Source organism: Mucilaginibacter xinganensis, assembly GCF_002257585.1.
GTDB lineage: Bacteria > Bacteroidota > Bacteroidia > Sphingobacteriales > Sphingobacteriaceae > Mucilaginibacter > Mucilaginibacter xinganensis.
Genome location: NZ_CP022743.1, coordinates 4,836,456 through 4,951,798, shown reverse-complemented (window position 1 = coordinate 4,951,798; position 115,343 = coordinate 4,836,456). Strand labels below are relative to the sequence as shown.

Below are 115,343 nucleotides of genomic sequence, written 5' to 3'. Positions count from 1 at the left end.
AAAATTCAGTCCATTAGTGCCTTTTAAAACGGAATGTAAAAATGAAGGATCGCCGGTGCCCCAAAATATCAGTGAATCATTATGTATCACATATTTTAATGCCGGCAGTGAATCGCCAAGCATTTTAAGGCAGGTATAAAAGGTGAAAAGTTTTGTATTAGATGCCGGGTTAAAGTATTTGTCATCATTAAGCCCATAGATCATTTTTTGGTTATCAAGATCATATAACGCAAACCCGGTAAAATGGTCATTCATTACCTGTGAATGCCTGAACAGTTTTTTAATTTTTCTCTTCCTTATTTTACCTGCACTGGCATCATGAAACATTGTAAGGAGACCAAAAAACATCAGCAGGATACATATTTTTCGTTGCATGGGTGTTAACTTTATATTGATTAATTTGTACATTTAGTAACCAAATATAAACGTTTGTTAATTACACCCCTTTATACCAAAAAGCACATGCGTGTTTTTGTAATGTTAATGATATTGTGTTGCTGTCATTTAACAGCAAATGCGCAATATTTTGATTTAAAAGGCAATAGCAAGCGTACAACCATCCCGTTTCGAATGATAAGGGATATGATAATTATTGAGCTGAAAATTAATAATAAAGGGCCATTTAATTTTATTTTAGATACCGGCGTTGGCCTTATGCTGATCACCGATCCCAAACTGGTCGACTCAATAAATCTTGTTAACAAGCGTACCTTAAAAATTGCCGGAATTGGGGAAGGTGATGCGTTTGAAGCGTATGTTACCTCGACTTTAGACGTCCAGATTCGGGGGCTGGTAAGTTATGACGTTGCATCGGCTATTTTAAAAACAGATCATTTTGGCCTCTCAAATTACGCAGGGATTCCAATTCACGGCCTTTTAGGGTATGAATTTTTTAACAACCTTGCGGTTAAAATTAATTTTTCAGACAGTACGCTATCTGTATCAAAGGCAAAGGATATGAGGGTGTTTTCAAAGGGAAATAGAATACCCTTCACTATTGAGGAAAGAAAACCTTACGTAGAGGCTAAGGTTACCTATGCCGACGGCGTTAAAGCAACTAATAAACTAGTGCTTGATCTTGGTGCCGGGCACGCTTTATCACTTGAAAATGCAATAGAAAAGCATGGACTCCCCGAAAAGTTTGTGGCCGCTAATCTGGGGGTTGGATTAACCGGGCCGGTAAATGGATATTTGGGGAGAGTAAAGGAAATCGCAATTGGAAGGTTTAAACTTAAAGATGTGATAACATCCTTCCCGGCTGGCGAGCAATATAAGTCGTTGGCAGTAAAGCGTGATGGTAACTTGGGTATTGGCATACTTAAGCGTTTTAATGTAATAATTGACTACCCCGACAGCGCGGTTTATTTAAAGCAGGGGGTGAACTTTAAAGCTCCCTTTGAGCATGATATGAGTGGCATGGAATACTATAGTGCAGGTGCGGATTTTGACCGGATAATTATTAGCAGGGTAGAGCCCGGATCGCCGGCAGATGCCCTTGGGCTGGAGAAAGATGATGAAATATTAGCCATAAACTTTAAGCCCGTAAAAAAAATGACCCTCGAACAGATTGATTCTTTATTTAAGTCTCAAACAGACAGAAGCCTTTTGCTGGAGATTTACCATGATAACCGTAGAGACGATGTAATATTAACCTTGAAAAGGAGAATTTGATCCTGCTTTTGATCTTTAACCATTGCAGGGCTTTACATTAAGCCACTATAAATTGTTCAGCGCTCCACTCAATTCCGAAGCCAATTATGTACTAAAATGTAACAAAAATGTTTCTATTGAAAAATGGATTGTATTTTGCATAAGTTTACACTTTAACCCTGTTATTTAAATTATTAATCACATATATGACTAAATTGATACGTGCAAACACTTATTTATGCATAACAGCAATTACTATTGCCGTTATTGCAGGTTCCTGTAAAACCAAAAAGGAGGCAGCCCAGACTGTAACCATCAAAACTACCGCTACCGCTTCGGGCTCAAGCGCCACAGCTACAATAGGCCCGGGTAAAAAAGAGGGCATAAAAAAATTCGGTGATCTTATCCCGGCAAAAACACAGGTTGATAAAGGGCTTTTTAATACTTATAAAGTTGAAGGAAAGTATTATTATGAAATTCCGGATTCGTTATTAAACCGCGAAATGCTGGTAGTTACCCGGCTGGCAAAAACACCGGCCAATGTAAAAGTGCCAAACCAGCAATATGGAGGTGAAGAGGCTAATGACCAGGTCTGGAAATGGGAGCGCCACGATAAGCAGGTATTTATCCGGGTGCCAAGCTATTCAATAAGAGCTGACAGCACTTCAGATATGTACCGCTCGGTAAAAAATTCAAATCTTGATGTTGTTTTAGCATCGTTTGATATAAAGGCTTATAATAAAGACACCACAGGCGTTGTAATTGACGTAACTGACTTTTACAATGGTGACATCGCCGCAATCGGTATTGCTGACGAGGTAAAAAAATTCTATAAAATATCCACACTGGATAATTCACGCTCATTTATTGACACCATTAAAAGTTTCCCGATAAATACGGAAACACGGGTATTAAAAACTTATCGCGCAGCAGAATCGCCGACGGATAATACGAATGCTGCAATTACATTTGAGCTAAATACCTCTATGTTGTTATTGCCTAAAGCGCCAATGGAGGCCCGTTTAAGAGACGACCGCGTTGGCTTTTTCGGCCAAAGCCAAACCGATTACGGAACTGATGCGCAAAAAGCGGAAGTAACCTCATACATACACAGGTGGAAACTGGAACCAAAGGATGAAGCTGCTTACGCCAGGGGTGAACTGGTTGAGCCAAAAAAACAAATCGTTTTTTACATTGATCCGGCTACGCCTAAAAAATGGGTTCCGTACCTGATCCAGGGAATAAACGACTGGCAAAAGGCGTTTGAAGCCGCAGGCTTTAAAAATGCAATAGTGGGCAAGGTTGCGCCAACAGCCAAGGAGGATCCGGAATTTAGTACCGAAGATGCGCGATATAGCGTGGTAAGATACTTTGCTTCAAATGTAGAAAATGCCTACGGTCCGCATTTGTCTGACCCGCGAACCGGCGAAATACTGGAGAGTCATGTGGGTTGGTATCATAATGTTATGCAGTTGTTGCGTAACTGGTATTTTGTTCAAACGGCAGCTGTAAACCCTGCGGCCCGCAAAGCCAAATTTACTGACGAGCAAATGGGAGAACTGATCCGTTTTGTTTCATCGCACGAAATTGGGCACACACTTGGTCTGCCGCACAACTTTGGTTCAAGTTACGCTTACCCTGTTGATTCATTGCGCTCAAAGACATTTACCGATAAGCATGGTACCGCACCATCAATTATGGATTACGCCCGTTTTAATTATATAGCACAGCCTGGTGATGGTGTAACGCATTTGTACCCGCAAATAGGTGAGTATGATATGTGGGCAATTAAATGGGGTTACACGTGGTTTCCCGGTAAAAAGACGGCTCAGCAGGAAAAAGAAATTTTAGACGTATGGACAAAGGAAAAAGCAGGCAACCCGCTTTATTTTTATGGGCGCCAGGGAACAAGTATTGATCCGCGCTTACAAAGTGAGGACTTAGGCGACAATGCCATGAAAGCCAGCACATATGGAATTGCCAATCTAAAACGTATTTTACCGAATATTGAAAAATGGACTTACCAGCCTGGTAAGGATTACGATGATCTGGAAGAACTTTATGGCGAAATCTTAACACAATTTTACCGTTATATGGGGCATGTGGCTACCAATATCGGCGGGTTTAATGAAAACAGCAAAACCTATGATCAAAAGGGACCGGTTTACGATTTCGTTGCAAAGAATCGTCAGCACGATGCGGTATTGTTTTTCAACAAGGAATTATTTACAACGCCATTATGGATGATAGATAGCCAGGAACTGTCTAAATTTGATAATGGTGTAATGCTTAACCGCATCAAAAGTGTACAGGTTGGCACATTAGGCAATGTGCTTTCTCCATACAGGCTGTCGCGCATGTATGATAACGAAACAAAAAACGGAACCAAAGCCTACACCGTGACTGAGTTGCTAACCGATTTACGTGCCGGTATTTTCACATCGGGCCGGCCGGATGCGTTTAAACGTAACCTGCAACGTGGATACGTTGAAAACCTAAAGAGTTTGTTAAACGATGATTTTAAGGGTATTCCTGGTGTGCCAGCTGCTGTATTGGCAAGCTATGGGGTAACACCTATCAACGCAGCGTTGTCTGATATCAGGCCTATGGTACGTGCCGAGCTAAAAGTAATTGATGCAAAGCTACCTAAAGACGGTGATGCAATTACCAGGGCGCATTACACCGACCTGCATCAGCGGATAAAAGAAGCCTTGAACCCAACCAGGCCGGTAGTTAATTTGCCGGTTGCCGGCGGTAGGGGATTAAACGATGATCTGCCGAAAAAGAGTGAATTGGAAAACTTTTAATATCAGGCGATTAAATATTTAAAAAGCATAAAAAGCCAAAACCCCGTCCTGTTTAAAAGACGGGGTTTTGTTATTTTAATACATTAAGTTACTAAATATAGAATAAAAAAAAACCTTCCCACAAAGTGCTCCTGGCTAATTGCCGATCATAAACATCGCATTCTCCAATTAAAGCTGGCTGATGTTTTCAAAGAATGCTGTTTGAAGATCAAGTAGAGATTTGACGTTGATGGATTGTCCGTAAGCGTCAAAACATAAAAACTTGGAATTTTTTACATCATTATTCTTCGATTTTTCAAAAAAATTGAATGTTTCAAAAAAATAATGATTGGTTGTTATATTGTTTTTACTGGTTTGCGACCCATTGAGCCGAAAACCAATAGCATCAATCCAGTGATGAACTTTAGTGTGCAGGGAATTATTTACATTAGCCATAGGTTAATTTTTTGTTGATGTTAAACGAAAATCATGCCATGTTGTTACTCGTACATCGCAATAATTTTAAACATTTGTTAATCAATGGCCTCCAATAAGCGTATCTTAAATTTATAAAATGGTAAGCAAATTTTATTCATATAACAACAACTGTAACTAATTTGAAAACACTTGCGTAAAAGCCGATATAACAAAAACAATAATCGCATTCGAATATGAAACCAATTAGACTTTTACTACCTATTTTATTCATATGCCTGTTAAGCATAGCGGCATGTAAAAAAGATAAAACAGCAGGCCCTGCTGGTGCAACGGGCGCAACAGGCGCACAAGGAGCAACTGGTGCAACGGGCGCCGCAGGACCACAAGGTCCCGCAGGGCCAGCAGGAGGACCAGTAGGACCTCAGGGACCAAAAGGTGATACAGGTGCAACAGGCGCCACAGGAGCTACAGGTGCAACAGGCGCTGCAGGAGCCGATGGTAAGGATGGTGCAACCGGGCCTGCAGGAGCAACTGGTGCAACTGGTGCTACGGGTGCAGTAGGTGCTCAAGGCCCAACAGGTGCTCAAGGCCCAATAGGCGCAACGGGAGCAACCGGAGCCACCGGTGCACAGGGGGTAAAAGGTGATACCGGAGCACAAGGCCCAACCGGCGCAACTGGCGCAACTGGTGCAACCGGTGCACAGGGAGCTACCGGAGCACAAGGCGCAACAGGAGCAACCGGCGCAACTGGTGCTACAGGAGCGCAAGGGCCTAAAGGCGATAAAGGTGATCCTGGAAATGCAAACGTTCAAAACTTTTTATTGGTAGATAAGGGTGTTGTGGTTGCGGGTTTAACTAAATTCACAGTGCCCGCTATTACACAGGCTATAGTGGACCAGGGGACTGTTTTGGTTTATTTACGTAACACAGGTTCAACTTCAGGCTGGTATTCTTTACCTTACTCTGAAGCAGGTCACACCATCACCTTTAATGATTACGGTGTAGGCTACATTGATCTTAAAGCTAATTTTACCCAAGCCTCAGGGATTGATTTCAGGGTAGTTGTAATCCCCGGAACCGCAATTACCACATTAAACGCGGCTAACCCTCATCTTAATGTTAAAAACTTTAACGAAGTGGCGGCAGCATTGCATTTAACCAACTAAGTATTTAAATACGTCATATTCTTAAATATATAAAGCTCCCTGGTTACAGGGGGCTTTTTTTGTTTATATGTAACAATGCTATGATTATTAATCATTTAGTGATTTTTAATTGAACATTTGCGATAAGTTAATGTCTTTAGATATTATTAACCCCCGAAGCGCATTAAAAAGAAAAATGAAATCATTACTACTTATTACAATAATTGCTTTAATTTCAATTACTTATTCTTTTGCCCAGACAGGGCGCGAAGTGCATGGCACCGTTGTCGATTCTACCAGGTTGTCGGTACCCTCTGCCAACATTAAATTAGTATCAGATAAGGGCGACAGCACAATAGCTATAGCCGATGTTAATGGAAAGTTTACTTTCCAGGGCGTTAAGGGTGCCAAATTAACCATTACCATTACTTCAATTGGCTACCAGGCGCTAAAAAGGCATTATACTTTAGATAATGCCAATACACCGTCTGATTTAGGGAATATAGTTTTAAAAACCGAATCGAAAATGCTGAACGAGGTAACTATTGTAGGCGTGGTACCTGTTACGCTAAAAGAAGATACCGTTCAGTACCAGGCAAGTGCCTATAAGGTACGTGAAAACGCGCCGGTTGAGGACCTGGTAAAAAAACTGCCGGGAGTTGATGTTGACATTAACGGCAATGTAAGCACACAGGGTAAACAGGTTACTAAAGTGCGTATCAATGGTAAAGATTTTATGGGTGGCGATGTGCAGAGCGCACTTAAAAATCTGCCGGCCGACGTAGTTGAGAATATCCAGATGATTGATGATTACGGGGATCAGGCCAATCTAACCGGTGTTAAAACTGGTGATCCAGATAAAATAATGAATATTACTGTTCGTAAGGATAAAAACTACGGTTATTTTGGTCAGGCAACAGCAGGCGATGGCAGCGACGCGCTTCCGCAGGACCAGGGTATCCCTAATAAAAACCGCTACCTGACATCTTTAAATGCCTTCAATTTTAAAGGCGATCAGCAAATTGCCGTTTTAGGGAGCATAAATAATACCAATGTGAATACGTTCACTTTCGGCAGTACCGGCGGCGGTGGTGCGGGTGGCGGCGGTGGCAGGGGAAATGCCGGGCGCGGCGGCGGCAATACAGGCAGTCTTACTACAACCGCAAACGGAACTACTCTTGCGCATTCTATCGGAGCAAATTTTCGCGATCAATGGGGTAAGAAATTATCAGTGTACGGCAGCTACAGCTTCATGGATAATACAACCAATACCATTAACAATATATCGCAGCAAAATACCTCGCCTACCAATCCCTCTATCCAGCAGCAAAACAGCAACGAAACCGACGGCAAGATAAACCACAGATTTAACTGGAATATGGAATATAAGCCTGACACAGCTAACTATCTTAAAGTGGTACCTAACTTTACGTATTCAGGTGCTACTACAAACGATTTTGAGACCGTTAATTTTTTGAGGAACGGGTCGGTAAGTTCAGCATATACATCAACCACAATAGGAAATTCGCAGTCACCTAATTATGGTTTTAACGCTTTGTATAACCATAAATTTAATCACCGCCGCAATTTAAGTATCAATGCCAGTGTTAGTTCCGGCCATAGTAATTCATTCCAAAATCCATTGTACGATTTTACAGTTGGCGCACCAACTTCTCCGGCTAACCAGCTCATTAACGTTGCAAGCCAAACTACTACATACGGCATAAACTTTTCATACCGCGAGCCCATGGGTAAGCGCTCATTCCTAGAGTTGAATTATGCCTATAACCGTTCAGTTACAAATAATGATAAACAAACAGATACTTTATTTGATGCATCGTCAGTTTCGTTTAGGAATGACAGTGCGCTAAGCACCCGTTACAATTATAACTTTACAACCAACCGGGTTGGATTGAACTACCTTTTTATCGAAAAGAAATATAATTATGTTTTAGGCTTGGGCGTGCAGCCATCTGTATTGGACGGATATTCACCGCTAACCAATCTTTCAACTCATATTTCAACGTTTAATGTCATCCCGTCTGCAAGATTTGTATACAATTTCTCACGCGGTAAGGTATTCAGCTTAAATTATAACGGATCAAGCAGCCAGCCGAGCTTTACGCAGCTGCAGCCTGTTTTTGACTTTTCAAATGCGTCATACCCAACCGAGGGTAATCCAAACCTTAAGCCGCAGTTCACTAACAATTTTCAGATAAGATATAACAATTTTAGTTTTGCAACCGGCGATGTATTTTTTGCTTACGTAAATTTACAGCAGATTCAGAACTCTGTTGTTACCAACACCATTACCTATCCACGTGTTTATGCCAGGGATCCAAGATTTCAGAATACCATCTTAACTCAATACCTTAATGCAGGTGGTTATTACAACTTAAGCACCCGGGTAACCTATCAAAAACCATGGGCTAACCGAAGGTACGTCGTATCGCTTGATGGAACCGTTAATTATACCAATAACGTAGGTTATTTAAGTAATGTAGATACTACGGGTGCTGAAACCACTGAAAAAAATATTGCTAAGAACCTGCAATTTACACCAAAAGTAAGTTTCAGAGTTGATATTACCGATCATATTGATGCACAGGTTTTTACAAGCTACAGCGTAAACAGAACCAGCAACTCAATTGTAAATCCGCTTACTGACGCTGTTTCAAATGTAAGAGCCTGGAGTTCGGGCATAAATGGAAAAAACTATTTTGGCGACTGGACCTTCAGTTATGATTACTCGCATGTTTCTAACTATGGTTACGCCTCAAGCGTAAAAGTGACAAATCCTGATATTTTGAATTTATACCTTGAACGCAGGTTCATGAAAGATCACAGGGGGACCATTCGCCTTTCGGCATTTGATTTATTTAACCAAAATACCGGTTTTTCATCTGCAACAAGCGCCAGCTCAGTTACCCAAACCCAGGTTAACAGGCTTTCCCGTTATTACCTGGCTACGTTTACGCTACGCCTGCAAAAATTTGCGGGTAAATCACCTGTGCAAGGTGATCCGGCCTCCCGCGGCTTCAGAAGGGGCGGCGATGGCGGTGGCCGTCGTGACGGGGGAGGCGGACCTGACAACTCGCCTAACTAATATAACAGAAAAAAGAGCTTCACTGTATTACAGCGAAGCTCTTTAAATATAAATAGTACCTTGATTTATTTTGCAGTTTGTGTCAATACTGAATTAATAACGCGTTCCAGATCTTCAAGGTCAAAAGGTTTGGCCAGGTAAGTTTCGGCACCGGCATCATTAGCCAACAACTCAATGTCGCTGTTTGCCGAAAAATAAATAATCGGGATGTGTTTCAGGTTTTTGCTTTGTTTTATTTTTTTTGTGGCAACAATACCACCATCGTCGGGGATCCAGTTATCCATCAGGATAACATTTGGCATAATAGCCGAAACCTTTTCTATAATATTATTGCAGTCTGCAAATGCACTTACTACCCATCCCTGTTCTTCTAAAATAAAGCTACAGATAGAAAGGATGTCTTCGTCGTCGTCAAAAATGATAATCTTCTTGTTGGGATTGTCCATTAGCTAAATCGATGTGAAGCTATAGATTCCCTGTAATAAAAACAAGTGTTTTCTTATTAATAAATTATATTTAGGAATAAAATATATTTATACGTCTAATACGCTAAATACGCGAGCGTTATGGTAAATGGCTTGTTAACTAATAGTATAATTTTATGCTGCTTTACTTGATTTTACAGGTGAAATACTTTGTGTATCGCAACATATAGCCTGGTAGTTCTGCTCATGGGTTGTAAATTAGCAGGTGTTAGCTCAGGGGATCCTGCCACAAGACAATATAAGGTTATCGGGACCATCTTTTTAATCTGAAAAAATATTAGCATTATAAGGTATGGTGCCCGGCTAAAAAAGGAATGTATTTTATAGATCTGCGAATTAGCGGGTGAATTAAACTTGTTCAATTCACCGCAATAGTGCCGGAGAACATAACAACCGGGTTGTTTTTATCGAATGATCGTGTTGCTGTTATAGTTAAATTGCTGCTGCCGCTCGCCAGGGCCTTAAATTGCCAGATATCCTTCCCGAAATCACCAATAGCATTTGATATGGGTGGCTGGTGTGTATTAGCGATCAGGCTCAATACTTTTGAATTATATTCCGGAGCGTCAAAAACATAGCCGCCATCACCCGGATTGCCAAGGGTTAAGTTTATGATTTGTCCCCTGGAAACCTTAATAGTTTTTCCACTATTACTATAATCAATCATCAATGTTTGCAGTTTAGAATTGTCAGCGCTTTTTTTGCACGATGAAATGAAAAAAACAATTGATATTGATAAAAATAGAGCGCGGGTTAAATTTATCCTCATTGTGTATAGGTTTGTTTATGGCTTTTATTAATAATACGGCCATTTTAACAAATCCGCTACACAATTCAGGTTAAATTTTTTAATCGAAAATTTCTATTTAGCTGGCCGCTTTTGAAGAGTGATATAACGAATGAAGGTTAAGCAAGGTATCCATCTTTATGGGCTTGGTTATACATGCTTTTACAAATGGATATTGATCAGGAAGCCGTTTATCTTTATTATCAATAGAGGAAGTTAGGATATATATATCCACCGGCTTTTTGATTTTTTTGTAAACGTTTTCAAAGCTTTCAAGGAAATTCCATCCGCTAAAATCGGGCATGTTCAAATCCAGGAAAACCACATCAGGTATTAGATCCAGCGTTGAATAATGCTGTTCAAAAATATCCATGCTTAATCGTGCATCAAGGCTATGCGAAGCCTTCGGGAACAATTGGAATTTATCAAACATCCTTTGCATAATGGTATGCTCTATCGGGTTATCGTCAATCACCAGGATGTTAATTTTATCCATTATATTAAAATTGAGTTCATATAATGGCGAACATGCAAAACCCATTCCAATACTTTGATGGAACGTAATTATTTAAGTATTAGCTGTGTATTTTTGTGTGTAATGTAAATACTTAATAATAAGTAACAGCGGGACGGGTAAATAATTCCCCTAAAAGACCAATCAGTCTGATAAATATGAACGGTTACTTGACAGGGTTTTAACGTTGGTCGCAATGTCGTTAAAAAAAGATACCGGGCATAATGCTTATTAACTTTAACTATCCCGCCCAGCCTTCTCTATCCAGGCTTCTGAAATTTATCGCCTCCGCCAGGTGCTCCAATTCTATTTGTTCGCTGCCAGCCAGGTCAGCAATAGTGCGCGAAACCTTCAGAATACGGTCATAAGCCCTGGCAGAAAGGCCCAATTTTTCCATGGCTCTTTTAAGTAGCGCCTGGCCCGCATCACCTATTTTGCAAATATCCCGCACCATTTGGGGGCTCATCTGAGCATTTGCATGCAGTTCGGGTTTGTTGCCGAAACGTTCGGCCTGTACATCGCGTGCTTTAATAACCCTGTTACGAATAAATTCGCTCTTTTCAGCAAGCCGGTCAGATGCCAGCTCGGTAAAATTTACTGGAGTTACCTCTACGTGCAGGTCAATACGGTCCAGGAGAGGGCCGGAAATTTTGCTTAAATACTTTTGCACTACCCCAGGCGGGCAAATGCAATCCTTTTCCGGGTGATTAAAATAGCCGCAAGGGCATGGATTCATGCTTGCCACCAACATAAATGAGCTCGGGTAATCAACTGTAAACTTGGCTCGTGAAATAGTTACCCGGCGTTCTTCCAATGGCTGGCGCATTACTTCAAGAGCACTGCGTTTAAATTCAGGTAATTCATCCAAAAACAAAACACCATTATGTGCCAGTGAAATTTCACCGGGTTGGGGGTTGCTGCCGCCGCCGACAAGGGCCACATCACTAATGGTATGGTGCGGAGAGCGGAACGGCCGGGTGGTAACCAGTGCATCGGCAGCAGATAATTTACCTGCAACTGAATGAATCTTCGTGGTCTCTAATGATTCGTATAAACTTAGTGGCGGCAAAATGGATGGCAACCTGCGAGCCAGCATGGTCTTACCAGCTCCCGGCGGCCCAATCAATATTACATTATGTCCGCCTGCTGCGGCTATTTCAAGGGCGCGTTTTATATTTTCCTGGCCGCGTACCTCGCTAAAGTCGCTGTCGTAATTGGTGAGGCTTTTAAAAAATTCGTCGCGGGTATTTACAACTTCCGGGGTTAGCTGCGTTTCGCCGTTAAAAAAGCCAACCACTTCTTTTATATTCTCTACCCCATATACTTCCAGTTCATTTACTATGGCAGCTTCCCTGGCGTTTTGTTTGGGTAAAATAAAACCTTTATACCCTTCTTTTCTCGCTTGTATAGCAATAGGCAGGGCACCTTTTATAGGTTGCAGGCTGCCGTCAAGAGATAATTCACCCATGATAAGATATTTCTCAAGGTCTTCATTCTCTATTTGTCCCGAACTGGCCAATATGGCAGTGGCTATGGTGAGGTCATAGGCCGAGCCTTCTTTGCGGATATCTGCCGGAGCCATATTTACCACTATCCGCTGTCGGGGCATCCTGTAATTATTAGTTTGCAGGGCAGCCTCAATCCGCTGCATTGATTCCCGAACCGCATTATCAGGTAAGCCCACAATAAAGTAGGCCAGCTTACCCGAGCTTATATTTACTTCAATGGTGATCGTAATTGCTTCAATCCCATAAACCGCACTTCCAAAAGTTTTAACTAACACAAATGATAAAGTTTATTCACAGCCGAAAGTTATATAATTTAATTGAGGGATAAAATATCCACGTATCAAATAACACAGTCGATTTTAATTAATACAGCAGATTGGATTAATCGGGCTTTTTCAATAGTTTTAGGTAATGAAATTCCTTACCTTAACAATATCGTTGCTTTTTCTTGCCGAGTACAGTTTCGCGCAATATACTATAACAGGGCGTGTTATTAACCAGGCCGATACCAGGCCTTTGGTAAATGCAAATGTGTTTTTGAGCAATACTACGATAGGTAACCCGACTGCGGCTGATGGTGCTTTTATATTAAGTAATTTAAAACCAGGTAAATATGAACTGGTTATTTCTTGTGTGGGTTTTGAAACCTATAATAAAACCGTCACTGTTAATAATAGTAATATTGATCTGCAAACTATTACCATTTTTCCAAAATCAATTGCAATAAGCGCGGTGACCATAAAAGCCAAAAAGGGGGGCGATTCAGACAGGCCACGATATCTTGAATGGTTCAAGGCAGAGTTTTTAGGCACTTTGACCCTTGCCAGGGAGTGCAAAATTTTGAATCCTGAATTGCTTGATTTTAATTACGACGGCGCAACCAATACCCTTACAGCCTCATCAATTGATTTTTTGATAATTAAGAACGATGCATTAGGTTATAAAATAAAATACCTGCTTAAAAATTTCATGCTCAATTTTGCAGAGGATCAAAGTCATATCTTCAGCTATTCAGGGATTGTACAATTTGAAGCAATGAAAGGTAGTCCCGAAGAGGAAAAGCAATGGCTACAAAGCAGGCAGGAAGTTTATGAAAACTCGCAGATGCATTTTCTAAGGAGTGCCCTTTCTGGAACACTGGCACAGGATGGGTTTAGGGTGTTGAGGGTGCCTGCAAATCCGCAACGCCCGGCGGATAGCATTGTTCAGGAAAAGCTTAGTATTTATCGTGCATTAAAAAATGATAAAGCTTTTCGCGATTCATTGAAGTACTGGCAAAAAAAAGCTGACCTGCCTAAATTACTTGATAAGGTTACCCCGGGACCATTAAAAAAAGAAGACTTTATAAAAGGGCCTGATAAACAGGGTATCTATAACCTGAACTTTAATGGCGACGCATTTTTTATCACTTATAACAAAAATCATTACTTCAACAGGAGCGCAAGGAGTACGCTTTCTGATGCCGAAAATAAAGACAATACGTTAATAAGCTTTGACCATGATAAATTGCTGTTTGATAAAAATGGCACAGTCCTTAACCCCGACGGCCTGGTTTATGATGGTATTTGGATGCGGGATCGAATTTCAGGCCTGTTACCTTTAAATTATGAAACACATGAAAGCAATCTGGCGGTAGTTGATAGCGCCCTGGTTAAAAAAATTATTGAAAAGGTTACCGTGTACACGGCAAACCACGTTACTGAAAAAGCATACCTGCATTTCGATAAACCGTACTACGCTGCCGGCGATACCATGTATTTTAAAGCTTATGTAACCGAAGGGCAAGATCATCAACCTTCGAAGCTTAGCGGGGTGCTGTATGCCGATTTGATAAACGAAAAAGGCGGAATCTGTAATTCAATAAAAATGCATATTGTTGGCGGCGTAGCATGGGGTGATTTTGCTTTGCCACATAACTTGTCGGCAGGGAACTACAGAGTGAGGGCCTACACACAATGGATGCGAAATGATGGTGGGAGTGCCTTTTTTGATAAAACCATGCCAATAGGTTCAACTATAATAAGTAGTAATATTGCCGAAAGCGGGGTGCTCAATCAAAAATCAGCAGTGGCAAAAGCAGATATCAAATTTTTCCCCGAAGGTGGCAGCCTTGTAGCTGGTGTACGCTCCAAACTCGCTTTTAAGGCCATTGGTCCCAGCGGTTTGGGCGTTGATGTAAAAGGAGTGGTGCTTGACAATGAAAATAATGAAATAGCCACATTCTCATCAACGCATTTGGGAATGGGCTATTTGTTTCTAACCCCGTCGGAAACAAAAACCTATACCGCTAAGGTTTCCTATGCAGGCGGGGCACAGGAGGTAATTGAATTGCCCAAAGCAGACATTAATGAAATTGGGTTTGCATTTACTGATATAAACCGTGCGTTTGCGGTAAAAATCAGCGCCGGTAAACAATGGTACCGTCAAAATAAAGATAAAAATTATACGCTGGTTATCTATTCCGGCGGGGTGCCTCAAAGTTTCACCACAAAGTTGGAAAGCCCGGAAATTAATCTTGATATCGTAAAGAATAACCTGCGTACAGGCGTTGCGACGGCAACCCTGTTTTCAGCAAATGGCGAACCACTATGTGAGCGTTTGCTTTTTGTGCAAGGTGATGATCTGCTTAATCTGTCTATAAATACAGAAAGAAAAAGCTACGAAGAAAGGACTGCAACAGGCATAAAGCTGAACGTGATAAATGGTGCAGGTAACCCTGTTCCAGGGCATTTTTCAGTAGCGGTTGTTGACGAGAGTAGGGTGCCTGTTGATGAAAATTCAGAACCGACAATTATTAATAACCTGTTGCTCACTTCCGATCTTAAAGGATATGTAGAGCAACCCGGGTATTACTTTACAAACAGAACCCGGAAAACTGAGGCAGACCTCGACCTGGTAATGCTTACTCACGGCTATCGTAAGTTTGAGTGGGAAAGGATCTTTGGTAACACGGCGCCGCTTGTTTACCAGCCCGAAAAGGGACTTAGCATTACCGGGCATGTTAATTTAAGCGGTAAGCCTGTTCAAAACGGCAAAGTAAAACTTTTTAGCAAAGCAGCCGGGGGCCTGATGCTGGACACACTTTCGGACGCTAATGGCAGATTTGTTTTTGATAATTTAACATTTGACGATACTACAAAGTTTGTGGTGCAGGCGCGCACAGCAAAAGGACAAAAAGATATTGAAGTAAAACCGGATACCAACAGCATGCAGCCGGTGATTGCCTTGAAAAATGCCCCGGGGACTAAGGATAACGGTAGTTTGGCGGCTTATGTACAAAAGAGCAAGCAGTTTTTTGATGAACAGGATAAATACGGGTATCATAAAAACGGGTATATGCTAAAGGAAGTTGTTATAAAGGATAAAAAGACAATCCAGTTTGAGCATTCTCAAAACTTGAATGGAAAAGGGAACGCCGACCAGGTGATAACCGCGGATTGGCTGGAGACCGCCGGTTATTCAAATCTATATGATGCCGTTAGGGCTAAAGCAGTGTCAATACATTTCCTGCCAGATCATAGGCTACGCTCAAATCGCACGATAGTAAGCTTTGATCCCAAAATACCTCCTGATTATATGTTGATAGTGGTAGACGGGATCCCACAACTTGATGATAAATCTACCAATAATATCCCTTACAGTCCCTTGGACGGGCTCGACGCCAGCCAGGTTGAAAGTGTTGAAATACTGCTGGGAACTCATGGAGCGGCAATTTATGGCAGTATTGCCAGCGGCGGCGCGGTGATAGTTACTACAAAAACGGGGCGCCGCATTAATAATTATTACAAGGAAGCGCCGGGTGTGATAACTGTTAAACCAATAGGTTTTTACAAGGCCAGGCAATTTTATGTCCCCAAATATGGCCATGCAGCTTCTGAAAATACCATGAAAGACCTGCGTACAACAATTTACTGGAATCCTGATATAATAACCGATAGAGACGGCAATGTTTCATTTAGTTATTTTAACGCTGATGGCAAAGGCAGTTACCGCGTGGTTATTGAAGGAATGGATATAGAGGGTAACTTAGGCCGGCAGGTGTACAGGTATAAAGTGGAATAACCCAGCCTTCAAGACTTTTATACTGATTTATAATAAAAAATTCGGCCATAAGCAAGGAAAAACCTTATTTGGGATTGTATTGATATGGTTTGTAGGAATGATATGACTTGTAATTGATCTGGCTTTATTTCCATCTGCCAGCAGCGGATTTTCATTTTCGACAAAGTAGCCCGAAAAGTAAGTGATTTTATTTATGCCGACATATTGAAATATATTATGATGCACGGCTGCATGTGATGTTAAACTTTTAATTAACTTTATATTAAATACCTTTTTAACCAATCGCAAGACTGTTTTCCTGCATCTTATTTATTATTCAATGAAGCAAAAGTTAATTATCACCTGCTTAATCTGGTTATTATTTAGCTTTGGCGCATATAGCCAGGATACAACTTTTGCAGGTAAGGCCGTGGCGGCATTAAAAAGCTTTTTATCAAACTATCCGGCCGAAAAAGCTTACCTGCACTTTGATAAGCCGTACTATGCAGCCGGGGATACCTTGTATTTTAAAGCATACGTTACAATGGGGCAGCGGCATGAACCGTCACAAATAAGCGGAATCTTGCATGTGGACCTCATTAATACGCAAAATAAAATAGACCAATCGTTATTGTTAGATGTAACCGGTGGAATAGGGAAAGGAGATTTTGCCCTTCCTGATTCGTTGCCAAAAGGGATTTACAGGGTGAGGGCCTATACGGATTGGATGCGAAATAATGGGGAGACCGGATTTTTTTATAAGGCTATTGCAGTAGGCTCATTGCTTGATAATAAGGTATCTGAAAGCGCAGATAGAAACCAACAACAAATATCTGGGAAGCCTGAAATACAATTCTTACCTGAAGGAGGACGCCTTGTAAGCGGCATCAAATCAAAAATAGCATTTAAGGCAATAGGCTCAAATGGCCTGGGTATAGCGGCTAAAGGAAAAATTACGGATGATACCGGAAAAACGATAACCAGCTTTACATCGGCTCATTTAGGTATGGGCTGGTTTTACCTTCAGCCTGAGGAGGGAAAATGCTACAGCGCCAGCCTGACTTTTGGTGATGGTACGCAAAACACCATCAATTTGCCTGATGCGGAAAAATTTGGGGTAACCTTAACCGCAAATAATGATTCCATCCAGAAAACATCGGTAGTAATTACGGCTAACAATGGAGCTTATGTCCAAAATAAAGGAAAAGATTATTCCCTGCTGATTTATTCGGGTGGTGTTGCCACCACAGTTACTACCCCGCTTGACAGCCCGGTAATAAAGTTTGATATTGCCAAACATCGGCTGCACACCGGAGTAGCTACCCTCACCCTGTTTTCACCTGGCGGAGAGCCTTTAAGCGAGCGGTTGTTTTTTGTGCAAAACTACGATGAGATAAGATTGGCAGTGAATAGTGATAAAGCGACATATGTGGCAAGGGAGAAGGTAATTGTTAAAATAAATGCAAAAAGCAGGGCTGATTCGCTAATTGCCGGTAACTTTTCTGTTTCGGTAACGGATGAAAGCAAAGTGCCGGTTGATGAAAATGCAGAAAATTCCATATTGAGCAACCTGCTGTTAACATCAGACCTGAAGGGAAATATTGAGCAGCCTAATTACTATTTTACCAATATAACCGATGAAAAACTAAAAGAACTTGATCTGGTAATGCTTACCCATGGCTATCGGCAGTTTGAATGGAAGCAATTATTAAACAATGGTTATCCGCCGGTAACATGGCAGCCTGAAACCGGTCTTGAGATAAGTGGTATAGCTAAAACAAAAGATGGGAAGCCACTGGCAAAAGGCTTGGTAAGTTTAATGTCGTCTAACGGACATTCCTTTCTGAGCGAACAAACAGATAATAACGGTAATTTCAGGTTTAAAAACTTGGCGTTTGGAGATACTACCAATTTTATTTTACAGGCTGCTACTGCCAAAGGGAACAATTCAACCCAATTAACATACACCACAAAACCAGCCCCGCCTGTATTGACTGATAACCGGCAAATGGTCCAGGATAATAATGAACCAATGTCCCTTTATTTAAAAAACACCGAAAAGCAGCAGGAGCAATTAAATATGCAGGGTTTAGGAAAGGGAACAATGCTGAACGAGGTAAAAATAAAGGCCCGGAAATCAGACCCTTCTGTTACATCGATAAGGTATGGCTTCCCTGACTATGTTCTTCATGGAAAGGAAATTGGCCCAGGGAGTCAGTTGGCTTTTAAATTAATGGGACGGATACCGGGAGTGTTGATAATGATAGTTCCCGGATCCGGATCACATTATACGGCTGTTTTGGGAAAGAATATAAGCGTTGGCGTGCCAATGAAAATAATAGTAGATGAGCGTGAAATGCGTGCTGATTTTGACCTAAACTCCCTGAGTGCGTCGAGAATTGATAAAATTGAATCCATTACTGGCGGAGTGGGGGTGTTATTGATAACCACCAAATACGGGTTACAACCGGAAGATATCATATCAACGGGCTTTTTGGCGATTAAAGCAAATGGCCTTTATAAAGCCCGCGAGTTTTACTCACCTAAATATGAAAGCACCATTTCCAGCAAATTTGCTGACCTGAGAATAACTATTTTCTGGAAACCAGAAGTTATAACTGATAAATACGGCAATGCTTCATTTGAATATTTTAATGCAGACGGCAAAGGCGATTACCGCGTTGTTGTAGAAGGTATTGATGATAAAGGAAACTTGGGCAGGCAGGTTTACCGGTACAAAGTACAGTAGTGGAATTTACTTCCTACTTTTCAAAATATTTAAGGCTTACCGTTTCGCCATCAAAAACCCCATAGCTACTGGCATACACCCATTCGCCCAGGTTTATGTAGCGGCTTTTATCGTTTAGCGGGATGTCAAGCGGCAAATGGCGATGGCCAAATACAAGGTAGTCGTAAAAATGGGTTTGTATTAATTCACGGCAAAAAACCACCAGCCATTCCTGTTCGCCGGGTTTTGGGTTATCTTTTTTCTGGCTGGCTATCCGGCTGTGGGCCGACCAATAATTTGCAACCCCAACCCCAAGATTAGGGTGGATGCGTGCAAACAGCCACTGACAAAGCCTGCTTCTGAAAAAGCCCTTTAAAAATTTGTAAAAAGTATCGCCCGGCCCCAGCCCGTCGCCATGGTGCAGGTAAAACTTTTTGCCGTTGCGTTCAATTTCAAGTTCATCGCTAATAATAGTTGCTCCCAGTTCGCGTTCAAAATAATCAAACATCCACATATCATGGTTGCCCTTAAAAAACCAGAGCTTAATGCCTGAATCTGAAAGTTCAGCCAGTTTGCCTAAAAAGCGGATGTAACCCTTCGGGACAACAGTTTTATATTCAAACCAAAAATCAAACACATCGCCCATTAAAAAAACCTCCGCAGCATCGGTCTTAATAAAGTCGAGCCAGCGCACCAAACGATCTTCGCGTTCGCGACTTGAAGCATAAGTGCCTGTACCTAAATGAAAATCGGAAGCGAAGTATATTTTATTGCGAATAGCCATTATGGCTGTAAAAATAAGGTAATAATGTTTATCTGTGCAAGCTGGAAAGAGCAGGTGATTTTTTATGAAGCATTACCCAGCTGCTGGTTGTTAAGCGGGCCGGCTTGTTCACATACCTGGTTAACAAGATCACGGGATAAAGGCTTCGTCATAAATGAGTTTACGCACGCATATTTTTTTGATTGAAACACATCAGCAGTACGGATAGACGAACTCATGATATGTACCCTTACATTCTTATGGGCATCGGCGTTGAAGGTTTCCAGCTTATCTAAAAACTCCCAGCCTGTAAGCTGTGGCATATCAAGGTCCAACAGTATTACGTCAGGCATAGTGCCCGATTCCTTATTCTCTTCTAAATAATCTAAAACCAAACTGCCGTCAAAAGTATAGGTAGCCTGCTGGCAGTTATAGTTATTATGTAATAAGCGCTGCATAATATAGTGATCTGTGGGATTGTCATCAATTACTACAAGTTTGCACATAATAATAGTTTAAATAGTTGCTAATATAAGTATTTTAAAACTAACGTATTAGTAATATTGCTATTTGTAATAATACCATACTAAGGTTTTAATGATGTCCTTCGGGTAAATAACAGACAATACTTATGCCACGCGCTCTGCAGGATAACTACAGTAATTTATTATTGTTTTAATTATTGAATTATCTCTCCGGTTAATAGCGCTAAACAATAGGGGAATATCAGGAACAACAGTGGGGAAAATATAGCGCATGATGTGGCGGATGAATTGGGATATATACTCGCCTGCATGATTGCCGGGGATGCTAATATTGCAGTACCAGCAATACATTTAGCGTTGCGGGTACTGCAATTGGTTGATAATAAATGGTTATTCAGTTGCCAGCTCGTTTTTTACCAGCAGTTTTGCGCTTTCTGCCAGCCTGATAAATTCTGACCGGTAGCCCTCCTCGTCCTTATCTTTGGCTCCTTTTGCTAAGCTGATTACCTGGGCAAAGGTTGATCGTTGTTTAAACTCTGATTCGCGCAGCAGCATCCCAAATTCTGCAACTGCAGCTGCAAACCTAAAGTCGGCAGATGTAGTTTTTAGTTCCTCAGGGCTGTCGTTCAAGGTAACCAGGCTCATTTTACTAGCCGCAGATTCCGGTTCTTTATACCGGAACTTAATGGTCACCATTTCAGCATTGCCATTACTGGTTGCCTCCGGGATAGATTTTTGATATTTAAGCGAGTCAACATTTCCGGCGTAATCATCTTTTATCCCGGCGGGTACAATCTCGTACAAGGCTGTAACGCTGTGTCCTGATCCGATATCGCCGGCATCTTTTTTATCGTTATTAAAATCTTCTTTATTCAGCATCCGGTCCTCGTAACCCAGTAAACGGTAGGCCTGAACTTTTGCCGGGTTAAATTCAATCTGAAGTTTTACGTCTTTTGCAACAGTAAATAAGGTGCCTCCAAATTCGCTTACTAAAGCTTTATGGGCTTCGGTAACATTATCAATATAAGCATAATTGCCGTTGCCTTTGTCAGCCAGTGTTTCCATCTTGCTGTCTTTATAGTTGCCCATGCCAAAACCCATAATTGATATGGCTACGTTACTCGCGCGCTCCTTAGTTATTAGTTGTTCCATATCTCCATCGCTGCTTGCGCCAACATTGAAATCGCCGTCGGTGGCCATAATTATCCGGTTATTACCCTTGGGCATAAAATTTTCTTTGGCAATTTTGTAGGCCAGCTTTATTCCTTCGCCGCCGGCAGTTGAGCCGCCTGCGTTTAGGTTGTCAATTGCGCTTTTAATGGTTAGCTTTTTATCGCCCGAAGTTGAAGGCAGCACCAGCCCGGCATTACCGGCATAAACTACAATGGCCACTTTGTCCTTCGCCCTCAATTGGTCGGCAAGCATTTTCATAGATGCTTTTACAAGAGGCAGCTTATTTGGTTCGTCCATTGAGCCTGATACATCAATTAAAAATACAAGGTTTGACGGCGGGAGGTTTTTACTTTCAATGGTTTTTGCTTTAAGCCCTATGCGCAACAACCTGTGTTTACTGTTCCACGGTGCCGAAGAAAGCTCGGTATGAATGGCAACCGGATCATTGTTGATCGGGCCCGGTAAATTGTAATGAAAGTAGTTGATCATCTCTTCAATTCTAACTGCATCAGCAGGCGGGAGTTCCCCGTTGTTGATAAAGCGTCTTATATTGCTGTAAGAGGCTGCGTCAACATCTACAGAAAATGTAGAAAGCGGGCTGGTTTTAACATTGGTAAAGCCGTTTTCAGCCATGCCTTTATAACTTTCATCTGTTACCCGCAAAGGCATAGGTAATGTAGAAATCCCTCTCAATTTTACATTGGAGGCAGCACCCAGCGATCCGCTTGATATGGCCACACCCGCTACCCGGCCCTGGAGCTGATTTAATGCAGGTGGTGACGCAGTAGCTTTGTCCATACTAATTACCGATACGCTGCCGGTAAGGTCTTTTCTTCGTTGGGATTGGTAGCCGGTTATAACAACTTCACTAAGCGTATTTGCAGCAGGTTCCAAATAAATATTTACCAATTCGCTTTTACCCAATTTAACTTTAGCGCTTTTATAACCGATATAAACAAAAGATAAATTCTGTTTTCCATCAGGTACAATAATGCTGTACCTGCCTTTATCATTGGTTTGGGTGCCTGTTGATGTTCCGTCAATAATAACCGTAACACCTGCCAGTGGCAGCCCGTCGTCTTTGCCATATACGGTGCCGCTAATGTGGCGGCTGTTGCTGTGCTTAAACCCGGTTAAGCCGGCGAAAAGTAAAATAATTAATAATAGCTTTTTCATAATTGTTTGGTTTTTAATAGGGATGCAGTAAACAACGAATTTCCATAAGCCATAAAAAAAAATTATTTTAGCCCCCCCGGAATGAATTTTTTTAGTAAACCAATTAAAACCACTGATGCAGACGATGATAAACTGCTGGCCAATTACCGCGAAAACGGCGATCTGACCCTTTTAGGCAAGCTTTATGAAAAACAAATGCCTTTAGTGTATGGGGTTTGCTTAAAATATTTGAAAGATGAAGAGCAAGCCAAAGATGCTGTAATGGGTATTTTTGAGGATCTGGTGGTTAAAGTTAGGCAGCATGATATTAAACACTTTAAAAGCTGGCTATATGTGCTGAGCCGTAATTATTGCTTAATGCAGCTGCGTGCGGGTAAAAAGATGGAGATGACAAATTTAGATGAGGTTATGGAATTTTCCCTGGTTTTGCATCCTGATGATAGTAACCGTGAAGCGGCTATGCAGGCCCTGGAAAAATGTATTGATAAATTACCCGGGAATCAAAAACAAAGTGTAAGCCTGTTTTATTTAAATGAGAAGTGTTATAAAGAGGTAACCGAATTAACCGGCTTTACCCTTAACGAGGTGAAAAGCTACATACAAAACGGTAAACGAAACCTTAGGATTTGTTTGGAAAAAGGCAGTGAGTAAAAAAGAAACTGATATATTGCTGATAAGGAAGTATCTGAACGGAGAACTTGACGCCCGTGCTATGCACCAGCTGGAAAAGCGTGCGCAGGACGACCCTTTTTTAATGGATGCTATGGAAGGTTATGAAAATGCCGGTGCGAACCAGCAGGCTCAGTTGAACGAATTAACCACCATGTTACAGCAGAGAGTTACACAAAAAGAAAAGCGAATTATCCCGTACCGGTGGCTGGCTATTGCGGCGTCAGTACTCATAGCCATTACAATAGGATTGTTTTGGTTACAGAATGACGGCGAAAAAAAGCGGCAAACCTCGGCAAATATTGTTGAGCCTGTGAAGAAAGATGCTGTAAACCCTGTAGCTACCGACACCATAGTAAATAATAACCTTGCTGCCAATAGGGCTATCCCGTTGGTGACGCCCTCACAAAAGAAATTGAGAAAACCTGGCCCAGCCAAAGTTATAGTTGCAGACAAGAGTGCAGCGGATAATGTGATAGCCAGCGTAGCGCCGGATGTTGCTGCGGATACTGCAAGCGACGAGCCAACCCCTTTAAATGAAATGGTGGTAATGGATTACTCTTCTCAAAAAAAGAAAGCTGCGACACAAAGTGCAGCAGTTGTTGATAAAAGCAAGTTAAAACCTGTGGCAGCAGCAAGAGAGCAGGCGCTGCCAAGCGCCGTTGCCGGCGTGTCAAAAACCCCTGCCGGTTCGCCATTGAGCGCACCGTCGAACAACCCAATTATTTTACAGGGGCGCATAATAGATAAGACAGATGGTATGGCTTTACCCGGAGTATCTGTAAGAATTCCAGGCACGTCGTTCGGTGCGGTTACTGATAATAACGGGAAGTTTTCCATTCCCGTAGATAGCGGTAAATCAAACAATATAGTTATTGCTTACATTGGCTATAACACGGTAAAAATAAATACACGCCATAGCGATTCATTAAAAACAATAGCCTTGCAACCGCAGGGTAACTCACTCAGCGAAGTTGTAGTTACCGGATATGGTGCCAGGAAAAATATCGAAGAATCAATCGTCAGCGCGCACCCGCGCGAAGGCTGGCATAGTTTCAAAAAGTATTTAAATGGGAATGCCGCATCGCCCGATAGTAAAACAGGTACGGTAAAGCTCTCCTTTATGGTTGACCGCAATGGCAGTATCAGCGATGTTGTTGTTATAAAAGGCTTGAGTACCGCCACAAATAAGAAGGCCATTGATTTAATAAACAATGGCCCTGAATGGGTAGGTAATACAAGCGGACAAACCGAACAGGTTACAGTCCGGATAAAATTCGCTGTGAAGTAAGTTCAAAAACCCGTGGTGAAGGGATTCAATTTCTCCATTCTACTGCTGCTGGTTCGTGTATGCCTATTTCCTGTTCTTATCTGCGTAAGCAAATACCTTTTGCAGCAATGGCGAAGTCCGCGCACTGATATTTTTGCGGATATTTAATTCTTCCTGTGCTATTTCCAAAAACAACCCGTCAATTGCTTTTTGGGTTACATAGGCACTGATGTCCGGGTTAATTTTACTTACAAACGGAATTTTGTTATACTCGTTCGCGGCATCCCCATAGTATTTGGTAGCACCTACTTTATTTAGGCTGCCTTGTATAACCGGCTTAAACGACGCAGTTAACTGTATGGTGGTGGTACGCTTAAAGTATTGCGTAGCGGCATCCTGACTGCCCAGTAAAATGTTGGTCACATCCTGCAGCGTCATCTGCTTAATGGAATTTAAAAATATGGGTTTCGCTTGTTTTGCGGCATCTTCAGCTGCACGGTTAAGTGACAGGATTACGTTATCGGCCAGTTTACCTAAACCAATGCTCCGCAGCGTTTTTTCTGCTTTTTGAGCCTCCGGCGGAAAAAGTATCTTTACAGCAGCATTTGCAAAAAAGCCATCAACGGCAGATAGCTGGTCCGAGCTTTTTGACGTGCCTATTTGAAGCGCTTCTTTTAGCCCGTTTCCTATCTCAATATTGGTAGGGTTTGATAATTGCGTTGCTCCGGCTTGCGCTATTTGGTTAAGTGAATCGCAGCTTGTTAATGTTATAAATAAAACAAGGCATGGGATAAGTAAAAGTGATCTTTTCATGGGTAGTGCTTTTAAGAGGTAAATTAGCGGTAAATATTCCAGCTGCCAAAATAAACAAATTTTCAGCAGCAAAGTTATTTAACAAACACGCTTAACAAGGCAAACACGCTTGCTGCTATAATTGCGGATACCGGTATTGTAATTACCCACGCCCAAATAATGTTTATGGTTAGGCCCCAACGCACCGCAGAAAGACGCTTGGTTAACCCAACACCAATTATTGAACCTGTAATGGTGTGCGTAGTTGAAACAGGGATTCCGAAATGTTCTGTAAAAAATAGTGTAATAGCTCCGGCTGTTTCAGCACTTACACCTTCAAGCGGGGTTATCTTGGTTATCTTCGATCCCATGGTTTTTACAATTTTCCAGCCACCGGATAAGGTGCCCAGGGCAATTGCAGAGTAGCAGGCCAGCGGGATCCAGTTAGGCATGCTATCGCCGGGCTTAATTATTTTTGCTGTAACAACAGTTACATATAAAATTCCCATTACTTTTTGGGCATCATTGCCGCCATGCGCAAAGCTCAACGCAGCTGACGATACCAACTGTAGTCTTTTGAACCATCGTTCGGCAACCGCAGGCCTCGCATTTTTGCAAATATGTAATATAATAACAGTTACTATATAGCCTATAACTAACCCGATAACAGGTGCCAATACGATATAGGCCAATATGGTAAGGATATAGGAACCGTTTACAGCACTGAAACCGTTTGCACCCATATATAAAGCGTTGGTGATTCCAGCGCCTGCAAAACCACCGATAAGGGTATGCGACGAACTGGAAGGAATCCCAAACCACCAGGTAATCAGGTTCCAGGTAATAGCAGCTATCAGGCCGGCCAGTATTACCTGCAGTGTGATGAAATTTTCAACTACTATTTTCGCAACCGTTTTCGCAACCTTATGGTCCTTAACAAAAAAGTAAACCAGGAAATTAAAAAAAGCAGCCCATACCACAGCCTGGAACGGCGTTAGTACCTTGGTTGATACAATGGTGGCTATAGAGTTTGCGGCATCGTGAAAGCCGTTAGTATAGTCAAATATTAGGGCAAGCGAAACTATAACAATTAGTATAGGTGTAACCATTAAAATAACTTAAGCGTTTTTAACTAAAATTGATTCCATTACATCGGCCGCATCTTCGCACATATCTGTAGCTGTCTCCAGTGCAGATAAGATCTCTTTATATTTTATCAGGCGGATGGCATCTTTTTCGTAAAGAAAAAGGTCAGCTACTGCACGGTCAAATACATAATCAGCTTGGTTTTCAACGCTGTTTATCCTGATACATGAATCGGCAATATTACGCACGTTTTTAAGGTCTTTTAGCTCTTTTACTGCTTTCTCAAGATCGATACTTGCCTGCAGGGTAAGTTCTGAAAGCTTGCGGATGTGTTCGTTAAAATCATCAATGCGGTACAGGCTCATGCGGTTTGCTGCCCCCTGGATATAATCGGCAACATCGTCAATTGCTGATGACAATGCATGAATATCCTCGCGGTCAAACGGCGTAATAAAGTTTTTGCCCAGTTCAAGGTGTACCTGGTGGGTAATTTCGTCGCCTTTGTTTTCCAGCTTATCAATTTGTTTAAACAGCTCTTCGCGGGTTGCCGGGTTATTTGAATTAACAGCTTCAACTAATATTGTAGCCATAGTTACCACATTATTTGCAGCCTGTTCAAATAGTGGAAAAAATATTTTCTTATCCTTCGGTATAAAGTATTGAAAAATGCTGTTTAAAGACATGATTTTAATCTGAATTTGGACAAAGGTAACTTCGCAATGTTAAGTTAATGTTAATTTTTTAGATTTGGTATGTTAGGTAAATGTAAAGTCTGCTTTGACCGCTGCAGCGTGAACCCGAAAGTTGACCCCAATCCCTCGGTACTGCGTACGTTAATGGTTTGCTCATGGGCCTCTATTATGTGCTTAACAATGGCCAGGCCCAACCCGGAGCCGCCAATCTGCCTCGAACGGCTGGTGTCTGTACGAAAAAAGCGCTCAAATAGCCGTGGAAGGTATTTTTCTTCAATCCCGATGCCGTCATCGGTAACTTCAACAAGTACCTGGTCATGCAATTCAAACAGGCTTACAGCGGTGTTGCCTTCTTCATTTCCATATTTAAAAGAGTTGTCAATAAGGTTAACCAGCACCTGTCTTATTTTTTCACGGTCGGCATTTACCAATATCGGCTCATCGTATTTTTGCTTGAATATTAATTTAATGTTATGCTGCCTGGCCTTAAGCTCCAACGACTCAAAAACCTCCTTTATAAGGTCATTAATCTTAAAACGCGTGAGGTTTATAGGGATCTCGCCCGACTCCAGCTTTGAAATTTCATCCAGGTCTTTTATCAGGTAACTTAAGCGGTCAACATTTTTTGCTGCCTTTGCCAAAAATTGCTTCGCCAGTTCCTTATCCTCAAAGTCATCATCCTGCAAGGCTTCAATATATCCCTGGATGGCGAAAAGCGGCGTCTTAAACTCGTGCGAAATGTTGGATAAAAAATCGCGGCGAAACTTTTCCTGTTTGCGCAGTTCATCAATTTCGGTCTTCTTCTCCCTGGCCCATTCCTTTACCTCAGTTTCCACATCATTAATGGGGTCTGCGCTTACATGTTCACCCAGCGCATCACGCAGGTCGCGGCCCAGTTTTAAATTATGAATGAGCTTGTAAATGAGCTTTATTTTTGAATACACATATTTTTCTATCAGGTAATAGAAAACTAGAAAGCTGGTAATTATGGTAATAAAAAAAGTTAGTAAAACATTATACCAGCTGTGCTGAAAATAATAATTTACCGCCGAAAGGGTTACAGCAACCGCCGCTGCATTAATTAAAACAAGTATGCGAAGTTTCATAATCGTAAATATACGATTAGTGATCAGAGGTTAGAGACCTGGGGTTAGTTATTAAATTGTTAAAATAGTGATTAGAGCTTTGAGACTAAAGATTAGTTGATTTATTCCGGCAGTAACTTAAATGTCGGTGACGAAAATCAGATTTCAGCGAGTAATAATTCAACCTAATCTCTGATTAGCCAGCCGCTAATCTCTTACTTCACCTCCGCATCAATGCTAACTGTAATTTCGTTCGAAAGGATCAGGCTGCTGCCTCCAATACCAAAATCAAGCCGGTTTATTTTAAAGCCTCCTTTAAAAGCGGTTGTATTACCGGTTTGTGTGCAGGTGAACGGGATATCCAAGGCCTTGGTTTTTCCTTTTATGGTAAGGTTGAACTCTCCTGTATAACTATCACCGCTTTTGTGCTTAATAGAAACAGATTTCAGTGTTATTTTTGGATAATGTGCCACATCAAAATAATTGGCATCCCTTAAGTGTTCATCCCTGCTTGAATTATCGGTATTGATACTGTTAGCGTCAACAGAAGCTTCAATTGTACTCGCGGATGGATCAGCCGGGTTAAAATGAACTTCTGCCTGTAAACCGCTGAGTTTGCCTTCTACCCCTATGCCCATATTCCTGGTCTTAAAGGTAATGGCCGATCGGGTTACCGTACTGTTCACAATGGTAAACGCACTCGCAGTTATTATAAGTAGTAATAGGGGAAACAGCAATTTTTTCATCGTAGTAATTAACGTATTTTATTTAAGGCAATTATAAACATAAGATATTTTAATTATTGGATTGGAAAAAATGCAAAGGGATTAATTGAATGCCAAATATTTAGGCATCGTACCCACAAAGCTGTATGGATGCCTAGAGCTTGTTCAATAAAATTAAATTGATAATTTCAGTTCATCTTTAGGGCGGCAATACCACAATATAGGTATTAGCGCTATCACAGCCATAGGCAGGATCCTTAAATATAACAGTACCTCGAAAAAATGACTTGTGATAATATCGCGGCCAATCAATGGTGAAAAGTTTATGCAGACGACAACGAGGATGGCCCAGGTAAGCAAATTAAATTTGTGTTTAATGGTATCCCAATTCAGCACAAAGAACCATGATATATATATAAATGCAGGTATAATATATACAAATGCATATTGCTGCTGATGTGGGTATATTAAAGGTATTATTATAAACAGATAACACATTTCCCAAAAAATCCGAACGCGGTTGCTGATAACCTTAAATGGTCGGGTATGCAAAAAAAGCAGGGTAAGCAAAATAAATAACAGCCTTGTAATATTGAGAATGAGCGTAACCTGGCTAAAATTCAGATCTAAAAAATTTCTTTTGAAGGATAATACCCCTGTGGTTTTTGTGAGATAAACAGGAATTAAGGCTACAAGGCTGCTTGGACCGTCTTCCGCTTCGATTGTCCATTCTTTGTTTAAAGGGTTGATAGCACTAAACCAGTCATGAAGCAGGCTTATATTTCTATCCCAGCCCAGATATATAGCCGGTAAAAATAAGTACAGAAGGTAAAAGAGGCAAGTAAATATGGCCGCTTTTATTTGGTTGCGATAAAACAGATAACATACAAAAGCCAGCGGCAACAGCTTAATATTGATTGCAAATGCCAGTAAGGCTGCCCCTGTAATGTAGCGCTCTTGTTTGATAAACTTCATACTTTGCAAAGTAGCCCACAATAAAAAGGTGGTCATTTGCACAAATCCAATGTCAATCAATAAAAACCTTATGGAGAGGAATGAAGTAAGAAGTATCCAGGCAAGTTTTTGTTTACTGGTGAACAGTGAGGCATCGAAATATTCAGAAGACAAGATCCAGATCCTGTATAAAAGGAAATAGGAAATAAAGATCCAGAGTATTTGAGGTACAATTACAGGCAAGCTGCTGAACGGGGCCAGTAATAATGCAAATAAAGGGCTGTAATAGTATTGCAAGCCCTGTACAAAAGGGGGCTTGTAAATATTTTGGCCGGTTATTAGCTTACCCCCCGCATATACAAATACTTCAAAATCATGGCCAACTTTGGCACACTTAAATGCATAGAAAATTGCTAAAATAAAGAGCGCTATTTTAAAGTACCTGATGTGCTTTTTATTCTGGTAGATGGATAACACGTTATGAATTTGTTTTTCCGGTCAAAAAGATCGCGTTCCACTCTAATGGTAATAAAAACGTAGAAAAAGTAAATTTCATAATGGACAATTGAATAAGGTTTAAGTTGAGTAAGAGATAGTGTTTTAAGTTATCCTGTTTTGTTTGCCTGCATCAAGGCTATTTTCTAAAAAAGGTTACCCCCACAGATAAATCAGTTTTTTTATTTAAAAACCACTGCGGCAAGATACGAAGTCTTTTTTAAATAAATTATTTAACTGTTACGATAATATACGGCAGTAATAAACCGCTGTGTATCAATTTAGTAGCCTGTAAATACTTTATATGATTGAACTATTGAAAGCTTTTAACCTCAAAATTCAACATGGGCTCTTATCGAAAACACATTAACCGGGCCTCGGTCCTTATTGTAAGCAGGGTTTATTATAAATTGATAATCGGGGGTTAAATAAAATTTATGCTGATAGGCATTAACCTTATAATAAAGCTCGGCAATCATTTCGGGTGCATAATTAAGCTTGCCATCGCCAATTAAAAAACCATACCCCCCTGCTGCAAGGTAATTGCGGTGTGGTGACGATAATCCGTTCCCAATAAAAGCAAGGCCAATTTCATCATCGCCGCGTTTCCACGATGATCCTTTTAAAACGCCGCCAAAGCTTACTGAACGGTCAATTTCGGTAAAAAACCAGGTTTCGGTATGCCCGTCATTATAGCTTGCCTTGGCAAAAACACCAAAGTCTTTACTCAGGTACTGGTCAGCACTAATGCCAAATCCATATTTATGACGGCCATAAGCTTGCGTAGTATCAATATTTGGGGAAGCAGGGTTTTGGGCTACAGCTAAGTTATAATTGCCAAATTTGCCATTGTTTCTGAAACCTAATAGGCGTAGCGTTCCCTTTTGCCCGTTCAGCGTGTAGCGCTTTTCATATTCAAGCGTCTGGGTATTGGCTTTGCCTATCTTACCATCCCAGATAGATGAATTGGCCTGGGTTACCACCATGGTAAAAGCAAACCGCAGTGTCCAGTCAGGCTGCCCAAGTTCAGTAACAGCGCCTATAGTGTAGCCCCGGGTGTTGGCCGGGTAGTCCCACGCGCCATTATCCATCAGCGCCCAGTTCATAAACTGGGTGCGCGGGTCATGGCTGAAGCTATTTCCATCAAAAAAGTCGGCCATGCCAAATTTCCCCACTGTTACAGAAAAATAGCGTTTACTTTTTAACCCTCCTAACACATTGGCATCACTTTCAAGAGTGTCTTTTTCAGTTCCCCACTCAAAGTTTTGTTTAAAATACAGGCGGGCGATATAAATTTTTGGTTCAGCTGCGCCTACCCTAAATGTTTCGCCATTTGGAAACCCGGCTATGCCCAATGTTTTGCTTAAACCCGCACCACCAGAAATCTCCGGGTTAAAATATGCCTCCGCACCTTTCCACAGACGAGCCGCCCCAAAAAATGTAGAGGTAATTGAGCTTTGTGTTTCTTCTTTGGTCGACAAGCTGTTTAACCCGCTGTAGTTGGCGCTGAATCCAGGTTTGTATTGTGTAATAATAGTTTGCTGAAAGTGAAAGCTAAAGCGTTCTTGTTTTAAGGTATCCTGGGCCTGGGCTATTTTTACTGCTGAGATTAGTAATATAAAAGAGAGTATGTGTTTTTTCATGATAAGTAATATATTAATTTAAGCAAATCTAATAATAAATTTAGACATGTCTAAATTTATTATTAGATAGCTCATTTACAACCATTGATTAAATTTATTGATAAACCAATTTTTTATGATTTGAGTTAATAAACAGTAAGTTAGCAGTATCCCTATGAGCCATGGGAAAAAGGCAAGCGGTAATGATTGCATTTTAAGCGCCGGGGCAAATCCTGAAAACGGCAAAACTATAGCAATAGCCATTATACATGTAGTTAATGCTACTACCGGGGCCGCCGCCCAGCTTTGTATAAATGGTATTTTACGTGTGCGGATCATATGTACTATTAAGGTTTGCGATAATAAACTTTCAACAAACCACCCTGTTTGAAACAGGTTTTGGTGAACGGGCGAATTCGCCTTAAATACAAACCAAAGAACTGCAAAGGTAGCATAGTCGAAAATGGAACTTATGGGGCCAACATAAAGCATGAATTTACTTATACCTGTTGCATCCCATTTCCTTGGGTTAACTATATAGTCTTCATCCATTTTGTCCCAGGGAATGGAAATCTGCGATATGTCATACAGTAAGTTATTGATCAATATCTGTATAGGCAGCATCGGCAAAAAAGGCAGCAGGGCACTAGCGCCCAGCATACTGAACATATTGCCAAAATTGCTGCTGGCCGTCATTTTAATATATTTTACAATATTGCCAAATGTGCGGCGACCATAAATAACACCCTTACGAAGTACTACCAGATCTTTTTCGAGCAGAATAATATCAGCGCTTTCTTTGGCAATGTCAACTGCGGTATCAACAGAGATGCCAACATCAGCATCCCGCAATGCGGCTGCATCATTAATGCCATCGCCCATAAAACCAACGGTATGTCCCTTTGTCTGTAAAACCTTTACTATCCTCGCTTTTTGGATAGGGCTAAGTTTGGCTAATATGCTGATGTCATCAATGCGGTTTGTTAACTCCAGATCGCTCATGCTTTCAAGCTCCTTACCCAGCAGTACATTTGTTACCGGGATGCCTACATCTATGCATATTTTTTTGGTAACAACCTCGTTATCGCCGGTAAGTACTTTAATTTGAATGCCCAGTTTATGCAGCGCCTCGATAGATGGTTTGGCCGAAGGTTTTGCAGGATCAAGAAAGCCGATAAACCCCGTAAGGATCATATTGTTTTCATCGGCTACGGAGTAGGTTAGCGGCCTTTCATCGTATTCTTTTACTGCCACCAGTAATACCCTTAACCCTTCTTCGTTTAATTTTTTTGAGATACTAAGAATGGTTTTACGCATTTTTTCATCCATCGGAATGATCGCATCACTTTTTATTTGTAACTTATTATCTACACCCGGATCAAGCGCGTTGCTGCACAAATCAAGAACTTCCTCAATTGCCCCTTTGCAAATCAACAGGTGCTTATGATTCTTTTCTTCTAAGATAACAGACATGCGGCGGCGTTGAAAGTCGAAAGGGATTTCGTCTACCTTTTGATAGGATTCGCCATCTTTAATACACGTATGAATGTTTACATGTTCCAAAACTGCAACGTCGAGTAAGTTTTTTAGCCCGGTTTGGTGATAGCTGTTAAGGTAGGCCCATTTCATCACCTCATTATCCTTATTGCCAAAAACATTTAAATGGCGTTCCAAAACAATTTTATCCATAGTAAGGGTGCCGGTCTTATCCGTACAAAGAATATCCATGGCCCCAATATTCTGAATGGCGTTCAGCCGTTTTACAACAACTTTTCGTTTTGACATGTTAACAGCGCCTTTTGCCAGGTTAGCGGTTACAATCATCGGAAGCATCTCGGGCGTTAAGCCAACCGCTACTGAAATGCCAAAAAGCAATGCCTGTAGCCAGTCGTGTTTGGTAAAGCCGTTGATAAAAAACACCAGGGGAACCATCACCAGCATAAACCTGATCAATAACCAGCTCACGCTATTAACACCCTTGTCAAAACTGGTTTCGGCTCTTTTGCCAACCAGAGTTTTTGACAAAGAGCCGAAATAGGTGTTGCTGCCTGTGTTTACGATAACAGCAAGCGCGGTCCCGCTTACTACATTAGTACCCATGAAGCAGCTATTGCTTAGCTCCAACAATGATTGCTGATCAGCATCATGAATAGTTTGGTCAGTTTTTTCAACGGGCAAAGCTTCGCCGGTTAGCATAGCCTGGCTTACAAAAAGATCCTTTGACCGCAAAATGCGAATATCAGCCGGGATCATATCTCCTGCGGAAAGCTGAATGATATCGCCAGGAACAAGGTGCTTAATATCTAGTTCACTTTTCTCTTGGTTTTTTCGCAGTATGGTCGCCGTTGTTTTCACCATCGACTTCAGTTTTTCAGCTGCCTTATTGCTTCGGTATTCCTGTGTAAAGCGCAGCAAAACACTTAGCATAACCATAATGCTGATTACGATAACTGTTTTATAATCGCGGTCGGCAGGTGCCTGGATCATTATATCGGTAATTAATGAAATAACTGCCAGCAGGAATAAGACGCCTATAAACGGATTTAAAAATGCTTCGAAAAATTGCATATACCATTTAGGCGCTTTTTCATGTGCTACCTCATTTAAGCCATAAGTATTACACCGATCCTTTACCTGGGTTGCAGTAAGCCCTTGTTCGCAACTTTCAAGTAATGAAAGAACGAAAGACTTATCACCTGCCGAGGCCTGCGTTATTCTTAATGCTGAAGTACTATTAAGATCTTGTGAAAATTGGGCGCTGCTTTTGCCTGAATGCAGTTTAACGGTGTTGATTTTTTCCCTTTTGCGCATAGTTGTAAAATTAGCCCCGGCTTAGCCGGAACAATGCGAAAGAGCTTTCCGGTTAGCAGAGGGGTGTAAATAATTGAGATATTCTACTCGGACCTGTATCCATTTTATTTGATTTTTTAATTATGTCGCAAAGTAAGTTATTAAACCAATGCAATGGAATTGCATTAGTTGGCGCATTTATCGCAAATTCCTTTAACAATAAGATTCATTTCTGTTGAAGAAAAATTAGCAGGCAATGAGACATCCGGAATTTTACAGTTGGGAAGGCAAAAAGTTTCCTTACAGGATATGCAATTAAAGTGTACATGAAGATCATGATGCTCATTTACACCACACTCTTCTAAACATAACGCATATTTTGGAGTGCCGGTACCGTCATCAATTACATGAACCAACCCTTTTTCTTCAAAAGTTTTAATGGTTCGGTATATGGTGATCCTGTCGGCCGGAGCCAGGCCTTTTTCAATATCACTTAAGCTTATGGCAGCGCTTTGTTCCAGCAGCATATTCATGACCAATATGCGCATAGCTGTTGGGGCAACATTTTTATCAGCCAGCTTTTGTTCTGTGATTGGTGTCATTCTATTATAGGGTTAGCTAATTAACCGAAGCCAACAGAACCTGGTTGTTACCGTTTTGCTCATTTACTTTATTAAAGGCAAAAATATAACATTGGTTTAAACTGTACATTCACACTCCGAATAAAACTGCTCTAAGTAGTTTAGCATAAAATTATGGCGATGCTCTGCCAGCTTTTTCCCGGTTGCGGTATTCATTTTATCTTTAAGCAGCAATAGCTTTTCATAAAAATGGTTGATAGAAGGTGCTGTGGAGTTTTTATACTCGGCCTTAGTTAAGTTAAGGTTTGGCTTAATTTCGGGATTATAAATCTCCCGGCCCTTAAATCCGCCATAGTTGAAGGCCCTGGCGATACCTATGGCACCAAGCGCATCAAGGCGGTCAGCATCCTGCACAATATCCAGTTCTATTGATTTAAAGCCAGCATTGTCAAAACCTGATTTAAAAGAGATGTACCTGATGATCTGTTGCACATGCTGAATTGTTCCCTCGTCAACATTAACGCTTTCTAAAAAATCGCCGGCGGTTTTTGGGCCAATTTCTTCATCACCGTTATGGAATTTGCTATCGGCGATATCATGCAGCAACGCACCAAGCTCAACAATTAAAGGGTTAGCCTGTTCGGTTTTAGCGATGGTTTTGGCATTATTCCACACCCGGTTAATGTGCCACCAATCATGCCCGCCTTCGGCATCCTGCAATGTTTGGCGAACAAAGGTTACCGTTTTGTCAATTAATGCTGCGTTATCCATTGTTTTGATTTTCAATTATTTCAACCTCGGCAACCGGGCTAAACAAATATACCCGCTTTGAATTTACTTCGATGCATTTATAACGCTTGCGAAGTTTTTCCTCTTTACTGAATATTCTGCCGTCCTTTAGTTTAAAAATAGCTTTTAACGGGAGTTTTTCCACGGTCACTACCGAGTCTTTAGGTGCGTCATACTTTCGGAGCGAGCGGTACAAGGTAAGATCAGAACAGCTTGAAGCAGCAGGGTTATTCAGATAACCTGTAATAGCATGTTTAATATCGGCAGGAAAAATATCCTTTTCGAAAAAAGGCTGCATCATTTTTTTAAAGTTCAGTTTCCATTCGGTTCCGTGCGGTTTGGCTTTATGTTGGTGTTCGTTCCAGGTGTGCAGGTGTGCAAACTCATGGACAGTAGTCACTAAAAACGCGTAGGGGTTTAAATCATAATTAACGGAGATACGATGCCCTTTACCGGAATGCGGGGGCCTGTAGTCACCAAATTTGGTGTTCCTGTTGCGCGAAATTTTAAATTCGCATTTAAAGTAGTCAATCCAGCGACCGATGAGCGGGGCAGCATCAGCCGGCAGGTATGTTTCAAGAATTTTTACTTTATCCAATTTTTACCTCGGTGCAAAGATAGCTTTTTGAGGTGAAAGGTTAAAGGCGAGAGGTTTTGAAAAGTAAATGGTTTTGTGTAGAAATTAGCGCGTTAATTGCGAATTGGATATGAGGCTAAAGACTTTATCCCTTAACCTCATTTCAATAAATTATAAGCCAGTAAACTTGCCACATAAGCCAGTACGGTCATATAAGCAAACTGGATAGCCGGCCAGCGCCAGTTTTTTGTTTCGCGGTAAACCACGGCTACGGTACTTGCACACTGCATGGCAAAGGCATAAAACATCATCAGCGAAAAAGCAACCGCGAGGGAGAATACCGGCTTACCCGTCTTTGGATTTTTAGCCGATGCCATCTTGTTCTGTACCGATTCTATTTTATCAGCATTGCCATCAACGCTATAGATGGTAGCCATGGTGCCTACAAAAACTTCGCGGGCTGCAAAAGAAGTGATCAGGGCGATGCCGATCTTCCAGTCAAACCCCAAAGGCCTGATTGCCGGTTCAATAACGTGGCCCAGTGATCCTGCGTAAGAGTTTTCGAGCTTTTCGGAGTTGATGGCCCGGGTCAGTTCATCAGGGCTTAGCTGTTTGGCGTACTGAGGCTGCTTGTATTTTTGGTCGATCTCTGCAAAGCGGTCACCGGGGCCGTATGATGCCAAAACCCAGAGGATAACTGATACCGCTATAATAACTTTTCCGGCCTGAAGCACAAAAGCTTTCGAGCGGTCGTACATACTAAAAGCAACATTGCTCCACCTTGGCGTGCGGTAAACAGGCAGTTCCATAATAAAATAACCGCGTTCGCGCCCTTTCAAAATTAATTTAAAGGCAAAGGCAACAACTATAGCTGATATCAGGCTAAAAACGTACATGCCTGTTAAGGCCAGCCCCGGCAAATTAAAGATCCACCAAACATTGCGATTGGGTACCACTAAAGCAATCAGCAGGGTATAAATAGGGAGCCGCGCCGAGCAGGTTACCAAAGGTGTAACCATAATAGTTATCATGCGGTCTTTCCAGCTTTCAATGGTCCGGGTGCTCATAATGGATGGAACGGCACACGCAAAACCACCGATAAGCGGCACAACAGATTTGCCGTTAAGACCTACCTTGCGCATCAGCTTATCCATCATAAACGTAACCCGTGCCATGTACCCGGTATCTTCCAATATTGAAATAAAAGCAAATAGGATGGCAATCTGCGGAATAAATACCATTACGCCGCTTAAGCCGCCTAACACACCATCAACAAGTAAGCCTGTCAGCGGCCCGGCCGGCAGCAATTGATGTAACGTGTTTTGTGCCCATGCAAACAGGTCACCGATCTTTTCCATGGGGTAGGCCGACCATGCAAAAATGGATTGGAACATAAATAGCAGGATAGCCAGGAATATTACAAATCCAAATATCTTATGCGTAAGTACCTTATCAATTTTATTGCTCAGTGTTTCATCCTGTGCTGTATCAGGCACCTTTACGGTATCATACAGCAGGTCATTAATAAAATTATACCTGGCAATAGTTTCTGTGGCCTGTGATTTTTGCGAATGAAAAGAAAACTCATGCTCCAGTTCCTCTATCCGGTCGCTTTCTTTAGCCGTTAAAAACTTTACGGTTTCGTGCTGATGCGCAAGTTGCAGTGCAAAGTAAGGGTTGTCTAGCTTTAGCTCCTGGCTTATCTGCGCTATTAACTGCGGGGCTATCGCTTTTACATCAATAGATGATTCCTGCAGAGGGATTTTATTGGCAAAGGTTATTGCTTGTTTCAACTTATCGATCCCTTCAACTTTCCTGGCTGAAATAGGTACTACCGGCACACCAAGCTTTTTAGCGAAAAGATCAATATTAATATCAATACCCGCCTTTTTGGACAGGTCTATCATGTTTAATGCAACAATAACCGGGATTTTAAGATCCGCAACCTGTGTATAAAGGAGCAGGTTACGTTTAAGGTTGGTTGCGTCAATAATTACAATAACGAGATCTGGCGTATGTGTATTCGATCTGTCAGCTAAAACAGAAAATACAATAGACTCGTCCTGGCTTTTTGGATAAAGGCTATACGTGCCCGGAAGGTCAATGATCTCGGCAGTGCGGCCATCAGGCAAGGCGCTATAGCCGGTTTTTTTGTCAACCGTAACCCCTGGAAAATTTCCTATCTTTTGATTTAAACCGGTTAGTGCATTAAACAGAGTTGATTTACCGGTGTTTGGATTTCCTACAAGTGCAACTCTTATATCGGCTTTCAATTGTTAACGTGCTACTGCAAAATAATGGTGGAAGCTTCAAATTTACGAAGGCTTAACTGATAACCGGAAACTTTGATTGAAATCGGATCTCCGAGCGGAGCCCTGCGCGACACCGTGACAGGCTCACCGGGTAAACAGCCCATTTCCATTAATTTCACCGACATCTCTAAATCAGTAAATTCTTTTACAATTCCAATTTCACCTGGCTCAAGTTCTGAAAGCGTCATATCTTTATTTAAAACTTAGGTCAAATGTAATGCTTATTTAAATTAAATACAAATAAGGAAAGTTAAATTTACAACAGGAATACTTATCTCATAATTACAATGCCGGGTGTGCTTTTGGCATCGCTGCCAACCCTTGTTATCTTGTAAATAAGTTTGGCATAAAAATAACGGCCAATCGTATTCGTCTGGTCGTTTTCTACGATGCCGGTGGTTGATATGTTACGTTCTATGCCTGCATTTTGATTGAGTATATCAAAAGCATTTAATGAGAAAGTTAAGTTTTGCTTTTTCAGCAGCGTACGCTCAATACCGGCATTCCAAATGTAAAACGAGGTGTTTGCGCTTGCAGGGCTACCCCTGAACAATCTTTGCGTAACATCGGTAAATATCCGCCAGTTTTTTACTGGCTTCACGCTGGCGGTAAAAGTATTGTAAAAGGTATAATAATGCTGATCGGCAAGAGATTGGTACGAGTTTTTAGCGTTATTATAGGTGCCGTACCCCCTTATTCCAAGTTGTAAAACGTCAATATCATAGTTACTGCCAGCGCTCAACCCTGGCGAGAAGCGACGAACAGCATTCTCATTTCCGTTTATAATGTTTACATACCTGCTAACGTTGCCGTTTAAACCTACACTAAACTTAAGGCCTTTTATTTTTGTGGGCTTGCCATAGTTAAAACCAAAATTGGTGCTGTAGTTACCATCGGTGTTTATTGGTTTTGATGTGGTAATACCATTGGCATCCACTGTGCTTTGGGTTGAGAAGCCGTTCCAGGTAGGGGTGAAGTTGCCGTATAGGTTAATGTAATAATTGTTTTTTAAATCAAAGTAGCTGTAATTGATATTTGTATTTAATGATCTGGACATTACCAGGTTTGGATTGCCTTGTTTAATGTAGAGCGGGTCGGTATTATTAAAAACAGGCTGCAGGTCTGTGGCCGAGGGCAGGTTTACATCAGTTCCAACATTTAAATAAAAGCTTGGCCCATTTTTTTTGCGGTAGGAGAAACTGGCATTAGGCACCAGTGCAAATGCATCACGCCTAACGGTGCTGATTTTATTATTGCTGGTGAAATCGCCCTGCAAGCCCAAATCTGCAACAGCAAAGTTTAGATTTACCGTCACCTCATCGGTAGATTTGTTTAAGCCCGCAGTAGTGGTGTAGCGCCAGTTACGGTTATTAAAGTTGCCGCTTAATAAAGGGTCAAGTATTTCATATTTACCGGTGACGCCGTTGTAATCCAGTGTGTATTGGTCCGCAAGCTGCCTGCGGTAATCAAAGCTTTGACTAAGGGTTAGATTTATTTTGCGCCTTGCGCTTAACTGCCTTATGTAAGATGCTGTGCTGTTAAAAAAAGTAGCGTTATTATCCTGGCTGGCTTGCTGATTAATATCATTTCCGGTTTGATTATTTGCAAAATATCGGGATGCTGAAATGTTGGTGTAATTATAATCTGATTTAGAGTAATTGCCATTTGCAAAAAAGTTTACTGATCCCTTGCCTTTGTGCAGCTTATGATTAACAGAGAACAATCCTCCATAAGCGGGGCTTGTTTTACGCCCGTTAAGCAGTTGGCTAATATTATTGATACTGTCCATCGCTCCGTTTATAGTGTTTGAGAACAGCGACGAGTTGTTTTTATTGATAGAGGTGCTAATGGATGGTTTAAGTTTAAAAGTAGTTAAACTATCCATTTTATACTCGAAATTCAAGTTTAAACGATAACTATTCAGCGTATTGCTGCCTCCTGTTTTTTGGGTGGTGAATAAATTGTTAGGGTTGTCCTGTATGTCAGCCAGTTTTTGAAGCTGGTTGTTTGAGATTACCGAAATAAAGCTGGCATTGAATTTTAGCTGTTCTTTTTTTCCATAAATATCAGCGTAGTTGATGCCTCCGCTATGGTTAGTTATTAATCCATCGTTTACGCCTGAAAAAGCACCGTTAACATTAACCCTGCCACTACTGTTAACCGAGATGGATGTACCGCCGCCTGGTGCTGAGAAGGCACCAAAAATATCCCCTCCGGTAAAATTGTTCAAATCCTCGAAACTAAATCCCGACTCGTTGACATTGTTGCTCAGGAAAAGGAACGACAATTCTTTTTTGTTATCGAAATGGTTAAGGTTAAACTGCCCAAGGTATTTGTCCTGTGTGCCGCCTGCCGCCGTCGCGTTTCCAAACCAGCCTTTCTTTTTATCAGCCTTTAGGGTAAGGTTAAGTACCTTGTCGCGCTGGGCCGTCATCAATAACCCGTGTTTTTTTGTTTTGTCTGTTTTGTCGTCCAATTACCTGCACCTGTCAATAGCGTCGGGCAGGTAAATTTTTTGTTGCCGCTTTTGGATCGTTTCCAAAAAACTCCCGGCCATCAACCATAATTTTTTTAATGTCTTTACCCGCCGTGGTCACCTTACCATCCTTATCAACCTCAAGGCCCGGAATTTTTTTCAATAATTGTTCAACGTTATCATTAGCCTGCGTTTTAAACGATCCCGCATTAAATTCAACGGTATCTTTTTTAATAGTAACAGGAGCTCTTTCGGCGCCTTAACCGCAACTTCATTTAAATTGCGGACATCCTTTGTCATGAGCAGTGTGCCAAAATCTATAGATGGTTTGTCGGAACTGATGATAAAGGAACGGATGTAATTTTTTAAACCAAGCTGGGAGATGATTAGCCTATAGCTGCCGTTTTTAAGCTCACTTACCTGGAACACTCCGTTTTTATCAGAAACGGAACTCTTTTCCAGTAACGAATCAACAGCGTTCACCACCGATACGGTGGCGTAATCAACTGGTTTATTTGTTTCGTCAACAAGTGTTCCTTTTATTTGTCTTTTTGCCGGCTGCGCAAATGCGGCAATACAAATAAAAATAAAGAAAAGAGTGGTGAGGATAAGGTGTAAGCTTTTGGTCATAACTACAAATGTAAAATATTAAACTAAATTACGAAATAATCGTAAATCTACGATAATTTCGTAATTTATAAAACGATTTAACAAAATTTAACAGTGTGGTAAAGAATTAAGCTAATAAAAGAGGAAATATGAGACGCGCTGGCGTCTACTTACGAGCTGCTAAGCCAGGTACTGTAGAAATGGTTTAGCTAAAGAAAAAAGATAATAGCAGTTCAGGAATTAAACGACTTACGCAGGATAGGCGATTTTACATGCCCAAAAGTTGGACAGCCGCATCCTTTATGAAAAATGCCGCATGATGAGAGGATGAACATCCCTAATATTACCAATAGTATAATTTTACTTTTTTTCATACCCAAATGCTTTAACGGTTATAAATATACTAAATGCTGCCATAAGTACCCCTATCATATCGGCAAACAAATCATTCCAATCGCCGCTTCGCCAGGTAAAAACGTAGGCCTGTAATATTTCAATCAACCCGCCATAGGCAGTGATAATAACGGTGATGAGGAATAATGCTTTAAACGATAAAGTACGTGGTGATTGTTGCGTAATGTAACCAGCTGATGTAAATACAGTCATCACGAAAAAGAAACCGCAATGTACCAGCTTATCGAAACCCGAGAAAAATAAAGGAGAGTCAGACACTTTGCCTAACTTCACACTACACATTAATAAAACAAATAAGGCCCACAAAATTGCGGGCCAATAATATTTAAGTGCAGCTTTCATTAAGCGCCAACAAGCGATTTATAGCTGTCGGCAGTTAGTAAAGCATCAACAGCTGAGGCGTCAGTTAAAGTTATTTTAACCATCCAGCCTTCGCCATAAGGATCAGAGTTTACCAGCTCGGGCTGTTTATCCAGTGCAGGGTTAATCTCGTTAATTGTCCCGGTAACCGGCATAAAAAGGTCCGATACGGTTTTAACCGCTTCAACGGTGCCAAAAACTTCGTCTTTAGCAACTTCTTTTCCTAATGACGAAATATCTATGTAGACTATATCACCTAATTCGCGCTGGGCAAACTCAGTAATGCCTACGTAAGCGGTATCGCCTTCAACTTTTATCCACTCGTGGTCTTTAGTGTATTTTAATCCTGCCGGAAAATCCATAGTTTTATTATTTTATGCCTCAAAAATAATAAAACTTTAAGCTAACACAATAAATAACAAGTTATAAAATTCTTTAATGGAGTGCGAACAACCGATATTGCAGTAAACTAATACCGGTATGCTTTGTTGCTAATATACCGGCGATATAAAGTTCTATGAATAAGTTAAATTGGTTTGCCATTGTTATAACTGCAGCTGTAATCATACAAGCATGCGGACGAAATGCAAATACTGACGATACATCGTTAGTGGATAGTGTTACCGTGGTTAAAAATACGCCCGGCCATCAGCGTTTTGAAGCTGAAAAGGTTGACGCTGATTTTATTGGCGAAGCCATCCGTTTTAATAGAATGGGGCTTGAGTTGGGTGAAATCGCCCGCCGGCAAGGAATCCACAAGCGTATTAAAACCTTTGGAATGGTTTTAATCGCCGATCAATCCAAATTAAATAAAAAAATTAAAGCGTTGTCTTTAATTAAAAATATCGCTGTTCCTGCTGAGCCGGAAGCAAGCGGATCGGTTATCTTAAGCCAGCTTTCAAAAAAATCAGGTGCTGACTTTGACCGGGCTTATATCTCCATCATAAATAATGAATATAAGAAAGAGATACCCATTTTTGAGGCAGCGGAAAAGAATTGCGCAGACAAGGATATAAAATCGTTTGCGATGAAAACGATGCCTATGTTAAAGGCGCACCTGGAAGCAATCAATGCCATTAGCTACAGCATGAAGTAGCAGTTAAGCGTATTGACGGTTACCTGATGGGCTTCAGGATACGGTTCCACCTTATTTTATCGAAAAATGTTCCGGTAGAATCAATACTCATCCAGGTAATCATTGCCTTGCCCACCACATGGTCCTCTGGAACATATCCCCAAAAACGGGAGTCGAGCGAGTTGTGGCGATTGTCGCCCATCATCCAGTAATAATTCATTTTAAACGTATAGCTATCGGCTTGTTTCCCATTTATAAGTACATGGTTGCTTTTAATTTCAATTTTATTGTTTTCGTAAAGTTCAATAGCCCTGCGGTATAAAACTAAGGTAGAATCATTTAAAGCAACAGACATGCCGCGTTTGGGCATCACCAGCGGACCGAAATTGTCCTGGTTCCATTTAAACTTTTCATTGTGCGGGAAAACACCAGGGTCATAATCGCCGGCTTTTTGAACCACAGGGCTTACACTTTTTATATTTGAATAGCTTTTAATGGTATTTACATAAGCTTTAGGGATAATCATTTCGAAGGTATTTGCATCTTTTTGGCCACGAAGTTCAATGTTCATGTCATTCAATACCTGCGGGTTAATGTCTGTTCCATTGGTTACCACTTCATATGATGTTTGTGCTTTTTCAGCATTCGGTGCTGCTTTACCGTTAATGAATACCTGTCCGTCTTTTATAGTAAGTAAGTCACCCGGTACAGCCTGGCAGCGCTTAATCAGGTTTGTGCGTGCATCTACCGGCCTGTCATATGATGGGTCGGCTTCTTCCGGCTTATTGAACACCACGATATCGCCCTTTTTAATTTCGGTTAAGCCGGGTAAACGGAAATAAGGAAGCTTAATGCCATCCCAATAGGTCTTGAAATTATATTTTGTGATGGTTGATTCTAAAAATGGAATTGAAACTGGGGTGAACGGCATCCGGGGCCCGTAGCTTATTTTGCTCACAAACAAATAGTCGCCGGTGAGTAGTGTGCCTTCCATGGAACCGGAAGGAATAGCATATGCAGAAAATAACAGACCACGGATAATAGTGGAGGCAATAACTGCAAATAATATGGCATCAACCCATTCGCGGGTTTTTGTTTTTTTTGATTTATTGCCGTTGGTTTTCTTTATAAATGGAAGTTTCCAGTTCATATTGCTGCGGTTTATTATTCATTTGACGATTTGATAGTTCATTTGTTACAGCGTCGTTAATTTCTTGCCCGCGCTTTATTTACAATAGCTAACTTAGCGGCTTTAATTATGAGTACGCAAAAAATAGTATCCTTACTGCCTGCTGCCACTGAAATAATTTGTGCGCTTGGCCTGGAAAAATACCTTGTGGGCAGATCGCATGAGTGCGATTATCCGGCATCTGTAAAGCATTTGCCAGTTTGTTCCGAAGCTAATTTTCCGGATAACTTAAGCAGTGCGGCTATTGATGTTAAAGTAAAAGAGATCCTTGCAGATGCTTTGTCAGTTTATACCGTTAAACGAGAGGAAATAAAGAGATTGTCGCCTGATGTGGTGATCACGCAGGCGCAGTGCGAAGTTTGTGCCGTGTCACTAACAGCGGTTGAAAAAGCGCTTGAAAATTACCTGAATAAAGCAGCACATATCATATCTCTTCAACCTGATAGTCTTGATGATATATTTAATGATATCAAAACAGTTGCAGCAGCGTTAAATGAAATTGACAGGGGCGACACGCTTGTTGAGGAATTGCAGGAAAGGGTTGAGATTATCCGCCATAAATTAAAATACAACGAAAATAAGCCTACAGTAGCGTGTATTGAGTGGCTGGAGCCTTTGATGTTATCAGGCAACTGGATGCCCGAACTTGTAAATATAGCCGGGGGTACCAATGTGTTAACCGAAGCAGGTAAGCATTCTCCTTATGTGCAATGGGATGATATCCGCCTGCAGAATCCGGAGGTTATGATCATTATGCCTTGCGGGTTTTCTATTGAGCGCACACTTAAAGAAATTGATATTCTTCTTAACCTTACCGGCTTTGATGAAATAAAGGCTGTTAAAAACAACCGTGTTTATATAGCCGACGGCAATCAATATTTTAACAGGCCCGGCCCGCGTATTGTTGATTCGATAGAAATCCTCGCCGAGATCATCAATCCAAAACAATTTATCTTTGGGTACGAAGGCGACGGCTGGATAAAATTTGCGGTTTAGATTAATTTATAACTTTAATGTTGCTTATTGTTTAAAGGTTGATCTGATACACTAAGTCAGGTTGCATTTGCCGTTTTGTCCAACGGCCTAATAAAATATTTAGCTGGTAAATAGCTTAATATTTTAACGATATTTGTCTATTGTTAATTACTGATTAGTTATAAGCCGGTTTATGCCAGCTTTGCACTTTCAGTAATAAAGCATTGATTTGATTAATTGATAGTTATTTGTTTATTTAACCCACAAGCATTAGGGTTGAGTTTGCAGCAGGCAATTGCCTGATCTGTCAGTTTAAGTTATTGATTTGTAGGGAGTGGTAGTGATTTGGAAAAAAATCCAATAGATGGAAGGTAACTTAAACAAAGGAGCGCCCCGTGTTAGGCTTAGGGCTTACAGGGCAATTGATGAGCCCGACACGTGCGAGCTATTTATTAAAGGCCATACGGCAGTTTTAACAAGTATTGGGGTAACAAAAGTTACTTCTTCAAAAAATGAATGGGCACTAAATCCGGCGGTTTTTGTCATAATTGTGGAATCGCAGGATGGCAAAACTGTATATGGCGGGGCCAGGGTACATGTTGCCGGCGGCACCGAACCATTACCTATTGAGCAAGCTACCGGCGCTATGGATTCAGGCATATTTAAAATAGTTGCTGATTTTGCAAAAAAGGGAGCGGGCGAGATCTGCGGTCTGTGGAATTCGCAGGAACTTGCCGGGTACGGTATAGGAACCCCATTGCTGATCCGGACACTCATCGCGATCTCATCACAAATTGGTTTGCAATCACTCTTCGCTCTATGTGCCCCTTACACTGTAAAGCCGGTGGTAAATTGCGGAATGGTGCTGTTAGACATCGTAGGCAATAATGGAACTTTTTATTATCCCAAGCTCGATCTGATTGCAACAGCGATGGTGTTAAAAGATGTGGGAGATTTAAGCCTGGCCAAAGAAGACGATAAATTTGCCATAATGCAAATGCGTGCTAACCCGAACAATTTAAGGATCCACGAGTTGAAAAAAAAGGAAATCACTATCGATTTTAAGTTGGATATTCCTAACCTACGGAAATGGAACCTTTTAAACGCGATAGAAACAGCACAAAAGAACTTCGTAAACACAATGGTTAGCGAAGAAAGCAGCACCTTTTTGTAAATTTACATTCATTATACCATGGCAAACAAACATTACGATATCAATTATCTGCAAAACTCAAGGCGTTTGCTGATCAACTTAAAAGAACATTCATATAGTTTTTTTAAAAGTATAAGTTCAGGAACCATTGTAGATCTTGGGTGCGGGGCCGGAAATGATGTGATTGAATTGGCGAAAATGGCCGCAGAAAATGTTAAAATAATCGGTGTTGATCATGATCCCGGAATGCTGCAGCAAGCTAAAGAAGATGCAAAGGAAATTAACAATGTTGATTTTATATTGTCAGAAGCTTATCCTTTGCCTTTTGAAGACGGAACTATATCCGGTCTTCGGACTGAACGACTGGTCCAGCATTTGAAAAATCCTGAAAAGGTATTCAGTGAGATCAGCAGGGTTTTGAAAACGGACGCCCCTTTTGTGATTATTGAAACAGACTGGAACAGTCTCGCATTTTACACTGAGCTTGCTGGAATTCAAAAGAAAGTAATTGCGTACTTAACCGATGTTAAGGTAAATAATGGCTTTGCGGCTGCTAAGCTAACCAGTTATTTAAAGCAGAATAATTTCAGAGATATCAGATTTGAAATTCACCCTTTTGTAGTTAACACTTTAAAAGAAGCAAATGAATATTTCTGGATTGAAAAGATGATTCAGGAGGCTGCACAAAAGGGTTATATCGAGGAACAGGAATACCACGCCTTATACAAAGCACTCCAGGCAGAGGATGACGAAAACTATTTCTCATGCTCCATCAACCTTGTGGTGGCTTCATGCGTCAAATAGGATCAGCTATATGTGTAAAAACTTTTTAAGGTTATTGATTGGCTGTTGCTTCCTGTTATTAAACAACAGGGCATTTGCTGATGTGATTATTAATAATGCAGAAGGGCGGGTTATGATTGGCCGGCAAATTTCGGTATTGCAAATCAATAAGGAACTTAGCCTTAAAGACGTACTATCTTCAAAAGATTTTAAAAGATGCGATAAGGATGTTCCCAATCTGGGATTTTCTGCTTTCAGCACCTGGATCAGGTTTACGGTTACTAACCAAACAAAATATCCCGATCTTCTTTTAGACCTGGCGTACCCCATATTGGACGAGGTGGAGCTTTTTACGCCCGATTCCCAAAACCAGTATCATGGCATTTTGATGGGCGAGATTAAGAATTTTGATACCCGGAAGTACAAACAGCCCGACTATATTTTTGATCTTGACATCCCTTATAGTACCACTAAAACTTATTACTTGCGCATCAAAAGTTCGGAGCAATTAATATTGCCCGTTTCGGTTAATCAGAAAAACGACCTTTGGCAATTTCTAAGCAGGGAGAACCAATTGTCAGGAATATTTTTTGGCGCCGTGCTAATCATGTTCTTGTATAACCTTTTTATCTTCTTCACGGTCAGGGATAAAAGCTATATCTACTACGTAATTTACGTGGCTTCTGTTGGCCTTACCCAATTAGGTATTAAGGGGTTTGCCTTTCAATATCTGTGGGGAAATTCACCGGCATTTGAGTTAAAAAGCGTTATTGTTTTTGCCTGTTTAGGTGCCATAGCAGCTACGCTGTTTACCAGGTCATTTCTTCTAACGCGGCAAAGGGCCCGGCGTTTTGACATTGTACTTATCATTGTTATAATTCTTCAGGCTATCGCGTTATTGATAACGCTGGCGGGTAAAGTGCAGGCTGGGTTCCAATTGATGCAGTTGTCAACCACATTGTTTGCGTTTAGTATTCTTATCGCGTCGGCTATTGTGATGCTAAAAGGCTATCGTCCGGCAAAGTATGTGTTTTTTTCATGGTCGGTTTTATTGATAGGGGCCGTCATCTTTGCGCTTAAAGATAACGGTGTTTTGCCATATAATACCTTTACAGGTTATTCCATGCAAGCAGCCTCGGTTATAGAAATGGCATTGCTGTCCTTCGGTTTGGCCGACAGGATAAATATCTTAAAAAGAGAGAAAGCGGAATCACAGGCGGAAGCCCTGGAAATAGCCCGCGAGAATGAACGAATTATACGGGAGCAAAATGTAATGCTTGAATTAAAGGTAAATGAGCGGACAGCAGAATTAAGCGAATCCAACTTTGAATTAAATAAAATCCTAACTGACTTAAAGCAAACCCAAAGCCAGTTGGTTGAGTCAGAAAAAATGGCCTCGCTGGGCCAGTTAACGGCCGGGATAGCCCATGAGATCAACAATCCTATTAATTTTGTTACTTCAAACATAAAACCTTTGAACCGGGATATCGAAATCATGTTTGAAGCCTTTAGCGTGATTGAAAATGTAAGTTTATCTGACGCCACTGCGACAGATAAACAAAAACAGATAAATGATTATAAAGAAGAACTGGATTTTGATTATTTAACTTTAGAGATCAGGCAGCTAATAAACGGAATTAACGAGGGAGCTACCCGTACTGCTGAAATTGTTAAAAGCCTGAGGATTTTTTCCCGGCTGGATGAAGACGATCTGAAAAAGGCGGATATCAATGAAGGGCTTGAATCAACAATGATCATAGCAAATAATATGCTGCATAATAAAATTAAAATAATTAAAGAATATGGTATCTTGCCAAAGATAGAGTGCTACGCAGGTAAATTAAATCAGGTATTTTTAAATATTATTGCAAATGCGGTTTATGCAGTGCATAAAAAATTCGGTGAAAATGAGGGTGGTGAAATTACTATCTCAACCAGTCATGACGACAAAAACGTCTACGTAAAGATAGCAGACAATGGGGCGGGGATGGATGCTCAAACTCAAAAAAGAGTTTTTGAGCCATTTTTTACCACTAAAGATGTTGGGGAAGGTACTGGCTTGGGTATGTCAATAGCATACAATACTATAAAAAAACATAATGGAATAATAAGTGTTGATAGTATAGAAGGTAAAAGAACCGAGTTCGTTTTACAAATTCCTATAAACTTCGCGGCGGTTGGTTAATTAATTATATTGTTCTGAAAGTTTTTACCATTTAAACTTTAAAAAAAATACTATTATCAACAAAAAATCCTAATCCTTAATGGCCGAAAAAATAAAGATATTATATGTTGATGATGAGCCAGGTAATCTGGTAGGTTTTAAAGCATCGTTCAGATTAGACTATCATATTTTAACGGCGGTAAATATTCCGCAGGCAATTAATTACCTTGAAAATAATCCTGAAATAAGAATTATTTTTTGCGACCAGCGCATGCCAGGCAAAACTGGGGTTGATTTCTTTGAGGAAATAAAGGTCACTTATCCACTACCCGTACGTATTTTACTTACCGCTTATACAGATGTAGAGTCAATTATAGAAGCAATAAACCGTGGCAATATTTTCCGGTACGTTAAAAAACCATGGACTGAAGCTGACATTATCTCGGCCATCAACGAGGCTAATAAGTTTTATATGGCCAATTCCATGTTACTGGTCAAGACTGATGAATTGCAAAAAGCCTATAATGAACTAACTAAATTTGCTTATAGCATCAGCCATGATATCAGGGGGCCACTCTCCGGAATGTTGGGCGCTATTAATTTGGCGGGCGAGATTGATCATATTGAAGAGATAAAGGAAATGTTGTTACTGATGGGGAAGTCATTAACAAAGCTGGATACTTACATTTTAAGTATGCATGATTACTATAGCCTAAAAAGAGGCGAGCTAAACATTACCGACATTGATTTTAATAAAGTTGCTGATGATTTAAAGGCAATTTATTCGGTAGTGGCAAAAGCAAATCATGTGGTTTTTAATGTAAATGTGGAGCAGCAGGATATTTTCCGGAGTGATGAAGTGCCCCTGAATATTATTTTAAATAACCTGTTGTCCAACGCGTTTAAATATCAGGATAAAAACAGTTCCGATAAAGTTGTTGAACTAAGCATTAAGGTATATAAAGGCCATGCAACAATTTGCGTAAGGGACACAGGTATAGGTATCTTAGCGAGCCATATTGGAGAAATCTTTAATCTTTTTTACCGGGCTAATTACCAGGAGGTTGGTTCGGGGTTTGGTTTATATAATGCTAAGAGCGCTATATTGAAGTTGAACGGGCATGTTGACGTTAATTCTGCTGTAAACAGAGGAACAATATTTACAATCACAATTCCATCGATATGACAGAGAGAGCCCTTTCATTTATTGTAATTGACGATAGCGAGCTGGATTGTTTTGTTATAAAAAAAATAATCCAGCACAATTACATAAAATCAAGTGTCCAAACCTTTCAAAGCGCAGAACTCGCACTTCAGCGTATACAAATAACAGATTCAGTTGATACCAGGCCGACTATAATATTGCTCGATCTGCAAATGCCTTTGATGAACGGCTATCAATTTATCGAAGCTTTTGAAAATCTCCCTGAGGAGGTCCGCAATAATTATGTGATAATTATATTGTCAATACTGCCATCTATGAAAACCATAAGGGATATCTCTGGGGAGTTTAAAAAAGAAACGGTAAACAGCATTATAGAAAAGCCGCTTACTATTGAAAAACTGGTTTTACTACTGGGACGGATAGGATTATCAATTTAATGAAGCATTTAGGAAAGTAATTTTTGCCTGAGCAAAAATTCAAGCTGTTCATTTGATACTTCCAGTTTTTGGTTGGTTACTTTTAACTCTGCTCTTTCCAGGTACTTTGCATAAGCCGATTGTATGGTTAAATCCAATTCTTCTTCATTCCATGGTTTAGCCAGGTAATGAAAAATTTTCCCCTTATTAACAGCGTCCACTACCGCTTCCATATCAGCATAACCAGTTAAAAGAATCCTCATCGGATCAGGGTATTTTTCTAAAACCTTCTCCAGGAAGGCGACGCCGGTCATTCCCGGCATGCGCTGGTCGGTGATAATGATATGTACCTTTATAGTGTCCAATATTTCCAGGGCAGCATCGCCGCTAACCGCGGTAAGTACGTTGTATTTTATCCGGAAGGTAGCTTTAAGAGAAAACAGGTTATTGTCTTCGTCATCTACATACAATACGGTTATTTTATCATTAGCCATATAAATTCAACTTCTATCGATTCTATATACTAAGATAGGCAAAATAAGTGCATTCAGCTTAATTGCCTGGCAATTTGACTTGCCGGTAACTTATAAGAAGTTGGATATATAAGCTAATAATAAGTTAAAAAATATATTATTATTTAAAAATATATTTTTTAACTTAGATATGCCCTATTTGCATTAATCTCATTATGAAAATTAAATTTGTAATAACAGGTGCTTTTGTATTGGGCATTGTAGTTGTAAAGGCTCAACAGCATCGCGCGCCTCAATCCCCACCACCGACGCCACCGCCACCTCCCGCAACGATGCCTATGCCTAAAATGCAGATGGATGTTCCTGTTAATGTTGCAGATACCGTTGCGGTGCTCAAAGAAGCTAACGACTATTTATTGAAAATAGCACATATATTAAATGACCGCGACTTTACCCTTTATCGTAAAAAGGAAGCGAAACTCGTGCCGTCGGGTAATCCTTTTGGATTGTTAAAAGTCAGAAAAAAATATTATAAAATATTTTTAAAATAAATATAAGTAGCTTATGATGACTGGGGCGAAATTAATTTTAATATTTTTTGTTTGCTTTTTTAACGCTGTCATTTCAAGCGCTAACCCTGCACAGTCAAACAATAAAATGCAGCCAAATGCCGCACTTTCATTGATGGATCGGGATTCCGAAGATTACGATCATGCCTCATCGGCTTCAGTTAATTATACAGATGAAGTTTACAATAAGAAAATCCGGGAGATAAATTTGAAGCAAGCTGAGTTTATAAATAAACACTGGCGAAAGGTGTTTAATTTACAATACATTATGTCAATGATTATATTTATTGTAGTAATATTTATTGTGCTTACCGGTTTGTTTTTATCCTATAAACAGTTCGAATTTACCCACGAGATGCTGCGAAAACATCATGATGCCAAAAGGGCAATCGTCTCGCAGGGATCCGATGCTATCTCAACAATTACAAATACTTCTGCCGACGAAAAAACTGAAACGGATATATCTTTGTCAGGTAGCAATACGTTCGAAATCAGCAAAGACGGGATAAAAATCAATTCAGCGGTTATTGGTCTTATCATCCTGGCCATGGCTATCGCATTTTTCTTCCTTTACCTAGAATTTGTGTACCCTATTCACCAGGTTCAAATATGATGGATATTTATATTTGTCGGTTGTGTTAATGTATTAATATTTTTTTGCTACCGGGCTTTTAAATAACCATGTTATTTAAAAGAAGATCATTGTTATAGTTATTAAATTAGCTTAGCTACTACCTTGAGGGATAAAACGTTATGACTGTATTTCTGTTTATTAAATAAATACAAAATATTGTTTCTTAATATGAATATTCTTATTTTTATAGAATACTAATATTGGTAAATTATTAAATTCTTAAGATCATGGCAGAGCTTGGTGATGATACCCGGAGTAGTTTTATTGATAAAAATACACCTATAGGATTTAAAGACAAAAGTACGCCCATAGGGTTGGACAATGCCCCTGAAATTGATGCCACGGCAGAAAATGAGGCAGCTGCGCCTGATGAGGAGAAACCGGAAGCGCAAGCTGAATAAGCAGGTAAAGCTGCTTTGTGCTAATTTGCCCGTCTTTTTCATCCCTTAACTGTTTAACTCATCCACTTATTTAACCGGAAAATGGGTTTTATTCTTTTTCTATGCTTTCTTTTTAATTTTTTATGCGGGCGGGTAAATGTTATTAATTCGGTAAAATTTTATGCTGAATCTCCCGGTGGCGACACGCTGAAAGTAAGGCTACTTGTAAAGCGGAGCCTTCTTGTACAATCAGTGCGGCCCGACAGTGCTTTGATTTATGCCCAACAGGGACTTGATATTTCAAGAACCATTAATTACAGTAAGGGCGAAGGCGATTGCCTGAACAGGCTGGGCGTTGTGTTGATGCAGCATGGAAAATATGATAAGGCGCTTTCGGTTTTTCTTGCCTCTTTGAAAATAAGGGAGGAGATTAAAGACCTGTCCGGCGAGTTGGCAAGCCTGAATAATATAGGCATTATCTACTCAGATCAAAACGACAATAACAAAGCCTTAAAGTATCATTTCAAGGCCAAAACAATTGCTGAGTCAATTCATGACCGGAAGAGTTTAAGCGCTATTCTTTCAAATATCGGCAATTGCTACATTAAACTTAACAAGATAGATTCTGCGTTGAATTTTGAAATGCAAGCCTATACTATTCAACAGGCAATGAACGATCAAACAACATTGCAGAATACGTTGTCAATTTTAGGGGATATCAATTATAAAATGGGGCATAAAGATCTGGCGCTTGATTATTATAGATTGAGCGTACAATATGCCATTAAAAACAACGATAAAAGCGGATTGGCCGATACCTATAACAGCATCGCCCGGTTGTACAAAAAGGCGGAACAGGCTGATTCAAGCATTGTTTATGCCGACTACGCGCTTGATGCCGCAAATAAGAGCCAATATGCAGAAGGTATTTTTAATGCCAGCGACCTGCTGGCGCATACTTATTCCGGTAAAAATGAACACCTGGAGTTAAGGTATCTTAAAATCGCGAACGCTGCCAAAGACAGCATGTTTAATGCTGAGAGAATAAAACAGATCCAGACCTTAAGTTTTAACGAAACTACCAGGCAGGAGGAAATTAGAGAAGAAGAAAAACGCGAATCTGAAAAACGGATCTTTAACCTGCAATTGATAGCCATTGCCGTCTTTATCCCGTTCTTCTTTTTAATATTATTAGTGTTAAGCAAAAGCCACACGCACCCAAAGGTGATAGAATTTATGGGTGTAACTTCGCTTTTGCTGGTTTTTGAATTTATTACGTTGCTGATCCATCCGCTTGTACAGCAGATCAGCAACCATTTGCCGGTACTTGAGTTAGTAATACTGGTAATTTTAGCAGCAATATTGGTGCCCATGCATCACCGGCTAACCCATTGGTTAAAGCAAAAACTTGTTAATGTGAAACATCATCAACCTCAAACAAGCGGAAAAAGTAAGCCTGCGGCTAATCCAGGAAAATAGTCGTGTGGTTCCCGGCCGTTATTCTCCGTTATCCTCTGTCTCCTTAATCTCGTCGTCTTTTTTTGCCTTTCCTAAACGGATCTTTGGGTTCGCCTGTGTTCCGGTAATGGTCATCGGAATCCCAAAAATACCAAAAGGGGGCAACCCCAGCCTGAATTGAAGGTTCAATACATTATCGAAACTAACCTGTCCCGAAAATTTAAGCCTGAACCCGGCCATACGCATCCTGGTTTGTTTAATGTTGATGATATTATTGGCTATAGTAGTTTCAATATTTACTTTTGAAACATCACCGCTGTCAATTTTATGATCTGTTTTATTGCTTACGCTATTAAAAAGCTTAAACCCGTGTACCGATACTTTTTTAACAGATAGTACACCTCTGCCTTTTAACGATGGATATACTGGTTGCATATTAGCGTTTAGCCTTCCTTTTAACTGGTAATCAAGTGCTACCTGCCCTGAAGCGCTTTTTGCAGAAGAGGCCATGTCATGAAATAGCCTGATCTCATTATAAGCTCGTTTTATATCAAACTCTTTAGCGCTGATATGGTAATCAAACAACGCCTTTTTTGTGCTTAGGCTGCTATAGGTGGCATCCATTGTTACAGGGGCATCAATTATGGTAAAGCCGGTTTGTTTTAAAACAATGTTACCATTGCTAATGGTCATTTGCCCTTTGGCGTCTTTCAGGTCCATCCCATTGTACCTCACTTTTTTTACATCGGCTGTAAGATTTAAATCCAATGTTTTAGGGACCATAACAACCCCTGATACAGCTGATCCGCGGTGCCCGCTTTGCGTTGGTGAGGTATTCGCAAAAGCCATAAAATCATCAACGATAAAAATAGGGCTTTCAAAGTTTAAGTCGCCTTTAAGCGTTGCGCCCGGCTTGGTCGCATACTCAATAACGTTTGAAAGCGCGCCGTTTAAGGTTATAATTGATTGACCATAAGTAGCTTTAAAAGCGTCGAACATCATTTTATCCTCTTTAAAGCTAAATTTACCGTTGTTAATCAAAAATGGTTTAGGGAAAAGGTCAGAAGTGAGCGTCACGTCTCTAACATCCATCGTACCTGAATTATGAAGCTTTGCATAATTGCCGGCAGTGGCATCGCTTTGCCTGCCTCTTAACGATAACCTGGTTTTTATTTGCCCCTTCACATTATAACCCTTAATGGCAAATACCTGGTAAATTTTGCCTATATCAAGTGTGCCCGACGAGGCGATTTTATAATCGATGTTGTCAAAGTTTTTCAGATCGGCCTTAAATGTGAAAGGCTTGCCTTCAAACACAAATGATACAGGCTTTATATTAACCTTAAGCCCCGCCAGTGTTCCGGTGCTATTGGTGATACTTGTATTTACCTGTATGTTTTGAATGGGGTGAGGGTAGTATTTAGTTTGGATTGAGCCGTTTTGCAGCACAACATTCACTTTAGTAACCGGGAAAATCTTCCTGGCTGGTAAATAATGCCCTTTGGTCTGCAGATCAGCATTAAGATTTCCGGCGAGTGCAATCCCGAGACTGTCAACAGGGTAAACTTTTTTGAGGTCGGCAAGGTTAAATTTAGCCTGCAATTGTGCATTAACCGGGAAGCCCGGCCCTGCGGTCATTTTAAAACTTCCCTTTATAAAGTTGTTCAAAACGTTTGCATTAAGGTTGTCAATATCAAAGCTGCTGTGCTGGTAGTTATTATCCGGGCACGCGGCGTTCACATTAAAGCTAATATTCTTCACTGCTTCCGGCAGCTTTGCATATTTGATGTATCCGTTACTGAATGCGGATTTTAGGTTGAATTTCGGTATGCTGGTAATAACGGTATCAACCCTTGGGTGAATGCCTCTGGTCCGCCTGATACTTGTGGCATATTTTCCCTGCGCCAGTAAGTGCAGTGCATATTGGCCCTTTAAAGTGACGGCCTTTATCCCAAATGCCATGTTCCATTTTTCAAGGTCAAGTTCGCTGTTTATTTTGGCATAAATGTCAGGCGTTTTAGCACCTTTAATTTTTAATATAGCATTTAAATAATCCTTGCCCATGTTAAAATGCAGCGAGTCTAAATTAACTTTTAAACTATCAGGATCGAGGCCGGGTAATTGTGTTTCAAAATCCATGTACAGGTTACTAACCGGTGACGGGGATTTTTGATTGTTTATATACCCGTTACGAATCTTTACTTTTAAGCTAAGGCTGGGTAGCGTGCTATCGGCCGCATTATATAAGCCCGCCAGTTTAAGCTTGATGTTCCCGGTACCTTTAACATCTGTTTTATCCAGCCATTTTAAATATTCGGGAGGTAAGGCCGTTATAATATCATGCAAATCGCTGTCATCTGAGTTTACGTTAAAATCCATACTGTATCCATTTTTCAAAAACGCAAACTTCCCTATAAAATTCACGGGCAGTTTGTTAAGCAGCAGGTCGTTCTTTTGAAAAACGAAGGCGAGTGATTTGGTATTTATCTTTGTGATGAGATCGGCATTCAGCTTTTTATTAAGTACGTAAGGCACATCAAAATAATAAAAATCTACCGATTGCATTTCGGTGTGGGTATAAAGGTCAAATACATCTTTACTCAAATCACCTTTCCCGGTATAATTAACACCGCGGGCAACAAATTTCATGGGTAACGAGCGGTCGTTATAAACAAGGCGGCTATTTTCAATCAGGATCTGGTTAATACCTAAGGACGCACTTCCGGTATCGACAGGAGCTTTGGCCTCATTTTTTGATTTATAAACGTTATAATTTACCCGCCCTAAACTGTCCGATTGGATATTAATGAAGGCATTACTAAGGAAAATTTTGTTTATGGTAAGTTTTTTTTGAAATAGCGTGCTCAGGTCAATTCCAAACGAAACTTCTTTGGCTGCAACCAGCGTGTCTTTTTGAAACGGGGCGCTGCCCTTAAGATCAAGGTCATACAGTGTAAGGGTAAGATTGGGGAAATGCTTAAAGAACGATAGTCCTGTTTTTGAAAACTCCAGTTGCCCGTTAATACTGCCATTGGCCCATTGCTTTATTTTATTGCTAACCGTTTGCGGAAATAAGTAGGGCAGCGCAAATAAAAGGATGATTAAACTCCCGATGGCAATACCGGCTATTTTGAATGATTTGAATGAGTTTTTTTTAATGGATTGGCTCATAAATATGTGTTTCCGGCAAAATCAGGTAATGCAAAATCTTGATCGCTCAATTTAGCATAGCTAAAATAGGGAAACTAATAGTAAGAGGAATATCTGTTATCGTATTTTAACGTATAGTTAAAGTAAAAAAACAATCTCTTTTTATTTTTTAAGTATCCTGAAACGTCAATAAAAAACTCCCGGTGAAACAAATGTTCAGCGGGGGTTTTTTCAAGGATGCCAATTCAAATGACGGCGAGTTCAGCCAAGCTATTATCATCCATGTTGAAATTTTCTGTTTTAGTAAGATGCTGGATGTTTAATTGACTGATGTTTAAAAAAGCAGATTGATCATATTTTAGTTTGCCTTCAGTAATGTTACCCTTAAGGTCGGCTTTGGTCTGGTCATTTAAAGATATGCTCGCTGCAAATGTGTCCATGTCCAGTTGCGCTGCCGCGTTGTTGTACAATTTTACATCCAGGTCAATGGATGAAATTTTTCCAAATGATTTTACCAGCACGTTGTCATAAATACTTAGTTTTTGAAGCTGGCTAACAGTTACCCAAACTCTAAGCCTTTGCGTGCTGTATGATGAAATTCGGAGTAAGCCATTTTGATCCTGTACCAATGCGTTGTCCGAGTAGTATTTATTGTAAACTTTTACCTGGTCAGCCGCACCGTCTGATAAGTAAAGTTCCACATTGCCATGTATTTCAATTTCACTGATGTTGCTTACGTTTGTTATGGTAGTTGTTTCTTCAAGGTTACTGCCGCTTGCCGCGTAAGATGATTGACTGATGCCTAATATAGTTGCGAAAAGGATTGCGATGGTTAAAATTGATGTTTTCATTTTCTTGTTTTTTAGTGGTTGATTTTGTGTGTTTGTTGTTTTCAATATTCAAAGCAACAAGTATTTAGCCGTCTGAAAAAACTAAATAGACCACCGCTTATACAAAATAGACCGATGCCAAAAATCAATCGTTTAGCAGTGTTTTACCAATTTATAGATGGTTTAACCGTATTAATCGTGCACAAAAAGGCTTTAATCGGTATTCACAAGCCGCCCGTCGGTTATGGAGTCTTTTACGCGTCATAAATACACTTTTTAAAATATTTTAAAAAGTTATTGAATTTTTATAAATAGTTTATATTTACTACCTCATTCACAACCTAATAATTATTTTATGCGATACTTCTGTGTTTTATTAATAATGGCGCTTTGCTTAAACCACGCTGCCCGGGCTGCTAACGAACCAAAGTTTAACGCACACGATTTGAGTATTACGTGGGAAGCACTGCAAAATGATTACCAGAATAAGCCGCAATCGCTAAATGCCATTACAATTACCAATAATGGCAAAAATGTTTTACCCGTAAGTGGCTGGAAAATGTATTTTAACTCAGCACGGCTTATTACAGAGCAAACGGTTACAGGAAATGCAATGATCAAATTTGTAAACGGCGACCTTTTCAGCCTTACGCCAACGGCAACTTTTACCGAAATTAGGCCCGGGCAATCCGTTCGCATCGAATTTATTGCCGAAGACCCTGTAATAACCGTTACCGACGGCCCAGAAGGGTTTTATATAGTTTGGGACAACCAGCCTGATAAAGGTTACAACACGGGTGCGTTCACCATTAAGCCCTTTAAACCAAATTATAAAGGGTTGATAACCCCGGCAATAATTTACGATCAGAATAAGAATATAACAAATATGCCGGAACAGCAATTGACTAAGATTTTCCCAACCCCGGTGAGTTATGAGGAAACGGGCGGGAGTTTTACAATAGATAAAAGTATTTTGGTAGGTTCCGGTGTGATTGACGATGGGGTATTTAACAAAGAAATAAGCCTTTTAAAGTCATCTATCCAATCTGTCATCAGTGATAAATTAGTGGTCCCTGAAAGTTCAAAATCTAAAAATTTAAAAGCAGCACAAATAAATTTTGTTAAGGGTTACGGCGCGGAAGGGTATTCATTAAAAGTTACCAACTATGGAATTTTTATTAGTACCTCAACCCCGGCAGGGGCTTTCTACGGCATCCAATCGCTGAAAATACTTATTCCCCCCGCCGCTTTTGCTCATCCTCAAAAAGAAATTCAAATTCCATGTGTTGAAGTGAAAGATGAGCCCCGTTTCGGTTACCGCGCCTTCATGCTTGATGTTGGCCGTAACTTTCAGCCTAAAAAGGAGATCTTCAGAGTGCTTGATGTGCTGGCGCTTTATAAAATAAACGTTTTTCACTTCCATTTAACGGAAGATGAAGGGTGGAGGCTGGAAATTCCGTCGCTGCCCGAACTTACGGCAGTGGGCGCCAAACGCGGACATACGCTTGATAGCAAACACTTTTTACCAGCCTCGCACGGTTCGGGGGGCGAGCTTGATAATAAAACAGGTACCGGCTTTTACACGCGGGCAGATTATATAGAGATTCTTAAATATGCAGATAAATTGCATATCTTGGTGATCCCGGAAATCGAAGCCCCCGGCCATGCGCGTGCTGCCATTAAATCAATGAATGCCCGCTACGATAGGTTGATTGCTGAAGGTAAAAAAGCTAAAGCAGAAAAATACCTGCTTTACGCTCCGAACGACAAATCAGAATACAGCACCGCTCAATATTGGACAGATAATGTAATTGATGTATCGCTGCCATCCGCCTATAATTTTGTGGAAACCGTAATTGGTGATATTGTAAGTATGTACAAAGAAGCCGGGGTGCCGTTAAAAACCATCAACTTTGGCGGTGATGAAGTGCCCGCCCATGTTTGGGAAAAATCGCCGGCTTACCTCGCGATAAAAGCCACGCATCCCGAAATTAAAAATACCGGCGATCTATGGTATTACTTTTACGGCAGGGTAAATCAATTGGTAAAGGCAAAAGGGCTTTACCTTTCAGGATGGGAAGAAATGGCATTGCGCAAAACTGTTTTGGATGGTAACCCTGTGTATGTACCTAATCCCGATTTTATGCCTGAACACCTGCAGGCCGAGGTTTGGAACAATACACTTGGCGGCGGTAACGAAGACCTGGCCTATAAGCTGGCGAACGCCGGGTATAAAACAGTGCTTACCTGTGTAACTAATATGTATTTTGATATGGCCCATTATAAATCATTTGACGAGCCGGGTTATTATTGGGGCGCTTTCTCTGACATTGATAAACCTTTCTCCTTTATTCCTTTTGACTATTTTAAAAACTCAAAGGTTGACCGGGATGGACTGCCGCTGAACAGGAACATATTTATAGGCAAACAACGACTGACCGACTATGGGAAAAGCAATATTTTAGGCCTGCAAAGTGCAGTTTGGGGCGAAAATATAAAAAGCACTGAACGCCTTGAATACATGCTGTTGCCAAGAGTATTTGGATTTGCGGAACGGGCATGGAGCAGTGACCCTGCCTGGGCCACCGAAAAGAGCGAAATGAAAAGCGATTCGCTTTATGAAAAAGATTGGGTAACGTTTTTAAACGTGTTAGGCAAACGCGAGTTGCCACGTTTAAGCTATTACAACGGCGGCTATAATTATAGAATCCCAAAACCAGGGGTTACGCTGCAGGACGGCAAGTATAAAGCCAATATTCAATTCCCGGGCTTAATTATTCGTTACACCACCAACGGTAAAGACCCGGATACAAAGAGCAACCTATATAACGATGCTGTTACAATAGATAAAAGCACCGTAAAATTCAGAGCGTTTGATACTAAAGGACGAGGTAGCAGCGTTTCAGAACCTGTTACTCCCTAACAAACCGTAACAAGGGCATTTGAGGTTGCTTTTGTTGCTAATTAAATTAAAACCCTGCGTTAAAGCCAATGAAATAATTGCGCAGCGGCGCAGGGTTATAATATCTGTTGCCCACGGCGTTCAGATCATTTCCCAGGCTATATTTTTCATTGAGCAGGTTGCCGGCGCCGGCATATAAATCAAATTTAGTTTTAGTGTTAACAATAAATTGCCATCCTGCTCTTGCCTGTAAAAGGTTATAGTGCGATGCAAAAACCGTATTGGCGTCAGTAAGCGGAATGCGGCCGGTATAGTTGTGTTCTGCAAATAAGTAAAGGCGTTGCGGAAATTTAATCTGTAAACTTGAAACGATCACCTGCCCCGGAACTCCGGTTAATTTATTGCCTGAATAATTTGCTGTGGCATCATGGTAATTGCCGCTAAAAGTAAATTTGTTCAGCGTTAACGATTCATTAAACTGCAGGCCCCTGATGAAGCCGGATCCATCTTGCCGGATGATCCAATCTGAAAAATACAATTCAATCCCCGGCTGGTGGGTTCCGCCTGCATTAATGTAATATTCCGTTTCGCCAGCGGTTAAACGCCGTACAATAGCGTTTTGCAAAATGTAATAGAATACCGAAGCATCTAAAAACATACTTTGGTCAGCATTGCGTAAGCGAAACCCTGTTTCATAGTTCCACCCGGATTGTGCCTGTAAATTAGTGTTGATGATATTATTCGTGGGCCTGATCTCGGCGGTTGTCGGGGTTGAATACCCGCGGCTTACAGAGGCCCGCCAAATAAAGTTATCCGTTACATCATATGAGATAGCTATCCTTGGCATCAGCTGAGGGGTGAAGTGCCGGTTGGTAAATCCCCCTTCTACATATGGATAAACGTTCCTGAAGTTATAATCATAAAAATTAAGGCTCAGTGCCGCTTCAGCATGCCAGCGCTTATAAAAGTCAAAGGCATATCGCGTAAAAAAGAAATGTTGGTTGGTGTTGATCTTGTCGAGCGTTTGGGCAGTATCCCTTATGCCTTTACGGTTACCATAGTTATTGATGTCCGCATTGGTCTGCTGCCATTCCACGCCCAAATTTAGCTTCCAGCCGTAATTGATATGTTTTTCGCTGCTGAACTCAAAATAAGTTCGCAGGCCGTAGGTGCCTTCATAACGTTGTTCGTAATTAGTGATAAACGGATTTGAAAAGTCAACATAAGTACCAAAAACAGAAAGCACATTTCTGAGCCTGTTGCTTAGGTGCAGCTCATTCACTACACCGCCCAGCAGCGTTTTAGTGCCAATACCAATTTTTTGATCAATAGCGCCAGGAGTAAATTTCGTAGGCAGTCTTGCAGATTGCGGATTAGTTTGGTACTGTGCCAATGTTAGTCCGCCGGGTGTTTGATAGTTCAAATCAGAATAAAAAGCCAGTGCGCGCAATTCGTCCTTGCCGGCATACGTCCAGCGATTTACTGCCTGGATAAAATGGCGCTGCATATAGCTGTGTTGCCGGTAACCGCCATAGCTTTCATATCCCTGGTTTAAATTTAAACGATAATTGCCCGACTGGTTTTGTAAAGCTGCGTTTTCATGCACCAGGCCATACGAGCCGCCGTTTAGCCCCAGTGATACAAAATTACTATCGGAACGCCGGTTCACCGGGCTTAATAAAACCACCCCGCCTGAATTAGCGCCAAACAAACTGCCATCAGGACCTTTCAAGATCTCGATATGATTAATGGCGTTGATGTCAATGGCATTCAGATAAGTGTTCCCGCCTGCATCTGTAAGCGGTATTTCGTCATAGTAAACCTTAACGTCCCGGATCCCAAAGGGCGAACGCAACAGGCTTCCCCTGATTGATAGCCTGTAGCTTCCCGGCGACCTTTCCTCCGCCCTTACGCCGGGCACACTGTTGAGCGCCGAAACAAATGAATTATCAGGCTGTACGCTTAATTGCGCCTTGCTGATGGTGCTTACCGACGCTGGAACGCTCAGCAATGGCTGGTCAGATAAGTAACCCCTTACAATAACAGGTTCCAGTTGTTTAATTGTATCGTTTTTATGCTTTAAAGGATCGTTTTGGGCATGAGCACCTAATGCAGCGGCAAGCGTAAAAAATAAGCTAAGGCAGTGTTTAATCATTGAAGTAATTGGGCCTCAAAAATAGCTTATTTAAATGTAAAAGTAATGATGCTTTGTATCACTCCATGTGTATGATCAACAGGAGAGCGGCCGGTATTTTCTATAGCGCCGATACCCGCCAAATCCTGTTGCTGGTGTCATCGGCCACCAATATTGTCCCATCCGGCAAAACGGCAACCCCTACCGGGCGGCCATATACTTTGCCTTTGGCCTCATCAGCAACAAAGCCGGTTAAAAAATCTTCAAGTGCACCATTAGGTTTGCCATTGATGAATGGCGCGAACACCACCTTATAACCAACCAGTTTTGAACTGTTCCATGACCCGTGCTGCCCAATAAATGCGCCGCCATGGTACTTTGCAGGAAATTTATTGCCCGTATAAAAGGCTAATCCCAGTGAAGCGGTATGCGAACCCAGAGCCAGATCCGGTGTAATTGATTTTCTTACCAGGTCAGGTCGTTCACCTATATGATCAGGGTCTTCATGTTTTCCAAAGTAGGCAAACGGCCAGCCGTAAAAGCCATTTTCTTTTACGCTTGTTAAGTAATCGGGTACCAGGTTATCGCCCAAATCGTCGCGCTCATTAACAGCGGTAAACAACACATTGGTGGCTGGTTCAAAATCAAGACCCGCCGGATTTCGCAGGCCGGCGGCATATATCTGCTCATGTTTACCATCAGGGTCTATTTCCAGGATATCAGCTCTGCGGGCTTCCACCTCCATACCATGCTCGGCATCGTTGGTTCCTGATCCTACCGAAATATAGATCTTGCTTCCGTCTTTATTGGCTCTTAAATTTCGCGTCCAATGGTTATTGTAACCGCCTGCAGGCAGGTTAAGTATTTTTTGTCCCCGGCCGGTTATCCCGGTTTGGCCGGCTTTGTAGGGATAACGCCATAAAGCGTCAGTATTGGCTACATAAAACCAGCCATTTAAAATAAGCATTCCATAAGGCTTATTCAATCCGCTTAAAAAGATCTTTTTTATATCAGCTATACCATCGCCGTTGGTGTCTCTTAGCAAGGTAACCCGGTTTGCGCTCTTGTTGTAATTTTGTGAAGCGCTTGCACCAATAATGTTTGCGCCAACTCTTTTTATTCCGCTGATTTCGGTATTGGCTTCTGATACCAAAATGTCACCATTGGGTGTTACATAAATATTTCGGGGGTTATCTAATCCATCAGCATATAAATTCACTTTAAACCCTGCGGGAGCAATGGGCAGTTTGCCTTTTGGCCACCCAATCACTTCACAAAAATTTCGTGTTGATTTCGTTTGGTAGGGAGCCGCTAATTTAACCGGTTGCCCGGACGGCGTAGTGACAGCATCAGCTTTAGCCGGATCAGGTCTTTTTAAGGAACAACCGGTAATAATTACCCCGGTTGTAATAGTGAATAATGCGTTGCGGTACCTCATCATGTAGCTGAATAGCTTAAATTTAAACCCGGAAGCTATTTTTTTGTTTTTGGAAGGGAAAAATACTGCTTTCTGTATCAACTTTGCTAATAATCAGCAGTTTTTCTAAATTTTCTCCATGGGACTGTGTAATTACACTACTTTTGAATTTAAACCAATCCCAGGCGTTATTTTCCTGTTGATGAGACCTATTTGGCTAAAATTATTTTTTCTGGTAACAGGTATGGCGTTTGCTCTGCAGGGCTTGGCGCAGGTTTGCACCGGCAGTCTGGGTGATCCGGTCATTAACCAGGATTTTGGTTCAGGTACTGGACAGGGGACAGGGTTAGGCACAGGCGTAACCAATTATAATTTTGTTGGGAATGACTGCCCCGATGACGGAAGCTACACCATAGCCAGCCACACCGATGGCTGCTTTGCCAATACCTGGCATGCTTTAGGAACCGATCATACCGGAAATCCAAACGGTTATATGATGATTGTAAACGCATCAAACAATCCCGGCTTGTTTTACACGCAAAAGGCAGACGCTGGTCAGCTTTGCCCCAATACCACCTACGAATTTGCAGCCTATATCGTTAATCTAATCCTTCCCTCGGCCTGCGGTGGCGCTTCTACCCGGCCTAATATTACTTTTTCTATTGAAACCACTACCGGCGAGGTCCTTAAGACCTATAATACGGGCGATATTGTGCCAACGGACGATGTTAAATGGAAACAATATGGAACATTTTTCACTACGCCTGCAAATGTTACCAGCGTTATTGTAAAAATGATAAACAACGCTCCTGGTGGATGCGGTAACGATCTGGCACTGGATGATATTACCTTCCGCGCCTGTGGGCCGCTTATTCAATCAGGTTTCGGAACGTCAACCGGGCAGCCTTCACAGGAATTGTGCGAAGGGCAAACGGCTACCTATACACTAAAGGCAAGTGTTACCGGCAATAATCCGGTGCTGCAATGGCAGGTTAATACGAACGGGAGTGGGTGGACAGATATAGGAGGCGCAAATACCAATGCTTATTTTCCATCATTTAATAACGCAATTAAAGGTGTTTATCAATACCGGCTTGGCGTGTCAAACGGTTCGGATATTTCATCGGTTAATTGCCGGGTTTACTCGCCGCCTTTAACCGTTAATGTAATTCCGCTGCCAGTAGTGCGACCGATTGACCCTCAAATATTTTGTGAGGGAAATCAGCTGACGCTGACAGCTACTGGCGGCGTAACTTACGTTTGGTCGGGGCCTAACCTTGCATCAACAACTCAAAATCCGCTTGTAATTAACAATGTTACCCGGGCAAATGAAGGTATTTATACAGTGGTAGCAACATCTGATAGAGGATGCTCCGCCGCACCTGTACATGTACAGGTTAAAATTGCACCAAAAATTGTAGCTGGCATTAGTAATAATATTGCAGTTTGTGCAGGTGAGGGCACACAACTCAGCGCTTCTGGAGGTTTGTACTATAAATGGACACCGTCCACTGGGTTGGATCACGATGATATCCCCAATCCGGTAGCAAGGCCGCTTGAAACTACAACTTACAATGTTGATGTTAGTAATGATGGGTGTAACGATGATTCAAAAACAGTAACCGTAACCGTTAGACAAAATCCGGTTGCCGATGGTGGTGGCAATAAAAACATCTTTCAGGGGCAGTCGGTAAAGCTGAACGGAATCATAAAGGGAGATGAAATTACCAATGTTTATTGGACACCAGCAACTGCGCTTGATAATCCTAACTTATTAACCCCCACCGCTAGTCCGGCTGATGATATTACTTATACCCTGCATATAGTGTCACAAAATTGTGGTACCGTTAGCAGCAATGTTTTTGTGCGGGTTTATAAGAAAATAACCGTGCCTAATGCATTCTCACCAAATAACGATGGCGTTAATGATACCTGGAATATAGAGGCTTTAATAACGTACCCCGAAAGTAGTATTATGGTTTTTAATAGATATGGCCAAAAAGTATATCAAAGTACAGGTTACGCTAAAGCCTGGGACGGTAAATATAATGGCGCGGTCCTGCCCGGAGGGACCTATTACTACATCATTGACCTTAAAAATAATACGCCAAAGCGTTCAGGGTGGGTATATATTTTACGGTGAGTAGGGCTTTTTGACTCACTGGTTATTTCGCGAAAATAAAATTCAAGTCTTTTATTTATAAAATTCAGCAGCATTTAATTAAGACTAATCATAAATTGTGCATTTATAATGATGGTGTTCCGCTATGGTTGTACATTTAGCAATGCATCATGAACAACATTTAAAAAGCTCCGATACTATTCGTGATATCGTTATCGGCATGTCCGATGGATTAACCGTTCCTTTTGCGCTTGCCGCCGGCTTGAGCGGTGCAGTGAATTCTTCGGGAATTGTAGTAACAGCTGGTATAGCCGAAATTGTTGCCGGTTCTATTGCCATGGGGCTTGGTGGTTTTTTGGCCGGACGCACAGAATCTGATCACTACACATCTGAACTAAAGCGCGAGTATGAAGAAATTGAACGGGTACCCGAGCAGGAAAAGCAGGAAGTAAGAGAGGTGTTTGCTGATTTTGGGCTGTCTGAACATTTGCAGCATCAAATCGCAGATGAAATGGCAAAAGATAAAGACAAGTGGGTTGATTTTATGATGCGGTATGAACTTGGCCTGGAAAAACCACTGGCCAACCGCGCTACCCAAAGCGCAATAACTATAGGTGTTTCCTACATTGTTGGCGGTATTATTCCGCTTTCACCCTATTTTTTTGAGCATGATTCGCAAACTGCATTATATTATTCCTGCGGTATAACGATGGTTTGCCTGTTTGTTTTCGGATATTTCAAAAGCAAAGTTACAGGGCAGCCTGCATTTTTAGGCGCAGTTAAGGTGCTGTTTATTGGCGCCCTGGCAGCTGCCGCTGCGTTTATAATGGCTAAATTGATTAATGCAGCGTAACGTTTTACTATACAAGCCTGCCAAAACTCAGAAAGGCAGGCAAAATTACCGGGGACGATAATTTAGAACAAAATAAATTTATCCATTTGCTCATCGGTAAACTTTAGGGTGTCAGGTTGAAAGAGCTTATTATCAGCATCAAACTCTTTGTTGATGCTGCCGATGTGGATTTTTAACGGCATTACCTGCAGGTGCATATAATGGCACACACCGGTAAAATGATCAATGCCGCGAATGTTGCCATACTTGCCGGATGACAAACCAGTAAGTGCTGCTTTTTTGTCGTAAAAGCTTTCGGGAAAATCGCAGGCATCCATAAAAACTTTTAAAACGCCCGGGAAACTACCGTTGTACTCAGGGATAATAAACAAGAATTTTTCTGTTTGCGAAACAATATCCTGTACGGGCTGAAACGCGGCACTGCGTTTACCGTACAGGTCGCTTTCAATAATATTTGCCGGTAATTGACTAAGTGAAAGTATACCTGCAACGCAACCTTTTTCCTTCAACCTTTGCTGGTAATATTGCGCCAGTTTATAAGTTGAACTGTTGGGGCGATTTGTGGATGATATGATGGTAGTAAGCATTGATTTAAACGGCATGTAGTGAATAGTGATATTTATTCACAGCAGAACAAAGTAAACAAATAATCATGTAAACACTTACGAAGTTTTGTAATCTTAGAGATGATAAATAAGTTTTTATAAAATATTTCTTTGCATTAGGCCTTAACTTTGTTTGTAAATAGGCAAAACCTGTGGATTTCTGAATTATTTAAATCTGTATCTTTATCGCGCACCAAAAAGTTTAGGAAAGTATAAAGTTCAGTTCCTATATTTCGTTGCTATTAAAACCCATTTATAAATTTTTTAACATATAAAATGAGTAAAATTATTGCTTTGGCCAATCAAAAAGGCGGTGTGGGTAAAACTACATCATCCATAAACCTGGCCGCAAGTTTAGCCGTATTGGAGTTTAAAACATTATTGGTTGACGCCGATCCGCAAGCTAATTCAACCTCGGGTATTGGGTTTGATCCAAGGAATATAAAGAATAGCATTTACGAGTGCATTATAAATCAGATCGATCCCCGCGAGGCTATTCAGAAAACCGACACGCCTAATCTCGACCTCCTGCCGGCACATATTGACCTGGTAGGTGCCGAGATTGAAATGATAAATCTTACCGATCGTGAATATAAAATGAAGGCGGTGCTTAACAGTATTCGTGATGATTATGACTTCATTATCATTGACTGTTCACCATCATTAGGTTTGATCACTATAAATGCTTTAACAGCTGCCGATTCTGTTATTATCCCGGTACAATGCGAGTATTTTGCGTTGGAAGGTTTGGGCAAGCTGTTAAACACCATAAAAATTGTTCAATCAAGGTTAAACCCAAAACTGGAGATAGAAGGTATTTTATTAACCATGTATGATGTAAGGCTGCGCTTGTCTAACCAGGTGGTTGAAGAGGTTAGAAGCCACTTTGAAGATATGGTATTTGATACCATTATTCAGCGTAATACACGATTGAGCGAGGCACCAAGTTTTGGAATTTCGGTGATTATGCATGATGCCACCAGTAAAGGCGCCATCAATTATTTAAACCTGGCCCGCGAGATTTTACGCAAGAATGGTTTGGTTAAAGAAGAAACCACCACAAACACAGCGATAGTATAATAAAAGATGAGTGCAGAAAAAAGAAACGCATTAGGAAGAGGATTAAGTGCATTGTTGAATGACTCGGAAAGTGTTAACCAAAATCAAAATCACAATAAGGCAAGTGTTTTATCAGAACCTGCAGGTAACAACCCTGGTTCAGTAAACGAGATAAAATTATCAGAGATAGAGGTTAACCCCTTTCAGCCCCGTACGGATTTTGACCAGCAGGCCCTGGCTGAACTGGCCGATTCTATAAAATTGCAGGGGCTTATCCAGCCCATTACGGTTAGGCGTTTAAATGCCCACAGTTACCAGCTGATCTCGGGCGAGCGCCGCTTTCGTGCTTCAAAACTAGCAGGCTTAACACAGATCCCTGCCTATATCCGCTCTGCCAATGATCAGCAGATGCTGGAAATGGCGCTTATTGAAAATATTCAGCGTGAAGACCTGAATGCCATTGAAGTGGCTATAAGCTTGCAGCGCATGCTGGAAGAATGCAGCCTTAAACAGGAAGAGTTAGGTGTGCGGGTAAGTAAAAACCGTTCAACCGTAACCAATTACCTGCGCTTGTTGAAGCTGCCGCCCGCTATCCAGAAATCCATTCGTGATAATGAGATAACTATGGGCCATGCCAGGGCGCTGATAACCATTGATGACCCCGCCAAACAAATATATCTGCATCAACATATTATTCAACAGGGTTTATCCGTTCGTAAAACAGAAGAACTGGTTCGTGAAATGCAAAGGTCTCCTATAAAAAAGGAAGGAAAACAACCTGAGCCGATCTCTTTCCAGGTTCAAAAAATACAGGATGACCTGGCCTCTAAATTTAGCACCCGGGTTAAATTGAAAATAGCCGGGCAGGGCCGGGGTACTATTGAGATCCCTTTTCTATCAGAAAGCGATCTTAACCGTATCCTCGAAATTATGGATTGGTAAACTTCATCCCTTTGAATCAAAAGGTTTTTAATATAACAGATGTATAAATATTTGCTGACTATCTGGCTTCTGGCCGGATTTATTTTTACTGCAAGGGCTCAAAACCCTGATACAACAGGTAAAATAGTTGTAAAAAGTAAAATGGATACGCTTAAAGCCAGCCGGCAGGACACTGATGTGGTACAGTCTAAGGTGCCCAAAATTCGTAAGGCAAAAGTTTACCATCCCGATACTTTGCATAGCCCGCATAAGGCAGTAATGAGGTCGTTAATTATTCCGGGCTGGGGGCAGGTATATAATCATAAGATCTGGAAAGTGCCGATTATATATGGTGTGCTTGGTTCATTTGGGGCAGGTATTGCCTTCAACGCAAAATATTATAAGGAATTTTTGCAGCTGTCTATATACCGGAATCATTTGGTTGTACCCGCTCCCGGAGATCCTTACTATGCGGAATACATGCAATATAAGGCGGCAAACGTCCAGGATCAGGCGATTTATGATGCCAAAGACGCTTATCGCCGTAACCGCGACCTATGCATACTGGGTGCTGTTGTTTTTTGGGGCATTAATGCGGTTGACGCTTATATTGATGCAAAATTTATTCACAGCTATACCCTCGATAATAACTTTTCGATGCGGGTTACTCCCGGACTGATCAATCAGCCGGTTACCTATGCCCAAACTTCTGCTTTTTCATATATTCCCGGGATAAAAATTACCTTTACGCTTTGATAATTATCCAGGCTGCTTATCTTGCTTAATAATCAATTAGTATGTTTGTTAGCATTATATCAAAACAATAAAAAATCAGCATGAAGATTGCGTTATTAGGATACGGAAAGATGGGCAAGATCATTGAAAAGATAGCTACCGACCGTAAGCATGAAATAGTATTAAAAATTGACCAGGATAACCAGCATGAACTTACGGCTGAAAACCTGCAACTGGCAGATGTTGCAATAGAGTTTAGCACCCCTCACACCGTACTGGGTAATATTGAGCATTGCCTTAACGCGGGCGTGCCTGTTATTGTGGGTACAACCGGCTGGTACAGCAACATACAACAATTAAAAGAACAATATGAGCGCAGCAGTACAGCTATGCTGTATGCCACAAACTTTAGTGTGGGTGTAAACATATTTTTCCATGTAAACAAGGTGCTTGCAAAGCTGATGAATAACTACCCGTATTATGATGTGCAGATAGAAGAGATCCACCATACACAAAAACTCGATTCGCCAAGCGGTACCGCTATTACCATTGCAGAAGGAATTATTGATAACCTGGATTCAAAAAAAGACTGGGTGAATGTACTTACAGCGGATGGTGCTGAAAATAGCGATGATAATGTAAAAGGCGACCAGCTACTTATCGAATCGTTCCGGATTGACGGTGTGCCAGGAACACATACCGTTATTTATGATTCAGAGATCGACTCGATAGAATTTAAACATACCGCGCATAACCGCAATGGCTTCGCATTGGGTGCCGTTTTGGCCGCTGAGTGGATCCAGGGAAAAACCGGGTTTTATTCGGTTAATGATATGTTTGACTTTAAATAAAATATAACAACGCAAGAGCGGGTAACCAATGTCAAAAGATCATTACACAGCCGAACACTAAGTTTTTCGTCCTGATTGTTGATTTCCTGGGTCACCGCTCTTAAAACTGATAATAAATTCCCAATATTGTAAACATGAACTGGAAATTCTGGAGTAAAAAGAAAGATACCCCCAAAAAGAAGAAAAGCGCAGTGCGCGAATGGACCGATGCTATTGTTTTTGCGGTGATAGCAGCAACGCTGATTCGTACGTTTTTTATAGAAGCCTATGTAATCCCCACACCTTCCATGGAAAGATCGCTGCTTGTTGGCGACTTTTTATTTGTAAGCAAGGTTAACTACGGCGCCCGCACACCTATAACGCCAATAGCGTTTCCGTTTGCACACCACACCATGCCGCTTATTAATACCAAGGCTTATTGGGACGGCATACAACTCCCTTACTACCGCCTGCCGGGCTTAAGCGATGTAAAAAAAGGCGATGTGGTAGTGTTTAATTATCCTATGGATGCGGATTCGCCATTTTACAGACCGGTTGACAAACGTGAAAACTTTATAAAACGTTGCCAGGGCGCACCTGGCGATACTTTAAGCGTTGTTGACGGGCAGGTTTATGTTAACGGTAAAGCCGCCCCCAATCCTCCGGGCGAGCAAATGGAATACAGCTACAACACCAATGGCGTTGACCTTAACCCGCAAATTACTGACGAGTTGAAAATTACACTTTATGAAGGGCACAGCTACCAGGCGATGACAAAGGAAAGCGCCGATAAGTTAAAAAGCTATTCGAATATCAAATCGTTTAAACAAATCCTTTCGCAAAAAGGCGTAACTGATCCTAACGGACCGGTTTACCCTACAAACCCGGGGCACCCGGTTGGGCCACCAAACCTGATGCTCAACGGTAGGCAGCCCGATTTTAAATGGAGCGTGGATAATTACGGCCCTATAATCATCCCTAAAAAAGGCTGGACGGTAAAGTTGGACAGCATGACCTACCCGCTTTACGAGCGTTGTATCCGTACTTATGAAAATAGCAAAATAGAGGTTAAGGGTAGCGATATATTTATTAATGGCAAAAAAGCCGACAGCTATACCTTTAAAATGAATTACTTCTGGATGATGGGCGATAACCGTCACGATTCTGACGACTCGCGCTTTTGGGGATTTGTTCCCGAAGATCATATTGTGGGTAAAGCTTTATTTATTTGGATGAGCTGGGATGATACCGCATCATTCTTCAGCAAGATCCGCTGGAGCCGGTTGTTCAGAGGGATCAATTAATTGGAAACAACTACTTTACCGGGGATTTTTCTTGTCCTCGTTCCATCCATTGTTCTGTGTTTGGCAGGGCAATGGATGTTGTTTAAAAAAGCCGGCCGGCCCGGCTGGGAAGCACTCGTTCCGATATACTCTTTTTATATAATGTTAAGGTTAAGCGGCCGGCCAGCATGGTGGCTTATCTGGCTTGCGGTTCCTGTAATTAATGTAGTAGCCGGGATTGGTGTTTATATTGATTTTATTAAATCGTATGGCAAATTTAGCATCAGGCAGCAGGCGGCGGCATTTGTGTTGCCTTTTATTTACCTGCCTAAATGGGGCCTTGAAAAAAAAACCAAATACCTGGGACCATCGGCAAGCAGGGAGTTTAAAGAAATTCAACACGAAAACTTAACAAACTCTGCGGTACGGGAATGGTCTGGAGCTATTCTGTTCGCCACAGTTGCTGCAACGCTCATTCGATCGCTATTTATCGAGGCGTATGTGATCCCAAGCGGATCAATGGAAAGTTCGCTTTTAATTGGCGATTATTTATTTGTAAGCAAAATTAACTACGGTGCCCGCATGCCCATAACGCCGGTAGCTTTTCCTTTTGCCCATCATACCATGCCGCTTATAAATACCCCCGCCTATTGGGGCGGGATCAGGCTGCCGTATTTCCGCTTGCCGGGTATAACGCATGTTAAAAGGGGCGATGTGGTAGTTTTCAATTACCCGGTGGATGCGGACTCGCCATATTACCGCCCGGTTGATAAACGTGAAAATTTTATTAAGCGATGCCAGGCAGAACCCGGCGATACCCTGCGCTTAATAAATGCCCGGGTGTATATCAATGGCAAAATGATGAATGAACCTGCGGAGGCCCAACAGGCTTTTCTTGTAAACACTAATGGAGCTCCTGTTGACTCGCTGGTTTTAAGACAGCTGCATATTGAACAAAGCCAGCAATTTGGCAATGATAATTATGAAATGCTGATGACCCGGCAAGCTGCAAGAAAATTAGGGAGCTATAGCAACGTAAAAATTGTAAGGGAATATTTTCAGCCGCTTTATACCGCTGATCCGCGAATATTTCCCCACGATGATCATTTCAAATGGAACGTGGACAACCTTGGCCCGATCATCGTCCCTAAAAAAGGCTGGACAGTCATGCTGGATAGTTTAACTATCCCATTATACAAACGGGCTATTGAAGTTTATGAATATAATAAAGTGGCGATGTCAGGGAAAAATTTGATGATCAACGGTAGACTAGCCATGGCCTATACTTTTAAGCAGGATTATTACTGGATGATGGGAGATAATCGTCATAATTCAGAAGATTCCCGCTTTTGGGGCCTGGTGCCGGAAGATCATATTGTGGGCAAGGCTTTGTTTATCTGGATGAGTACCGACGAAACTGCCGGCTTTTTACATCAAACCAGGTGGAGCAGGATTTTCAGGTTGATAAAATAGTCTGTTGCCTTGTCGGGTTTTTAATATTACCTTAAATAACAAAATTTATAACTCTTCTATTCCGAACCTCTTCGCCAAGCCGTTCAAATCAGCAACCACAGCATCAACCAGCGGGATACCCTTAGTTTTTCTTTCTTTTGCCGCTTCCAGTTCCGGTTCGCCGGGGATAATGACTTTTTGGTCGGGATCAATGGTTGATGCTGATTTAAACCTGCCGATCCAGTTATCCATGTGTATTTTAAACTCGTCTACCGGGCGAAATCCATCTACCCGCATAGCACCTACAAAATGGCCTATCCCAAGCCCGACAGGATCTGCCGGTGGCTGTAAAAAAGCAACAAATGGCGGTACCCAGGGCCCGTAATTAGCCCCTGACAATACTGCTGAAAAAATATCGACCACGGCACTTAAGCCGAATCCCTTATGGCTGCCGTGTTCCTTATCACTGCCGAGCGGCAACAGTGATCCTCCGCTTTTTAAGGCATGCGGATCGGTAGTGTAATTTCCTTTTGCATCCTGGATCCACCCTTCCGGAACGGGTTTTCCGGCACGCTGGGCAATTTCCAGCTTACCGTTAGCGGCGGCCGATGTAGCCATATCAACCACAACCGGCGGGTACTTGCCGGCCGGGAAGGCATAGCACATTGGATTGGTGCCCAGCAGGCGTTCATTGGAGTACGTAGGGGCAACCAGCGGACTAGCATTGGTCATGGCAATGCCGATCATCTCTTTTTCAACAGCAAGTAAACTGTGATAACCCGCAATGCCGAAATGATTGGAATTTCGTACCGATACCCAGCCCGAGCCATACTGTCCGGCTTTTTGGATGGCCAGCCGCATTGCAAAGGGGGCCACCACCAGTCCAAGTCCCGCATCTCCGTCAACCGTGGCCGTGGTGGGCGTTTCATGAACGATGGTGATCTTAGGGTTGGTATTTATTCTTTTACTTTCCCAAAGGCGCACATAGCCTATCAGTCGTGCAACACCGTGCGAATCAATTCCCCGCAGGTCAGCCTGTAACAATACATCAGCAGCCAGCGAAGCATGTTCGTCACTGCAACCCATAGAAAGAAAGATCTTGTGTGTGAAACCGCGTAATGAAGATTCGGAGATAAGCATCTGCAAATATAGCAGTCAGGATGGTATTAGCTGTCCAGCCATTTCAATATCTCCAGGCCTTCATTCCATTCTCCAAAGCCGGATGCCACATTAATATGGCCCGCATCGCCAATATTCACCAGGTCGGCACCCCAACTTTCCGCAAAAAGCGTGGCACGCTCATAGGTTACATAATAATCATTAGTGCTTGCCACAACTATTGATTTGAACGGAAGTGTAAACAAGGGTACAGGTTTAAAGCCGCTGGTTCCGGGCGGGTAGGTATCCGCTTCTGTGTCACTTGGGCCAACTAACAGGGCAGCTTTAATTTTAACGTTGAATTTTTACGCCCAATAGGCAATGGTGGTACATGCCAGGCTATGCCCAACCAGGATCACATTGGCCGGGTCGTATTTGCTGACTTCGTTATTAATTGACTCAATCCAGTCATCACAAACGGGAGTATCCCATTCCTGCTGTTCAACCCGCTTAAAATTAAACTTGTTTTCCCAGACAGACTGCCAATGCTGCGGTCCTGAGTTGCCAAGACCGGGGATGATGAGGATGGTAGATTGGAAGGTCATATAAAAGTATCTTATTTCTCCGTCAACACGGTAAAATTAAAATCCAACGGTTCAAAGTGGCGCACAAGCTCATCAATAAAATCCCGGCCCCATTTTACATAAAACAGTCCAAAATTTTCAGTTCGTTCCTGCAGGCTGTTTTTTGGGAAAATATCACTTTTAATATGTTCAACCTGCTCCAACCGGATATGATAGTTGCGCTTTTCAGCCTTTACCAGTTTTTTCTCCAGGTTATCAATGGCATGTTTCAGCCTGGCCTGTACCGCTTCGGCAGATGGGGCCAAAGTATTATCAATTTTATAGGCCCGTAGTTTTATCTTTTCAAAAACGCTGGTTAGTTCGCGCCATTCTTCAGCAAGCGTTAAATTGTGCGCGCTATGTTTTTTTACCCAATCGTTTTTAATATCGTCGCTGCTTTTAAATAAATCGGCAGGCTGCAGCTCCATTTTAGCAATTTTCGATGCCGTTTCCTTATTGATCACCAGTCCCGAATTGCGCAGGATAAGGATAGGGAAGTCAACTTTATAGTGCTCAAAGTTTGATTTTAGTTCCAGCCAGTAAACCACTTCGGCACCGCCGCCTATATAGGCTATGTTTGGAAGAATGTATTCCTGGTAAAGCGGGCGCATTACAACATTAGGACTAAATCGTTCCGGATAAAGGTTTATTTCGGCTTTTAATTCTGATTCGGTAAAGCTGATCTCGCTGTTTAATACCTTGTAGGTGTCGTGTTCAAAAACTATACGCTCGCGCAATCCGTCCATCAGGTAAAAGAAATTGATCTCGCGGGGATTTACCTGGATGTGTACACCTATCTCGTGCAATTTTTTATTAGTATCATCAATATGCTTAAAGCTGTTTTGCTCAATAATGTCCTGTTCAATTACTGGTGCAAATGATTGCTTAAAGCGATGATCATCCGCATCAATAATAACCAGGCCATACCGGCCAAACAAAGCGTTAACCAGGTAACGGGTAGCGTCAGCAAGTTTATCAAATTTGGTGTAGGCAGTTTCTACAATTTCGGCAAGTTCATTGGCATGGCGTTCAATTCCCAGAGCGCCTTTATACTGGTTAAGTGCCTGGCGCATGGTATCCGGGTTAATCCTGCCCGTAGCGCCCGATGCTTCGTACCACCAGTGTACTTTTTTACCGCCTATGTTGGTGTAGTTAATTTCGGCAAAGTCATGATCTTCCGACGCCATCCAGTAAACCGGAACAAAATCCTTGTCGGGGAATTGTTCTTTTAACTGGCCGGCTAACTTAATGGCGGTAACAATTTTGTAAATAAAGTATAGCGGGCCGGCAAATATGTTAAGCTGGTGCCCGGTTGTAATGGTGTAGGAATTACTGTTGTTTAAAAGGGAAATGTTGTGTTGAACCTCATCCGCCGTGGGCATATGGAGGTATTGATCAGCCAGTACTTTAACAAGAACGGAACGGTCCGCAATAACTTTTTTGTTTTTAAGCAGTGCGGCAAATCCGCTCAGATCCGGGCGGTAACCATAATATGGGCGAAGTGCAGGGACATCGTCCAGGTAATCAATAACCGTTTGGGAAAAAAATCCCGTGTCTTTGTAGTTTATACAGGCTGAGTCCATCATTTGATTTAGGATGCAGGATATTATATCCGGACTTAGGGGAACCCGGTATAAGCATCAAGCTGCCATCCACTGTTAAGCTGTCGAATTTATACTTTAAAATTATAAAATAAACATCCGATAAATCAAAAGGGGTTTATTTTACAATATGTCCATAAAGATCAAAGTCTTCAGCTGTGTCAATTTTTACATTAACAAAGCTGCCAACGGTGGCATAATCAATGCTGGCGTCAATTAACACCTCGTTATCCACTTCAGGCGAATCATATTCCGTACGGCCAACAAAGTAAGCGCCATCTTTTTTATCAACCAAAACTTTATAGGTATTGCCGATTTTTTCCTGGTTCTTATCAAAAGAAATGCCTTGTTGAATTTCCATTATGGCATCGGCTCTTTGCTGTTTTACTTCTTCTGGCACATCATCAACCAATGCATAGGCATGTGTTTTTTCTTCGTGCGAGTAGGTGAAACAGCCTAAACGGTCGAATTTGGTATCCTCAACCCATTGCTGCATTTCTTCAAAATCTTTTTCAGTTTCGCCCGGGTAGCCTGTTATCAACGTGGTACGCATGGCTATGCCGGGTACTTTATCACGAATCTGGTTTACTACGTCAATAGTTTTTTGTTTGGTGATACCGCGGCGCATGGATTTAAGCATATCATCGCTGATGTGCTGCAACGGCATATCCATGTATTTACAGATGTTGTCGCGCTCGTTCATCACATCCAGGATCTCGATAGGGAAGCCTGAAGGGTATGCATACTGCAGCCTGATCCATTCAATACCATTAACATCAGATAAACGGCGAAGCAGCTCATCCAGGTTACGTTTGCCATACAGGTCGAGCCCGTAATAGGTTAGGTCCTGTGCAATCAGTATCAGTTCCTTTGTGCCGTTTTTAGCTAAAGCTTGTGCATCTTTAACCAGTTGGTCAATAGGTGAACTTAAGTGCTTGCCTCTCATTAGCGGGATGGCGCAAAATGAGCAGGGGCGATTACAGCCTTCGGCTATTTTAAAGTAGGCAAAATGTTTTGGAGTGGTTAACAGTCGTTCGCCAATCAGCTCATGCTTATAATCGGCACCAACAGAACTTAATAGGTTTTGCAGGTCATTAGTGCCAAACCACGAATCTACATTAGCTATCTCTGCTTCAAGTTCCGGTTTGTAGCGTTCAGAAAGGCAGCCGGTAACAATTACTTTGCCAACTTTACCCTGTTCTTTAAGCTCGCTGTATTGTAAAATCGTATCTATAGATTCTTGCTTGGCATTGTCAATAAATCCGCAGGTATTAATTACAATAATATCATTGCTATTTACCTTCTCCGCCTCGTGCACCACATCAAAATGGTTGCCTTTCAGCTGTCCCATCAGGATCTCGGAATCGTATATGTTTTTGCTACAGCCTAAAGTAACTACATTTACACGTGGCTTACTGGTAACCGCAGGAGTGCTAATTGATTTTGTCCTCATCACTTATCTAAAGCGTCATTGCGAGGAACGAAGGGACCGCTGAACTATTCAGAGCGGCTCTGCAGGCCAAAGGCTGCTTCGTTTCTTTCAAGGACGGTGTTATTTAATTTTTATTGTTTAAAAAGGCTGTTCACGAACTCCTGCCTGTCAAACAACTGCAAATCGTTCATGCTTTCACCAACACCTATATATTTTACCGGGATCTTAAACTGATCCGAAATTCCAATCACTACACCGCCTTTTGCCGTACCATCAAGCTTGGTTAGAGCCAGCGCATTAACATCGGTAGCCTCAGTAAATTGCTTGCATTGCTCAATTGCATTTTGCCCGGTTGAAGCATCCAATACCAGTAATATTTCATGCGGGGCACCGGGAACAACCTTTTGCATCACATTCTTGATCTTGGTAAGCTCGTTCATCAGGCCCACTTTGTTGTGTAAGCGGCCGGCAGTATCAATAATTGCTACATCATCGCCATTAGCAACCGCTGAACGCAACGTATCATAAGCAACCGAGGCAGGGTCAGACCCCATAGCCTGTGCCACAACTTTTACACCCACGCGTTCGCCCCAAAGTTGAATTTGCGCAACAGCCGCGGCACGAAAGGTATCAGCCGCCCCTAATACCACTTTGTTTCCGGCCTGCTTAAGCTTATGCGCCAGTTTGCCAATGGTAGTGGTTTTACCTACGCCATTTACACCCACAACCATTATTACATAGGGCTTGTGGCTGCCATATTCAAAGTTTGTAAAGTCGTTACTGTTGTTTTCGGCCAGTAGTTGCTGAATTTCATCCTTTAAAAGACTATTCAGCTCAGATGTGCCGATGTATTTATCCCGGGCAACCCGCGCCTGGATGCGCTCAATAATTTTCAGCGTGGTTTTAACGCCAACGTCTGACGTTACCAGTACCTCTTCCAGGTCATCAAGCACGTCATCATCAACGCTTGATTTTCCGGCTATTACCTTGGTTATTTTTGAAAAAAAGTTATCCTTTGTTTTTTCTAAACCGGTATCCAGCGCTTCCTGTTCTTGCGGAGTGCTTTCCTTTTTTTTGAAAAAATCAAATAATCCCATATCTTTTATTGTGCAAGTGTATAGCTATGCAAATGTGCGGATTTAATACCTGATGATTGTAACGGTACAGACATAATCAATAGCACATCAAAATTGCCTCAACAAAAAAAGCCTTCCCGTATAAACAAGATGGCTTTTATATTTTGATCAAAAATTGTTATTATAATTTGCCGGCTATCGCATCCTTAACAAAATCGTTAGCTACGATTTGTTCTTTGAATGAGTAAGCACCAGTACGTGGTGACTTAGCCATTGTAATAACTTTTGAAAACTCTTTGCCTTTACCTGCTACTTTTAGCGTTGCAACTACTTTCTTTGCCATGTTTTTTTAATTAGCGTTATTAGTAAACTAGTAACAATTACTTAATCTCTTTGTGAACAGTTACTTTTCTTAAAACCGGGTTGAATTTTCTCATTTCCAGTCTTTCTGTCGTATTTTTCTTGTTCTTGGTAGTAATGTAACGAGACATACCAGGCATTCCGCTTGTTTTGTGCTCGGTGCATTCTAAAATTACCTGAACTCTATTGCCTTTCTTAGCCATTTCCTTTTATGTTTATGGTTATAATTAAATGCTGTAACAATCGCTTGTCACTAACCTTTAATTATAACCTATTAAATGTATCCTTTTTTTACAAATTTATTGATACAAGCAGTTATACCGTTTTTGCTGATAGTTTTAACAGCTGAAGTGGATACCTTTAAGGTTATCCATTTATCTTCCTCAGGAATATAAAACTTCTTAAGTTTTAAGTTTGGATGAAATCTGCGTTTGGTTTTAACGTTTGAGTTAGAAACGTTGTTACCTACTAAAGATCCTTTTCCTGTTAGATCACAAATTCTTGACATGACAAATCTTTTTAATTATCCCTTTTTGTAAAGAGTTTGCAAATATCAGGATTTTATGTGAAATAGGCAATACTGTTTTAAAATATTTTTTCAAATTGTTTTAGAGGGATAGTTTTGCACATAATTAAGGTTAGTAGTACTATGCATTAAATTAATAAAAGTTGACTTCACTGCGAAAGTGATCTGCTTTTTATAAATCCGAATCGCCTTGTTTACAGGATGTTAATGATGTTAGGGAAAATATAAATAAAACGGTTACTGTTCCAGCCTGCACGGTGGCGAATATCAGCAGGAACGAGGTTATTTTAAACTTCTTAAAATATTTTAAAAAGCTTTGATTTATTATTCGCTTCACACAAAAATTACTAATTTACGCCACCAATTTCATAGATAATGAAAACCTCAATGAAGATCTCCTCTTTTGAAGAATACAAACAAGTTTATCAGCAAAGCGTGGAGCATCCCGAACAGTTTTGGGAAAGCATAGCCAACAATTTTTTGTGGCGTAAAAAATGGGATAAAGTGCTTGATTGGAATTTTAAAGATCCCTCTATTAAATGGTTCCAGGGTGCAAAACTTAATATTACGGAGAATTGCCTGGACCGCCATTTGGAAGCACTGGGTGATAAACCTGCTATTTTATGGGAACCCAACGATCCGCAGGAACATCACCGGGTATTAACCTACCAGCAGTTGTATGACAAGGTTTGCCAGTTTGCCAACGTTCTGAAAAACAACGGTGCAAAAAAAGGCGACCGGATCTGTATCTATATGCCCATGGTGCCTGAGCTGGCCATCGCGGTGCTGGCCTGCGCCCGCATCGGCGCTGTTCATTCTGTGGTATTTGGTGGCTTTTCGGCGCAATCTATTGCCGACAGGATCAATGACGCTGCCTGTAAGCTGATCATTACCGCTGATGGTGGTTTTCGGGGTAACAAGCCAATTCCTTTAAAAAATATTATTGACGATGCGCTGGTGCAATGCCCTACAATTGAAAGGGTTATTGTGCTTACCCGCAGCCGTACCCCGGTTTCAATGATCAAGGGCCGTGATGTTTGGTGGGAAGATGAGATCCAGAAGATAGAAACCCAGGGAAATTTAGAATGCCCGCCCGAAGTGATGGATGCCGAGGATATGCTGTTCATCCTTTACACATCAGGTTCAACCGGAAAGCCAAAAGGTGTAGTACATACCTGTGGCGGTTATATGGTTTATACCGGCTATACATTTGCCAATGCGTTTCAGTACGAGCCGGGTGAAGTTTACTTTTGTACAGCTGATATCGGCTGGATCACCGGCCACTCCTATATTGCTTACGGGCCGTTAAGCCAGGGCGCAACTACGGTAATGTTCGAGGGAATTCCTTCCTGGCCAACTCCGGGGCGCTTTTGGGATATTGTTGAAAAATACGAAGTTAATATACTTTATACCGCACCTACGGCTATCCGCTCATTAATGAGCTTTGGCGATGACGTATTAAAAGGAAAGAATTTTAGTTCGTTAAGAAAATTGGGTTCCGTGGGCGAGCCTATAAACGAGGAGGCCTGGCATTGGTTTGATGAAAAGATAGGTATGGGCAAATGCCCTATTGTTGATACCTGGTGGCAGACAGAAACAGGCGGATTTATGATCTCGCCGATAGCTGGTATTACGCCAACAAAACCCGGGTATGCTACTTTGCCATTGCCCGGTGTACAGCCGGTGCTGGTTGACGAGAATGGGAATATAGTTGAAGGCAACGGCGTTAGCGGTAATTTATGTATCCGCTTTCCGTGGCCGGGAATGTTACGCACCACCTATGGTGATCATGAACGCTGCCGTACAACCTATTTTGCAACTTATGAGAATTTATACTTTACTGGAGATGGCTGCTTACGCGATGAAGATGGTTATTATAGGATTACCGGGCGTGTTGATGACGTGCTCAATGTGTCGGGACACCGCATTGGCACTGCCGAGGTAGAGAATGCCATTAATATGCACAGCAGCGTAGTGGAATCAGCAGTGGTGGGTTACCCGCATGATATAAAAGGGCAGGGTGTTTATGCTTTTGTGGTTTGTCCTAATAAGCATGGCGATGACGAACTTGCGCGTAAGGATATCATCATGACGGTATCGCGCATCATTGGCGCTATTGCAAAACCGGATAAGATCCAGTTTGTAAGCGGCTTGCCGAAAACACGTTCCGGAAAGATCATGCGGCGGATCTTAAGGAAAATTGCAGAAGGTGATACCAGTAACCTGGGTGACACGTCAACCTTGCTTGATCCAGCTGTGGTGGATGAAATTAAAGAAGGTGCGCTATAGTTTAAGCTGTTTGATGGTTTTGGCTACCGATCTTTGCCATCCTGTTTTGCTTTTCTAAAAACCAATTAATGTCCGGGATGTTATAATACTATACATCTTAAATAAAAAACATCATGGACAAATTAGAATTAAAAGGCGGCTGGAACGTGGTTAAAGGTAAAATAAAACAAGCCTACGGTGATCTTACTGACGATGACCTGGTGCATGAAGAAGGTAAGGATGATGAAACCTTAGGAAAGCTTCAGCAAAAAACGGGTAAATCCCGCGATGAACTGGTAAAATGGATCAATAGCTTATAATAAGCTTGATATCAAAGGTTAGGGGAGGCAAAAAGCTTCCCTTTTTTTGTTACAACTATTGGCCGACATATAAGTCAACAAGGGTTAATTTCTTTCTTTTAAGCAGCAAGCTTAAATCAAATATAACTAATTTTGGCACTGTTTAGAAACACTGGCCTGTAATGGCTTTCAAGTCTTTAAATAATAAATCAGCTTAATGAAAAAATCCAAACCCACCATTCTTGTAGTAAATGACGACGGAATAACCGCCCCCGGAATAAAGGCGTTAATGGATGCCATGGCCGAAATTGGCAGGGTTGTAGTAGTAGCGCCGGACAGCCCACAGTCAGGAATGGGGCACGCTATAACAATAGGCAAACCCCTGCGGTTAGACCAGGTAGATATTTATGAGGGGATGGAAATGTATCGCTGCTCCGGCACACCGGTAGATTGCGTTAAGCTCGCTGTAAATAAGATCTTTAAAGGCAAAAAGCCAGACCTGTGTGTGTCAGGTATTAACCACGGACTAAATAATTCGATTAATATCCTTTACTCGGGGACTATGTCAGCAGCTGTTGAGGGCGCTATTGAAAGTATCCCGTCAATCGGATTTTCATTAGACGATTATACGTTACAGGCAGATTTCTCGCACTGTATAAAATACGTGAAGGAACTTGCACAGCAGGTTTTAGATAACGGCTTGCCTACTGCCACGTTGTTAAATGTAAATTTTCCGGCTGGTGCGCACATAAAAGGAATAAAGATCTGCCGCCAGGCCAACGCCAAATGGGCCGAGGAGTTTGATGAGCGCATGGATCCGCACAAGCGGCCGTATTACTGGTTAACCGGTGTTTTTCAAATGAACGACAACGGGGAAGAAACGGATGTTTGGGCATTGGAGCATCACTATGTATCTGTAGTGCCGGTGCAGTTTGATATGACGGCTCACCATGCCATACCTGTTTTAAATAGCTGGGAGTTTAAGGTATAAGTGTTTACAAGGGTGGGATGTATCCGCTGGCAAACCTCGTTAGCAAATCTTTCAACTCGCCTTTGCATTTTGTAATGGTTGATACTTATGGTGGTAAACGCTCCTCTTATTAATTGTCTTTAAATAGTTCATCGTTAAAAGCTAAATTAGCGCAAATTTTAATTAACGTAAGTTCGACTACAGGCTGGCAGTGTAGTATTTGATTATCAGTTACTTACAACTGTTTTGTTTTTGGAACAAAGTGAAATAGTTGATAATCAGCATGTTTCACTTTGTTCCAGGTGTTCCACTTACAAAAATGGAACACTTTGTTGGCATGAAACATAAACCTGCGCCTCGGCTTACGGTGCTGAAGAAGGGTTGGTTTAAGTTAAGGTGACCGTTCGCGGGTGTCGAACCCAAGTTAATTGCATATTTTCTTTTGGACATTTGCATCTTATGTTAAACAAAAATGGTTTTTTTACAGGTGTTTTAGCGGGTATAATCTTCCCGGTAATTGCATGGATTACTGCTTATTACTTCAGCTACAACATATATATCATTAACAAGCCGGCGCTTCCGTTCTTTGTAGCTATTGCGCTTAACCTTATTATGATGCGGATATTGCTTAAAAAGGAGTTTGATCAAACTGCCCGGGGTATAATGCTCGCTACGTTTATTGTGATGCTGCTGGTATTCATCTTTAAAGTTCACCTGCGATGAAATATTACCTGGTAGCCGGCGAAGCTTCGGGCGATTTGCACGGGGCTAATTTGATGAAAGCCTTAAAGGAGAAAGATCCACAGGCCGAATTTCGTTTTTTTGGCGGTGACCTGATGCAGGCGGAAGGCGGCACCCTGGTAAAGCATTATGCCGATATGGCCTTTATGGGATTTATTGAGGTAGCGCTTAACCTGAATGCTATCTTAAAAAACCTGAAGTTTTGCAAGGCTGATATTGGAGCCTGGCAGCCGGATGTTTTGATATTGATAGATTTTCCGGGCTTTAATTTAAAGATTGCGGAATTTGCCAAAAATAATAACCTGCTGGTTTGCTATTATATCTCGCCAAAGGTTTGGGCCTGGAACCAAAAACGGGTGCTTAAAATTAAACGCATAGTTGATCACCTGTTTTGTATCCTCCCATTTGAAGTCGATTTTTATAGGGCCTGGGGAATGGAGGTTGACTATGTAGGTAATCCGTTGCTTGATGCCGTTGCTGATTTTAAGCCGGATGAAAATTTTATAAAAAACAATAGCCTGTCATCAAAAAAAATAATTGCCTTGCTTCCTGGTAGTCGCAAGCAGGAGATCAGCCGTTTATTGCCTGCAATGCTGGGTGTAACAGGTCAATTCCCGGATCACCAGTTCGTGATTGCAGGTGCACCATCCTTTAATAAGGGCTATTACAATCAGTTTTTAGAAGGGAAAAACATCCCGGTTTTGTTTAATTCAACTTACGATCTGCTCTACAATTCTGCTGCTGCCATTGTCGCCTCCGGAACGGCAACGTTGGAAACCGCTTTGTTTAATGTGCCGCAGGTAGTAGTTTACAAGGGGCACCCGATATCCATCGGCATTGCCCGCATGGTAGTTAAAATAAAATTCATCTCGCTGGTTAACCTGATTATGGATAGTTTGGTAGTGAAGGAACTAATTCAGGCGGACTGTTCTGCCTTGAAAATTACCGAGGAACTGAACGCAATCATCGATAATAAAACTTATCGCCTGCAGATGCTGGCTAACTATGATAAGCTCGACGAAAAAATGGGTAAACCCGGCGCTTCAGCCCAAACTGCCGAACTGATTATAAAATACGCCACAAAAAAATAGAGCCCTGCAAAATTGCAAAGCTCTATCGTTTTCACAGGTGATGTTACTGTTTTTAGTAGGTAGATAGTATATGATGGTCAGGCTACTGACAACGATTGTTGTGGTATAGCCTGTTTGTTGCTTGCTAAAAACGGATTTTTTGCCATAAATAATTTTAAGTCATGAGTCAAAATGCTCATTAATTCGTTGTCAAACTTTACCAATAATTTACTTGCGGCTGGTTTTTTTAAATTTTTCATAGGTGAGCTTATTTGGTAGTTAATAGTTTATTTAGTTTGTTTTTCAGTTTTGTCGTTTTGATTCTCTGTCAAGTTGTCTTTTCTTCTTTTCGCTTCCTTGTACTGTCTTAAAAGTTGCTCTTTGTCCCGCTCATCTGATGTGTTTGCAGGCTCAACAGGGTTTTCCCATTCTTTTTCGTTGCTTTCGCGCTGTTTGCTATCAAGTTCCATCCTGTATTGCATTTGATAGATAGTATTCCAAATTAATGCCAAAAAAGGATGGTGCATTTGCGATAAGTGCTTGTTGGATCAGATGAATTTTACAACTGTATGATAATCAGTGGTAAAGGGATTTTTAAACACTTGTTGACGGAAGTGGGTTTGCAATTATTGTATGGGTTTTTAGTACAGTAATCATAAACGGTAGTCAGAAAAACTATACAGTTGTAGTTTTTTGTATTGGTTTTGGATGATTGGCAAAATGGATAATAAGTGTAATAACTGATATGGTAATGCCCGTAATACATACGCCGTTCCACTGGTAACTTTTCCAGAGTTGTGTGGCAAAAAAGGTTCCTACAGATCCGCCAATAAAATAAGTAACCATATAAATGGTATTAATGCGGTTGCGTGCCTCGGGCTTTAGCGCGAAAATTATAGATTGATTAGAGATATGCGTTGCTTGTACGCCCATGTCCATTACAATTACACCTATTATTAAACCTATAATGCTATGCGCCGAAAAAATGAATATGATAAATGAGATCAGGATCAGTAATAATGTAAAGCCCGATAGTTTGTAGGCATCCATCCGGTCGCTCAACCTGCCCATTAATCCCGCTGCAATTGCGCCGAATGCGCCAACCAGGCCAAACTCGCCCGCTACGCTGCTGCCCATATCGAAATTTTGCTTTAATAAAAATACGATGGTTGTCCAGAACGCGCTGAAACAAGCAAAGCACAATGCGCCTCGGAGTGCTGCCAGGCGCAGTTTGGGTTCATGCCTGACAAGGTGCGCCAGTGATGCCATTAATTGCCGGTAGGTACCTTTGTAATCGGGTTCAACCTCCGGCAAAAACAAACCTACCATTGCCCACATCAGCAGCATTATACCAGCCGCAATATAGTATACGGCGCGCCAGCCAAAATATTCGCCAATGTAACCGCTAAACGTTCTTGACAAAAGAATTCCTATCAGCAAGCCACTCATAATAACGCCTATCTTTTTCCCGCGCTCGTTTGGTTTGGCCAGGTGCGCTGCCATCGGAACTAATATTTGAGGGATCATGGAAGTTGCGCCTATCAGGAAGCTGGCAATTATAAGTACATTAATTGATGCTGCTGTGGCAGTAAGCAATAACGAGGAAATAATAAAGGCAAACACAATCACCATTAATCGTTTTCGTTTTACCATATCTGCCAATGGAGCCAGGAAAAACAGGCCCGTAGCGTAACCTATTTGGGTAAGCACAGAAACCTGCCCGGCTTTTGCACGGGTAGTATGGTAAGTGCGGGCTATGTCCTCAAGCAGTGGCTGATTATAATATAAGTTAGCTACCACCAGGCCTGTTGCAATGGTCATTATCCACAACGTAAGGGGGGTTAGTTCAGGATGTTTTTTAATTGCTGCAGTGTTAGTCATAGGGTGTATTGAATTAACCGCAAAAGTGGTAAAGCATTTTTAAAATGATGTTTTATTTTCGCAATATTTTGCGGAACCGCTTTCATTAACTCCCACCTTCGGTTTTTTTTAATTCCTTTTTTGCTTTACAAAAATCTGAATTTATTAAAGAGCGGTTTTAGGTAAATTAAAAATTTAAGCTTTTTTTCTTAGGATATGGTTTTTTTTAAAATAAAACAAGATAGTGTTGATTTTATCATTATAATTTCTTTATTCAGTTGTATTTTTATTTGATAAGCCTATTTTTTTTAAAATCAATTGATTTTTTTGACTAATTTTTAATTTTTAATTGATTTTTATCAATATGACATGATATTTAAAGCTATTTTTTGTTATAAATCCTTTCATAATAGATTAATAAATATAATTTTTAATTTTTTTTTACAAATTGTTATATTTTTAACAAAATGTTTGTATTTTTGATAATCGAATAGGAGTAAATAACTTTTTTACAAATAAATTACAAAAAAAATTGATTTATATCAAAAGATAGTGTTACTTTTACACCATAAAAATATTAACAAAGTCTTCTCATAATTTAGGTTTATAATTGGTTAGTAAAGGCCCCTGCCCATCAGGGGCTTTACTTGTTTTAAAGGGTTTCTGTAATAGACTTGATTCGCTGGTTTAAATGGTAAAATAGGGTGTTGTCATCCGCCTTTTAATGTATTTTTAATTAATTATTTTTATTCTTAATAATTTGCAGAACGTATTTCATTATTTCATGAAGATTAGGCCAATTTTTCTTATCCCAATTTTGCTTTGTTTAACCGGTTTTAAAAGCGGCGAAACCTTTGATGCTTTCGCTGATAAGTTTGTGAGCGGTTATAAAGAACTCAAAATTCCGCAACTGGAGCTGAGTTATGTGAATATGCTGAAACAAATAAAACCGGCAGATCAAATTAAAAAACAGATAAATTTTTTTGAATCGATCAGGTCAGAACAAAAACAAATAGCCGTAACCAGTTTAAGCAGCAGTCAAAAAAAGGATTATGAACTGATAGCGTATGAAACCGAACTGAATTTGGAAAGGCTTGCGCTTGAAAAACAATGGAATGCAGCCGGGATAAAGGAAGTTCCGGCTACCGGGCTGTACACCATTCCTAACGGCAAAGCCTGGTATTCCTACTTTTTAAAGAACTGGCTAAGCGCAAATGTTACTCCTGATGAAATTTATCAATTCGGGTTAGCGGAAGTAAAAAGGGTGCAAGCGCAAATAAGTGTCATCCAAAAACAAAGCGGGATGGACGACGATGCTTTTTATAAGCATTTAAATGACTCGTCTTTTTTTATAGTTGATGCCAGGGTGGTGATGGTGCACTTTGAACAGACAAGAGCAGTTGTGTACAACCACCTTCATTACTTATTTAACGAACATAACATCCCTCCTGTAAGAATTGAAAAAGGTGCTAACGAAGCGATGGCCCAGGTGCCCGGATATTATGATGAAAACGTATTTTATTACAATCAATTTAACAAACCTTATAATACAAGGCAAATCGGATGGCTTTTTATTCATGAAGCGGTACCCGGGCATCATTATAAAGCGTCCATAAACGCTTCCTTAAAACAATCAAAAGTACAGCAACTATTTTATTACATGGGGCTGGAAGAAGGCTGGGGTGCTTATTGCGAAGAGTTGGGCAAAGATCTGGGAGTTTATAAAACACCGTATGATGAGCTTGGTAAATGGGAATGGGATCTGGTGAGATCAGTGCGGGTGCCTATGGACATTGGACTGAACTATTATGGCTGGACTGATGAGCAGGCACTTGCCTTCTGGAAAAAAAACATCAAAAATCAGGATGATATAGCCATGCGCGAAATTGCAAGGGTAAAACGTTGGCCGGCTCAATGCATTACCTATAAATATGGTGCCGACCAGATTATACAATGGAAACAATTGCTACAAAAAAGGGAAGGTAATAAGTTTAACATCAAAAATTTTCACGACCAGATTCTTAATCTCGGTTCGCTGCCAGTATTTATGGCGAAGGAAAGTGTGCTGAATAACGGCTAACGTAATACCAAATCGCTCTTAACCGGGTAATGGTCTGAAAGTTTTTTTTCAATGATCTGGTAGCTGCGGACATCAAATTGCGGGCTCGCCATAATATAGTCTATCTGGTAGTTGGGGAAATCGCCATTGTAGGTGCGGCCAAAACCCGCTCCTCCTTCCCGAAAGGCATTCTTTATTCCTTTTGCCATTTGATTAACAGCGTATGAGGCAGGAGTGTCATTAAAATCGCCGGAAATAATATAAGGGTAAGGGCACTGCGCTGCATGTTCTTTTATTTTTTTTACCTGGTCACTGCGTTTTATGAATGCGGTTTTTAATTTACTTCCCAATCTGCGGGCCGATGACCCATCTGTCTTACTGCCTTGTTTGGCTATACTATTCAGGTACTTATAATCTTCATTATCAAAGCGAATGGATTGCAGGTGCACGCTGTAAACCCTGAACTGTATATCGCCTTTTTTTATATCAATATAAAGACACGCATTTTCACCCATTTTATTGGCAAACGGAACAAACCCGTGCGCCACGATGGGAAACTTTGAAAAAATAGCGATCCCGATTGCCTCCTGAGTGTTGGCCACGGCGGGTTCAAAATAATACCAGGTGGTTCCCATTATCCTTAGGATGGAGTCGCGCATATCATACTGGCCTGCCTTGCGCGTGTAAAACTCCTGTATCCCTATTACATCCGGCTGGCTTTCATTAATTACCTGCAGGATCTCGTGCTTGGTTGAGATATCGTTATTCGCACCATAACGTTTAAAATTATGGACGTTATACGTCATCATATTTATCACTGTTTGATTTGGCCCGTTGGAGTAGGATGAGGGGCCATGCAACTGGAAGTTATTAAGCAATACACTATAACCTATCGCGATACATAAAACCGAAACAATAAAATACCAGTTTTTTCGCAGGATCCAGTAAATTATAAATATCAGGCTGCCTAACAACAGCGGAGGATAAGCAAGGCCAAAAAAAGCAACCACCCAAAAAGTTTTAGGGTCAACAACGGGAGCGAGGTAGCTGATCAGTAACGCAAGGCACAGCAGGCAGTTTAGCCAAAGGATTATTTTATCAAAAAGATTTAGTTTTCTTTTACCCTTCATTATTGCTCGCCCGGAATAATGTTTCTCTTTCCTGTTTATTCAGGCTGTCATATCCCGATTGTGAAATTTTATCTAATATAAGGTCTATTTCTTCTTGTCGCGGCTTTCCGGTTGATTTTCCTGAAGAATTTTTTGAGACTACTTTTAATTTGGATTTAGGCTTAAATAAGTTTGTGATTCCCGCAATCCAGTCGTTGCCTTTTTGCACCTGCTTAATATAAATAAATCCCATCAGAGCGCCCCCAAGGTGAGCCAGTTCGCCGCCGGCATTAGGTCCCACTATTCCAAAAAAGTCAATGATGATAATGAAGAGGGCTATCCATTTTAATTTAACCGGGCCAATTAAGATCAGGGAGATCGTATAATCAGGCAGCAAAGTAGCTGTGCCGATTATAATGGCCATTACACTTGCTGATGCGCCTACCAATGGAACGCTTTGATTGGCAAATAACGGAACCGTGTTATAGCATAATACAAACAGGAAAGCACCTGCCAGGCCACCCATGAGGTAAAGGCCAACAGTGCGCTTTTTACCCAGGTATTCTTCAAATATCTGCCCAAACCAGTAAAGCCACAGCATGTTGAACAGGATATGAAAAATTCCCGCATGCATAAACATGTACGTTAGCGGTGTCCAGAAATGGGTAAGCAGCGTGTGTAAATTGGAGGGTAATAAAAGATACTCCGTGCTGTAAAAATCAATAATGCCGGTTTTGAAAAAAAACTTTCCTAAGGTATCAGCAATATTAATCAGCAAAAAAACAAATACATTAATACCGATAAGCAGGTTTAGTTTACTGTCTGATCGCAGTACTTTGTATTGTATGTTTTGCCAGAGCGTGCTCATGATATTGATGCTTTATTAGCTGATAACTTTTATTCCTTAAAAAAGTTGTTGCCTGTTTCCTATTTTACAATTTACAAACAGTACCAGACATTATTTGCCCGGCTGTAATTATTGAATCCGCTGTAACCCCCAGGTTTTTATGAGGATAAAACCGAGCAGTGCACCACCCAGGTGTGCAAAGTGGGCCACCGAATCGCCGGCGTACTGACTAAAGCCGAGATAAAGCTCAATCAAAATATAAACTACTATCAGGTATTTTGCCTTTATAGGTACAGGTACAAACAACATCATTAACTCCATATTGGGAAAAAGCATCCCAAAAGCCACCAGCAGTCCGAATATTGCACCTGACGCGCCTACCACCGGTCCAAAATAAATCGCTTTTAATTTTTCCGGAACAGATGGGTCTGCAATACTGAAAGGCGGTACCGTAAAGGCACCGGTCATGGCGTGTACTTCTAGCGCTTGCACAACCATCTGTAAAATAATAGCACCGATTCCACAAATTAAATAAAGGTTCAGAAAACGTTTCGGACCAATAGAATATTCCAATATCGGGCCGAATGAAAAAAGGGCAAACATGTTAAACAAAATGTGCTGCCAGCCCCCATGTAAAAACATGTAGGTGAGTATTTGCCATACTCTGAAAAAGGGTGAGTTAAAATAAAACGCGCCAAAGTTTTTTACAACCAGTTCACTATAATTTGCATCACTCATGAGTACGAATGGTAAAAAGCAAATAAGGTTAATGATCAGCAGGTTTTTTACAACCGGTGTTAAATTAGCGAAGGGTGATTGCCTGTATGCGCTCATAGTTATAAATTATACCGCCTTCTGCGGTTATTTTTCAAATCGTTCTAAAAGTTCGTTCAGTGTAAAAGTAGTAATTACCAGCTTACCATTCAGTGCAAGATTTGGCATCTGGCAGGCAAAAAGCTGGTCTATCAATATATTCATTTCTTCTAATGACATCTTTACGCCCGCTTTTGTTGCAGCATTTCGTGCCAAACTCCTCGCCAGGCTGTCGCGCTTGTCCAGCTTTAATATCGACTGGTTATTTTTAAATCCTTCCAGTAATTGTTCCAATATTTCATGTTCCGAGGCATTGTTCAAATCAGCGGGGATACCTTCAATCACTACCGTATTTTTGCCAAATTCCCTGATGTCAAATCCCAGCGCACGAATATCGGGTAAAAGTTCTTTTAATAACTCAAAATCGCTGCTATTTAATGTAACCGATTGCGGGAACAGGCTTTGCTGGCTAATCCCGGAATGATTTTGCAGTTGTTGCAAAAAGCGTTCGTATAAAATCCGCTCATGAGCCGCCTGCTGATGAATCAACATAAATCCTGATTTTATCTGCGAAAGTATAAACCTGTTTTGAATCTGGAAAAGCTGCCGCTCGCTTGGCTTGTTTACTTCGTGTTCATCAACAGCAATGGTTTTTTCTTCATGCATCTCCTGCTGTATGCTGCTCTCCCTTTTGCTGATCTCATAAAGCGTATCCCAGTTTTTTGGAATGGGTGAGCTGCGGTAGTCGCCGCTGCTGCGCAAAGCAGGCGCTTCCCTGTCGTTATAAGTGTTGAACGGATTAAAATCAGGGTTAAAAGAAATTGTTGGCGCAACAATTTCTTCCAACGGTTTAAGCGTAACCAGGTGTTCAATGCTGTTCTCCTGGTCAAAATCCAAACTGGGTGTAATATTATACCGACCCAATGAACGCTTTACTGCCGATCGGATGATAGCATATATCGTCTGTTCGTCCTGGTATTTTATTTCTGTTTTTGTAGGATGAACATTGATGTCAATTTTAGCGGGGTCAATTTCAATAAACAGCACATACAGCGGAAAAGTATCTTCCGGTAACAGTTCTTTAAACGCCATCAGCACCGCATGATTCAAATAAGCGTCTTTTATAAAACGGTGGTTTACAAAAAAGAATTGTTCTCCGCGCGTCCTTTTGGCAAATTCCGGCTTGCCTACAAAGCCCTGCAGCTTAACCACCGTAGTATCTTCTTCTACCGGTACCAGGCGTTCATTGTAATTATTGCCGAACAAGTGGATGATGCGTTGCTTTAACGTTGTAGCAGGTAAATGATAAACTTCCTGTCCATTATGATGCAGGGTGAAAAATACCTGCGGGTTAGCCAGCGCTATGCGTTGCAGTTCATCAATAATATACCGCATTTCTACCGCGTTGCTTTTTAAAAAGTTGCGGCGGGCGGGGGTATTGTAAAATAAATTTTTGATGGATATGGAGGTACCCGGGTTGGCAGAGCACGCTTCCTGGCTTACTACCTCCGATCCTTCGATAAAAATACAAGTACCCAGTTCGTCTTCTATCCTGCGGGTTTTTAGCTCAACCTGTGCAATTGCGGCTATTGACGCCATGGCCTCGCCGCGGAAACCCATTGTACGGATGGCAAAAAGATCTTCCGCCTTACGGATCTTCGAGGTAGCGTGCCGCTCAAAGCACATGCGTGCATCGGTAACGCTCATGCCACAACCGTTGTCTATAATCTGGATTAGTGATTTTCCCGCTTCTTTTACTATAAGTTGGATCTTGTCTGCCCCTGCGTCTATCGAATTCTCTATAAGTTCTTTTACCGCCGATGCCGGCCTTTGCACTACTTCGCCTGCGGCTATCTGGTTGGCAACGGAATCTGGTAAAAGCTGTATGATGTCTGACATTTTGTAAAAATTCCCTTCAATTGCGTTTTCGATGCTAAATTAAATATTTGATGGCATAACTCAAGATATTACTCGCTTCGCCTAAAACAAATCATCGCGTTCAATCAATTTATATACCAAACGATTTATAATGGAAAAATGTGCAGTATTGACAGGATAAGTGAAATCTGCGAATAATATTAACGCCATTACTTCAGTATAAATTTAAAGGTAGGGTTTACTTTCTCACCAGGCTCTCCTACTGCTTTTTTCCATGAACACAGAGGGGCTTAGATAGTGACAGCTTCTCTGTCGGCTAAAAAGATCAAATTAATTATTTTCCCGCATAACTTTCTGCATTTGATTTTGTATATACTTTTGTAGCTTACAATTTTTAATGCAAACATATCCTATGAAGAAATTTTTGCCCGTTCTGTTATTGCTGGCAATGGCTTGTAAACAAAAGGAATACAATGCCGACCTGCTGGTAAAAAATGCCCTGGTTTATACCGTGGACAGTAAATTTAGTACTGCGGAGGCTTTTGTGGTAAACGCCGGAAAAATTATAGCGGTAGGCAATGCGGATACTTTGCAGGAAAAATATAAAGCTCGCCAGGTAGTTGATGCCGGTGGCAAACCGGTATATCCGGGTTTTATTGATGCACATGCACACTTTTATGAATATGGCCTGGGCTTGCAGGAGGCCGACCTGGATACCACAAAAAGCTGGCAGGAGGTGATAGATTCTGTGCGGTCATTCGCTGCTAAAAACCCTGAAGGCTGGATAGTTGGCCGCGGTTGGGATCAAAATAAATGGAAAGTAAAACAATTTCCGGATAAGGCTAAGCTGGATTCGTTATTTCCTGCGCGTCCGGTGATATTAAGCCGGATTGACGGTCATGCCGTTATGGTTAACCAGGCCGCATTGAATATAGCAGGCGTTAAGCCGGGGCAAACTATTATAGGGGGCAAAATTGAAACAATAAACGGCAAACTTACGGGATTAATGATTGATAATGCGCAAGGTATTATTACCCGCAAAATACCGCCGCCTACAGAGCAGGTCACTCAGTCAGCCTTTTTAGGCGCACAAAAAAACTGTTTCGCAGTGGGCTTAACCACTGTTGACGATTGCGGCCTGCCATTTACCATGGTAAACACCATTGCATCGTTACAGCACAAGGGTGCATTAAAAATGCGCATGTACGTGATGCTTTCAGATGCCGAAGAAAATTATGAATACCTGTTTAAACGGGGCGCTTACAAAACGCCATCGCTTAATGTGCGCGCTTTCAAGGTTTATGCTGATGGTGCACTTGGATCGCGCGGAGCATGCCTGTTGCAGCCTTATGCCGACCAAAAGAACTGGCGCGGCTTTTTATTGAGTCAGCCAAAGCATTTTGAAGAAGTTGCAAAAAAAATAGCTGATCATGGTTTCCAGATGTGTACCCATGCCATTGGCGATTCAGCAAACAGGGTGATCTTAAAGATCTACGCAAGCGTATTAAAGGGTAAAAATGATAAACGCTGGCGAATTGAACACTCACAGATTGTAGCACCGGAAGATGTTAAGTACTTTGGCGATTATAATATTGTACCATCTGTACAGCCAACCCATGCTACGTCAGATATGAATTGGGCAGTTACCCGTCTCGGGAAGGCTCGTTTAAAAACAGCGTATGCTTACAAGCAATTGCTTAACCAAAATGGCTGGCTGCCGCTGGGTACAGATTTTCCAGTTGAAAATATTAACCCAATGTACACGTTTTACGCAGCAGTTGAGCGCAAGGACCTGAAAGGCATGCCTGAGGACGGGTTCCAGATGGAAAATGCAATAAGCCGCAAACAAGCACTGCAGGGCATAACCATCTGGGCGGCAAAAGCAAATTTTGAAGAAAAAGAAAAGGGAAGTATTGAACCCGGAAAATATGCCGATTTTGTAGTATTGGATAATGATATTATGAAGGCAAAAGGGTCAGTATTACCTAATATTAAAGTTTTAAAAACATTTATAAACGGAGAACAGGTGTATGAGAAAAAATAAATGGCGGTTATACCCATTAATAGTTTTAGCAGGATTTGTATTATTTAACTCGGCCTGCGCACAAAATCCGCCATTCACGGGACTTGCATATGTAAATGAAGAAAAGTTGGTTGAAAAATCGACAGTACTATTAAATAATTCATCTTACCTGATTCCGTTGCAAAACCTGGATGAACAAAAAATTGCCAGTGTTCATTTCGCAAATTTGTATGCCGCCGGGTTCGATAGTCTTTTAAACAAGTATGCCAAAGTAGCGATATATAAAGGTGGTGATTACACCGGTTTAAAAAATTTGGACGATCTTTCATCAGATCTGAAGTTTTATAATACGCTGGTGGTGCAGCTAAACGATGTAGACTTAAATAATCCGCAGATCATCGACTTTATCAATAGCAATAAAAGGGTCAAAAATGTGGTGGTTGCTTTATTCGGCAGCAGGAATAGTCTGGCAAAATTAACAAATGTAACCGCCCCCGTTATTTGGTGTGAACGTGTATCGCCTGTTTCTGCCTTTTACAGTGCGCAAGCTATTTTCGGCGGTGTTGCCGTAACACAAAAATTAAGCCGTGATATCTCTCCCATATATAAAGCGGGGATGGGTTTTGTAACGGTAAAGAACCGCCTAACCTATACGGTGCCCGAAGAGGTGGGTATAAAGTCGGAAAATCTGATTGGGATTGATAATATAGCAAGCGAGGCCATGCTAAACCAGGCGACGCCCGGCTGTGTTGTTTTGGTAGCAAAAGATGGCAAAGTGATATTTAACAAAGCTTACGGCTACCACACCTACAGCAAAACACTGCCTGATAAACTGACTGATATTTTTGACGTGGCCTCAATGACCAAAATCTCGGCAACTACTATGGAAGCCATGATGCTAACTGATCAGGGTAAAATGAACGTTGATTCTACCGTTGGTTATTATCTGCCCTTAGCCCGAAAAACCAATAAAAATGATATTAAGGTGCGTGAGGTACTGGAGCACCAGGCGGGCCTTATTCCTGATATCCCTACTTTTGATAAAATAAAAGCTACAGATCATTCAACTGATTCATCAGCTTTTTTCCCCACCAAGGTAAATGATAATTATTTTTTACGGAAGGACTATTTTAAAGAGGTGATGTGGCCCGAAATGTTAAACTCACCCCTCAGAACGCGTGGACAATACGTTTACAGTGATTTGAGTATGTGTTTTATGCAACAAATTGAAGAAACACTTACTGCAACTCCGCTTAATGTATTTGTTCAGGAAGAACTTTACCGGCCACTTGGGATGCAAACTGCAGGCTTTTTGCCACTTTATCGTTTTACACCTGATCAGATCCCGCCAACAGAAGATGATAAAAAGGACCGCCATGCATTGCTTGATGGTTATGTGCATGATCCTACTGCTGCTTTAATGGGAGGTGTGGCCGGGCATGCCGGCTTGTTTGCCAGTGCAAATGACCTGGCTATTTTATACCAGATGATGCTTAACCGCGGAACCTACGGAGGTGTTCAATATATAAAACCCGAAACGATAGATCAATTTACTGCAAAACAGTCGGCAGTGAGCAGGCGGGGTTTAGGGTTTGACAGATGGGACCCGGTATCAGACCGGCATTATCCTTCGCAAATGGCATCGCCGGAAACGTATGGGCATACGGGCTTTACCGGAACTTGTGTATGGGTTGACCCTAAGTATAACCTGGTTTACATATTTTTATCAAACCGTGTGCATCCTAATGTAAGCAGCAAGCTATCCAGCCTGAACATAAGGCCCAGAATTCAGGATGTGGTTTACCAGGCGATACAAAAAGGAATGTAAAGGAAAGTGATTTGGATATTATATTTCAAACTTAGCCCGGAAATCGAATATCCGAAATCCCAAATCAAGACAAATCATTTTACATCCGGGTAACACTATTCCCATAAATTGCTGTTAAACTTGTAGTAGTGAATTAGCTTCGGTAAAAAACGTAAATTTACGCTAAAGCAGGTTCATCTCATTTAAAAAACATCAATGAAAATTGGAATAGTTTGTTACCCAACCTTTGGTGGGAGCGGGGTTGTAGCCACTGAGCTGGGCAAAGCCCTGGCCGACCGTGGTCACCAGGTTCATTTTGTAACCTATAACCAGCCCGCAAGGCTGGACCTGTTCTCCGAAAATCTTTTTTATCACGAAGTATCCGTATCTAACTATCCGCTTTTTGATTTTCCGCCTTATGAGCTTGCACTGGCTAGCCGGCTGGTTGATGTGGTTAGGTTTGAAAAGCTGGATATTTTGCACGTACATTATGCTATTCCGCATGCCTCGGCTGCCTTTATGGCCAAGCAGATCCTGATGACCTATGGCATCTATATCCCCGTGGTTACTACGCTGCACGGTACTGATATTACGCTGGTAGGCAAAGATCGTACCTTTAAACCGGTGGTTACTTTCTCTATTAATAAATCGGATGGCGTTACCGCGGTCTCCGAGCATTTAAGGAACGATACCTATAATTTTTTTGAAATAGAGAACGATATTAGGGTAATCCCCAACTTTATTGATCTGAAGCGGTTTAACCTGAAAGCTAAGGATCACTTTAAAAAGGCAATTGCGCCATCGGGCGAAAAGATAATTGTGCACACTTCAAATTTTAGGAAGGTAAAGCGTACGCATGACGTAATCAGGATCTTTGCTAAAATAGTTGAAAAGATCCCGTCAAAGCTGCTGATGGTTGGCGATGGCGTTGAACGTTCCTATTGTGAACAGCTTGCCCGTGACCTTAACGTTTGTGACGAAGTACGGTTTCTGGGTAAACAAGATGCTATAGAAGAAATACTTTCAGTGTCAGATCTGTTCCTGATGCCTTCGGAATCAGAAAGCTTTGGTTTGGCGGCGCTGGAAGCTATGGCTTGCAAAGTTCCGGTTGTTAGCTCAAATGCCGGCGGCTTGCCCGAGTTGAATGTTGACGGAGAGACAGGCTTTTTAAAAGATGTTGGCGATGTTGCAGGAATGGCCGAAAAATCAATCTATATATTAGAGGATGCAGAAAGGTTGCAAACTTTTAAAGACAACGCCCTGGCACGCGCCAAAGTATTTGACCTGGCCAACATACTTCCTATCTATGAAAATTATTATCTCGAGGTTTTAGAAAAGGTGAAACAACAGGCTTAAAACTATGAGTTTTATTAATTTGGCAGGATTTATGCTTAGGCATGTTAAATAAACAAAGTCATGAAAAAATTAATCCAATTTACTTTTACAGTTTTAGCCTTTACTGTTGTATTATCAGCTTGTTCATCATCTAAAAACGCTGTAACAGGCGCCAGTAATGTTTCCCGTGGTAAATTTACCGGTACCTGGACCATAAATAATGTTAGTTATGACGGTATAGTGCAGCAAGCCGTTCAAAATGTATTTGACCAGGCCCCGCCGCAGGATTTTGTTGGTAGTACCTGGAAACTTACTAATAGTGGTAATGGTATTTATACTTTACAAAATGGTACATCTCAAACTATATTCTGGTCAGTAAATAATAATTCGGGCAGTAACCAATTGTTTCAGTTTAAAAAACTTTTTGAAGGCGATAAAGCACAAAAAGTAACTGAAGGCTATCAGATGGTTGTAGCTGCTAATGATGGTAACAGTATGACTTTAAAATCACCTGTTACTATAGCTAATAAAACTGCTTATATTATTTACTCGTTTACAAAAACAAAGTAATACGTAAATTAATAAAACTAAAAATGTCGGCGGATGTCATCTCCTCCGACATTTTTTTTGCGCACCCGCCGTTGTAAATTATCGGTTTTAGGTCCTGAATACGCTGCATGAGAGATGCGTAAGCTGAGATAATCCCACAATTCCTAATCTGTTTTAGTACCGATAAGTTAATTCACTTTTTTGTATTTTAGCCTCATGGAGATACTCCCCGTTTATTCAAAATCACAACTTGCCCTGCGCAACGGGCAGGATAAGCCTGAAGTATGGATAGCTTACAAAGGAGTGATTTATGATGTATCACTTAGCAGGCTTTGGCGTAATGGCAAGCATTACGAACACTGGGCCGGGCAGGACCTTACACCCGAACTTGGTGACGCTCCGCACGATGATTGGGTTTTTCAGAATCTTGATGTAATAGGAAAGCTGGGATGAGGTTTAGTTATCTTTAGTTTAATCTAAGCAAAAGGGGGCCTAACACCTAAACCGCTTTGCAACCGCGGGCAACCTGGTTTCAGATGAGCCAAGTTTATGTAATTCACACCGCTGGCGCGTTCCATTTTCGCATGCGGAACACCCGGAACGATATGAAACATGCTGATTATCAGTTCATTTGCTTTTTATTAAGGAGCGAAAATATGTAAGTAGCTGATAATAAACATGTTTCATTAATATTTGTATGGAATTCATGTTATTTAACAAATTGGTTCACTTTATTCCAGGTGCCACCATTCACCACATTGGCTATTCCATTTTGCTCTAAAATTATTTTTGCTTGTCCGCTTCTTCCGCCACTTTGGCAAAAAACAACAATGTTTTTTTTGTTTCTGAATTTGGTTAACTGTGAACTAACCTTATCTAAGGGGATATTTACCGAGCCCTTTACATGGCCGCCGGCAAACTCACCCGGCGTTCTCACATCTACTAAAAAAGCGCCTCCGTTTATAATATTCTCTAAATCTACCGGTGTTGAGCCGCCAAATAACTGTTTAAGTATGTTTATCATTTTTTAAATTTTATAATCGCATTTTTCGAAATTTAACGCGATTCTTGTTCTACAATAAGCCCTGTCTATGTGTTAAACTATTTCGTCATAGGTGACCTCTTTGGAATTGGCGGGCTCTTTTTTTAACGGCACATAGCATTCGGAGCCACAACAGCCGGCGTTAAATACTGCCATAGCTGTAAAAAGCAAACCAGCCAAACCGATTAATATTTCTCCAGTAGTAATAGCCTGATATAATATTACAATACCCATTACCATACGCAAAGCGCGGCTAAATGACCAATTACTTAAAATAGCTTTTTTCATTTTCTTGTTCGGTTTATAATGCGCCTGCTTATTGCGGCTGCTTGTCTCAAATTATATTTCATAGGCAAACTTACCCCAAATTTTATGTTGCTTTGGTAATAAACGTTACATATGCAGATGCCAGCGATAATTAGCTTTTTCACATTTCATCGTAAATATTTTACTGCTGGTGAGGCAAATGTTTACTTAACTCAGGGCGATAGTGTAGCCCCGGCGTAAACCAGTGTAGCAGCAATACCCTGGAATATCTTAAATTGAAAGGTGACAAAACCGCCACCACTGATAACAATACAGCGGTGTACAACCAGGGATTGGTACTGCCTGTCAATACAGAGGTTCCAACCGACAGGGAAACCAGTTCAGCCACTATAAAAGCATAACTTACATACATAGCTGCATAAAAATAGCCGGGTTCCCTTTCATAAATCATACCGCAGTGCGGGCATTTCTTAAGCATTTTTTGCCCCGTCAAACTGTACATGGGGTTTTCATAGATTTTGCCAACCCTGCACCTGGGGCACCGGGCATGTACAATTGAGGGCCACATTTTTAATTCATTTTCTTTAACTTTATTCATGTTTTGTTTTGTCAGGCTACTTTACCTTTAGTGCTATTAAAATCTTCTCGAGCGGGCAGAATTTAGTAAAGGACGATTGCAGCAAATTAATCCCTACAAACACCGCTAACCAAATCCAGTTAAGGTTTACATAATAAGCCAAGGCAATGCTGGCCAACACCAAAGTTCCGGCAACGGCCCTTACAATTCTCTCTTTCATATTATTTATCGTTAATAATTAATTTAATTTTTAACAGGATTGTTATTTCGCATCATCTTGAAATATAACAAAGGCACTACGATTAGTGTAAGGAAGGTAGATGTAACCGTGCCCCCCATTAGTGAAATTGCCAATCCCTGGAAAATCGGATCAAACAAAATAATTACCGCACCCAATGCTACCGCTCCTGCGGTTAATAGTATAGGCGTTGTCCGTACCGCACCGGCTTCAATAATGGCTTGTTTTAACGGGATACCCTCATCAAGCCTGATGTTGATGAAATCGATCAGCAATATGGAGTTTCGTACCATTACCCCGGCGAGAGCGATAAAACCGATCATCGATGTGGCGGTAAAATAAGCGTGCAGCATCCAGTGGCCTAAAACAATCCCTATTAAGGATAATGGGATAGCTGCCAACATGACCAGCGGCACGGTAAAATTCTGAAACCAGCCCACAATCAGGATATAGATCATAATGATCACTACGGCAAAGGCTATCCCCAGGTCGCGAAATACCTCAAAAGTGATCTGCCATTCGCCGTCCCATTTCAAGCTGTAATTATCTTCCAGTTCCGGCTGATGCGTATATTCCTCTTTCAATGAAAATCCTTTTGGTACTGTTACTGTTTTTAAATGATCAGATACATCCCAAATCGCATAAGACGGGCTTTCCAGGTTACCGGCCATATCGCCGAGAACATAAACTACTTCTTTTTGATTTTTGCGATAAATGCTTTTAGGCTTGATCTGACGGGTTACTGTAACCAGATCTTTTACCGGCACTGCATTTTCCTGCATGCCGATCACTTTTAAATTCAGCACGTCGTCTATGCTGCTCTTATCGGCATCGCTTAATTGCAGTTTGATCGCGGTTTGGTTATACGCGGCAGGTTGCGAGATATTGCCAACTGCCATGCCAGATAATCCGGCGTTAACTGTTGCGGCTACCTGCGCAGTGGCGATACCATAGCGCATGGCTTTTTCTTTATTTACTTCGATATGGTATTCCGGCTGGTCAGCTTCCACCATCCAGTCTACATCTACCACATTGGATGTTTTGTTCATCAGGTCCTTCACCTGTCTGGCCACTTTGATCTGTTGATTATAGTCTGGCCCATAAATTTCCGCTACCAGGGTTGACAGCACGGGAGGTCCAGGCGGTACTTCCACTATCTTCACATTGGCATTATATTTTTTAGCGATGGCCTGGATCGGGCCCCGCACCTCTTTAGCTATACCGTGGCTTTGGATACTGCGGTCTTTTTTATCTACCAGGTTAACCTGTATATCGGCTACATTGTCGCCACGTCTTAAATCGTAATGACGCACCAACCCGTTAAAGCTGATAGGCGCTGAAGTGCCGATATAGGTTTCATAATTTCTGACTAACGCCTGCCCCGATACATAGGCGCCGATGTCTTTAGCTACCGCCTGCGTCTTTTCGAGGGTTGTGCCTTCCGGCATATCGATTACCAACTGGAACTCGTTCTTGTTGTCAAAGGGCAGCATTTTAACGGCAACCGCTTTTGTATAAAACATAGACAGCGATGCAAATAGGATCACTACAATGCTCAGGATAAAGGTCCAGCGTTTCCAGCGGCTTTCCAGCAAGGGCTGGATGGATGAACGGTATATTTTATAAATCCGGCTTTCTTCCAGTAGCTTTGGTTTGCTTTCTGCGGGAGCAATACCATGATTTTCCTTTTCGCGCAGAAAGATATAACCCAGATATGGCGTTAGGGTTAGTGCAACAATCAGCGATAAGATCATGGCAATGGATGCACCGATCGGCATCGGGCTCATGTAGGGGCCCATCATGCCGGATACAAAAGCCATAGGTAATACAGCCGCAATAACGGTGAATGTGGCAAGGATAGTAGGATTACCTACTTCATTAATAGCATAGATAGCGGCCTGCAACGGTGGCAGCTTTTTCATTTTAAAGTGCCGGTGCATGTTCTCAGCAATGATAATAGAATCATCCACCACGATGCCGGTTATAAACACCAGTGCAAACAACGTAATCCGGTTAAGCGTGTAGTCCATGAAATAGTAGGCAAATAAGGTAAGCGCAAACGTCACCGGCACCGATAAAAATACCACCAGGCCACCGCGCCAGCCCATGGCCAGCATCACGAACACCGTTACCACCACTATAGCAATAAACAAGTGGAACAATAATTCGCCTACTTTGTCGGACGCACTTTCGCCGTAATTACGGGTAACCGTTAAATGCACATCGTTTGGTAAAAGGCTATGCTTCAAATGTTCAACTTTATTTAGGATCTGTTCTGATAACTTCATCGCATCCGCACCTTTCTTCTTGGCAACAGAAAGCGTGATGGCAGGATAATTGGACTTGAAAGCATGGGTGTTGGCGACATCTGCTTTTCCGTAGCCAAACAGTACATATTGATTAGGCGTTTCAGCGCCCTCATTAACTTTAGCTATTTGCTTCAGGTAAACAGGCTGCTGCTGGTTAATGCCTACAACTAAATTGCCAACATCGTCTGACGAGGTGAGGAAGTTCCCGGTCTCTACCGAAAATGCAGTATCTTTCTGTAGCAAAGTCCCACCCGGTAATTGCATATTGCTGCCTTGTATTTGTTTACTAAGCGATAAAAAATCCACATGGTTGTCGGCCATCTTGTTCTTATCCAATAATACTTTTACCTCACGGTTACGGCCACCAATAATGTTAACATCCGATACGTCATTTATCTTTTTTACTTCGTTAGCCAGTTCCTGGCCCATCTGTTTTAGTTGGTAGTCGTCATACTTATCGCTCCATAGCGTTAAACCTAAAACGGGTACGTCATCAATGGCCCTGGTCTTGATCAATGGAAGTGTAACGCCCTGCGGCATTTTATCCATATTTTTCATCAGCTCGCTGTATAGTTTCACCAGTGACCGTTCCACGTCTTCGCCCACCTTAAACTGTGCGATCACCATGGCCTGTCCCTGCATAGAGGTGGAGTACACGTATTCTACGCCCTTAATATTAGAGATCATTTTTTCGATCGGCGCCGAAACCTTGGTTTCCACATCCTTAGGCGATGCGCCGGGATATCCAATAAAAATATCGGCCATGGGTACCTTTATTTGCGGTTCTTCTTCGCGCGGAATTAAGAACGTGCTGTACCCCCCGATGAGTAAAAAGGCGATCATTAACAGTATCGTTAATTTCGACTGTATAAAAGCCCTGGCTATATTTCCTGCAAATCCGTCTTTCATGTCAATTATTTTATTTTAACAGCTACGCCGTTGTATAATCTGCCTTCTGCGCTCACAATAAATTGTTCATTTGCTGCGAGCCCGCTTAATACCTCTACCTGATTTCCTTGTGTTCTGCCTAACCTTACCCAGCGCAGCAAGGCAGTTTGGTTGCTGCCGATGGTATAAAGACCAGTTAGCTGGTCCTTATATTCAATAGCCGACACCGGAACCATTACCTGGTCGCTGATATTTGTTTTTATGGTCTGTGCGAGCGGAATATTCACGTTGGCGTACATACCTGCAAACAGGCCTTTTTTTTCAGTATCAGGAATATGTATCTTGATCATATACTGGCCACCTGTATTTTGGGATGACTGGCCAATCTGCGCTACTTTGCCATTGATCACTTTATGGATGGCGTCGATCGTTATTATGGCCGATGCGCCTTCGTGGATCAGACTGATCTCACTTTCCGGTACCGATGCGCTTACCTGGTAGCTACCGCTTTGTTCAATAGTCAGCAGCGGCATGCCGGGATTCGCCATGCTACCTGCATCCATCATTTTTTGGGTAACGGTGCCGGCAAAGGGCGCAGTCAAATTGGTATAGCTGAGCATGGCGTTCACTTCGTTGCGCTGTTGTTTGGCAGCTTCAAGCCTTGCTTTGGCTGAACTGTATTGCAGCGTAATATTATCAAGCTCCTTGGCCGAGGCACTTTGCTGCTGATACAATGCAGTAAAACGGTCATAGTCCTTTTGGGCATTCTTGAATCCTGCATTTGCTTCTGCAATCATCGCGTCGGCCTGGGCCCTTTTTGCCAGGATATCGTCGTTGCTGATGGTCGCCAGTAATTGCCCTTTACTCACCCGGTCGCCGACTTTGACATTGATCCGGGTGATATAGCCCATTACCCGGGTGCTGATATTGGCCGATTGGGCTGCTTCTACCTGGCCGCTTACGGTTAATCCTTGTTTTGTATCTGCCGAAGGCTGGCTTACCGTAACCAATAATGCGGTATCGGCACCGGTTTGTGTATCTTTTTTTTCATTGGATGAACAGGAACTGATGATCAGTAAACCTATAACGGTAAATAGTTGTAAGGCCCTGTTGTAGTTAATGGCTAATCTCATGTTCTGATCGTTTATTTGGTAGTAGTTGAGGTTAATAATTGAATATATGCCCTGGTAACATTGACGGTAAACTGCGCCTGGGCGAGCGAGAATTTTAATTGCGAAAGCTGGGTATCAGCCATAAGTACATCAGTTGTATTTACCAGGCCCTGGTTATACCGGTTTTGTAAAATGCGTAACGATTCTGATGCCTGTTCAATAGCACTTTTTTCCTGTTCTATTTCAAACCTGGCATCTGAAAGGTCCCGGTAAGCTTTATCCTGCTCCGACTTACTCTGATCTTTTTGCTGTACCAGCTGAATAGTGAGTTTATCGCGTTCTAATTTTTGAGCTGAGATAACGTTCTTTGTTTTATTCCCATTAAAAATATTCCAGGATAACTGCAGACCAAACAAGTAAGCGTTTGCACCGAAGCCGTTTAAACGGCTATCGTTATACTGGTAATTGCCAAATGCATTAAGTTTCGGCAGATAACTCATCTGGCTCGATTTGATCATTAAGCCAGATGCTTCAATTGCTTTTTGCATGGCCATAAAGTCAGATCTGTCCGCTAGTATTTGCTTAACAGTGTCCGCAGCCGATCCTGCAGGCTGGAAATCGCCATTAATTTTATAAATAGTGCCAGTTGGCTGCCCCATTAAAAGGCCGAGATAATCAGATGCGTTTTTTATGGCGCTTTGTGCTTTGGCCCGGTTGCTTTCAACACCAGTAACATGTACTTGGGCATTTAACAGGTCCGACTTTTGAATTAATCCTTGTTTGAAATGATTATCAGTAAAAGTATAAACTGATTTTGCAGTTTGTAATGCCCCAGCTGAAACCTTTAAAGCATCGTATGCAAGTTGTAATTGCAGGTATGCTTTCTGCACCTCGAAAATCAAAGATTCTTTAGTGCGGTCCGTTTTGTATTTATAAACCTCGGTTTGTTTTTGCGCCCCCTTACGCTGATACAGCATATCTATATTGATCAATGGCTGCTGTACTTCCAGTTTAGCCATATAATCGGCAGTAGCGTTAGGATTGTTCAAAAGCGCAGGATTAAAATCACCTTGTGAAATCGATCGCTGCTCCAGTTTAAATCCAAATGAACTTAGCGGGTCATTTGTGCGCATAGCGGTATAAGAAAGATTAACCTGCGGCAGAAAAATAGCCGCTGTTTGCCTATAATTGGCTGCCGCTATACTTTCATCAATCAGGGCAAGATGAATGTCTTTATTATTAGTTAGTGTAGCAGAAATGGCTTCGTTAAGACTAAGGTATTTGGAGACTTCCTGCGCGGCAACTTTGCTGGTAAATGCATAAAAAAGGAAGCATGTAGCAACAGGAATTGCAATAAGATATTTTATCCGGCTCATTAGCTTTTTATTTGCAACAAAATTAAGGTTGCCAAAAAAGCTAAACGGTAACATTTGTTACGTTCGGAATGACGAGTATAAAAAAAACAATGGCAGTTTAGTAAGCCTTAGGAGCTTTAGCACGTGGTCCAAAACCAAGGATTAAAAATCCCCATCGTGGAATGCGAAATCTTACGTTTCCGGCGACCGTTTTATTCCCTGTAAGTATCAGACTGAAAATGTAAAAAGCCTAAAACTACTGTACCACCGGAAATGACGAAATGCGTAACCTGGCACCTCCCATTGGCACCAATGTGATACTTGTTTTCGGTTCCGCTGTTTTTACAGGACTAACCGGAAGTAACCCGCACAGGCCATATTGGTCAATCTTCCATTCAGGAATCTGTTTTCCTTTTGCTATCAGTGTTATTGGCGCATTGGTGTTAGTAAACGGATTATTATCTTTTGGCCACGCTCTTTTTTCAATGGAAAACGATTCAGCAGGATTACCTTTATTTAAAAGTAATCCGTAGTTCCATACCGAGGCGGGGTAAATCTCGAACGTTGGCCACTTTGCCGGATCGGCACTTTCCTGCCATTTGGCATCGGCAACTGCGGTTTCCCTGCTATTGGTGTTCTTTACGTACTTTTCATCAATTTTCAATGAAAATGTGAGCGGGCCATAATTTACACTTACACTATTTTTGTTCTTTTCCCATTCTCGGGTTGCAATTTTCATTGGCAGGTGCAGTGTTATCCTGTCTCCGTTTTTCCAATTATTGCTTAGCTTAATGTATTGGCCGCCTTGCGCATTAACGGCAATTGCCCTGCCATTTACTTGCAGGCTGGCATCGCTGCACCAGGCAGGGATCCGTAAGTAAATTGGAAAGGTGTTCGCCCCGGCGGTTAAAACCTTCAGCTCAACCTGGTCATTAAATGGATATTGAGTTGTAGTAACAATAGTTACAAGTTTGCCATTTCCGGCTTTTGCGGTAACAGAACCTGCTGCGTAAAGCTGATCTGCCAGCCCGTTATCCGGAGTGGCCATCCAGCTGTTTTCAGCATAATACACCCAGCCTGCTGCATGGTTGTGCTGGCAGCAACGGCTGCTGAAAGGGTTCATGTTTAAAAAAGGACCGTCATTATCAATCCCCGGTGCGTGGTTCTTGCTATCGCTAACTACCATGTTCGGTGCGGTTAAATAGCGTAGTCCGCGGTAATCGGGCATAAAAGCAGCCGGGAAGGTGTTAAATGCTACATCCTCGCAGTTATCAGCCCAAAAAGTATCGCCGGTATATTGGAGTAAAAACTCATCTGAGGTCATTTGTTCAACCATGCCGCAGGTTTCAACCGCCTGGCGCGGATCATCATAGCCCTTGCGTGCATTTTCATCAGCCCCAAACATACCACCCGGTACCTGCCCATAAATATCACGGATCAGTTTAAAGTCGGTATAGCTGGCTTGCAGGTCGGCCGGATTTTTACTTTGCATCCAAAATGTTGCAGGCTCCCTGAATGATTGGGCAACGTTTACATTGTGCCAGTTTGGTAAATTATTTGCCTGGCGCCAATTAGCTGTATTTTTATCGATTTTTGTTGCCAAATCCAGCAGCCAACTTTCGCCGGTACGGTTATATAGCCAATAAACACTGATCAGGTTATCGCCGCCTCTGCTGTTTTCCCAATAGTCTTTTAAAAATAAATTGTCGGGAACGCTCATTTCATATTTATAATAAGCGGTCATTAGCTTTAATACCCTCGGATCATTTGAATATTCATAATACGATTGCAGGCACCAAAGCATTGGCATATTTCCCCAAAGGTCGCGCCTGCCGGGCTTAGTCTCATTAAGCGGACCAAAATCACCATTGGCTCTTTGATTATTTATAACAGCATCAATCCAAAATTTTGTTTCCTTCAGCATTTTGGGGTCCTTTAGCATGTACGCCATATCGCCATAGCCTTTTAGCCAATAGGGTAGCTCTTCCCATCCATATTTACCCTTGCCGCTTTTATTTACCCATGCATTATCGGTTTTTGAAAGCCACACACTTATTTCACCCAGGTTACCGGTCAGCCCATCGCGTTGCAATTCCAGTTGCTTTTTTAGCCAGCCTTCCTGTTTTATAGCCGTTACCGGCAGCTTAATAAAATATTGAGGTGTTAGCGGTGCCTTATTTGATACATAATAACTGTTATGTAAATTGTTTTTAATTTGTTTTACAGCAATTGCTGATTGAGAAAAAGATTTTGTGCTAACTATAATCAAACAAATCAATGCAAGAGCTTTAGCTGTGGGTGAAATCATTCTCATCATAAAATTGAATTTATCGTAGTTTCAAATGTAAAAAATTAACCATCGGTTTAACAATAAACCGGCAACATATTGCAATTGTACTTTTAGCCGCAATTAGTCAATCACACTTAAGATAAAATCCTTCAGCCCCTGTTTTTGCAGTTTAACCTTAACTTTTCCCTTATAAAAACATATTTTACTTATGTTTATCTTAAGTTAGTTTTAAGCACCATGACATTAAGAAAAATATTTTTAGCCGCAACGCTCTTGTTTTACTGTAGCATAGTTAAAGCGCAATATGATTTTAAAAAAACAGACGCATGGCTTGCCGAAAATACCAGCGAAATGGGTGGAAGAGCAATACTGGTAATTTACAAAGACGGAAAAATGATTTATTCGCATGCTGTGAATGATATGAATTTGCGGCAAAAAATGGCCAATAAATATTTTGCCCGCAAACAGGGAAAGACTGCCGATCTGGATGATTATACACCATCAACGCGCCAGCCTGTTGCCAGTTGCAGCAAATGGTTAAGCGCCGCGTTAATAATGACTTTTGTTGATGAAGGCAAATTAAAGCTTACCGATACGGTTGGCAAATACCTTCCTGTTTTAACAGCGCATGGAAAAGGAAAAGTCACCATAGGCCAATGTCTTTCACACTTAACAGGCATTGAAGCACCTAAATTGAAGGAAAGTCTTGCGGAGATGAAGACAGCAAATAGCATGGATGATGCGATAGACGATATAGCAAAAATGCCGGTGGAAGGTGAGCCCGGTAAGGTGTTTCATTATAGCAACGTTGGCCTGCAAATTGCCGGCGCTGTTTTAGAAAAGATCAGCGGTAAAAGCTTTGAAACACTATTTTCCGAACGCATTGCCCGCCCGTTAAATATGAAGAATACGGATTTTGGTAAAGGCAAAGTTGCTTTACCTGCGGGTGGGGCCATAAGCACGCCAGAGGATTACCTTAATTTTTTGGTGATGATAAAAAGTAAAGGCGTTTTTAATGACAAAAGAATCCTTAGCGAAAACAGTATCACCCAAATGCAGGTAAACAGGCTCACTCCCGATATAAAAATTGCTTATACTCCTGCTGAAGCAAAAGGCTTGGGCTATGGGTACGGTGAATGGATTATGGGGGATAATACGGTTAGCAGCCCGGGCCTGTTTGGGAGCTTTCCCTGGGTTAATAACAATAGAAAATACACTGCTTTTTTAATGACATTTTATATAAAAAATACAGGCCGTAACGAACGTTACTTTGAATTGAAAAAACTGGTTAATGATGCAGTAACAGTGCAGTAAATAAAATTCGGTCATGTTTTTTGTTGATTAATTTTATTTACATTTATTATAATATTCATTATCACTAAAACCTTCAACCTATATGGAACAGCCTGCAGGCCAAAGCCGTAAAGCAATTACGCTATTTTTGCTGATCACATTTGGAATAAGTTCCATTTACTATTTTTTGGTGATACATACCGGTAAACTTGGCAGCGGTTATGGCATGTATGTTACCGGGCTAATGTGGGCGCCTGCGTTGTCAGCTTTTATCACCAGTAAAATATTAAAACGGAAAATCGCAAATCTTGGCTGGGGAGGCTGGAACAATCCCCGATATATGTTATGGGCTTACCTGGTGCCCCTGATTTATAGCCTGGTGGCCTATTTAATAATCTGGGTAACGGGCTGGGGTGGTTTTTATAACGCCGAAGCGGTAGCGCAAATTGCAAAAGCATTTGGGTGGGATCATTTGCCAAACGGAATGGTCATATTTCTTTATTTTATTTTTACGGGGATAATAGGTATGGCGGCAAGCCTGTCGACCGGTTTGGGTGAGGAAATTGGCTGGCGCGGATTTTTAGTGCCTGAATTGTATAAAAACGCCAGCTACACCAAAACCTCATTAATTGTGGGCTTTATCTGGGCCTTTTGGCATTTTCCAATCCTTATTTTTGCCGATTATAACAGCGGCACGCCTGCCTGGTATGGGCTTACCTGTTTTACGGTTATGGTGGTAAGCATCAGCTTTGTTTTTACCTGGTTCAGGCTCAAATCGGGCAGCTTATGGGCGGCAGCAATACTTCATGCAAGCCACAACCTGTTTATCCAGAACTTTTTTTCGCCACTTACAAAAGACACCGGGCACACCAAATATTTTATTGATGAGTTTGGCGCTGTATTACCGGTGATATGCCTTATTACCGCAGTTTACTTTTGGAGCAGGAGAGGGGAATTAGCCCAGCCAGGTAACGGCAGCTACCAACTTCCTGATGAAATAGCAACCCAGGGCATTTAATACCACTGCATCAAATTAAATTATTGCTAACCGCCACCTTTATCAAGGCTGCCGTATTTTTTACCTTATATTTCGACAGCATGTTTTTGCGGTGAAAATCAATAGTGGTAACATCCACAAAAAGCGACTCGGCAATTTGCGAGTTGGTATAGCCATCGGCAATCAACTCAAGTACTTCCCTTTCGCGGCGGGTAAGAGGCGGCAGGTCGGCGGTATCGGTTTTGCGCAGCGCTGTGGATACAGAACGGCTGAAATATGTTTTGCCTTTTGCCACGGTTCTTATAGCGTCAATTATTTCCTGCCGTGATGCGTCTTTTAAAACATAGCCGCTGGCACCGCTTTCGGTCATTTTACGGATAATTCCCGGCTGGTTATTTATACTTAATGCTAAAACCATTACGCCCGGGTATTTGTCCTTTACCAGCTTGCATAACTCAATCCCTGTTGTATCAGGCAGGTTTATATCCATCAAAATAACATCAGGCTGCCGGCTTTGCAATACCTGCACCAAGTTTTCGCCGCTGTTGCATGATGCTGCATATTCCATGTCAGGCTCTGCAGCAATAAACGTTCTTACGCCTTCTGTTACTAAGCAATGGTCCTCAACCTGGATGATCTTTATCATATTAAACCGGTAATTGAATAAAAACTGAAGTTCCTTTACCCGGCTCTGATTTCACATCTATATTTCCTTTTAAAAAATCGACCCGGCTCTTTAAATTTTTGTACCCCATACCCTCTGCAACTGACAGCACTGATAATTCAATACCCTTACCATCATCTTCAACTGTTATTCCTAA

Annotated in this window: 100 protein-coding genes and 1 pseudogene (2 of these 101 cut by a window edge); 41 read left to right on the top strand and 60 right to left on the bottom strand. The window is 41.5% G+C overall.

All coding sequences use genetic code 11. From position 1 onward, the window contains the following. On the bottom strand, positions 1 to 375 hold the start of the coding sequence (locus MuYL_RS21535; RefSeq protein WP_170309779.1) for a D-alanyl-D-alanine carboxypeptidase. The gene continues 945 nt to the left of window position 1, outside the view; the window shows 375 of its 1,320 coding nt (coding positions 1-375); its start codon is at positions 373 to 375; the stop codon falls past the left edge of the window. Positions 376 to 462: 87 nt separating this feature from the next. Here MuYL_RS21535 and MuYL_RS21530 point away from each other — a divergent pair, with 87 nt between their 5' ends. Beyond that, positions 463 to 1,671 carry an aspartyl protease family protein gene (locus tag MuYL_RS21530; protein WP_094572512.1) on the top strand — a complete coding sequence of 403 codons (1,209 nt, stop codon included), beginning with the start codon at positions 463 to 465 and terminating at the stop codon, positions 1,669 to 1,671. A 185-nt stretch (positions 1,672 to 1,856) separates the two neighbouring features. Beyond that, positions 1,857 to 4,457: a zinc-dependent metalloprotease gene (locus tag MuYL_RS21525; protein ID WP_094572511.1), complete on the top strand. Its 2,601-nt coding sequence runs from the start codon at positions 1,857 to 1,859 to the stop codon at positions 4,455 to 4,457. A 168-nt stretch (positions 4,458 to 4,625) separates the two neighbouring features. On the opposite strand, the gene MuYL_RS21520 is transcribed toward MuYL_RS21525, so the two are convergent. Beyond that, complete coding sequence (locus MuYL_RS21520) at positions 4,626 to 4,892, bottom strand: hypothetical protein (protein ID WP_094572510.1); 267 nt, start codon at positions 4,890 to 4,892, stop codon at positions 4,626 to 4,628. A gap of 215 nt (positions 4,893 to 5,107) precedes the next feature. Between MuYL_RS21520 and MuYL_RS21515 the strand changes: the two genes are divergently transcribed. After that, positions 5,108 to 6,040, top strand: a complete 933-nt coding sequence (locus MuYL_RS21515) for a hypothetical protein (RefSeq protein WP_094572509.1) — start codon at positions 5,108 to 5,110, stop codon at positions 6,038 to 6,040. A gap of 175 nt (positions 6,041 to 6,215) precedes the next feature. Beyond that, complete coding sequence (locus MuYL_RS21510; RefSeq protein WP_170309778.1) at positions 6,216 to 9,125, top strand: outer membrane beta-barrel protein; 2,910 nt, start codon at positions 6,216 to 6,218, stop codon at positions 9,123 to 9,125. A gap of 65 nt (positions 9,126 to 9,190) precedes the next feature. Here MuYL_RS21510 and MuYL_RS21505 read toward each other — a convergent pair whose 3' ends face one another. From MuYL_RS21505 to MuYL_RS21490, 4 genes are all read right to left on the bottom strand, one after another. Next, the gene (locus tag MuYL_RS21505) at positions 9,191 to 9,571 is read right to left on the bottom strand and encodes a response regulator (protein ID WP_094572507.1); all 381 of its coding nucleotides are present in this window, start codon (positions 9,569 to 9,571) and stop codon (positions 9,191 to 9,193) included. 397 nt (positions 9,572 to 9,968) lie between these two features. Next, positions 9,969 to 10,277: a protease inhibitor I42 family protein gene (locus tag MuYL_RS21500; RefSeq protein ID WP_157741043.1), complete on the bottom strand. Its 309-nt coding sequence runs from the start codon at positions 10,275 to 10,277 to the stop codon at positions 9,969 to 9,971. A 199-nt stretch (positions 10,278 to 10,476) separates the two neighbouring features. After that, the gene (locus MuYL_RS21495; protein ID WP_157741041.1) at positions 10,477 to 10,893 is read right to left on the bottom strand and encodes a response regulator; all 417 of its coding nucleotides are present in this window, start codon (positions 10,891 to 10,893) and stop codon (positions 10,477 to 10,479) included. 259 nt (positions 10,894 to 11,152) lie between these two features. Beyond that, on the bottom strand, positions 11,153 to 12,694 hold the full coding sequence (locus tag MuYL_RS21490; RefSeq protein WP_094572504.1) for a YifB family Mg chelatase-like AAA ATPase: 1,542 nt from the start codon (positions 12,692 to 12,694) through the stop codon (positions 11,153 to 11,155). Positions 12,695 to 12,830: 136 nt separating this feature from the next. Here MuYL_RS21490 and MuYL_RS21485 point away from each other — a divergent pair, with 136 nt between their 5' ends. Beyond that, positions 12,831 to 16,481 (top strand): carboxypeptidase regulatory-like domain-containing protein, encoded by a 3,651-nt coding sequence (locus MuYL_RS21485; RefSeq protein WP_094572503.1) that lies wholly within the window; start codon positions 12,831 to 12,833, stop codon positions 16,479 to 16,481. A gap of 319 nt (positions 16,482 to 16,800) precedes the next feature. Continuing rightward, on the top strand, positions 16,801 to 19,209 hold the full coding sequence (locus MuYL_RS21475) for a hypothetical protein (protein ID WP_094572501.1): 2,409 nt from the start codon (positions 16,801 to 16,803) through the stop codon (positions 19,207 to 19,209). A 13-nt stretch (positions 19,210 to 19,222) separates the two neighbouring features. On the opposite strand, the gene MuYL_RS21470 is transcribed toward MuYL_RS21475, so the two are convergent. The 3 genes from MuYL_RS21470 to MuYL_RS21460 all read right to left on the bottom strand — a co-directional run bounded on the left by MuYL_RS21470 (position 19,223) and on the right by MuYL_RS21460 (position 22,785). After that, positions 19,223 to 19,972 carry a UDP-2,3-diacylglucosamine diphosphatase gene (locus MuYL_RS21470; protein WP_094572500.1) on the bottom strand — a complete coding sequence of 250 codons (750 nt, stop codon included), beginning with the start codon at positions 19,970 to 19,972 and terminating at the stop codon, positions 19,223 to 19,225. A gap of 62 nt (positions 19,973 to 20,034) precedes the next feature. Continuing rightward, a complete protein-coding gene (locus tag MuYL_RS21465) occupies positions 20,035 to 20,457 on the bottom strand; it encodes a response regulator (protein ID WP_094572499.1) in 423 nt (140 codons plus the stop codon). Positions 20,458 to 20,826: 369 nt separating this feature from the next. Further along, positions 20,827 to 22,785: a vWA domain-containing protein gene (locus MuYL_RS21460; RefSeq protein ID WP_094572498.1), complete on the bottom strand. Its 1,959-nt coding sequence runs from the start codon at positions 22,783 to 22,785 to the stop codon at positions 20,827 to 20,829. 81 nt (positions 22,786 to 22,866) lie between these two features. Here MuYL_RS21460 and MuYL_RS21455 point away from each other — a divergent pair, with 81 nt between their 5' ends. Together MuYL_RS21455 and MuYL_RS21450 are read left to right on the top strand one after the other, a co-directional pair. Continuing rightward, on the top strand, positions 22,867 to 23,436 hold the full coding sequence (locus MuYL_RS21455; RefSeq protein ID WP_094572497.1) for an RNA polymerase sigma factor: 570 nt from the start codon (positions 22,867 to 22,869) through the stop codon (positions 23,434 to 23,436). Further along, positions 23,429 to 24,745, top strand: a complete 1,317-nt coding sequence (locus MuYL_RS21450) for an anti-sigma factor family protein (RefSeq protein WP_094572496.1) — start codon at positions 23,429 to 23,431, stop codon at positions 24,743 to 24,745. The genes MuYL_RS21455 and MuYL_RS21450 overlap by 8 nt, the downstream gene beginning before the upstream one ends. A gap of 63 nt (positions 24,746 to 24,808) precedes the next feature. On the opposite strand, the gene MuYL_RS21445 is transcribed toward MuYL_RS21450, so the two are convergent. The 19 genes from MuYL_RS21445 to gcvH form a co-directional block, all read right to left on the bottom strand. After that, positions 24,809 to 25,537 (bottom strand): DUF4197 domain-containing protein, encoded by a 729-nt coding sequence (locus tag MuYL_RS21445; RefSeq protein WP_094573059.1) that lies wholly within the window; start codon positions 25,535 to 25,537, stop codon positions 24,809 to 24,811. Positions 25,538 to 25,611: 74 nt separating this feature from the next. Continuing rightward, the gene (locus MuYL_RS21440; RefSeq protein ID WP_094572495.1) at positions 25,612 to 26,625 is read right to left on the bottom strand and encodes an inorganic phosphate transporter; all 1,014 of its coding nucleotides are present in this window, start codon (positions 26,623 to 26,625) and stop codon (positions 25,612 to 25,614) included. A 9-nt stretch (positions 26,626 to 26,634) separates the two neighbouring features. Continuing rightward, positions 26,635 to 27,285 (bottom strand): DUF47 domain-containing protein, encoded by a 651-nt coding sequence (locus MuYL_RS21435; RefSeq protein WP_094572494.1) that lies wholly within the window; start codon positions 27,283 to 27,285, stop codon positions 26,635 to 26,637. A 50-nt stretch (positions 27,286 to 27,335) separates the two neighbouring features. Further along, complete coding sequence (locus MuYL_RS21430) at positions 27,336 to 28,400, bottom strand: sensor histidine kinase (protein WP_094572493.1); 1,065 nt, start codon at positions 28,398 to 28,400, stop codon at positions 27,336 to 27,338. 194 nt (positions 28,401 to 28,594) lie between these two features. Further along, positions 28,595 to 29,125 (bottom strand): YceI family protein, encoded by a 531-nt coding sequence (locus MuYL_RS21425; protein ID WP_094572492.1) that lies wholly within the window; start codon positions 29,123 to 29,125, stop codon positions 28,595 to 28,597. Between the two features lie 153 nt (positions 29,126 to 29,278). Beyond that, on the bottom strand, positions 29,279 to 30,535 hold the full coding sequence (locus MuYL_RS21420; RefSeq protein WP_157741039.1) for a glycosyltransferase family 87 protein: 1,257 nt from the start codon (positions 30,533 to 30,535) through the stop codon (positions 29,279 to 29,281). Between the two features lie 350 nt (positions 30,536 to 30,885). After that, a complete protein-coding gene (locus MuYL_RS21415; protein WP_094572490.1) occupies positions 30,886 to 32,196 on the bottom strand; it encodes a carbohydrate porin in 1,311 nt (436 codons plus the stop codon). Between the two features lie 75 nt (positions 32,197 to 32,271). Further along, a complete protein-coding gene (mgtA, locus tag MuYL_RS21410; RefSeq protein ID WP_094572489.1) occupies positions 32,272 to 34,986 on the bottom strand; it encodes a magnesium-translocating P-type ATPase in 2,715 nt (904 codons plus the stop codon). Positions 34,987 to 35,150: 164 nt separating this feature from the next. Continuing rightward, positions 35,151 to 35,567, bottom strand: a complete 417-nt coding sequence (locus tag MuYL_RS21405) for a Fur family transcriptional regulator (protein WP_094572488.1) — start codon at positions 35,565 to 35,567, stop codon at positions 35,151 to 35,153. Positions 35,568 to 35,663: 96 nt separating this feature from the next. Continuing rightward, positions 35,664 to 36,317 carry an HD domain-containing protein gene (locus MuYL_RS21400; RefSeq protein ID WP_094572487.1) on the bottom strand — a complete coding sequence of 218 codons (654 nt, stop codon included), beginning with the start codon at positions 36,315 to 36,317 and terminating at the stop codon, positions 35,664 to 35,666. Continuing rightward, a complete protein-coding gene (locus MuYL_RS21395) occupies positions 36,310 to 36,933 on the bottom strand; it encodes a SprT-like domain-containing protein (protein ID WP_094572486.1) in 624 nt (207 codons plus the stop codon). The genes MuYL_RS21400 and MuYL_RS21395 overlap by 8 nt, the downstream gene beginning before the upstream one ends. A gap of 137 nt (positions 36,934 to 37,070) precedes the next feature. Then, positions 37,071 to 39,185: a ferrous iron transport protein B gene (gene feoB / locus MuYL_RS21390; protein WP_094572485.1), complete on the bottom strand. Its 2,115-nt coding sequence runs from the start codon at positions 39,183 to 39,185 to the stop codon at positions 37,071 to 37,073. 11 nt (positions 39,186 to 39,196) lie between these two features. Then, complete coding sequence (locus tag MuYL_RS21385) at positions 39,197 to 39,412, bottom strand: FeoA family protein (protein ID WP_094572484.1); 216 nt, start codon at positions 39,410 to 39,412, stop codon at positions 39,197 to 39,199. 83 nt (positions 39,413 to 39,495) lie between these two features. After that, positions 39,496 to 41,700 carry an outer membrane beta-barrel protein gene (locus tag MuYL_RS21380; RefSeq protein WP_094572483.1) on the bottom strand — a complete coding sequence of 735 codons (2,205 nt, stop codon included), beginning with the start codon at positions 41,698 to 41,700 and terminating at the stop codon, positions 39,496 to 39,498. Between the two features lie 13 nt (positions 41,701 to 41,713). After that, complete coding sequence (locus tag MuYL_RS23375) at positions 41,714 to 41,863, bottom strand: hypothetical protein (protein ID WP_157741037.1); 150 nt, start codon at positions 41,861 to 41,863, stop codon at positions 41,714 to 41,716. Then, a complete protein-coding gene (locus tag MuYL_RS21375; RefSeq protein WP_094572482.1) occupies positions 41,860 to 42,330 on the bottom strand; it encodes a carboxypeptidase regulatory-like domain-containing protein in 471 nt (156 codons plus the stop codon). The genes MuYL_RS23375 and MuYL_RS21375 overlap by 4 nt, the downstream gene beginning before the upstream one ends. A gap of 212 nt (positions 42,331 to 42,542) precedes the next feature. Further along, positions 42,543 to 42,683, bottom strand: coding sequence for a hypothetical protein (locus MuYL_RS23370; RefSeq protein WP_157741035.1), 141 nt, complete (start codon positions 42,681 to 42,683; stop codon positions 42,543 to 42,545). Further along, positions 42,670 to 42,996 carry a VanZ family protein gene (locus tag MuYL_RS21370; RefSeq protein ID WP_245845679.1) on the bottom strand — a complete coding sequence of 109 codons (327 nt, stop codon included), beginning with the start codon at positions 42,994 to 42,996 and terminating at the stop codon, positions 42,670 to 42,672. Before MuYL_RS21370 ends, MuYL_RS23370 begins: the two co-directional genes overlap by 14 nt. 68 nt (positions 42,997 to 43,064) lie before the next feature. Further along, the gene (gcvH, locus tag MuYL_RS21365; protein WP_094572481.1) at positions 43,065 to 43,445 is read right to left on the bottom strand and encodes a glycine cleavage system protein GcvH; all 381 of its coding nucleotides are present in this window, start codon (positions 43,443 to 43,445) and stop codon (positions 43,065 to 43,067) included. 155 nt (positions 43,446 to 43,600) lie between these two features. Here gcvH and MuYL_RS21360 point away from each other — a divergent pair, with 155 nt between their 5' ends. Next, positions 43,601 to 44,179: a DUF4142 domain-containing protein gene (locus MuYL_RS21360; protein WP_094572480.1), complete on the top strand. Its 579-nt coding sequence runs from the start codon at positions 43,601 to 43,603 to the stop codon at positions 44,177 to 44,179. Between the two features lie 19 nt (positions 44,180 to 44,198). On the opposite strand, the gene lepB (MuYL_RS21355) is transcribed toward MuYL_RS21360, so the two are convergent. Further along, positions 44,199 to 45,308 carry a signal peptidase I gene (lepB, locus tag MuYL_RS21355; protein ID WP_094572479.1) on the bottom strand — a complete coding sequence of 370 codons (1,110 nt, stop codon included), beginning with the start codon at positions 45,306 to 45,308 and terminating at the stop codon, positions 44,199 to 44,201. A gap of 108 nt (positions 45,309 to 45,416) precedes the next feature. On the opposite strand from lepB (MuYL_RS21355), the gene MuYL_RS21350 reads away from it, so the two are divergent. The 6 genes from MuYL_RS21350 (at position 45,417) to MuYL_RS21325 (ending at position 52,024) form a co-directional block, all read left to right on the top strand. After that, positions 45,417 to 46,343 (top strand): cobalamin-binding protein, encoded by a 927-nt coding sequence (locus MuYL_RS21350; RefSeq protein ID WP_094572478.1) that lies wholly within the window; start codon positions 45,417 to 45,419, stop codon positions 46,341 to 46,343. Positions 46,344 to 46,686: 343 nt separating this feature from the next. Next, positions 46,687 to 47,496 (top strand): hypothetical protein, encoded by an 810-nt coding sequence (locus MuYL_RS21345; protein WP_094572477.1) that lies wholly within the window; start codon positions 46,687 to 46,689, stop codon positions 47,494 to 47,496. 18 nt (positions 47,497 to 47,514) lie between these two features. Then, complete coding sequence (locus tag MuYL_RS21340; RefSeq protein WP_094572476.1) at positions 47,515 to 48,279, top strand: methyltransferase domain-containing protein; 765 nt, start codon at positions 47,515 to 47,517, stop codon at positions 48,277 to 48,279. A 10-nt stretch (positions 48,280 to 48,289) separates the two neighbouring features. Next, positions 48,290 to 50,443: a sensor histidine kinase gene (locus MuYL_RS21335; protein ID WP_094572475.1), complete on the top strand. Its 2,154-nt coding sequence runs from the start codon at positions 48,290 to 48,292 to the stop codon at positions 50,441 to 50,443. Positions 50,444 to 50,522: 79 nt separating this feature from the next. Next, the gene (locus MuYL_RS21330; RefSeq protein WP_094572474.1) at positions 50,523 to 51,608 is read left to right on the top strand and encodes a hybrid sensor histidine kinase/response regulator; all 1,086 of its coding nucleotides are present in this window, start codon (positions 50,523 to 50,525) and stop codon (positions 51,606 to 51,608) included. After that, positions 51,605 to 52,024: a response regulator gene (locus tag MuYL_RS21325; protein ID WP_094572473.1), complete on the top strand. Its 420-nt coding sequence runs from the start codon at positions 51,605 to 51,607 to the stop codon at positions 52,022 to 52,024. Before MuYL_RS21330 ends, MuYL_RS21325 begins: the two co-directional genes overlap by 4 nt. Before the next feature lie 8 nt (positions 52,025 to 52,032). On the opposite strand, the gene MuYL_RS21320 is transcribed toward MuYL_RS21325, so the two are convergent. Beyond that, positions 52,033 to 52,497 (bottom strand): response regulator, encoded by a 465-nt coding sequence (locus tag MuYL_RS21320; RefSeq protein WP_094572472.1) that lies wholly within the window; start codon positions 52,495 to 52,497, stop codon positions 52,033 to 52,035. Between the two features lie 194 nt (positions 52,498 to 52,691). Between MuYL_RS21320 and MuYL_RS21315 the strand changes: the two genes are divergently transcribed. From MuYL_RS21315 to MuYL_RS21305, 4 genes are all read left to right on the top strand, one after another. Next, complete coding sequence (locus MuYL_RS21315) at positions 52,692 to 53,027, top strand: hypothetical protein (protein WP_094572471.1); 336 nt, start codon at positions 52,692 to 52,694, stop codon at positions 53,025 to 53,027. 106 nt (positions 53,028 to 53,133) lie between these two features. Beyond that, complete coding sequence (locus tag MuYL_RS21310; RefSeq protein WP_157741033.1) at positions 53,134 to 53,658, top strand: hypothetical protein; 525 nt, start codon at positions 53,134 to 53,136, stop codon at positions 53,656 to 53,658. A gap of 248 nt (positions 53,659 to 53,906) precedes the next feature. Beyond that, positions 53,907 to 54,080 carry a hypothetical protein gene (locus MuYL_RS23365; protein WP_157741031.1) on the top strand — a complete coding sequence of 58 codons (174 nt, stop codon included), beginning with the start codon at positions 53,907 to 53,909 and terminating at the stop codon, positions 54,078 to 54,080. Positions 54,081 to 54,161: 81 nt separating this feature from the next. Beyond that, positions 54,162 to 55,538 carry a tetratricopeptide repeat protein gene (locus MuYL_RS21305; protein WP_094572469.1) on the top strand — a complete coding sequence of 459 codons (1,377 nt, stop codon included), beginning with the start codon at positions 54,162 to 54,164 and terminating at the stop codon, positions 55,536 to 55,538. 18 nt (positions 55,539 to 55,556) lie between these two features. Here MuYL_RS21305 and MuYL_RS21300 read toward each other — a convergent pair whose 3' ends face one another. Both MuYL_RS21300 and MuYL_RS21295 read right to left on the bottom strand, forming a co-directional pair. Further along, positions 55,557 to 58,688, bottom strand: a complete 3,132-nt coding sequence (locus MuYL_RS21300; RefSeq protein WP_094572468.1) for an AsmA family protein — start codon at positions 58,686 to 58,688, stop codon at positions 55,557 to 55,559. Between the two features lie 224 nt (positions 58,689 to 58,912). Further along, complete coding sequence (locus tag MuYL_RS21295; RefSeq protein ID WP_157741029.1) at positions 58,913 to 59,518, bottom strand: GIN domain-containing protein; 606 nt, start codon at positions 59,516 to 59,518, stop codon at positions 58,913 to 58,915. 334 nt (positions 59,519 to 59,852) lie between these two features. Between MuYL_RS21295 and MuYL_RS21290 the strand changes: the two genes are divergently transcribed. Next, a complete protein-coding gene (locus MuYL_RS21290) occupies positions 59,853 to 62,420 on the top strand; it encodes a family 20 glycosylhydrolase (protein WP_245845677.1) in 2,568 nt (855 codons plus the stop codon). A gap of 46 nt (positions 62,421 to 62,466) precedes the next feature. On the opposite strand, the gene MuYL_RS21285 is transcribed toward MuYL_RS21290, so the two are convergent. Both MuYL_RS21285 and MuYL_RS21280 read right to left on the bottom strand, forming a co-directional pair. Next, positions 62,467 to 64,554: a TonB-dependent receptor gene (locus MuYL_RS21285; RefSeq protein WP_094572465.1), complete on the bottom strand. Its 2,088-nt coding sequence runs from the start codon at positions 64,552 to 64,554 to the stop codon at positions 62,467 to 62,469. Positions 64,555 to 64,654: 100 nt separating this feature from the next. Next, positions 64,655 to 65,974 carry a PQQ-dependent sugar dehydrogenase gene (locus MuYL_RS21280; RefSeq protein WP_245845674.1) on the bottom strand — a complete coding sequence of 440 codons (1,320 nt, stop codon included), beginning with the start codon at positions 65,972 to 65,974 and terminating at the stop codon, positions 64,655 to 64,657. A gap of 220 nt (positions 65,975 to 66,194) precedes the next feature. On the opposite strand from MuYL_RS21280, the gene MuYL_RS21275 reads away from it, so the two are divergent. Next, positions 66,195 to 68,093 carry a gliding motility-associated C-terminal domain-containing protein gene (locus MuYL_RS21275; RefSeq protein WP_157741027.1) on the top strand — a complete coding sequence of 633 codons (1,899 nt, stop codon included), beginning with the start codon at positions 66,195 to 66,197 and terminating at the stop codon, positions 68,091 to 68,093. Positions 68,094 to 68,217: 124 nt separating this feature from the next. Next, entirely contained in the window at positions 68,218 to 68,925 is a 708-nt protein-coding gene (locus MuYL_RS21270; protein WP_245845671.1) for a VIT1/CCC1 transporter family protein, read from the top strand. A gap of 62 nt (positions 68,926 to 68,987) precedes the next feature. Here the strand turns inward: MuYL_RS21270 and MuYL_RS21265 are convergent, their stop codons facing one another. After that, positions 68,988 to 69,512, bottom strand: coding sequence for an NADPH-dependent FMN reductase (locus MuYL_RS21265; RefSeq protein WP_094573055.1), 525 nt, complete (start codon positions 69,510 to 69,512; stop codon positions 68,988 to 68,990). Positions 69,513 to 69,806: 294 nt separating this feature from the next. On the opposite strand from MuYL_RS21265, the gene MuYL_RS21260 reads away from it, so the two are divergent. The 6 genes from MuYL_RS21260 to lepB (MuYL_RS21235) all read left to right on the top strand — a co-directional run bounded on the left by MuYL_RS21260 (position 69,807) and on the right by lepB (MuYL_RS21235) (position 75,831). After that, a complete protein-coding gene (locus MuYL_RS21260) occupies positions 69,807 to 70,610 on the top strand; it encodes a ParA family protein (protein ID WP_094572463.1) in 804 nt (267 codons plus the stop codon). A 6-nt stretch (positions 70,611 to 70,616) separates the two neighbouring features. Then, positions 70,617 to 71,531 (top strand): ParB/RepB/Spo0J family partition protein, encoded by a 915-nt coding sequence (locus tag MuYL_RS21255; protein WP_094572462.1) that lies wholly within the window; start codon positions 70,617 to 70,619, stop codon positions 71,529 to 71,531. A gap of 39 nt (positions 71,532 to 71,570) precedes the next feature. After that, positions 71,571 to 72,266 carry a DUF5683 domain-containing protein gene (locus MuYL_RS21250; protein ID WP_094572461.1) on the top strand — a complete coding sequence of 232 codons (696 nt, stop codon included), beginning with the start codon at positions 71,571 to 71,573 and terminating at the stop codon, positions 72,264 to 72,266. Positions 72,267 to 72,346: 80 nt separating this feature from the next. Beyond that, positions 72,347 to 73,096, top strand: a complete 750-nt coding sequence (gene dapB, locus MuYL_RS21245; protein ID WP_094572460.1) for a 4-hydroxy-tetrahydrodipicolinate reductase — start codon at positions 72,347 to 72,349, stop codon at positions 73,094 to 73,096. 134 nt (positions 73,097 to 73,230) lie between these two features. Next, positions 73,231 to 74,379 carry a signal peptidase I gene (gene lepB / locus MuYL_RS21240; RefSeq protein WP_094572459.1) on the top strand — a complete coding sequence of 383 codons (1,149 nt, stop codon included), beginning with the start codon at positions 73,231 to 73,233 and terminating at the stop codon, positions 74,377 to 74,379. Continuing rightward, a complete protein-coding gene (gene lepB, locus MuYL_RS21235; protein WP_245845669.1) occupies positions 74,380 to 75,831 on the top strand; it encodes a signal peptidase I in 1,452 nt (483 codons plus the stop codon). It begins immediately after the preceding gene. 45 nt (positions 75,832 to 75,876) lie between these two features. Here the strand turns inward: lepB (MuYL_RS21235) and MuYL_RS21230 are convergent, their stop codons facing one another. The 8 genes and pseudogenes from MuYL_RS21230 to rpmB form a co-directional block, all read right to left on the bottom strand. Beyond that, entirely contained in the window at positions 75,877 to 76,950 is a 1,074-nt protein-coding gene (locus MuYL_RS21230; protein WP_094572457.1) for an Ldh family oxidoreductase, read from the bottom strand. A gap of 26 nt (positions 76,951 to 76,976) precedes the next feature. Then, positions 76,977 to 77,513 (bottom strand): annotated as a pseudogene (locus MuYL_RS23675) (RBBP9/YdeN family alpha/beta hydrolase). Positions 77,514 to 77,524: 11 nt separating this feature from the next. Beyond that, on the bottom strand, positions 77,525 to 79,117 hold the full coding sequence (bshC, locus tag MuYL_RS21220) for a bacillithiol biosynthesis cysteine-adding enzyme BshC (RefSeq protein WP_317043860.1): 1,593 nt from the start codon (positions 79,115 to 79,117) through the stop codon (positions 77,525 to 77,527). 133 nt (positions 79,118 to 79,250) lie between these two features. Continuing rightward, positions 79,251 to 80,585, bottom strand: coding sequence for a 30S ribosomal protein S12 methylthiotransferase RimO (gene rimO, locus MuYL_RS21215; RefSeq protein ID WP_094572455.1), 1,335 nt, complete (start codon positions 80,583 to 80,585; stop codon positions 79,251 to 79,253). Between the two features lie 110 nt (positions 80,586 to 80,695). Then, on the bottom strand, positions 80,696 to 81,661 hold the full coding sequence (ftsY, locus tag MuYL_RS21210) for a signal recognition particle-docking protein FtsY (protein WP_094572454.1): 966 nt from the start codon (positions 81,659 to 81,661) through the stop codon (positions 80,696 to 80,698). Positions 81,662 to 81,821: 160 nt separating this feature from the next. After that, positions 81,822 to 81,983, bottom strand: a complete 162-nt coding sequence (locus MuYL_RS21205; RefSeq protein WP_094572453.1) for a DUF4295 domain-containing protein — start codon at positions 81,981 to 81,983, stop codon at positions 81,822 to 81,824. Positions 81,984 to 82,020: 37 nt separating this feature from the next. Further along, positions 82,021 to 82,203 carry a 50S ribosomal protein L33 gene (gene rpmG, locus MuYL_RS21200; protein ID WP_094572452.1) on the bottom strand — a complete coding sequence of 61 codons (183 nt, stop codon included), beginning with the start codon at positions 82,201 to 82,203 and terminating at the stop codon, positions 82,021 to 82,023. A 71-nt stretch (positions 82,204 to 82,274) separates the two neighbouring features. After that, on the bottom strand, positions 82,275 to 82,508 hold the full coding sequence (gene rpmB, locus MuYL_RS21195) for a 50S ribosomal protein L28 (protein WP_094572451.1): 234 nt from the start codon (positions 82,506 to 82,508) through the stop codon (positions 82,275 to 82,277). Positions 82,509 to 82,901: 393 nt separating this feature from the next. Between rpmB and acs the strand changes: the two genes are divergently transcribed. From acs to lpxB, 5 genes are all read left to right on the top strand, one after another. Continuing rightward, complete coding sequence (gene acs, locus MuYL_RS21190; protein ID WP_094572450.1) at positions 82,902 to 84,815, top strand: acetate--CoA ligase; 1,914 nt, start codon at positions 82,902 to 82,904, stop codon at positions 84,813 to 84,815. 113 nt (positions 84,816 to 84,928) lie between these two features. Then, entirely contained in the window at positions 84,929 to 85,114 is a 186-nt protein-coding gene (locus MuYL_RS21185) for a CsbD family protein (protein ID WP_094572449.1), read from the top strand. A gap of 196 nt (positions 85,115 to 85,310) precedes the next feature. Further along, on the top strand, positions 85,311 to 86,084 hold the full coding sequence (gene surE, locus MuYL_RS21180) for a 5'/3'-nucleotidase SurE (RefSeq protein WP_094572448.1): 774 nt from the start codon (positions 85,311 to 85,313) through the stop codon (positions 86,082 to 86,084). A gap of 438 nt (positions 86,085 to 86,522) precedes the next feature. After that, a complete protein-coding gene (locus MuYL_RS21175; RefSeq protein WP_094572447.1) occupies positions 86,523 to 86,786 on the top strand; it encodes a hypothetical protein in 264 nt (87 codons plus the stop codon). Next, positions 86,783 to 87,895: a lipid-A-disaccharide synthase gene (gene lpxB / locus MuYL_RS21170; protein ID WP_094572446.1), complete on the top strand. Its 1,113-nt coding sequence runs from the start codon at positions 86,783 to 86,785 to the stop codon at positions 87,893 to 87,895. Before MuYL_RS21175 ends, lpxB begins: the two co-directional genes overlap by 4 nt. Positions 87,896 to 87,972: 77 nt before the next feature. On the opposite strand, the gene MuYL_RS23360 is transcribed toward lpxB, so the two are convergent. The 3 genes from MuYL_RS23360 to MuYL_RS21160 form a co-directional block, all read right to left on the bottom strand. Next, positions 87,973 to 88,134, bottom strand: coding sequence for a hypothetical protein (locus MuYL_RS23360; RefSeq protein WP_157741025.1), 162 nt, complete (start codon positions 88,132 to 88,134; stop codon positions 87,973 to 87,975). Between the two features lie 27 nt (positions 88,135 to 88,161). Beyond that, positions 88,162 to 88,401: a hypothetical protein gene (locus MuYL_RS21165; protein WP_157741023.1), complete on the bottom strand. Its 240-nt coding sequence runs from the start codon at positions 88,399 to 88,401 to the stop codon at positions 88,162 to 88,164. 148 nt (positions 88,402 to 88,549) lie between these two features. Continuing rightward, positions 88,550 to 89,755: an MFS transporter gene (locus MuYL_RS21160; protein ID WP_211710194.1), complete on the bottom strand. Its 1,206-nt coding sequence runs from the start codon at positions 89,753 to 89,755 to the stop codon at positions 88,550 to 88,552. 763 nt (positions 89,756 to 90,518) lie between these two features. Between MuYL_RS21160 and MuYL_RS21155 the strand changes: the two genes are divergently transcribed. Continuing rightward, positions 90,519 to 91,814: a DUF885 domain-containing protein gene (locus tag MuYL_RS21155; RefSeq protein WP_094572444.1), complete on the top strand. Its 1,296-nt coding sequence runs from the start codon at positions 90,519 to 90,521 to the stop codon at positions 91,812 to 91,814. Here the strand turns inward: MuYL_RS21155 and MuYL_RS21150 are convergent. From MuYL_RS21150 to mutL, 4 genes are all read right to left on the bottom strand, one after another. Further along, positions 91,811 to 92,923, bottom strand: coding sequence for an endonuclease/exonuclease/phosphatase family protein (locus MuYL_RS21150; RefSeq protein ID WP_094572443.1), 1,113 nt, complete (start codon positions 92,921 to 92,923; stop codon positions 91,811 to 91,813). The genes MuYL_RS21155 and MuYL_RS21150 overlap by 4 nt on opposite strands. After that, a complete protein-coding gene (locus MuYL_RS21145; protein WP_094572442.1) occupies positions 92,913 to 93,770 on the bottom strand; it encodes a rhomboid family protein in 858 nt (285 codons plus the stop codon). The genes MuYL_RS21150 and MuYL_RS21145 overlap by 11 nt, the downstream gene beginning before the upstream one ends. A gap of 108 nt (positions 93,771 to 93,878) precedes the next feature. Beyond that, entirely contained in the window at positions 93,879 to 94,583 is a 705-nt protein-coding gene (locus MuYL_RS21140; protein ID WP_094572441.1) for a rhomboid family intramembrane serine protease, read from the bottom strand. Positions 94,584 to 94,610: 27 nt separating this feature from the next. Then, complete coding sequence (gene mutL, locus MuYL_RS21135; RefSeq protein WP_094572440.1) at positions 94,611 to 96,461, bottom strand: DNA mismatch repair endonuclease MutL; 1,851 nt, start codon at positions 96,459 to 96,461, stop codon at positions 94,611 to 94,613. 391 nt (positions 96,462 to 96,852) lie between these two features. Between mutL and MuYL_RS21130 the strand changes: the two genes are divergently transcribed. The 5 genes from MuYL_RS21130 (at position 96,853) to MuYL_RS21110 (ending at position 102,607) form a co-directional block, all read left to right on the top strand. After that, the gene (locus MuYL_RS21130; RefSeq protein ID WP_094572439.1) at positions 96,853 to 98,484 is read left to right on the top strand and encodes an amidohydrolase; all 1,632 of its coding nucleotides are present in this window, start codon (positions 96,853 to 96,855) and stop codon (positions 98,482 to 98,484) included. After that, positions 98,471 to 100,291: a serine hydrolase domain-containing protein gene (locus MuYL_RS21125; RefSeq protein ID WP_094572438.1), complete on the top strand. Its 1,821-nt coding sequence runs from the start codon at positions 98,471 to 98,473 to the stop codon at positions 100,289 to 100,291. The genes MuYL_RS21130 and MuYL_RS21125 overlap by 14 nt, the downstream gene beginning before the upstream one ends. Before the next feature lie 195 nt (positions 100,292 to 100,486). Then, on the top strand, positions 100,487 to 101,626 hold the full coding sequence (gene bshA, locus MuYL_RS21120; protein WP_094572437.1) for an N-acetyl-alpha-D-glucosaminyl L-malate synthase BshA: 1,140 nt from the start codon (positions 100,487 to 100,489) through the stop codon (positions 101,624 to 101,626). A 60-nt stretch (positions 101,627 to 101,686) separates the two neighbouring features. Continuing rightward, complete coding sequence (locus MuYL_RS21115) at positions 101,687 to 102,175, top strand: hypothetical protein (RefSeq protein WP_094572436.1); 489 nt, start codon at positions 101,687 to 101,689, stop codon at positions 102,173 to 102,175. A 195-nt stretch (positions 102,176 to 102,370) separates the two neighbouring features. Then, entirely contained in the window at positions 102,371 to 102,607 is a 237-nt protein-coding gene (locus tag MuYL_RS21110; protein WP_094572435.1) for a cytochrome b5 domain-containing protein, read from the top strand. 256 nt (positions 102,608 to 102,863) lie between these two features. On the opposite strand, the gene MuYL_RS21105 is transcribed toward MuYL_RS21110, so the two are convergent. The 8 genes from MuYL_RS21105 to MuYL_RS21070 all read right to left on the bottom strand — a co-directional run bounded on the left by MuYL_RS21105 (position 102,864) and on the right by MuYL_RS21070 (position 112,259). Then, entirely contained in the window at positions 102,864 to 103,178 is a 315-nt protein-coding gene (locus MuYL_RS21105; protein ID WP_094572434.1) for a rhodanese-like domain-containing protein, read from the bottom strand. A gap of 72 nt (positions 103,179 to 103,250) precedes the next feature. Then, positions 103,251 to 103,484, bottom strand: coding sequence for a hypothetical protein (locus MuYL_RS21100; RefSeq protein ID WP_094572433.1), 234 nt, complete (start codon positions 103,482 to 103,484; stop codon positions 103,251 to 103,253). Between the two features lie 160 nt (positions 103,485 to 103,644). After that, positions 103,645 to 104,061, bottom strand: a complete 417-nt coding sequence (locus MuYL_RS21095) for a DUF983 domain-containing protein (RefSeq protein ID WP_094572432.1) — start codon at positions 104,059 to 104,061, stop codon at positions 103,645 to 103,647. A gap of 16 nt (positions 104,062 to 104,077) precedes the next feature. Continuing rightward, positions 104,078 to 104,260 (bottom strand): YgaP family membrane protein, encoded by a 183-nt coding sequence (locus tag MuYL_RS21090; RefSeq protein WP_094572431.1) that lies wholly within the window; start codon positions 104,258 to 104,260, stop codon positions 104,078 to 104,080. A gap of 23 nt (positions 104,261 to 104,283) precedes the next feature. Continuing rightward, positions 104,284 to 107,496, bottom strand: a complete 3,213-nt coding sequence (locus MuYL_RS21085) for an efflux RND transporter permease subunit (RefSeq protein ID WP_094572430.1) — start codon at positions 107,494 to 107,496, stop codon at positions 104,284 to 104,286. Positions 107,497 to 107,501: 5 nt separating this feature from the next. Continuing rightward, positions 107,502 to 108,608 carry an efflux RND transporter periplasmic adaptor subunit gene (locus tag MuYL_RS21080; protein WP_094572429.1) on the bottom strand — a complete coding sequence of 369 codons (1,107 nt, stop codon included), beginning with the start codon at positions 108,606 to 108,608 and terminating at the stop codon, positions 107,502 to 107,504. Between the two features lie 11 nt (positions 108,609 to 108,619). Then, on the bottom strand, positions 108,620 to 109,963 hold the full coding sequence (locus tag MuYL_RS21075) for a TolC family protein (RefSeq protein WP_094573053.1): 1,344 nt from the start codon (positions 109,961 to 109,963) through the stop codon (positions 108,620 to 108,622). A gap of 235 nt (positions 109,964 to 110,198) precedes the next feature. After that, complete coding sequence (locus MuYL_RS21070; RefSeq protein WP_211710193.1) at positions 110,199 to 112,259, bottom strand: beta-L-arabinofuranosidase domain-containing protein; 2,061 nt, start codon at positions 112,257 to 112,259, stop codon at positions 110,199 to 110,201. A 210-nt stretch (positions 112,260 to 112,469) separates the two neighbouring features. Here MuYL_RS21070 and MuYL_RS21065 point away from each other — a divergent pair, with 210 nt between their 5' ends. Both MuYL_RS21065 and MuYL_RS21060 read left to right on the top strand, forming a co-directional pair. Further along, positions 112,470 to 113,546, top strand: a complete 1,077-nt coding sequence (locus MuYL_RS21065; protein WP_094572427.1) for a serine hydrolase domain-containing protein — start codon at positions 112,470 to 112,472, stop codon at positions 113,544 to 113,546. Between the two features lie 82 nt (positions 113,547 to 113,628). Continuing rightward, positions 113,629 to 114,543 (top strand): CPBP family intramembrane glutamic endopeptidase, encoded by a 915-nt coding sequence (locus tag MuYL_RS21060; RefSeq protein WP_094572426.1) that lies wholly within the window; start codon positions 113,629 to 113,631, stop codon positions 114,541 to 114,543. Between the two features lie 10 nt (positions 114,544 to 114,553). Here the strand turns inward: MuYL_RS21060 and MuYL_RS21055 are convergent, their stop codons facing one another. Next, the gene (locus MuYL_RS21055; protein ID WP_094572425.1) at positions 114,554 to 115,168 is read right to left on the bottom strand and encodes a response regulator; all 615 of its coding nucleotides are present in this window, start codon (positions 115,166 to 115,168) and stop codon (positions 114,554 to 114,556) included. Between the two features lies 1 nt (position 115,169). Further along, positions 115,170 to 115,343, bottom strand: the end of a protein-coding gene (locus tag MuYL_RS21050) for an ATP-binding protein (protein ID WP_094572424.1). It continues 1,818 nt past the right edge of the window; the window shows 174 of its 1,992 coding nt (coding positions 1,819-1,992); the start codon falls outside the window, past its right edge; it ends in the stop codon at positions 115,170 to 115,172.

Bases quoted from the DNA above. Each gene is read 5' to 3' on its own strand.
- MuYL_RS21530 (WP_094572512.1), top strand. From the start codon at position 463: ATGCGTGTTTTTGTAATGTTAATGATATTGTGTTGCTGTCATTTAACA.
- MuYL_RS21525 (WP_094572511.1), top strand. From the start codon at position 1,857: ATGACTAAATTGATACGTGCAAACACTTATTTATGCATAACAGCAATT.
- MuYL_RS21520 (WP_094572510.1), bottom strand. From the start codon at position 4,892: ATGGCTAATGTAAATAATTCCCTGCACACTAAAGTTCATCACTGGATT.
- MuYL_RS21515 (WP_094572509.1), top strand. From the start codon at position 5,108: ATGAAACCAATTAGACTTTTACTACCTATTTTATTCATATGCCTGTTA.
- MuYL_RS21510 (WP_170309778.1), top strand. From the start codon at position 6,216: ATGAAATCATTACTACTTATTACAATAATTGCTTTAATTTCAATTACT.
- MuYL_RS21505 (WP_094572507.1), bottom strand. From the start codon at position 9,571: ATGGACAATCCCAACAAGAAGATTATCATTTTTGACGACGACGAAGAC.
- MuYL_RS21500 (WP_157741043.1), bottom strand. From the start codon at position 10,277: ATGATTGATTATAGTAATAGTGGAAAAACTATTAAGGTTTCCAGGGGA.
- MuYL_RS21495 (WP_157741041.1), bottom strand. From the start codon at position 10,893: ATGGATAAAATTAACATCCTGGTGATTGACGATAACCCGATAGAGCAT.
- MuYL_RS21485 (WP_094572503.1), top strand. From the start codon at position 12,831: ATGAAATTCCTTACCTTAACAATATCGTTGCTTTTTCTTGCCGAGTAC.
- MuYL_RS21475 (WP_094572501.1), top strand. From the start codon at position 16,801: ATGAAGCAAAAGTTAATTATCACCTGCTTAATCTGGTTATTATTTAGC.
- MuYL_RS21470 (WP_094572500.1), bottom strand. From the start codon at position 19,972: ATGGCTATTCGCAATAAAATATACTTCGCTTCCGATTTTCATTTAGGT.
- MuYL_RS21465 (WP_094572499.1), bottom strand. From the start codon at position 20,457: ATGTGCAAACTTGTAGTAATTGATGACAATCCCACAGATCACTATATT.
- MuYL_RS21460 (WP_094572498.1), bottom strand. From the start codon at position 22,785: ATGAAAAAGCTATTATTAATTATTTTACTTTTCGCCGGCTTAACCGGG.
- MuYL_RS21455 (WP_094572497.1), top strand. From the start codon at position 22,867: ATGAATTTTTTTAGTAAACCAATTAAAACCACTGATGCAGACGATGAT.
- MuYL_RS21445 (WP_094573059.1), bottom strand. From the start codon at position 25,537: ATGAAAAGATCACTTTTACTTATCCCATGCCTTGTTTTATTTATAACA.
- MuYL_RS21440 (WP_094572495.1), bottom strand. From the start codon at position 26,625: ATGGTTACACCTATACTAATTGTTATAGTTTCGCTTGCCCTAATATTT.
- MuYL_RS21435 (WP_094572494.1), bottom strand. From the start codon at position 27,285: ATGTCTTTAAACAGCATTTTTCAATACTTTATACCGAAGGATAAGAAA.
- MuYL_RS21430 (WP_094572493.1), bottom strand. From the start codon at position 28,400: ATGAAACTTCGCATACTTGTTTTAATTAATGCAGCGGCGGTTGCTGTA.
- MuYL_RS21425 (WP_094572492.1), bottom strand. From the start codon at position 29,125: ATGAAAAAATTGCTGTTTCCCCTATTACTACTTATAATAACTGCGAGT.
- MuYL_RS21415 (WP_094572490.1), bottom strand. From the start codon at position 32,196: ATGAAAAAACACATACTCTCTTTTATATTACTAATCTCAGCAGTAAAA.
- mgtA (WP_094572489.1), bottom strand. From the start codon at position 34,986: ATGCGCAAAAGGGAAAAAATCAACACCGTTAAACTGCATTCAGGCAAA.
- MuYL_RS21405 (WP_094572488.1), bottom strand. From the start codon at position 35,567: ATGACACCAATCACAGAACAAAAGCTGGCTGATAAAAATGTTGCCCCA.
- MuYL_RS21400 (WP_094572487.1), bottom strand. From the start codon at position 36,317: ATGGATAACGCAGCATTAATTGACAAAACGGTAACCTTTGTTCGCCAA.
- MuYL_RS21385 (WP_094572484.1), bottom strand. From the start codon at position 39,412: ATGACGCTTTCAGAACTTGAGCCAGGTGAAATTGGAATTGTAAAAGAA.
- MuYL_RS21375 (WP_094572482.1), bottom strand. From the start codon at position 42,330: ATGACCAAAAGCTTACACCTTATCCTCACCACTCTTTTCTTTATTTTT.
- MuYL_RS23370 (WP_157741035.1), bottom strand. From the start codon at position 42,683: ATGAAAAAAAGTAAAATTATACTATTGGTAATATTAGGGATGTTCATC.
- gcvH (WP_094572481.1), bottom strand. From the start codon at position 43,445: ATGGATTTTCCGGCAGGATTAAAATACACTAAAGACCACGAGTGGATA.
- MuYL_RS21360 (WP_094572480.1), top strand. From the start codon at position 43,601: ATGAATAAGTTAAATTGGTTTGCCATTGTTATAACTGCAGCTGTAATC.
- lepB (WP_094572479.1), bottom strand. From the start codon at position 45,308: ATGAACTGGAAACTTCCATTTATAAAGAAAACCAACGGCAATAAATCA.
- MuYL_RS21350 (WP_094572478.1), top strand. From the start codon at position 45,417: ATGAGTACGCAAAAAATAGTATCCTTACTGCCTGCTGCCACTGAAATA.
- MuYL_RS21345 (WP_094572477.1), top strand. From the start codon at position 46,687: ATGGAAGGTAACTTAAACAAAGGAGCGCCCCGTGTTAGGCTTAGGGCT.
- MuYL_RS21340 (WP_094572476.1), top strand. From the start codon at position 47,515: ATGGCAAACAAACATTACGATATCAATTATCTGCAAAACTCAAGGCGT.
- MuYL_RS21335 (WP_094572475.1), top strand. From the start codon at position 48,290: ATGTGTAAAAACTTTTTAAGGTTATTGATTGGCTGTTGCTTCCTGTTA.
- MuYL_RS21330 (WP_094572474.1), top strand. From the start codon at position 50,523: ATGGCCGAAAAAATAAAGATATTATATGTTGATGATGAGCCAGGTAAT.
- MuYL_RS21325 (WP_094572473.1), top strand. From the start codon at position 51,605: ATGACAGAGAGAGCCCTTTCATTTATTGTAATTGACGATAGCGAGCTG.
- MuYL_RS21320 (WP_094572472.1), bottom strand. From the start codon at position 52,497: ATGGCTAATGATAAAATAACCGTATTGTATGTAGATGACGAAGACAAT.
- MuYL_RS21315 (WP_094572471.1), top strand. From the start codon at position 52,692: ATGAAAATTAAATTTGTAATAACAGGTGCTTTTGTATTGGGCATTGTA.
- MuYL_RS21310 (WP_157741033.1), top strand. From the start codon at position 53,134: ATGCAGCCAAATGCCGCACTTTCATTGATGGATCGGGATTCCGAAGAT.
- MuYL_RS23365 (WP_157741031.1), top strand. From the start codon at position 53,907: ATGGCAGAGCTTGGTGATGATACCCGGAGTAGTTTTATTGATAAAAAT.
- MuYL_RS21305 (WP_094572469.1), top strand. From the start codon at position 54,162: ATGGGTTTTATTCTTTTTCTATGCTTTCTTTTTAATTTTTTATGCGGG.
- MuYL_RS21300 (WP_094572468.1), bottom strand. From the start codon at position 58,688: ATGAGCCAATCCATTAAAAAAAACTCATTCAAATCATTCAAAATAGCC.
- MuYL_RS21295 (WP_157741029.1), bottom strand. From the start codon at position 59,518: ATGAAAACATCAATTTTAACCATCGCAATCCTTTTCGCAACTATATTA.
- MuYL_RS21290 (WP_245845677.1), top strand. From the start codon at position 59,853: ATGCGATACTTCTGTGTTTTATTAATAATGGCGCTTTGCTTAAACCAC.
- MuYL_RS21285 (WP_094572465.1), bottom strand. From the start codon at position 64,554: ATGATTAAACACTGCCTTAGCTTATTTTTTACGCTTGCCGCTGCATTA.
- MuYL_RS21280 (WP_245845674.1), bottom strand. From the start codon at position 65,974: ATGATGAGGTACCGCAACGCATTATTCACTATTACAACCGGGGTAATT.
- MuYL_RS21275 (WP_157741027.1), top strand. From the start codon at position 66,195: ATGGCGTTTGCTCTGCAGGGCTTGGCGCAGGTTTGCACCGGCAGTCTG.
- MuYL_RS21270 (WP_245845671.1), top strand. From the start codon at position 68,218: ATGGTTGTACATTTAGCAATGCATCATGAACAACATTTAAAAAGCTCC.
- MuYL_RS21265 (WP_094573055.1), bottom strand. From the start codon at position 69,512: ATGCTTACTACCATCATATCATCCACAAATCGCCCCAACAGTTCAACT.
- MuYL_RS21260 (WP_094572463.1), top strand. From the start codon at position 69,807: ATGAGTAAAATTATTGCTTTGGCCAATCAAAAAGGCGGTGTGGGTAAA.
- MuYL_RS21255 (WP_094572462.1), top strand. From the start codon at position 70,617: ATGAGTGCAGAAAAAAGAAACGCATTAGGAAGAGGATTAAGTGCATTG.
- MuYL_RS21250 (WP_094572461.1), top strand. From the start codon at position 71,571: ATGTATAAATATTTGCTGACTATCTGGCTTCTGGCCGGATTTATTTTT.
- dapB (WP_094572460.1), top strand. From the start codon at position 72,347: ATGAAGATTGCGTTATTAGGATACGGAAAGATGGGCAAGATCATTGAA.
- lepB (WP_094572459.1), top strand. From the start codon at position 73,231: ATGAACTGGAAATTCTGGAGTAAAAAGAAAGATACCCCCAAAAAGAAG.
- MuYL_RS21230 (WP_094572457.1), bottom strand. From the start codon at position 76,950: ATGCTTATCTCCGAATCTTCATTACGCGGTTTCACACACAAGATCTTT.
- bshC (WP_317043860.1), bottom strand. From the start codon at position 79,117: ATGATGGACTCAGCCTGTATAAACTACAAAGACACGGGATTTTTTTCC.
- rimO (WP_094572455.1), bottom strand. From the start codon at position 80,585: ATGAGGACAAAATCAATTAGCACTCCTGCGGTTACCAGTAAGCCACGT.
- ftsY (WP_094572454.1), bottom strand. From the start codon at position 81,661: ATGGGATTATTTGATTTTTTCAAAAAAAAGGAAAGCACTCCGCAAGAA.
- MuYL_RS21205 (WP_094572453.1), bottom strand. From the start codon at position 81,983: ATGGCAAAGAAAGTAGTTGCAACGCTAAAAGTAGCAGGTAAAGGCAAA.
- rpmG (WP_094572452.1), bottom strand. From the start codon at position 82,203: ATGGCTAAGAAAGGCAATAGAGTTCAGGTAATTTTAGAATGCACCGAG.
- rpmB (WP_094572451.1), bottom strand. From the start codon at position 82,508: ATGTCAAGAATTTGTGATCTAACAGGAAAAGGATCTTTAGTAGGTAAC.
- acs (WP_094572450.1), top strand. From the start codon at position 82,902: ATGAAAACCTCAATGAAGATCTCCTCTTTTGAAGAATACAAACAAGTT.
- MuYL_RS21185 (WP_094572449.1), top strand. From the start codon at position 84,929: ATGGACAAATTAGAATTAAAAGGCGGCTGGAACGTGGTTAAAGGTAAA.
- surE (WP_094572448.1), top strand. From the start codon at position 85,311: ATGAAAAAATCCAAACCCACCATTCTTGTAGTAAATGACGACGGAATA.
- MuYL_RS21175 (WP_094572447.1), top strand. From the start codon at position 86,523: ATGTTAAACAAAAATGGTTTTTTTACAGGTGTTTTAGCGGGTATAATC.
- lpxB (WP_094572446.1), top strand. From the start codon at position 86,783: ATGAAATATTACCTGGTAGCCGGCGAAGCTTCGGGCGATTTGCACGGG.
- MuYL_RS23360 (WP_157741025.1), bottom strand. From the start codon at position 88,134: ATGAAAAATTTAAAAAAACCAGCCGCAAGTAAATTATTGGTAAAGTTT.
- MuYL_RS21165 (WP_157741023.1), bottom strand. From the start codon at position 88,401: ATGCACCATCCTTTTTTGGCATTAATTTGGAATACTATCTATCAAATG.
- MuYL_RS21160 (WP_211710194.1), bottom strand. From the start codon at position 89,755: ATGACTAACACTGCAGCAATTAAAAAACATCCTGAACTAACCCCCCTT.
- MuYL_RS21155 (WP_094572444.1), top strand. From the start codon at position 90,519: ATGAAGATTAGGCCAATTTTTCTTATCCCAATTTTGCTTTGTTTAACC.
- MuYL_RS21150 (WP_094572443.1), bottom strand. From the start codon at position 92,923: ATGAAGGGTAAAAGAAAACTAAATCTTTTTGATAAAATAATCCTTTGG.
- MuYL_RS21145 (WP_094572442.1), bottom strand. From the start codon at position 93,770: ATGAGCACGCTCTGGCAAAACATACAATACAAAGTACTGCGATCAGAC.
- MuYL_RS21140 (WP_094572441.1), bottom strand. From the start codon at position 94,583: ATGAGCGCATACAGGCAATCACCCTTCGCTAATTTAACACCGGTTGTA.
- mutL (WP_094572440.1), bottom strand. From the start codon at position 96,461: ATGTCAGACATCATACAGCTTTTACCAGATTCCGTTGCCAACCAGATA.
- MuYL_RS21130 (WP_094572439.1), top strand. From the start codon at position 96,853: ATGAAGAAATTTTTGCCCGTTCTGTTATTGCTGGCAATGGCTTGTAAA.
- MuYL_RS21125 (WP_094572438.1), top strand. From the start codon at position 98,471: ATGAGAAAAAATAAATGGCGGTTATACCCATTAATAGTTTTAGCAGGA.
- bshA (WP_094572437.1), top strand. From the start codon at position 100,487: ATGAAAATTGGAATAGTTTGTTACCCAACCTTTGGTGGGAGCGGGGTT.
- MuYL_RS21115 (WP_094572436.1), top strand. From the start codon at position 101,687: ATGAAAAAATTAATCCAATTTACTTTTACAGTTTTAGCCTTTACTGTT.
- MuYL_RS21110 (WP_094572435.1), top strand. From the start codon at position 102,371: ATGGAGATACTCCCCGTTTATTCAAAATCACAACTTGCCCTGCGCAAC.
- MuYL_RS21105 (WP_094572434.1), bottom strand. From the start codon at position 103,178: ATGATAAACATACTTAAACAGTTATTTGGCGGCTCAACACCGGTAGAT.
- MuYL_RS21100 (WP_094572433.1), bottom strand. From the start codon at position 103,484: ATGAAAAAAGCTATTTTAAGTAATTGGTCATTTAGCCGCGCTTTGCGT.
- MuYL_RS21095 (WP_094572432.1), bottom strand. From the start codon at position 104,061: ATGAATAAAGTTAAAGAAAATGAATTAAAAATGTGGCCCTCAATTGTA.
- MuYL_RS21090 (WP_094572431.1), bottom strand. From the start codon at position 104,260: ATGAAAGAGAGAATTGTAAGGGCCGTTGCCGGAACTTTGGTGTTGGCC.
- MuYL_RS21085 (WP_094572430.1), bottom strand. From the start codon at position 107,496: ATGAAAGACGGATTTGCAGGAAATATAGCCAGGGCTTTTATACAGTCG.
- MuYL_RS21080 (WP_094572429.1), bottom strand. From the start codon at position 108,608: ATGAGATTAGCCATTAACTACAACAGGGCCTTACAACTATTTACCGTT.
- MuYL_RS21075 (WP_094573053.1), bottom strand. From the start codon at position 109,963: ATGAGCCGGATAAAATATCTTATTGCAATTCCTGTTGCTACATGCTTC.
- MuYL_RS21070 (WP_211710193.1), bottom strand. From the start codon at position 112,259: ATGATGAGAATGATTTCACCCACAGCTAAAGCTCTTGCATTGATTTGT.
- MuYL_RS21065 (WP_094572427.1), top strand. From the start codon at position 112,470: ATGACATTAAGAAAAATATTTTTAGCCGCAACGCTCTTGTTTTACTGT.
- MuYL_RS21060 (WP_094572426.1), top strand. From the start codon at position 113,629: ATGGAACAGCCTGCAGGCCAAAGCCGTAAAGCAATTACGCTATTTTTG.
- MuYL_RS21055 (WP_094572425.1), bottom strand. From the start codon at position 115,168: ATGATAAAGATCATCCAGGTTGAGGACCATTGCTTAGTAACAGAAGGC.